Source organism: Mycobacterium sp., from assembly GCF_044223235.1.
Lineage (GTDB): Bacteria > Actinomycetota > Actinomycetes > Mycobacteriales > Mycobacteriaceae > Mycobacterium.
This window is the reverse complement of sequence record NZ_JBGAME010000018.1, coordinates 1-107,873: the sequence shown is the minus strand read 5'-3', so window position 1 is coordinate 107,873 and position 107,873 is coordinate 1. Positions and strand designations below refer to the sequence as shown.

General features: G+C 67.2%; 95 protein-coding genes, 3 tRNA genes and 6 pseudogenes. 48 read left to right on the top strand and 56 right to left on the bottom strand.

Annotated elements, in window-relative coordinates; translation table 11 throughout:
• A partial coding sequence (locus ADBZ6K_RS19475; protein ID WP_526349677.1) for an alpha-amylase family glycosyl hydrolase occupies positions 1-612 on the top strand: 612 nt, incomplete at its 5' end.
• 5 nt (positions 613-617) lie between these two features.
• Positions 618-1,694 carry an ABC transporter ATP-binding protein gene (locus ADBZ6K_RS19470; RefSeq protein ID WP_526349675.1) on the top strand — a complete coding sequence of 359 codons (1,077 nt, stop codon included), beginning with the start codon at positions 618-620 and terminating at the stop codon, positions 1,692-1,694.
• Positions 1,695-1,699: 5 nt separating this feature from the next.
• Here ADBZ6K_RS19470 and ADBZ6K_RS19465 read toward each other — a convergent pair whose 3' ends face one another.
• Positions 1,700-3,061 carry a type I glutamate--ammonia ligase gene (locus ADBZ6K_RS19465; RefSeq protein WP_526349673.1) on the bottom strand — a complete coding sequence of 454 codons (1,362 nt, stop codon included), beginning with the start codon at positions 3,059-3,061 and terminating at the stop codon, positions 1,700-1,702.
• A gap of 40 nt (positions 3,062-3,101) precedes the next feature.
• The gene (gene bfr / locus ADBZ6K_RS19460; protein ID WP_526349671.1) at positions 3,102-3,581 is read right to left on the bottom strand and encodes a bacterioferritin; all 480 of its coding nucleotides are present in this window, start codon (positions 3,579-3,581) and stop codon (positions 3,102-3,104) included.
• Between the two features lie 342 nt (positions 3,582-3,923).
• Between bfr and ADBZ6K_RS19455 the strand changes: the two genes are divergently transcribed.
• Together ADBZ6K_RS19455 and ADBZ6K_RS19450 are read left to right on the top strand one after the other, a co-directional pair.
• Positions 3,924-4,556, top strand: coding sequence for a fatty-acid--CoA ligase (locus tag ADBZ6K_RS19455; RefSeq protein ID WP_526349669.1), 633 nt, complete (start codon positions 3,924-3,926; stop codon positions 4,554-4,556).
• A 9-nt stretch (positions 4,557-4,565) separates the two neighbouring features.
• Positions 4,566-4,775 (top strand): (2Fe-2S)-binding protein, encoded by a 210-nt coding sequence (locus ADBZ6K_RS19450; protein WP_526349667.1) that lies wholly within the window; start codon positions 4,566-4,568, stop codon positions 4,773-4,775.
• 37 nt (positions 4,776-4,812) lie between these two features.
• On the opposite strand, the gene ADBZ6K_RS19445 is transcribed toward ADBZ6K_RS19450, so the two are convergent.
• From ADBZ6K_RS19445 to ADBZ6K_RS19425, 5 genes are all read right to left on the bottom strand, one after another.
• Positions 4,813-5,256, bottom strand: a complete 444-nt coding sequence (locus ADBZ6K_RS19445) for a TIGR03618 family F420-dependent PPOX class oxidoreductase (RefSeq protein WP_526349665.1) — start codon at positions 5,254-5,256, stop codon at positions 4,813-4,815.
• 179 nt (positions 5,257-5,435) lie between these two features.
• Positions 5,436-5,735 (bottom strand): hypothetical protein, encoded by a 300-nt coding sequence (locus ADBZ6K_RS19440; protein WP_526349663.1) that lies wholly within the window; start codon positions 5,733-5,735, stop codon positions 5,436-5,438.
• A gap of 10 nt (positions 5,736-5,745) precedes the next feature.
• A complete protein-coding gene (locus ADBZ6K_RS19435; RefSeq protein WP_526349661.1) occupies positions 5,746-6,000 on the bottom strand; it encodes a hypothetical protein in 255 nt (84 codons plus the stop codon).
• 18 nt (positions 6,001-6,018) lie between these two features.
• Complete coding sequence (locus tag ADBZ6K_RS19430; RefSeq protein WP_526349659.1) at positions 6,019-7,770, bottom strand: S8 family peptidase; 1,752 nt, start codon at positions 7,768-7,770, stop codon at positions 6,019-6,021.
• 24 nt (positions 7,771-7,794) lie between these two features.
• Positions 7,795-8,088 carry a hypothetical protein gene (locus ADBZ6K_RS19425; protein WP_526349657.1) on the bottom strand — a complete coding sequence of 98 codons (294 nt, stop codon included), beginning with the start codon at positions 8,086-8,088 and terminating at the stop codon, positions 7,795-7,797.
• Between the two features lie 383 nt (positions 8,089-8,471).
• Between ADBZ6K_RS19425 and ADBZ6K_RS19420 the strand changes: the two genes are divergently transcribed.
• The 16 genes from ADBZ6K_RS19420 (at position 8,472) to ADBZ6K_RS19345 (ending at position 27,940) form a co-directional block, all read left to right on the top strand.
• Complete coding sequence (locus ADBZ6K_RS19420; RefSeq protein WP_526349655.1) at positions 8,472-9,167, top strand: GntR family transcriptional regulator; 696 nt, start codon at positions 8,472-8,474, stop codon at positions 9,165-9,167.
• A gap of 57 nt (positions 9,168-9,224) precedes the next feature.
• A complete protein-coding gene (locus ADBZ6K_RS19415; protein WP_526349653.1) occupies positions 9,225-10,628 on the top strand; it encodes an allophanate hydrolase in 1,404 nt (467 codons plus the stop codon).
• Positions 10,625-11,326, top strand: coding sequence for a cysteine hydrolase family protein (locus ADBZ6K_RS19410; protein WP_526349651.1), 702 nt, complete (start codon positions 10,625-10,627; stop codon positions 11,324-11,326). Before ADBZ6K_RS19415 ends, ADBZ6K_RS19410 begins: the two co-directional genes overlap by 4 nt.
• A gap of 13 nt (positions 11,327-11,339) precedes the next feature.
• Complete coding sequence (locus ADBZ6K_RS19405) at positions 11,340-12,932, top strand: regulator (RefSeq protein ID WP_526349649.1); 1,593 nt, start codon at positions 11,340-11,342, stop codon at positions 12,930-12,932.
• Between the two features lie 181 nt (positions 12,933-13,113).
• Positions 13,114-13,695, top strand: a complete 582-nt coding sequence (locus tag ADBZ6K_RS19400; protein ID WP_526349647.1) for a TetR/AcrR family transcriptional regulator — start codon at positions 13,114-13,116, stop codon at positions 13,693-13,695.
• A 29-nt stretch (positions 13,696-13,724) separates the two neighbouring features.
• A complete protein-coding gene (locus ADBZ6K_RS19395; protein ID WP_526349645.1) occupies positions 13,725-14,852 on the top strand; it encodes a hypothetical protein in 1,128 nt (375 codons plus the stop codon).
• The gene (locus ADBZ6K_RS19390; protein WP_526349643.1) at positions 14,770-16,473 is read left to right on the top strand and encodes a tetratricopeptide repeat protein; all 1,704 of its coding nucleotides are present in this window, start codon (positions 14,770-14,772) and stop codon (positions 16,471-16,473) included. Before ADBZ6K_RS19395 ends, ADBZ6K_RS19390 begins: the two co-directional genes overlap by 83 nt.
• 116 nt (positions 16,474-16,589) lie before the next feature.
• Complete coding sequence (locus ADBZ6K_RS19385; protein WP_526349641.1) at positions 16,590-17,066, top strand: nucleoside deaminase; 477 nt, start codon at positions 16,590-16,592, stop codon at positions 17,064-17,066.
• Entirely contained in the window at positions 17,063-18,403 is a 1,341-nt protein-coding gene (locus tag ADBZ6K_RS19380) for an alpha-amylase family protein (protein WP_526349639.1), read from the top strand. Before ADBZ6K_RS19385 ends, ADBZ6K_RS19380 begins: the two co-directional genes overlap by 4 nt.
• Positions 18,404-18,531: 128 nt before the next feature.
• Positions 18,532-20,781, top strand: a complete 2,250-nt coding sequence (locus ADBZ6K_RS19375) for an adenylate/guanylate cyclase domain-containing protein (RefSeq protein WP_526349637.1) — start codon at positions 18,532-18,534, stop codon at positions 20,779-20,781.
• A 5-nt stretch (positions 20,782-20,786) separates the two neighbouring features.
• The gene (locus ADBZ6K_RS19370; protein WP_526349687.1) at positions 20,787-22,193 is read left to right on the top strand and encodes a mechanosensitive ion channel domain-containing protein; all 1,407 of its coding nucleotides are present in this window, start codon (positions 20,787-20,789) and stop codon (positions 22,191-22,193) included.
• Between the two features lie 372 nt (positions 22,194-22,565).
• On the top strand, positions 22,566-23,573 hold the full coding sequence (locus ADBZ6K_RS19365; protein WP_526349635.1) for an alpha/beta hydrolase: 1,008 nt from the start codon (positions 22,566-22,568) through the stop codon (positions 23,571-23,573).
• Between the two features lie 149 nt (positions 23,574-23,722).
• Positions 23,723-26,083 (top strand): endopeptidase La, encoded by a 2,361-nt coding sequence (gene lon, locus ADBZ6K_RS19360; RefSeq protein ID WP_526349633.1) that lies wholly within the window; start codon positions 23,723-23,725, stop codon positions 26,081-26,083.
• A 95-nt stretch (positions 26,084-26,178) separates the two neighbouring features.
• On the top strand, positions 26,179-27,213 hold the full coding sequence (locus ADBZ6K_RS19355) for an LLM class flavin-dependent oxidoreductase (protein WP_526349631.1): 1,035 nt from the start codon (positions 26,179-26,181) through the stop codon (positions 27,211-27,213).
• Positions 27,210-27,599, top strand: coding sequence for a nitroreductase/quinone reductase family protein (locus ADBZ6K_RS19350; protein WP_526349629.1), 390 nt, complete (start codon positions 27,210-27,212; stop codon positions 27,597-27,599). The genes ADBZ6K_RS19355 and ADBZ6K_RS19350 overlap by 4 nt, the downstream gene beginning before the upstream one ends.
• Positions 27,600-27,607: 8 nt before the next feature.
• Entirely contained in the window at positions 27,608-27,940 is a 333-nt protein-coding gene (locus ADBZ6K_RS19345) for a TfoX/Sxy family protein (RefSeq protein ID WP_526349627.1), read from the top strand.
• A 292-nt stretch (positions 27,941-28,232) separates the two neighbouring features.
• On the opposite strand, the gene ADBZ6K_RS19340 is transcribed toward ADBZ6K_RS19345, so the two are convergent.
• Positions 28,233-29,639 (bottom strand): HNH endonuclease signature motif containing protein, encoded by a 1,407-nt coding sequence (locus ADBZ6K_RS19340; protein ID WP_526349625.1) that lies wholly within the window; start codon positions 29,637-29,639, stop codon positions 28,233-28,235.
• Positions 29,640-29,911: 272 nt separating this feature from the next.
• Here ADBZ6K_RS19340 and ADBZ6K_RS19335 point away from each other — a divergent pair, with 272 nt between their 5' ends.
• Positions 29,912-31,711: an SLC13 family permease gene (locus ADBZ6K_RS19335; protein ID WP_526349623.1), complete on the top strand. Its 1,800-nt coding sequence runs from the start codon at positions 29,912-29,914 to the stop codon at positions 31,709-31,711.
• 193 nt (positions 31,712-31,904) lie between these two features.
• On the opposite strand, the gene ADBZ6K_RS19330 is transcribed toward ADBZ6K_RS19335, so the two are convergent.
• From ADBZ6K_RS19330 to ADBZ6K_RS19315, 4 genes are all read right to left on the bottom strand, one after another.
• On the bottom strand, positions 31,905-32,066 hold the full coding sequence (locus ADBZ6K_RS19330; RefSeq protein WP_526349621.1) for a hypothetical protein: 162 nt from the start codon (positions 32,064-32,066) through the stop codon (positions 31,905-31,907).
• Between the two features lie 194 nt (positions 32,067-32,260).
• Entirely contained in the window at positions 32,261-32,659 is a 399-nt protein-coding gene (gene vapC, locus ADBZ6K_RS19325; RefSeq protein WP_526349619.1) for a type II toxin-antitoxin system VapC family toxin, read from the bottom strand.
• On the bottom strand, positions 32,656-32,871 hold the full coding sequence (locus ADBZ6K_RS19320; RefSeq protein ID WP_526349617.1) for a type II toxin-antitoxin system VapB family antitoxin: 216 nt from the start codon (positions 32,869-32,871) through the stop codon (positions 32,656-32,658). The genes vapC and ADBZ6K_RS19320 overlap by 4 nt, the downstream gene beginning before the upstream one ends.
• Before the next feature lie 126 nt (positions 32,872-32,997).
• The gene (locus tag ADBZ6K_RS19315) at positions 32,998-35,172 is read right to left on the bottom strand and encodes a glutamine synthetase III family protein (protein ID WP_526349615.1); all 2,175 of its coding nucleotides are present in this window, start codon (positions 35,170-35,172) and stop codon (positions 32,998-33,000) included.
• A gap of 471 nt (positions 35,173-35,643) precedes the next feature.
• Here ADBZ6K_RS19315 and ADBZ6K_RS19310 point away from each other — a divergent pair, with 471 nt between their 5' ends.
• A complete protein-coding gene (locus ADBZ6K_RS19310) occupies positions 35,644-36,075 on the top strand; it encodes an MmpS family transport accessory protein (RefSeq protein WP_526349685.1) in 432 nt (143 codons plus the stop codon).
• Entirely contained in the window at positions 36,072-37,388 is a 1,317-nt protein-coding gene (locus ADBZ6K_RS19305) for an MMPL family transporter (RefSeq protein ID WP_526349613.1), read from the top strand. Before ADBZ6K_RS19310 ends, ADBZ6K_RS19305 begins: the two co-directional genes overlap by 4 nt.
• On the opposite strand, the gene ADBZ6K_RS19300 is transcribed toward ADBZ6K_RS19305, so the two are convergent.
• The gene (locus tag ADBZ6K_RS19300) at positions 37,310-37,753 is read right to left on the bottom strand and encodes a hypothetical protein (RefSeq protein WP_526349691.1); all 444 of its coding nucleotides are present in this window, start codon (positions 37,751-37,753) and stop codon (positions 37,310-37,312) included. The two genes, ADBZ6K_RS19305 and ADBZ6K_RS19300, sit on opposite strands and share 79 nt — an antisense overlap.
• On the opposite strand from ADBZ6K_RS19300, the pseudogene ADBZ6K_RS19295 reads away from it, so the two are divergent.
• From ADBZ6K_RS19295 to ADBZ6K_RS19285, 3 genes and pseudogenes are all read left to right on the top strand, one after another.
• Positions 37,716-38,144 (top strand): annotated as a pseudogene (locus tag ADBZ6K_RS19295) (MMPL family transporter); the annotation flags it as partial. The gene ADBZ6K_RS19300 and the pseudogene ADBZ6K_RS19295 sit on opposite strands and share 38 nt — an antisense overlap.
• Before the next feature lie 100 nt (positions 38,145-38,244).
• Positions 38,245-38,409, top strand: a pseudogene (locus tag ADBZ6K_RS19290) (MMPL family transporter); the annotation flags it as partial.
• Positions 38,410-38,476: 67 nt separating this feature from the next.
• Positions 38,477-38,971: an MMPL family transporter gene (locus tag ADBZ6K_RS19285; RefSeq protein ID WP_526349611.1), complete on the top strand. Its 495-nt coding sequence runs from the start codon at positions 38,477-38,479 to the stop codon at positions 38,969-38,971.
• 179 nt (positions 38,972-39,150) lie between these two features.
• On the opposite strand, the gene ADBZ6K_RS19280 is transcribed toward ADBZ6K_RS19285, so the two are convergent.
• Both ADBZ6K_RS19280 and ADBZ6K_RS19275 read right to left on the bottom strand, forming a co-directional pair.
• Positions 39,151-39,588 carry a DUF5078 domain-containing protein gene (locus tag ADBZ6K_RS19280; RefSeq protein WP_526349609.1) on the bottom strand — a complete coding sequence of 146 codons (438 nt, stop codon included), beginning with the start codon at positions 39,586-39,588 and terminating at the stop codon, positions 39,151-39,153.
• Positions 39,589-39,605: 17 nt separating this feature from the next.
• Positions 39,606-39,932 carry a DUF732 domain-containing protein gene (locus ADBZ6K_RS19275; protein WP_526349683.1) on the bottom strand — a complete coding sequence of 109 codons (327 nt, stop codon included), beginning with the start codon at positions 39,930-39,932 and terminating at the stop codon, positions 39,606-39,608.
• Between the two features lie 143 nt (positions 39,933-40,075).
• On the opposite strand from ADBZ6K_RS19275, the gene fdhD reads away from it, so the two are divergent.
• Positions 40,076-40,954, top strand: a complete 879-nt coding sequence (gene fdhD, locus ADBZ6K_RS19270) for a formate dehydrogenase accessory sulfurtransferase FdhD (protein WP_526349607.1) — start codon at positions 40,076-40,078, stop codon at positions 40,952-40,954.
• 131 nt (positions 40,955-41,085) lie between these two features.
• Here fdhD and ADBZ6K_RS19265 read toward each other — a convergent pair whose 3' ends face one another.
• From ADBZ6K_RS19265 to ADBZ6K_RS19225, 9 genes and pseudogenes are all read right to left on the bottom strand, one after another.
• Positions 41,086-42,291: an NAD(P)/FAD-dependent oxidoreductase gene (locus ADBZ6K_RS19265; RefSeq protein ID WP_526349605.1), complete on the bottom strand. Its 1,206-nt coding sequence runs from the start codon at positions 42,289-42,291 to the stop codon at positions 41,086-41,088.
• Complete coding sequence (locus ADBZ6K_RS19260) at positions 42,288-43,697, bottom strand: FMN-binding glutamate synthase family protein (RefSeq protein WP_526349603.1); 1,410 nt, start codon at positions 43,695-43,697, stop codon at positions 42,288-42,290. Before ADBZ6K_RS19260 ends, ADBZ6K_RS19265 begins: the two co-directional genes overlap by 4 nt.
• A complete protein-coding gene (locus ADBZ6K_RS19255; protein ID WP_526349601.1) occupies positions 43,697-44,398 on the bottom strand; it encodes a protein glxC in 702 nt (233 codons plus the stop codon). The genes ADBZ6K_RS19260 and ADBZ6K_RS19255 overlap by 1 nt, the downstream gene beginning before the upstream one ends.
• Positions 44,386-45,282 carry a class II glutamine amidotransferase domain-containing protein gene (locus ADBZ6K_RS19250; RefSeq protein ID WP_526349599.1) on the bottom strand — a complete coding sequence of 299 codons (897 nt, stop codon included), beginning with the start codon at positions 45,280-45,282 and terminating at the stop codon, positions 44,386-44,388. The genes ADBZ6K_RS19255 and ADBZ6K_RS19250 overlap by 13 nt, the downstream gene beginning before the upstream one ends.
• A 15-nt stretch (positions 45,283-45,297) precedes the next feature.
• Positions 45,298-46,644 carry a type III glutamate--ammonia ligase gene (gene glnT, locus ADBZ6K_RS19245; RefSeq protein WP_526349597.1) on the bottom strand — a complete coding sequence of 449 codons (1,347 nt, stop codon included), beginning with the start codon at positions 46,642-46,644 and terminating at the stop codon, positions 45,298-45,300.
• Between the two features lie 179 nt (positions 46,645-46,823).
• Positions 46,824-47,816: pseudogene (locus tag ADBZ6K_RS19240) on the bottom strand (heme-dependent oxidative N-demethylase subunit alpha family protein); the annotation flags it as partial.
• Positions 47,813-48,802: a PDR/VanB family oxidoreductase gene (locus ADBZ6K_RS19235; RefSeq protein WP_526349595.1), complete on the bottom strand. Its 990-nt coding sequence runs from the start codon at positions 48,800-48,802 to the stop codon at positions 47,813-47,815. The pseudogene ADBZ6K_RS19240 and the gene ADBZ6K_RS19235, both read right to left, overlap by 4 nt.
• Positions 48,799-49,329, bottom strand: a complete 531-nt coding sequence (locus ADBZ6K_RS19230; protein ID WP_526349593.1) for a dimethylamine monooxygenase subunit DmmA family protein — start codon at positions 49,327-49,329, stop codon at positions 48,799-48,801. The genes ADBZ6K_RS19235 and ADBZ6K_RS19230 overlap by 4 nt, the downstream gene beginning before the upstream one ends.
• A gap of 7 nt (positions 49,330-49,336) precedes the next feature.
• Complete coding sequence (locus ADBZ6K_RS19225) at positions 49,337-49,723, bottom strand: EutQ-related cupin domain-containing protein (protein WP_526349591.1); 387 nt, start codon at positions 49,721-49,723, stop codon at positions 49,337-49,339.
• A gap of 266 nt (positions 49,724-49,989) precedes the next feature.
• On the opposite strand from ADBZ6K_RS19225, the gene ADBZ6K_RS19220 reads away from it, so the two are divergent.
• Together ADBZ6K_RS19220 and ADBZ6K_RS19215 are read left to right on the top strand one after the other, a co-directional pair.
• Positions 49,990-51,288: a nucleotide disphospho-sugar-binding domain-containing protein gene (locus tag ADBZ6K_RS19220; RefSeq protein ID WP_526349588.1), complete on the top strand. Its 1,299-nt coding sequence runs from the start codon at positions 49,990-49,992 to the stop codon at positions 51,286-51,288.
• A gap of 143 nt (positions 51,289-51,431) precedes the next feature.
• Positions 51,432-51,836 carry a hypothetical protein gene (locus ADBZ6K_RS19215; RefSeq protein ID WP_526349586.1) on the top strand — a complete coding sequence of 135 codons (405 nt, stop codon included), beginning with the start codon at positions 51,432-51,434 and terminating at the stop codon, positions 51,834-51,836.
• 127 nt (positions 51,837-51,963) lie between these two features.
• Here ADBZ6K_RS19215 and clpX read toward each other — a convergent pair whose 3' ends face one another.
• The 5 genes from clpX to ADBZ6K_RS19190 form a co-directional block, all read right to left on the bottom strand.
• Positions 51,964-53,244 carry an ATP-dependent Clp protease ATP-binding subunit ClpX gene (gene clpX, locus ADBZ6K_RS19210; protein ID WP_526349584.1) on the bottom strand — a complete coding sequence of 427 codons (1,281 nt, stop codon included), beginning with the start codon at positions 53,242-53,244 and terminating at the stop codon, positions 51,964-51,966.
• A gap of 326 nt (positions 53,245-53,570) precedes the next feature.
• Positions 53,571-54,206 (bottom strand): ATP-dependent CLP protease proteolytic subunit ClpP2, encoded by a 636-nt coding sequence (gene clpP2, locus ADBZ6K_RS19205; RefSeq protein WP_526349582.1) that lies wholly within the window; start codon positions 54,204-54,206, stop codon positions 53,571-53,573.
• Positions 54,203-54,805: a ClpP family protease gene (locus tag ADBZ6K_RS19200; protein ID WP_526349681.1), complete on the bottom strand. Its 603-nt coding sequence runs from the start codon at positions 54,803-54,805 to the stop codon at positions 54,203-54,205. The genes clpP2 and ADBZ6K_RS19200 overlap by 4 nt, the downstream gene beginning before the upstream one ends.
• A gap of 155 nt (positions 54,806-54,960) precedes the next feature.
• Positions 54,961-56,520: a trigger factor gene (gene tig, locus ADBZ6K_RS19195; RefSeq protein ID WP_526349580.1), complete on the bottom strand. Its 1,560-nt coding sequence runs from the start codon at positions 56,518-56,520 to the stop codon at positions 54,961-54,963.
• 42 nt (positions 56,521-56,562) lie between these two features.
• A tRNA-Pro gene (locus ADBZ6K_RS19190) sits at positions 56,563-56,636 on the bottom strand.
• Positions 56,637-56,761: 125 nt separating this feature from the next.
• Here ADBZ6K_RS19190 and ADBZ6K_RS19185 point away from each other — a divergent pair.
• Positions 56,762-56,835, top strand: a tRNA-Gly gene (locus tag ADBZ6K_RS19185).
• A 95-nt stretch (positions 56,836-56,930) separates the two neighbouring features.
• Here the strand turns inward: ADBZ6K_RS19185 and ADBZ6K_RS19180 are convergent.
• Together ADBZ6K_RS19180 and ADBZ6K_RS19175 are read right to left on the bottom strand one after the other, a co-directional pair.
• Complete coding sequence (locus ADBZ6K_RS19180; protein ID WP_526349578.1) at positions 56,931-58,289, bottom strand: beta strand repeat-containing protein; 1,359 nt, start codon at positions 58,287-58,289, stop codon at positions 56,931-56,933.
• A 192-nt stretch (positions 58,290-58,481) separates the two neighbouring features.
• Positions 58,482-59,057: a hypothetical protein gene (locus ADBZ6K_RS19175; protein WP_526349576.1), complete on the bottom strand. Its 576-nt coding sequence runs from the start codon at positions 59,055-59,057 to the stop codon at positions 58,482-58,484.
• 710 nt (positions 59,058-59,767) lie between these two features.
• Between ADBZ6K_RS19175 and ADBZ6K_RS19170 the strand changes: the two genes are divergently transcribed.
• The 4 genes from ADBZ6K_RS19170 (at position 59,768) to ADBZ6K_RS19155 (ending at position 64,432) form a co-directional block, all read left to right on the top strand.
• Entirely contained in the window at positions 59,768-61,486 is a 1,719-nt protein-coding gene (locus ADBZ6K_RS19170; RefSeq protein ID WP_526349574.1) for a S53 family peptidase, read from the top strand.
• 46 nt (positions 61,487-61,532) lie between these two features.
• Positions 61,533-62,726, top strand: coding sequence for a PrsW family intramembrane metalloprotease (locus ADBZ6K_RS19165; RefSeq protein ID WP_526349572.1), 1,194 nt, complete (start codon positions 61,533-61,535; stop codon positions 62,724-62,726).
• The gene (locus ADBZ6K_RS19160) at positions 62,723-63,463 is read left to right on the top strand and encodes a hypothetical protein (RefSeq protein ID WP_526349570.1); all 741 of its coding nucleotides are present in this window, start codon (positions 62,723-62,725) and stop codon (positions 63,461-63,463) included. Before ADBZ6K_RS19165 ends, ADBZ6K_RS19160 begins: the two co-directional genes overlap by 4 nt.
• 168 nt (positions 63,464-63,631) lie before the next feature.
• Positions 63,632-64,432: a DUF1542 domain-containing protein gene (locus ADBZ6K_RS19155; protein WP_526349568.1), complete on the top strand. Its 801-nt coding sequence runs from the start codon at positions 63,632-63,634 to the stop codon at positions 64,430-64,432.
• A 26-nt stretch (positions 64,433-64,458) separates the two neighbouring features.
• Here ADBZ6K_RS19155 and ADBZ6K_RS19150 read toward each other — a convergent pair whose 3' ends face one another.
• The 3 genes from ADBZ6K_RS19150 to ADBZ6K_RS19140 are packed head-to-tail and all read right to left on the bottom strand — an operon-like array spanning position 64,459 to position 67,479.
• On the bottom strand, positions 64,459-66,150 hold the full coding sequence (locus ADBZ6K_RS19150) for a cation:proton antiporter (protein WP_526349566.1): 1,692 nt from the start codon (positions 66,148-66,150) through the stop codon (positions 64,459-64,461).
• Between the two features lie 47 nt (positions 66,151-66,197).
• Positions 66,198-66,995, bottom strand: coding sequence for an Fpg/Nei family DNA glycosylase (locus tag ADBZ6K_RS19145; protein WP_526349564.1), 798 nt, complete (start codon positions 66,993-66,995; stop codon positions 66,198-66,200).
• A gap of 4 nt (positions 66,996-66,999) precedes the next feature.
• Complete coding sequence (locus ADBZ6K_RS19140) at positions 67,000-67,479, bottom strand: ribose-5-phosphate isomerase (protein ID WP_526349562.1); 480 nt, start codon at positions 67,477-67,479, stop codon at positions 67,000-67,002.
• Between the two features lie 381 nt (positions 67,480-67,860).
• Here ADBZ6K_RS19140 and ADBZ6K_RS19135 point away from each other — a divergent pair, with 381 nt between their 5' ends.
• On the top strand, positions 67,861-68,367 hold the full coding sequence (locus tag ADBZ6K_RS19135; protein WP_526349560.1) for a hypothetical protein: 507 nt from the start codon (positions 67,861-67,863) through the stop codon (positions 68,365-68,367).
• A gap of 126 nt (positions 68,368-68,493) precedes the next feature.
• On the opposite strand, the gene ADBZ6K_RS19130 is transcribed toward ADBZ6K_RS19135, so the two are convergent.
• The 4 genes from ADBZ6K_RS19130 to ADBZ6K_RS19115 all read right to left on the bottom strand — a co-directional run bounded on the left by ADBZ6K_RS19130 (position 68,494) and on the right by ADBZ6K_RS19115 (position 72,046).
• Complete coding sequence (locus ADBZ6K_RS19130; RefSeq protein WP_526349558.1) at positions 68,494-69,453, bottom strand: isopenicillin N synthase family dioxygenase; 960 nt, start codon at positions 69,451-69,453, stop codon at positions 68,494-68,496.
• Complete coding sequence (locus ADBZ6K_RS19125; protein WP_526349556.1) at positions 69,450-69,896, bottom strand: nucleoside deaminase; 447 nt, start codon at positions 69,894-69,896, stop codon at positions 69,450-69,452. The genes ADBZ6K_RS19130 and ADBZ6K_RS19125 overlap by 4 nt, the downstream gene beginning before the upstream one ends.
• Entirely contained in the window at positions 69,893-71,284 is a 1,392-nt protein-coding gene (locus ADBZ6K_RS19120) for a purine-cytosine permease family protein (protein ID WP_526349554.1), read from the bottom strand. Before ADBZ6K_RS19120 ends, ADBZ6K_RS19125 begins: the two co-directional genes overlap by 4 nt.
• A gap of 132 nt (positions 71,285-71,416) precedes the next feature.
• Entirely contained in the window at positions 71,417-72,046 is a 630-nt protein-coding gene (locus ADBZ6K_RS19115; protein ID WP_526349552.1) for a DsbA family oxidoreductase, read from the bottom strand.
• Positions 72,047-72,139: 93 nt separating this feature from the next.
• Here ADBZ6K_RS19115 and pepN point away from each other — a divergent pair, with 93 nt between their 5' ends.
• Positions 72,140-74,740, top strand: a complete 2,601-nt coding sequence (pepN, locus tag ADBZ6K_RS19110; protein ID WP_526349550.1) for an aminopeptidase N — start codon at positions 72,140-72,142, stop codon at positions 74,738-74,740.
• A 66-nt stretch (positions 74,741-74,806) separates the two neighbouring features.
• On the opposite strand, the gene ADBZ6K_RS19105 is transcribed toward pepN, so the two are convergent.
• The 3 genes from ADBZ6K_RS19105 to ADBZ6K_RS19095 are packed head-to-tail and all read right to left on the bottom strand — an operon-like array spanning position 74,807 to position 76,177.
• Positions 74,807-75,274 carry a DUF5130 family protein gene (locus ADBZ6K_RS19105; RefSeq protein ID WP_526349548.1) on the bottom strand — a complete coding sequence of 156 codons (468 nt, stop codon included), beginning with the start codon at positions 75,272-75,274 and terminating at the stop codon, positions 74,807-74,809.
• A complete protein-coding gene (gene ctaJ, locus ADBZ6K_RS19100; protein WP_526349546.1) occupies positions 75,261-75,488 on the bottom strand; it encodes an aa3-type cytochrome oxidase subunit CtaJ in 228 nt (75 codons plus the stop codon). The genes ADBZ6K_RS19105 and ctaJ overlap by 14 nt, the downstream gene beginning before the upstream one ends.
• Positions 75,489-75,514: 26 nt before the next feature.
• Positions 75,515-76,177, bottom strand: a complete 663-nt coding sequence (locus ADBZ6K_RS19095) for an HNH endonuclease signature motif containing protein (protein WP_526349544.1) — start codon at positions 76,175-76,177, stop codon at positions 75,515-75,517.
• Between the two features lie 213 nt (positions 76,178-76,390).
• Between ADBZ6K_RS19095 and ADBZ6K_RS19090 the strand changes: the two genes are divergently transcribed.
• The gene (locus ADBZ6K_RS19090; RefSeq protein ID WP_526349542.1) at positions 76,391-76,789 is read left to right on the top strand and encodes a globin; all 399 of its coding nucleotides are present in this window, start codon (positions 76,391-76,393) and stop codon (positions 76,787-76,789) included.
• Positions 76,790-76,827: 38 nt separating this feature from the next.
• On the opposite strand, the gene ADBZ6K_RS19085 is transcribed toward ADBZ6K_RS19090, so the two are convergent.
• The 6 genes from ADBZ6K_RS19085 to ADBZ6K_RS19060 form a co-directional block, all read right to left on the bottom strand.
• Positions 76,828-77,277 carry a nitroreductase family deazaflavin-dependent oxidoreductase gene (locus ADBZ6K_RS19085; RefSeq protein WP_526349540.1) on the bottom strand — a complete coding sequence of 150 codons (450 nt, stop codon included), beginning with the start codon at positions 77,275-77,277 and terminating at the stop codon, positions 76,828-76,830.
• A 10-nt stretch (positions 77,278-77,287) separates the two neighbouring features.
• The gene (locus tag ADBZ6K_RS19080; RefSeq protein WP_526349538.1) at positions 77,288-78,019 is read right to left on the bottom strand and encodes a DUF8185 domain-containing protein; all 732 of its coding nucleotides are present in this window, start codon (positions 78,017-78,019) and stop codon (positions 77,288-77,290) included.
• Complete coding sequence (locus tag ADBZ6K_RS19075) at positions 78,016-78,432, bottom strand: acyl-CoA thioesterase (protein WP_526349679.1); 417 nt, start codon at positions 78,430-78,432, stop codon at positions 78,016-78,018. Before ADBZ6K_RS19075 ends, ADBZ6K_RS19080 begins: the two co-directional genes overlap by 4 nt.
• 8 nt (positions 78,433-78,440) lie before the next feature.
• The gene (locus ADBZ6K_RS19070; RefSeq protein ID WP_526349536.1) at positions 78,441-83,324 is read right to left on the bottom strand and encodes an NAD-glutamate dehydrogenase; all 4,884 of its coding nucleotides are present in this window, start codon (positions 83,322-83,324) and stop codon (positions 78,441-78,443) included.
• A 97-nt stretch (positions 83,325-83,421) separates the two neighbouring features.
• Positions 83,422-85,098, bottom strand: coding sequence for an energy-dependent translational throttle protein EttA (gene ettA, locus ADBZ6K_RS19065; RefSeq protein ID WP_526349534.1), 1,677 nt, complete (start codon positions 85,096-85,098; stop codon positions 83,422-83,424).
• A 71-nt stretch (positions 85,099-85,169) separates the two neighbouring features.
• Complete coding sequence (locus ADBZ6K_RS19060) at positions 85,170-85,706, bottom strand: single-stranded DNA-binding protein (RefSeq protein ID WP_526349532.1); 537 nt, start codon at positions 85,704-85,706, stop codon at positions 85,170-85,172.
• A 172-nt stretch (positions 85,707-85,878) separates the two neighbouring features.
• Between ADBZ6K_RS19060 and ADBZ6K_RS19055 the strand changes: the two genes are divergently transcribed.
• Positions 85,879-87,075, top strand: coding sequence for an allophanate hydrolase-related protein (locus ADBZ6K_RS19055; RefSeq protein WP_526349530.1), 1,197 nt, complete (start codon positions 85,879-85,881; stop codon positions 87,073-87,075).
• A gap of 187 nt (positions 87,076-87,262) precedes the next feature.
• Here the strand turns inward: ADBZ6K_RS19055 and ADBZ6K_RS19050 are convergent, their stop codons facing one another.
• From ADBZ6K_RS19050 to ADBZ6K_RS19030, 5 genes are all read right to left on the bottom strand, one after another.
• Positions 87,263-87,472, bottom strand: coding sequence for a hypothetical protein (locus tag ADBZ6K_RS19050; protein WP_526349528.1), 210 nt, complete (start codon positions 87,470-87,472; stop codon positions 87,263-87,265).
• A gap of 130 nt (positions 87,473-87,602) precedes the next feature.
• The gene (locus ADBZ6K_RS19045) at positions 87,603-89,609 is read right to left on the bottom strand and encodes a bifunctional copper resistance protein CopD/cytochrome c oxidase assembly protein (RefSeq protein ID WP_526349526.1); all 2,007 of its coding nucleotides are present in this window, start codon (positions 89,607-89,609) and stop codon (positions 87,603-87,605) included.
• Positions 89,610-89,684: 75 nt separating this feature from the next.
• Positions 89,685-92,030, bottom strand: coding sequence for a glycerol-3-phosphate 1-O-acyltransferase (locus ADBZ6K_RS19040; protein WP_526349524.1), 2,346 nt, complete (start codon positions 92,028-92,030; stop codon positions 89,685-89,687).
• Positions 92,027-93,652, bottom strand: coding sequence for an HAD-IB family hydrolase (locus ADBZ6K_RS19035; RefSeq protein ID WP_526349522.1), 1,626 nt, complete (start codon positions 93,650-93,652; stop codon positions 92,027-92,029). Before ADBZ6K_RS19035 ends, ADBZ6K_RS19040 begins: the two co-directional genes overlap by 4 nt.
• Positions 93,649-95,133, bottom strand: a complete 1,485-nt coding sequence (locus ADBZ6K_RS19030) for a wax ester/triacylglycerol synthase family O-acyltransferase (RefSeq protein ID WP_526349520.1) — start codon at positions 95,131-95,133, stop codon at positions 93,649-93,651. Before ADBZ6K_RS19030 ends, ADBZ6K_RS19035 begins: the two co-directional genes overlap by 4 nt.
• 121 nt (positions 95,134-95,254) lie before the next feature.
• Between ADBZ6K_RS19030 and ADBZ6K_RS19025 the strand changes: the two genes are divergently transcribed.
• The 3 genes from ADBZ6K_RS19025 to ADBZ6K_RS19015 all read left to right on the top strand — a co-directional run bounded on the left by ADBZ6K_RS19025 (position 95,255) and on the right by ADBZ6K_RS19015 (position 97,202).
• Positions 95,255-95,328, top strand: a tRNA-Arg gene (locus ADBZ6K_RS19025).
• A 334-nt stretch (positions 95,329-95,662) separates the two neighbouring features.
• Positions 95,663-96,130 carry a hypothetical protein gene (locus ADBZ6K_RS19020; protein ID WP_526349518.1) on the top strand — a complete coding sequence of 156 codons (468 nt, stop codon included), beginning with the start codon at positions 95,663-95,665 and terminating at the stop codon, positions 96,128-96,130.
• 190 nt (positions 96,131-96,320) lie between these two features.
• The gene (locus ADBZ6K_RS19015; protein WP_526349516.1) at positions 96,321-97,202 is read left to right on the top strand and encodes a universal stress protein; all 882 of its coding nucleotides are present in this window, start codon (positions 96,321-96,323) and stop codon (positions 97,200-97,202) included.
• A 344-nt stretch (positions 97,203-97,546) separates the two neighbouring features.
• On the opposite strand, the gene ADBZ6K_RS19010 is transcribed toward ADBZ6K_RS19015, so the two are convergent.
• Positions 97,547-98,515, bottom strand: coding sequence for a 1-phosphofructokinase family hexose kinase (locus ADBZ6K_RS19010; RefSeq protein WP_526349514.1), 969 nt, complete (start codon positions 98,513-98,515; stop codon positions 97,547-97,549).
• Between the two features lie 178 nt (positions 98,516-98,693).
• On the opposite strand from ADBZ6K_RS19010, the gene ADBZ6K_RS19005 reads away from it, so the two are divergent.
• Together ADBZ6K_RS19005 and ADBZ6K_RS19000 are read left to right on the top strand one after the other, a co-directional pair.
• Positions 98,694-98,870: a hypothetical protein gene (locus tag ADBZ6K_RS19005; RefSeq protein WP_526349689.1), complete on the top strand. Its 177-nt coding sequence runs from the start codon at positions 98,694-98,696 to the stop codon at positions 98,868-98,870.
• A 140-nt stretch (positions 98,871-99,010) separates the two neighbouring features.
• Complete coding sequence (locus ADBZ6K_RS19000; protein ID WP_526349512.1) at positions 99,011-99,796, top strand: universal stress protein; 786 nt, start codon at positions 99,011-99,013, stop codon at positions 99,794-99,796.
• A 317-nt stretch (positions 99,797-100,113) separates the two neighbouring features.
• On the opposite strand, the gene ADBZ6K_RS18995 is transcribed toward ADBZ6K_RS19000, so the two are convergent.
• Positions 100,114-101,484, bottom strand: a complete 1,371-nt coding sequence (locus tag ADBZ6K_RS18995) for a WS/DGAT/MGAT family O-acyltransferase (RefSeq protein ID WP_526349510.1) — start codon at positions 101,482-101,484, stop codon at positions 100,114-100,116.
• A 189-nt stretch (positions 101,485-101,673) separates the two neighbouring features.
• On the opposite strand from ADBZ6K_RS18995, the pseudogene ADBZ6K_RS18990 reads away from it, so the two are divergent.
• From ADBZ6K_RS18990 to ADBZ6K_RS18980, 3 genes and pseudogenes are all read left to right on the top strand, one after another.
• A pseudogene (locus tag ADBZ6K_RS18990) lies at positions 101,674-102,336 on the top strand (dienelactone hydrolase family protein); the annotation flags it as partial.
• 190 nt (positions 102,337-102,526) lie between these two features.
• Complete coding sequence (locus tag ADBZ6K_RS18985) at positions 102,527-103,366, top strand: LLM class F420-dependent oxidoreductase (RefSeq protein ID WP_526349508.1); 840 nt, start codon at positions 102,527-102,529, stop codon at positions 103,364-103,366.
• Positions 103,367-103,375: 9 nt separating this feature from the next.
• Positions 103,376-104,356 carry a lytic transglycosylase domain-containing protein gene (locus ADBZ6K_RS18980; protein ID WP_526349506.1) on the top strand — a complete coding sequence of 327 codons (981 nt, stop codon included), beginning with the start codon at positions 103,376-103,378 and terminating at the stop codon, positions 104,354-104,356.
• A 30-nt stretch (positions 104,357-104,386) separates the two neighbouring features.
• Here ADBZ6K_RS18980 and ADBZ6K_RS18975 read toward each other — a convergent pair whose 3' ends face one another.
• Positions 104,387-104,803 (bottom strand): CBS domain-containing protein, encoded by a 417-nt coding sequence (locus ADBZ6K_RS18975; RefSeq protein ID WP_526349504.1) that lies wholly within the window; start codon positions 104,801-104,803, stop codon positions 104,387-104,389.
• Between the two features lie 225 nt (positions 104,804-105,028).
• Between ADBZ6K_RS18975 and ADBZ6K_RS18970 the strand changes: the two genes are divergently transcribed.
• The gene (locus ADBZ6K_RS18970; protein ID WP_526349502.1) at positions 105,029-106,627 is read left to right on the top strand and encodes a TolB-like translocation protein; all 1,599 of its coding nucleotides are present in this window, start codon (positions 105,029-105,031) and stop codon (positions 106,625-106,627) included.
• 27 nt (positions 106,628-106,654) lie between these two features.
• Here the strand turns inward: ADBZ6K_RS18970 and ADBZ6K_RS18965 are convergent.
• Positions 106,655-106,963 (bottom strand): annotated as a pseudogene (locus tag ADBZ6K_RS18965) (Zn-dependent protease); the annotation flags it as partial.
• Between the two features lie 65 nt (positions 106,964-107,028).
• On the opposite strand from ADBZ6K_RS18965, the pseudogene ADBZ6K_RS18960 reads away from it, so the two are divergent.
• Positions 107,029-107,597 (top strand): annotated as a pseudogene (locus tag ADBZ6K_RS18960) (IS607 family transposase); the annotation flags it as partial.
• Positions 107,598-107,873 lie beyond the last annotated feature (276 nt).

Genomic DNA, 107,873 nt, shown 5'->3' with positions numbered 1-107,873 from the left:
GGCACCCGCAGGGCACGTGCCGCCGCACTGCTCATGCTGGCCCTGCCCGGCAACGCCTACATCTACCAGGGCGACGAACTCGGCCTGCCCGAAGTCACCGACCTGCCCGAAGACGCCCTGCAGGACCCCACCTGGGAACGCTCCGGCCGCACCGTGCGCGGCCGCGACGGCTGCCGGGTCCCTCTTCCCTGGCATGGATCGCGTCCGCCGTTCGGGTTCGGTCCCGACGGCGCCGAGCCGTGGCTGCCGCAGCCCCACGATTGGTCGGCACGCAGTGTGGCCGCCCAATCCGACGACCCCACATCGATGCTCGCGCTCTATCGCGGCGCGCTGCGGCTGCGCCGAACCCTGCCGGATCTTCGGCACGACGAGTTCCGGTGGCTGCCCTCGTTGGCAAACGTGCTGAGTTTCCAGCGCGGCTCGGCGCTGCGGTGCATCGCCAACCTGTCCACCGATCCCGTGCCGATCGGCGCAGCAGCCGACGTCGTGCTCGCATCCGGACCGCTCACCGACGCCGCCGAGATTCCACCCGACACGACCGCGTGGCTGCGCACACCTGATCTCTCCGCCCCGATCCCCCACCACGCCGACACACCGGTGAAAGGACACTGATCCCGATGGCCGCCATCACCTATGAGCAAGTCACCCGCCGCTATCCCGGAAGCGACACTCCCGCCGTCGACGCGCTCGATCTGCACATCGAGGACGGCGAGTTCCTGGTCCTCGTCGGCCCCTCCGGCTGTGGCAAATCCACGTCGCTGCGGATGCTCGCCGGGCTGGAGGAGGTCAACGGCGGCCGTATCACCATCGGTGGCCGCGACGTCACCCACACCGCACCCAAGGACCGTGACATCGCCATGGTTTTCCAGAACTATGCGCTGTACCCGCACATGTCGGTGGCGGACAACATGGGCTTCGCGCTGAAGCTCAACGGCGTCGCGAAGACCGAAATCCGCAAACGGGTCGAAGCAGCCGCCGAAATGCTGGATCTCACCCCGTATCTCGACCGCAAGCCCAAGGCGCTCTCCGGTGGGCAGCGCCAGCGGGTCGCCATGGGGCGCGCCATCGTGCGCCAGCCGCAGGTATTCCTCATGGACGAGCCGCTGTCCAACCTCGACGCCAAACTCCGCGTGCAGACCCGCACCCAGATCGCCCAGCTGCAGCGCCAACTGGCGACAACCACGGTCTACGTTACGCACGACCAGGTCGAGGCGATGACGATGGGTGACCGCGTCGCGGTCCTCAAAGGCGGGTTGCTGCAGCAGTGCGCCTCGCCGCGCGAACTGTATCGAAGCCCGGCCAACGTCTTTGTCGCCGGTTTCATGGGTTCACCCGCCATGAACATGTACACGGTCCCGGTCAGCGACGGTGGCGTTACCTTCGGTGACCAGCTGGTCCCGGTTGCCAGGGGCGACCTCGCCGCCGCCGACAAAGAGGTGGTCTTCGGGATCCGGCCCGAGCACCTTCAGATCGTCGGCACCGGTGGACTCGAGGTCAGTGTCGACGTCGTCGAGGAGCTCGGTTCCGAAGCATTCGTGTTCGGCCACAGTCGAATCCACGGACGGTCCGAGCAGATCGTGGTGCGCGCCGACTGGCGCAACCCACCCGCGAAGGGCGAGACCATCCGCGTCAGCGCCGATCGGCAGGAGGCCCACGTGTTCTCCGCTTCCAGCGGCGAGCGCCTCGTCGGCTGAAACGTCTAGAGGCTCCAGGCCATTCGGAACTTCTCGGCCAGTTCGTCCGGCGACATGGCCGAGTATTGCTGGTGCTCGTAGCGGCGCACGGCGACCACGGCGTCGACTGGCTCGTTGCCCAGGATGGCACGCAGCAGCGCCGACCGATCGAGTGCGTCCAGGACGGTGCTCTGGTCGGTCGGAAGCAGTGCGATGGCGCCCTGCTCACGTTGGCGATCGGTCAGCGTGGCCGGGTCGACGGTGGTCTCGGGCGGCAACACCAGACCCCGTTCGATGCCGTCGAGAGCGAGCCCGAGGATGGCCGCCGAGGCGAGGTACGGGTTGGCCGACGGGTCGACGATCTTGACCTCGACGTTGGCCCCGCGCGGATTGGCGGGACCGCCGACCAGGAATCGTATTGCGGCTTCCCGGTTTTCGGTGCCCCAGCACACGTGCGCCCCGGACCAGTGACCCGGCTGCATCCGGAGCCCGGACAGGATGGAACCGCACAACACGCCTTGCGCGTCGGGCAGACCGGCGAGCAGCCCGGCCACCGCGGACTCGCCGTCGCGCGTCATCCCGCGCGCACCCGAGCCGCCGGAGAACAGCGGAACGTCCTGCCTTGTCAATGAGAAGTGTTGGTGGGCACCGGAACCCACTGCGCCCGCGAACGGCACCGGAGACAGGCTGACCCGCATGCCGTGGCGGCGGGCGATCCGGCCGACGATGATTCGCATCAGCACGAGCTGGTCGGCCGCCGCGACCGGCGGCGACGGCGCGAGGGAGATCTCGAACTGGTTGACCCCATACTCGGGATGAAACTGTTCGATGGCGATGCCCGAAGTCGTTGCGGCTTCACCCACTTCACGTACGAACGCCTCGTGTTCGAGCACCCCGGCCAGACCGTACTGCGCCCACAGGTGCGAGGGCAGCGCCGCGCCGTCGGGTCCGACGAGCACGAACTCCATCTCGTGACCGACCGCGGCGTCGATGCCGCCACCAGCGAGCTTGTCCACCGTCCGCACCAGCGCGCCGCGGGCGCAGTACGGATCGGGAGCGCCGTCCTGATCGAAAAACCCGCCTGGCGCCCACGCCAGTCCGTCGCTGAGGATGCGCAGCGCGTCCAGGTCGATGCGGACGCGTTGATCGCCCACCACGCCGGTCGCATCGCCGAACACGATGCCGGCCTGGTCGATGGCGAAGACATGCCAGACGGGGCTCGCGCCCAGCCCCGGGTCTGCGAAGGCTCCCATCCTGCGCAGGGGCACCGTTTTGGCGTGCGTCAGCCCCGCGGGATTGACCACGGTACCGATCAGCGTGGCTACGCCGTCCGATTCGAGTTGGGCGATGGCGGCTGCGGCGAGGGGTTTGGCTGCCATGGGAGCCATTCTGCCCCGCGACTCCCGTTCCCGAGGGCAGGCAGCGACGCTACTTGGGTGGCCGCGAGACGCACTGCGCGGCGTAGAGCTGCTCGCCCAGCTTGTCCATCAGCTCGAGCTGCGTCTCGAGGTAGTCGATGTGCTTCTCCTCGTCGGCCATGATCGTCTCGAGCAGGATTGCGCTGGTGGAATCCTCCTTCTCGCGACACATGATGATGCCGGGCCGCAGCCGCGCCGCCACTTCGTATTCGATGGCGAGATCGGCTTCGAATTGTTCACGTAATGTCTGGCCGACCCGCAGGGAAAAGAGCCGCTGGTAATTCGGCAGGCCGTCCAGAAGAAGAATTCGGTCGGTGATCGCCTCGGCGTGGTGCATTTCCTCGAACGATTCTTCGCGGGTATGCGCGGCCAACTCTGTGAAACCCCAATTGTCCTGCATCTTGGAATGTAGGAAATACTGGTTGATCGCGGTGAGCTCGCTCGTCAGCTGTTCGTTGAGCAGCTTCAGGACGTCGGGATCTCCCTGCATGGATCACTCCTTACACCTCAAGGCCGGCTTCGGGGCCGCGGCCGGTATGGGACGAACGGGGCTGTCGCGCTTCGTTCAACTTAGTCCAGAAAACCGCATCCCGGCTTCCCATTCCCCGCGATAATCGTGCGGGTTTGCCCGTTCTGGCAAAGGTTTCGGCCAGTCGGGCGGCGTCGGAGACACCCGGCGGGCGCCGACCCTGGTCTGCCTTCCCTAAGTAAGGACAGGCCTGTTGTGGGCTGCCTGACCTAACTAAGCTGAGACTGGCTGTGGACTGCCTGACCTAACCAAGGTTAGACTGCACTAACTATGCTGGCGAGCGCATTGGACAGGCTGAAGACCATGGGTGAGTACGAACCGCACTCACTTATTCTTGCCTGCGATTTCCGTGTCGAAGACGTCGACCGGATGTCGAACTGGCTGGCGATGCAGCATTCCGGGCTCGCCTCGGTCGGCGCACATCATGTCGTCGTCTACACATCGATCTGGGAACCCGGCCGGGTGCTCGCAACAATTGGTATAAGAAACCCTCGATCGGTTCGGGACGTATTGCGGTCACCGGCGATTTTCGAATGGTTCAACATTTCCGGCGCCGACGATATACCGCCGATATTCGGTGGTGAGGTCGTGGAGAAGATCGACCTCACCACGGTCTCCCCGGCGGCGCCGTTCTCCGGGGTTATCGTCGGGGTCATCGCGACGGTCGACGATGTCGCGGCGCTCATGGTCAAGGTGCACGACGGGCTGAACCGGTTCCGGCGGGCGGGCGTGCGGAAGGTCTGGGTCTACCGCGCCCTCGACGACGGGCATGAGGTGATGATCCTGCAGGAGATGGACAGCGAGATCGCCGCCAGGGAGTGGATCGACCATCCGGACGGCTCCGCGGTGTGGATGTCGCGCGCGGGGTTCGGCGCCTACCCCTCGCTGTTCGTCGGCAAGCTGGCGTCTCTGATGACGCTGGACGAGCAGGGATAGGCGCGACCGATGTTCGTATGCCTGTGCACGGGGGCCACCAGTCAAGTCGTCAACGACGTCGTGGCGGCGGGAGCGACAACGTCCAAGGAGATCGTCGAGGCGTGCGGCGCGGGTGGTGACTGCGGTCGGTGCCGCCGCACGTTGCGCGCGATCATCGCCAACTATCAGGTCAACGGCTGCTCGTCACAGTTCAACGGCTGCCCCCGCCTCGCCCGCTGATCGATCGCCGAGGACATCAGAAGCCGCTGTCGTTGCGTCAGCCGTTGCTGTACACCCGGATAGGCGTGGCGAGGACGACGGCGCGCCGCTGCTCGGCCATGACCCTGTCGTACTCGTCCCAGTTGTCGTGGCTGCCGCCTGCGGCGGTGAACACCTCTCGCAGCAGCAGTCGCAGTCGCTGCGGATCGGTGAGCCAGGGTTGCGGGTCGTCAGGTCCGGCCAGTTCGGCGCGGCCTTCCACGGTGGCCCACTGCCAACCCCGCCGGAAGGTCGCGGCCAGCTGCGGCCTGGCGCGCAGATTCGCCAGCTTGACCTTTCCGTAGGTGACGAACGCCAGCATTGGGCGGCCGGTGGACGGATGGGCAAGCACACCGGCGTTCACCAGCGACGCCTGGATCGTGCCGTCCGCACGCAGGGTCGACACCACGGCCAGACCGCTCTCACCCGCGGCCAGCGCGGCTGCTTCCTCAAGCGTGGTCATTGCCCGACCCTACCCAGTCCACCTTCTCCGCGCCGAGATCGACGTTCTGCAGACATCGCCCTGGAAGAGTGCTGCAAAACGTCGATCTCGGCGCGATGACGGGGTGTCCGCCGCGGACGCCCCGCCGCCGCGGACGCGTCTTCTCGGCGGGCGAGGATCCGCCGGGAAGGCGCCGTCTTTCAACTGGGTGCGTGACCGGCGTTCAGCGCCGGGCCGCCGTTGGTCCCGGCGAGCGCGCTGCCCGCAGCACCTGCCGTGGCGAGGGCGGCGAGCAGGCCGGCGGGCGGGGCGCCGGCGTCACGGTGATCGTCGGTCGTGAACCCGCGGTCGGAACCCCGATGCGCCACCGGCGATGCCGGAGCGGGGCCGCCGTCGACGGGCTCACTCTGCGTGCGGGCGTCGTCGCCCCGGATCGCCGTGACCGCTCGGGCGGGACCCGCACCGGTCGGCGGCGTGTCGATCTCGAAGGAGAATCTCATATCCGCCGCCTCAGTTCAGAACCGCGTATCGGGCTTCGAAATCAACGGGGTTGGCGGTCAGGTTCGTGACCTTGAGCCAATAGGTGATGTTGCCGGCGTCGGAACGTTCCACCTCGACGTCCCAATCGAGTTCGGGATTTCCGGGGATCGGTGTCGTGGGCATGACGTACCACACCACATGCCATTCCGCGGGCCAGCCGAAGGTGAACCACTGCTGAGACTGGTTCGGCTCCAGGCTCCCGTTGAACTGCACTCCTACTTGCATTGCTCCACTTCCTTTCGGTCACCAGCCGAGAACGGCGTAGCGGCCTTCGATGCCTACGGGTTTGTCGGTGAGATTGGTGACGCAGATCCAGTACGACGCGAAGCCGTCGGAGGTCCGCTCCACGCGGGTGTTGAAGCGGATCTGCGCGGCGCCGGGCGCCGGTGTCGTGGGGACGGCGGTCCACACGACATGCCAGTGCGCCGGCCAGTCGAACGTGAACCAGCACGCCGTGCTGTTCGCCGCGAGCTCATCGGTGAACTGCACACCGGTCCACGGGGTGACGGTCTCGGTGGCCGCGGCGATCAGCTGGCGCAGGTTCGGGCGATTGCCGATGCGTTGCGTTGCCGGCCGACCTGGAGTGTCCTGCTGCGGGGAACCGGTGCTGCGCAACAGCTCCCGCGCCCGCGCCGGACTCAGTTGCGGGCGGCCGCTTGCCCGCAGCACACCCTGGACGCAGGCAAGCGCTCCGACCACGATGGGCGACGCGCTTGACGTGCCGCTGAAGGTGCTGGTGTACCAGAGGTCCTGGTTCGCCCCGCCCTGCAGGTTGCCATAGCCGGTGCTCGTGACCTCGCGCCCCCAACCCTGGGCGTCCACCCTGGCGCCGTAGTTGGAGAAGTCGAGGCGAGACCGATCGGCGCCCCACGCGCCCGACGGCGGTGCGCCCGCTCCGACCAGCACCGCTCCACTCGACGGGTTCTGCGGGTTGAACGGATTGGTCCAGGTCTCGGGAAAGCCGGTAGGGCGCTGGCTGTAGACGGGGTCGTCCAGGTTCTGGAAGCCGTTGCCTGCGGCCTCCACGACGATGATGCCCTTGTCGACCGCGTAGCGGATCGCGGCGAAATCGTCGGGCCACCACTCGACCGCGATGAACCCGAGCTGTCCCTGTTGGGGTGACGGAGTGCGGGGCCCGGGCCGGTGGATCTCCAACAGGATGATGTCACCGGCGCCCAGCCGGTCCGCCGCCGACCGGATCGCCGTCGCCGAGGGCACCGAGAACGCCGACGCGCTGATGATGGCATCGGGGGCAATGCCCGTGACGCCCACCGCATTGCGATCCCCGCTGATCTCACCGAGCACCGCCGTGCCGTGATTCGTGTCGGTGCTCCCGGTACCCGCGACGATCCCGCCCTGATTCTGCAGTAGATCCTCGTGGGTGAAGCGCCAGCCCCATTCGCAGTCGATGATCCGAACGCCCGCGCCGCCGCCCCCGTTCAGGGTCCAGGCGTAGCGGGCATCGACGCCGCCGGGGGCCGCGTCGAGATAGCCCTGCTGACTGGTGAAGTCGGGTGTGGCCGGCGGTGCATCGACCAGTCGCGGCTGCATGTCGTTGATCGGCGCGGCGTCGGTCGCGTGGGGACGATCGGCGAGCAGCGTGGGCAGCTGTCCACCGGGCTTGACGTAGGCGGCCTCGATCAGCTCCTGCTCGAAGAGCCGGGCGGCCAGTCCGTCCAGGGCCCCGTCGTCGGCCTCGACGTGGTAGAAGTTCCACGGCGCTGGACCGCCGCCGTGATCGATGCCCGCTTCGAGGCTTCGCGCCCGCACCCGCTCCTCCGATGCGCCGAACAGCGGACGCATCACGGCACCGGATTCCGCCAGCAGTGCCGCCAGCGGCGCTGCATCCGCCGCGGCCGCGGTGATCCCGCGCTCGCCGGCGCGCAGACCCGCACCTGATTTCGCGATGACAATCAATTCTCTTGGGCTGAAGGCGCTTTCACCGCCCTCACGGTCAGTTGGTGGATGCTTCGTCGACTTGGCCTTTGACGCCATGCGACACCTCGATTCCTTGGTCGGTCAGGGCGCGTCGTCCCTGGGTTTGACATATGCGGCGGCCACGCCGGGCAGCGACCGAAGGTGCTCGGCGAGCGCGTCCAGGCCGGTGCCGGCGGGAGCGGTGACGACGAACTGGGATGCCATGTCCCGCGGCAGGGGATCCCCTGCCGACTGCGGGTGCAGCGGCGTGAGCGTGTGTCCCGCCCGGCGCACCGCCTCGGCAATAGCGCTCGCCGAATTCCCGCGTCCCGCACCTCTTCTGAGATCCTGGGCCACGGCGGGTTCGACGAACACCACCAGATCGACGTTCACCATGCCGCAATGACTCCCGGCGTGAGCTCGTTGCTCCGCAACCCGTTGTGGTGGGCGGCGAAGGTGAACCTCCCGCGGCGGTTCACGTGGTCACCTCACCGGTCATCGCCTGCCCCCCAATCTGTCGGTCGGCATGTTGGTCGGCATGGACATCCTCGCGTCGCCACGGCCGTTAGGAGTGAGTAGTCGACTACTCGACTTGTACGGGTGCGGCGAAGGCATGCCGATCGGGTTCACGCGGAGCCGCAGCCGGATCGGATGGGACTACTCACCCCGGCGCGGGCGTTCGAGAACGGCTTCGAGAACGAAGATGTCGGGTGACCTACGGGCGGGCGCCGAGGGGACCGCGAAGCGCGGCGGCGGGAAAGTTCCTACCATTGACCGGCATGGCAGCGCCCTCACCGACCGGTTCGCGCCCCGTGCTGCCCGCGACGCTCGTCGAAGTCGCCGGCCACCGGCTGCGCGACGCCATCCTCAGCGGCGCGCTGCAGCCCGGCCAGAAGATCGTCGAGGAGCAACTCTGCGCGAACCTGGGCATCAGCCGTGCCCCGCTGCGGGAGGCCCTGCGCCTGCTGGCCCAGCAGGGTCTGGTCGAACAACTCCCCCGCCGCGGATCGCGGGTGGCGGACTGGTCGCGCTCGGACATCCTGCAGCTGTTCGCCCTGCGCCATGTGCTCGAGCGACATGCCATCGAGTCGACGCTGCCGCTGGCCGATATCGACGCGTCGCTGCTGCCGGTCCGTGACGCGCTCGACCAGATGCGCGCCGCGACAGATGAACTGGACAAGGACGACGCGCACCGCGTGTTCCATGCCGCGGTGGTCGGCCTGGCCGACAACCGGCAGCTGAACCTGACCCTTGAGCCCATCCTGCTCAAGCTGCAGCTGCCGATGGCGGTGAATCTGCGCGAGGAAGCGCGCCACCACCACCCCCGCGACGGGATCGCGCGCCACGCGGCGATCGTGACGGCGCTGGAGACCAACGACCCGGCAGTCGTCATCGCCGCGCTGCGCGACCACGGCCACCTGCACTATCTCGGCCTGGAAAGCGGCGCCCAAGCCGGCTCCGTCGGACATCGCTAACACGATTGACACACGACCGACCCGCGATCGCCATCATTCTGTCGACAATCGACAACTATGCCCGACACGCAGGGACCGTCGATCGGACCGTCGGTAGCCGAGATTCTGGCGTCCCACGCCAGCGGAACCGGGTCGCCGACCAAAACCGCCGCTCGCGTCGCCGACGCCATCGCCGCGAGGGGTGACGACGGCACCTGGCTGTCCACGGTGCCTCGCGCGGAGCTGCTGGCGGCCGCCGAGGAGATCGAGAACCGGCCAGGGGCGCGCACGCTGCCGCTGTACGGGGTGCCGTTCGGCGTCAAGGACAGCATCGACGTCGAGGGTGTGCCGACCACCCTGTCCTGCCCCGACTACGCCTACGTGGCGGACACCACCGCTCCCGTCGTGCGCCGGCTTCTCGACGCCGGCGCGTTGTATGTCGGCAAGACCAGCCTCGATCAGTTCGCGACCGGGCTGAACGGGACCCGCACGCCCTACCCGATCCCGCGAAGTGTCTACGGCAACAACATGATCTCCGGCGGCTCGAGCTCCGGGTCGGCGCTGGCCGTCGCCCTGGGCCAGGTGCCGTTCGCGGTCGCCACCGACACCGCCGGATCCGGGCGGGTGCCCGCCGCGCTCAACGGTGTGGTCGGGTACAAGCCGTCGCGCGGACTGCTCAGCACGGTCGGCCTGGTGCCCGCGTGCAAATCGCTGGACTGCATCAGCCTGATGGCCGGCTGCATCGAGGACATCGACCGCGTCTTCGAGGTGATGGTCGCCCGCGATGACAACGACGCCTGGTCGCGCGACCCGGGTCCCCGGTACGGCGGGGCGCCGATCCGGGTGGGGCTGCCCCCGCTGTCCGAGCTGGAGTTCTTCGGCGACGACGAGATGCGCCGCGCGCACGCCGGCTTTCGCGAACACCTGAAGCGGCACGCCACCATCGTCGAGGTGTCCCTGGAGCCGTTCCTGGCCGCGGGATCGTTGCTCTACCAGGGCCCCTGGGTGGCCGAGCGCCTCGTCGAGTTCGGCGATTTCCTGGCTGCGCAACCGGATTCGATACATCCCGTGGTCCGCGAGATCTTCCGCGGCGGCCTGAAGTACAGCGCGGTGGACGCCTTCGCCGCGCTGCAGCGGCTGCAGGAACTCAAGGCACAGGTGGCCCGGCTGTGGCGGACGATGGACGTGCTGGTGGTGCCGACCATCGGTACGACGTTCACCGTCGATGAGGTACTGGCCCGGCCGATCGACTGCAACACGATGCTCGGGCATTACACCCATTTCGGAAACCTGCTCGACCTGCTCGGCGTCGCGGTGCCCCTCGGCATCGCCGCCGACGGGCGCCCCTACAGCGCGATGCTGCTCGGTGCCGCACTGACCGACGACACCGCGCTGCAGCTGGCTGCGCAGATCCTCGACGAGCCCCGGGGTGATTCCGCCCAGCCGTCCACCATCCCTACCGCCGCCAAGGAGTCCGTGTGAGCCCGTCCGCTCAGGTACCCGCCGAACCCAGCCCATTCGATCTCATCGCGGACAAGACCGCGCTGATCGTCATCGACATGCAGCGAGACTTCCTGCTGCCCGGCGGATTCGGCGAGTCCCTCGGCAACGACGTCGATCAACTGCTCAAGGTCGTGCCGCCGCTCGCCGCGCTGATCGCCGCCGCCCGCGAGGCCGGGATCATGGTGATCCACACCCGTGAAGGACATCGGCCCGACCTCGCGGACTGCCCACCCGCCAAGCTCAATCGCGGCGCGCCGTCGAAACGCATCGGTGACCCCGGCAAGTACGGGCGCATCCTGATCCGGGGTGAGTACGGCCACGACATCGTCGACGAGCTCGCACCGGTGGACGGTGAGGTCGTCATCGACAAGCCGGGTAAGGGGGCGTTCTACGCCACCGAACTGCAGGACATCCTGACCGGCGCGGGCATCACCCAACTCCTGGTCACCGGCGTGACCACCGAAGTGTGCGTGCACACCACCACACGGGAGGCCAACGACCGCGGTTACGAATGCCTGGTCGTATCCGACTGTGTCGGTTCGTATTTCCCCGAGTTCCAGCGTGTCGGCCTGGAGATGGTCAAGGCCCAGGGCGGCATCTTCGGCTGGGTCGCCGACAGTGGCGCCGTCATCCCGGCATTGCAGACCCTGACCGCCACCCACCCGTCCGTAGCCTAGGAGGCGTATCCCGATGAGCACTGACGTCACCGACCCGCCCGCTCAGCCCTCCGAATCCGAGCGCCTGTCCATCCCGTGGTGGACCCGGGGCGATCTCAACGCCTTCTTCGGGCTCGGGTTCAACATCCTTGTCAACGTGCTGACCCTGACCGGGTTGATGATCGGCGTGATCGCCGTGCCAGCCGGCGATGTGCTGGGCACCGTGCTGCCCGCGCTCGGCGTGGCACTGATCCTGGGCAACCTGTACTACACCTTCCTGGCCCGTCGACTGGCTCGGCGGGAAAACCGCACGGACGTCACGGCTTTGCCGTACGGCCCCAGCGTGCCGCACATGTTCATCGTGATCTTCGTGGTCATGCTGCCGGTGTACCTCAACACCGAGGATCCCGTTCAGGCGTGGCAGGCCGGGTTGGCGTGGGCCTTCCTCATCGGCGTCATCGTGATGATCGGCGCGTTCGTCGGGCCCTACATCCGCAAGCTGACCCCGCGCGCGGCGATGCTGGGGACGCTGGCGGGGATCTCCATCACGTTCATCTCCATGCGCCCCGCCGCGCAGATGTGGGAGGTCGCCTGGATCGGCCTGCCGGTGCTGGCCATCATCCTCATCGGCTTCTTCACGAATATGAAGCTGCCGTTCGGGATTCCGGTCGGACTGGCAGCGCTGCTGGTCGGCACGGCGATCGGCTGGATCGGCGGCTACATGTCGGCACCCGATGTGGGCCAGGCGGTTTCCGATATCGCCATCGGCATCCCCGATCTGCGTGTCGATCTACTGATGTCGGGGTTGGCGAACCTGGCGCCGCTGCTGGGCACCGCGATCCCGCTGGGCGTCTACAACTTCACCGAGGCGATGAGCAACGTGGAGAGCGCCGCGGCAGCCGGTGACAACTACAACCTGCGCAGCGTGCTGCTGGCCGACGGCGCAGGGGCCGTGGTCGGATCGGCGTTCGGGTCGCCGTTCCCGCCGGCGGTGTACATCGGCCACCCCGGCTGGAAGGACGCAGGCGGCCGGGCGGGCTACTCGCTGGCCAGTGGCGTGGTGATCGGAATCTTCTGCTTCGTGGGGCTTTTCGGTGTGCTCGACGCGCTGCTCCCGGTTCCCGCGATCGTGCCCATCCTGCTCTACATCGGCCTGCTGATCGGTGCGCAGGCCTTCCAGGCGGTGCCGCGGCTGCACGCCGTCGCGGTGGTCGCGGCCTTGCTGCCGAACCTTGCGCAGTGGGCCCACGGCCTGATCGACAACGCGCTCAACGCGGCGGGTACATCGGCGTCCGAGGTCGGGATGGAAGCGCTCAACGGCGCCGGGGTGGTGTACGAGGGGTTGAAGACCCTCGGTGAGGGCGCCGTGCTCGTCGGCCTGATCCTCGGCACCATGGTGACGTTCATCCTGGAGAAGAAGTTCCTCTATGCCGCCATCGCCGCGGCGGTCGGTGCGGTGCTGTCGTTCATCGGCCTCATCCATGCGCCCGAGGTGTCATGGGCGGCGAACCCCTCGGTGGCGCTGGGCTATGCGTTCTTCGGCCTGGTGTGCCTGATCTACTGGTTCATGCCGGGAGCCAAGGATCCGGTAGTGGTCGACGAGTCCGACATCGTCGCCGGCCACTGACTTTTCCCGGCGCGCAGACGCAAACTGTCCCCAGAGTTGCCGTTCTGGGGGCAGTTTGCGTCTCGCGGGAAGAAATTCGGCAGAAGGTGAGGGTGCCGTCACAGCGGGACCGGAATGATGTGGGCTAGATTACCTAACTAATCGTGGTCAAATGTCCACGAACATGTCTACGCTGGACGGCATGGCAACACGAGCGCACAGCTCCGATCCACGAGCCGAACGCGTCCGCACCCTGCTGCGCGACGCCGCCTTCGGCCTGGCCCACGAGCGGCAGGTCAACGGGTTGACGGTCAACGACATCGTCACCCGCGCCGGAGTCAGCAGGCAGGCGTTCTACCTGCACTTCCGTGACCGCGACGACGCCGTGGCAGCGGCTGTCACGGTCGCCTTCACCACTGCGACGGCCGACGGTGGCGCCAACCCCCGCGACCGCATCGTGCGGTTGTTCGCCTTCGCCGCCGAGCACCGTGCGCTGTACCGCAACATCATCCCCAGCGCAGTCACCGAGCGTGTCGTGGCGGCATTCCGGGCCGAACTCGCAAGCCCCTGCGAGCAGATCGCCCGACAGAGCATGCCGGTGATCGCACCGATCGCCGCCCTGTCCCCCGAATCCGTGAGCCGCTTCTTGGTGGGCGGGTTCATGGAGGTCCTGCGGTCCTGGATGGACGACCCCGACGCCGAGGACCTGCAGGGCCGCGTGACCGCCGCACTGGACACCGTCACCGCATTGCTGGGGCTGTCCGTGTCGGTCCACCAGTCCTGATCGATTTCCCTTCCTACGAAAGGCTTCCCGTGGGTAAACACCACACGGCACCGGAACGCGGCCGAAAGACGATCGCCGGCCGATCCGCCGCCGACCTTCGCACCGTGGCGATCGCCATGGCCGCGCTGACGCTGTTCGTCGTCGCCATGATCGCCAGCTACTCCGGCGCCTTCGCCAAGCCCACCCTGCACCACATGTCGGTCGCCGTCGCCGGACCCGAGGAGTTCGCCACCGCGATCGGCGGCCAGGATGCGTTGTCCGTCAACGAAGTCCACGATGCGGGGGCAGCACGCGCCGAGGTCTACGAACGTCGCGCCGACGCCGCGTTCGTCGCCGCCCCCGACGGCACCATGACGATCTATGTCGCCGGCGGCGGGGGCCGCAGCGTGGCCACGGCGGCCGAGACCGTCGGCCGCGGCGTCGCCGCCAACGCGAGCCTGACACCGGTGGTGGAGGACGTCGCGCCCGCCTCGGCCGGGGATCCGTCCGGGACCGTCGAGTTCTACGCCATCATCTTCCTGTCCATCGGGGCCACGCTGGGCGCAGCGGTGTTCGGCCGCATCATGGGAACGGTGCGCGCACCGGACACCCTGATGCTGCGCACCCTCACGTTGGCGGGGTACTCGGCGCTGCTCGCCGCCGCGGTGACCGTCTACGTCGACCCCATCCTTGGCGCGCTGACCGGGCACACCTGGCAACTCTTCGCCGCGCTGTGGCTCTACGCCATGGCCGTCGGCGGTGCGGTGACGGGTGTGGCGGCGGCGTTCGGCTCCGCGGCATCGCTGGCGCTCACGCTGTTCCTGGTGATCATCGGCAACGCGGCAGCGGCTGGACCGGTGGGGCGCCCGTTGCTCTCGACGTTCTATTCGACCTTCACCTCGATCGTGCCGCAGGGATCCGGGGTGTCGATGCTGCGCAGCGTTCAGTACTTCGGCGGCAACGGTGCGCAAGCCCCGCTGGTGACGCTGGCGATCTGGGGCGCCGCCGGGTGCGCGTTGGCAGTGCTCGGTGCGGTGGTGGGACGGGCGGCCGAACGGCCGGCGGCTCCGGTAGCGCTGAACTATCGTCGGCAGCATGACGCTGTCGGCGACCTCACAGGAATCGGCGGACGCGAGCGAACCGTACTACGACCTCGGTTCCTATCACCGGCCGATTGACACCCCTTCAGCGCAGGCCCAGACCTGGTTCGATCGCGGACTGGTCTGGGCCTACGCGTTCAACCACGGCGAGGCGATCCGCTGCTTCGAGCGGGCGCTGGAGCTGGATCCCGACCTGGCCATCGCGCGGTGGGGCATCGCCTACTCGGTCGGGCCCAACTACAACAAGGCCTGGGAGGCGTTCGATCCGGTCGACCTCGCGGCGTCGTTGTTTAGGGCCAGAACCGAATTGGAGCTTGCCGCGGGCGGGCGGGCCACCCCGCTCGAAGCGGCGCTGATCGACATCCTGCGCAGCCGGTTCCCCACCGACGATCCCGATGACCTCGAGGCGCTGCAGGCCGGTCACACGGCCTACGCCGACGCGATGGTCACGCTCGCCGCGTCTCACCCAGACGACGTCGACGTGCAGGCCCTCGCCGCTGATGCGCTCGTCAACGTCACGGCATGGGCGCTGTGGGACACCAGGACCGGCGAGCCCGCGCCGGGTTCGCGGGTGGTGGAGGCCAAGCGGATCCTCGACACCACGCTGGCCACCCCCGCGGGCAAGACGCATCCCGGCGTTCTGCACCTCTATATCCACGCGATGGAGATGTCCGCCGCCCCGCAGGACGCCCTGCCCGCCGCCGACCTGCTGCGGGGTCTGGTGCCCGACGCCGGTCACCTGCAGCACATGCCCACCCACATCGACGTGCTGTGCGGTGAGTATCGCGCCTCGGTGGTGTCGAATCTGGCTGCGGTGCAGGCTGATCGACGGTTCGTGAAGCGGGAGGGTCCGCTTAACTTCTACTCGCTGTACCGGGCGCACGATCTGCATTTCGTGGTGTACTCCGCGATGTTCGAGGGCAGCTCGGCGATCGCACTGCAGGCCGCCGAGGAACTCGCCGAACAGCTCACTCCCGAACTGCTGTCGATCGAATCGCCCCCGATGGCCGACTGGCTCGAAGCGTTCGTGCCCCTGCGGGTGCACGTCCTGGTCCGGTTCGGCCGATGGGACGAGCTGATCGCCGAACCGCTGCCCGCCGACCCGCTGCTGTACTGCACCACGACGGCCACCATCCACTACGGCCGCGGGGTCGCCTATGCCGCCACCGGTGACCTCGCGCGCGCCCGCTCCGAGCGCGACGCGTTCACCGACGCCTACGCGCTGATCCCCGAGACCCGGTACCTGTTCAACAACACCAGCCGCGACATCCTCGCCGTCGCCGCCGAGCTGCTCGACGGCGAAATCGCTTACCGGGAAGGCAATTACGACGAGGCGTTCGCGCGGCTGCGGCGGGCCGTCGAGCTGGACGACACGCTGCCCTACGACGAACCGTGGGGATGGATGCAGCCGACCCGCCACGCGCTGGGCGCCCTGCTGCTCGAACAGGGACAGGTCGAGGAGGCGGCCGCGGTCTATGCCGCCGACCTCGGCCTCGATCCCACCCTGAGCCGCTCCTGCCAGCATCCGGGAAACGTGTGGAGCCTGCACGGCTACCACGAATGCCTGCAGCGCCTCGGTCGTTCGGCGGAGGCGGCGATCATCGGCCAGCAGCTGGCACTGGTGCGGGCGCGCGCCGACGTGCCGATCCACGCGTCCTGCGCGTGCCGGCTCGACGTCGCCGACGCCTGCTGCGGCTGAGCCCTTCGCCGGGCCCGGCCTGTGCACCGAGTTCTGCGCCACGGTCGTCGACTCGCCGGCGCAACAGCCGTGGCGCAGAAGCGGCGCAATGGGTGAACGTGCGTAAACTCCGGCCTGTGGCGATCAGCGACGAGGACCTCGACCGGCTCGGCCGCTGTGTCGAATTGGCGCAGGCGGCGCTGGACGCCGGCGACGAGCCGTTCGGGTCGGTTCTGGTGAGCTCGGACGGCCGGACCCTGTTCGAGGATCACAACCACGTGAAGGACGGCGACGCCACCGCCCATCCCGAGTTCGCCATTGCGCGCTGGTCGGTCGAGAACCTGTCGCCGGCCGAACGCGCCGCCGCCACCGTGTACACCTCGGGTGAGCACTGCCCGATGTGCTCGGCGGCTCACGCATGGGTGGGGCTCGGACGCATCGTCTACGCGGCGTCCTCGGCTCAGCTCAGCGGATGGCTCGGCGAATGGGGTGTCCAACCGCCGCCCGTCGCCGCGCTACCGATCACCGCGGTGGCGCCGCGCGTCGTCGTCGACGGACCCGCGCCCACGCTGGCCGAGCCGATGAAGGCGCTCTACCGGGCGAAGTTCGCATGACCGGGACACGCGGGCACAGGGCCACCGACCCGGCGTGGGTGCAACACGTCATCTGGTGGCATCTCTATCCGCTGGGCTTCGTCGGCGCATTCCCCGCCGACCCGCCGCCCACCGCCGCCGAGCATCGGCTGCGCCGCATCGTCGAGTGGTTCGACCATGCCATCGACCTGGGTGCGTCCGGCGTCGCGCTCGGCCCGGTGTTCGCCTCCCGGACCCACGGCTACGACACCACCGACCACTACCGCGTTGATCCCCGATTGGGCGACGACGAGGATTTCGACCACCTGATCGCCGAGGCGCACCGGCGCGGGCTGCGCGTGCTGCTCGACGGTGTGTTCAACCACGTGGGGACGGAGTTTCCCCGGTACCTCGAAGCGCGGGCCAACCCGCCGGATCATCCGTCGTCGGCATGGTTTCAGCGGACCGGCGATGGGTTCGGCACCTTCGAAGGCCACGGCGACCTGATCGCCCTCGACCACGGAAACCCCGAGGTCATCGACTACACCGTCGACGTGATGAAGCACTGGCTGCGCCGGGGTGCGGACGGCTGGCGCCTGGACGCCGCCTACGCGGTGCCGGACCGGTTCTGGCGGCGGGTGCTGCCGAAGGTCCGCGAGGAATACGGCGATGCGTGGTTCGTCGGCGAGGTCATCCACGGCGACTATCCGGCGCGGGTGCGCGCGTCACGGTTCGACTCGGTCACCCAGTACGAGCTGTGGAAGGCGATCTGGAGCAGCCTGAACGACGGCAACTTCCACGAACTCGACTGGGCGCTGACCCGGCACAACGAGTTCCTCGACACGTTCGTGCCGATGACGTTCGTCGGCAACCACGACGTCAGCCGCATCGCCAGCCGCCTGGAGAATCCCCGCCACGTCGAGCATGCGCTCGTGCTCTTGTTCACGACGGGCGGGACGCCGAGTGTGTACGCCGGCGACGAGTTGGCCTATCGGGGCGTCAAGGAGGACCGCGCCGGCGGCGACGACGCAGTTCGTCCCGAATTCCCTTCTCCCCCTGCGGTTCTCGACGGTGGCGCCGGTGATGCGTTCCGGCTGCACCAGCATCTGATCGGGCTTCGCCGCAGGCATCCGTGGCTGCACACCGCGACCACCTCGCCGCTCACGCTGGCCAACCGCCAGTACGTGTACCTGTCCAGGCGCGGCTCGGATGCCCTGGTGGTGGCGCTGAACATCGGCGACGAGCCGCTGCACCTTGCGCTGCCCGACCACGGCATCGGCGAAGGCCGCATCGTGGCGGGCTCGGGTGCGCCACCGCAGGATGTCCTCGTGCGGGCGGTGGTCGAACCGGGCGGCTGGCTGGTCATCGCGCCCCACTGAATCAGCGCTGAATCCGCGCTGAAGCCGGGCACGGGCCGGGCACTCAGGTTCCTCGATTCGGCGTCCCGCGCTAGTCTGCACCGATGCTTCGGGCGATCACGCCCGACCAGTGAAAGGTGAGAGACGACATGGCGTCACCGTCTCCCGGGGGCAGCGCCACCTCCGCGACCTCCCTAGAAGCCGCCGGGGAGCCCACTGACGGGACATCCCGAGACGCCCAGGACGGCACCGATCCGGCCGGCCAGCCCGGCCGTGCCCGGTCACGTCGCCGGTTTCTGTCCCGGATCAGCGTGCAGTCCAAGCTCATCGTGATGCTGCTGGTGGCCAGCATCCTGTCGGCCGTGGTGGTGGGCTTCATCGGCTACCAATCGGGCCGTGACTCGCTGCGCGCCGCGGTGTTCGACCGGCTTACGCAGGTACGCGATTCGCAGAGTGTCACGCTGCGCGCCAAGGTCGACGACCTGATGAATTCGCTCACCATCTACACGCACGGGTCGACGACCGTCGACGCCCTCGCCGCGTTCACCCTCGGGTTCGGCGAGTTGGGTGCAACCAACATCACCCCTGCGCAACAGCAGCAGCTCAACGACTATTACCAGCGGTTCGTCGCGGGCACCGAGGAGCTGTCCGGGAAGCGGCTCGACGCCAGGGCGCTGATGCCGACGTCGAATGCCCAGCGCTACCTGCAGGCGCTCTACACCGCGCCGTTCGATTCGAGGGACGACGCCCTTCACCTCGACGATGCGCGTGACGGCAGCCAGTGGACCACCGCGCACGCCCGCTACAACGACTTCTTCCGCGAGATCGTGACCAAGTACGGCTTCGTCGACGCCCTGCTCATCAACGGCGGCGGCGACGTCGTCTACAGCTCGCGCAAGGGTGTCGATCTGGGTACCAACGTCCTCACCGGGCCATTCCGGGAGAGCACTCTTCGGGGAGCGTTCCAGCAGGCCATGGCGTCGAACGCCGTCGATTCCGTGGTGGTCACCGATTTCGAGCGTTACCAGCCCGCCCACAACACTCCGACCGCATGGATGGTGGCACCCGTCGGCATCGACGGCCGCGCCGCGGGTGTGCTGGCCCTGCAGTTTCCGATCACCGGTCTCAACCGCCTGATGACCGTCGGCGAACGCTGGCAGGCGACCGGCATGGGTGAGACCGGCGAAACCTACCTGGCCGGCCCGGACGATCTGATGCGCTCGGACTCGCGGCTCTTCCTGCAGGATCCCCAGGAGTACGAACGTGACGCGGTCAACGCGGGCACTTCCCCGTCCGCCGTCAGCGAGGCCATCAGGCTCGGCAGCACCGTGCTGATCCAGCCGGTGGCCACCGAGGCGGTGAAACGCGCGCAGCGCGGCGAGACGGGCACGCTGATCATCAAGGACTACCTGGGTCACGAGACCCTGCAGGCGTACGCGCCGGTCGACCTGCCCGAGACCGGCCTGCAGTGGTCGATCATCGCCAAGATCGACACGTCGGAAGCGTTCGCCCCCGAAGCGGCATTCACCCGCACACTGGTTCTCACGGCGGCCGCGATCGTCTTCGTCGTCTGCGTCGCGGCCATGCTGCTCGCCCAGGTGTTCGTCCGGCCGATCCGGCGGCTGGAGGCCGGCGCCCGGCGCATCACCCGCGGCGAGTACAACGTGGCGATTCCCGTCGAGGCGCGGGACGAGATCGGCGACCTGACCGCGGCGTTCAACGAGATGAGCCGCAACCTGAGCATCAAGGAGGAATTGCTTGCCGAGCAGCGCAAAGAGAACGACCGGCTGTTGCTGTCGCTGATGCCCGAGCCGGTCGTGCAGCGCTACCGCGAGGGCGAGCAGACGATCGCCCAGGACCACCAGGATGTCACGGTGATCTTCGCCGACATCGTCGGTCTCGACGAGCTGTCCGACGAACTGCCGTCCGAGGAGTCGCTGGCGATCCTCAACGAGCTGCTGCGCCAGGTCGACGCCGCGGCCGAGGGTCTGGGCGTGGAACCGGTGCGCACGCTGCGCAACGGCTACCTGGCGAGCTGCGGGCTCAACGTCCCCCGCCTGGACAACGTGCGGCGCACCGTTGATTTCGCGCTGGAGATGCTGCGCATCATCGAACGGTTCAACGCCGAGACCGGCCGCCGGCTGGGGCTGCGGGCCGGAATCGACACCGGCACCGTCACCACTGGCCTGGTCGGCAGGAGTGCCATCGTCTACGACATGTGGGGCGCCGCGGTCAACCTGGCCTACCAGGTGACGCACGGCTCCCCCCAGCCCGGGGTGTACGTCACCGCCGATGTCTATGAAGTCACCCGCGACACCCGGCGTTTCACCCCTGCCGGCACGGTCAGCGTGGACGGATCCGAGGAACCGATCTGGCGGCTCTCGGAGCGCCAGCAGTGACCGGCATGTTCACCTCGGGGTGGTTCTACTGGGCGATCGGGGTCGCCGTCGGCCTTCCGGTCGGGCTGATCGTGCTCACCGAGTGGCAGCACTTCCTGGTCCGCAGGAAGAGCATCCTGGCCACGCCGGTCGGCCTGATCCGCACCTACATCCTGCCGCTGGCCGCGTTGCTGCTGCTGCTGGTCAAGGGCACGGAGGTGTCGGCGGAAGCGACGTCGGTGCGCGTGGTGGCCACCGTTTTCGCGTTCGTCGTCCTGGTGATCCTGCTGGCGGGGCTCAACGCGACGCTGTTCCAGAGCGCGCCGGAAGGTAGCTGGCGCAGGCGTATGCCCACGATTTTCATCGACGTGGCCCGGTTCGCCTTGATCGCCATCGGCCTGGCGATCATCTTCTCCTACATCTGGGGCGCCAACGTCGGCGGTCTGTTCACCGCGCTCGGCGTGAGCTCCATCGTGCTCGGCCTGGCGCTGCAGAACTCCGTGGGCCAGATCATCTCGGGCCTGCTGGTGCTCTTCGAGCAGCCGTTTCAGCTCGGGGACTGGCTGAACACCCCGACCGCCCGCGGACGCGTCGTCGAGGTCAACTGGCGGGCGACCCACATAGACACGGGCAGCGGGTTGCAGATCATCCCGAACTCGGTGCTGGCGGGGGCGTCGTTCACGAACCTGAGTAGACCAGCCGGGGCGCACTCCATCACCATCGACACCACGTTTGCGCTCGACGATCCGCCCGATGATGTATGCGCGATGCTCAACCGGATGGCGAGCATGCTGCCGCAGCGTAGACCGGACGCCACGCCGGTCAGTGTCGTCTCGCGCGCCACCGAGTTCAGCACCACCGAGTTCCACACCACCGTCGCGCTGCGGTCCCCGGCCGACGACGGTCCCGCGCGAGCCATGTTCCTGCGCTGGGTCTGGTACGCGGCCCGCCGCGACGGCCTGCACCTCGACGCATCCACCGACACGTTCTCCACCCCGGAGCGGATCGAGAAGGCGTTGCAGCTGATCGCCCCGCGGCTGCGGCTGAGCCTGACCGACCAGCAGGGCCTGGTCGCCTACGCGACCATGGTGCGCTACGGCGCCGATGAGATCCTGCAGCACATCGGCGAGGTGCCCGACGCGATGTTGTTCGTGGTCGAAGGACGGGTCCGGCTGACGGCCACCGCCGACGACGGCTCACCGGTTGTGGTGGGCACGCTGGAGGATGGGGCGTTCCTGGGGCAGAGCGCGCTGACCCGGCAGCCGGTGCTCGCCGGTGCCTATGCGCTGGAGCCCGTCACGGTGCTGCGCATCGCTCGCGAACGCATGGAGGAGTTGGTGCTGCACAAGCCGGTGCTGCTCCAGGAGATCGGCCGGGCGATCGAGAGCCGCAGGGCCAACGTCGAGCGCGCGCTTGCAGCCGCCCGGGAATGATCGCCGCCTCTGCTATTGCAGTTTGCCTTCGCAGTTTGCTACTGCGCACCCGCCCCGGCGTGATCGACGGCACCGACGATCCGTCGCTCGCCGCGGCGATGTGTCGGCTTGAGTACCTATCGGCCCTGATCACGCCCTCATGAGCCGACGCCGCCCTTCCGTCAGCTGGCACCTCGTCCATACCTCTGTTCACACAGGTCACATCGGGAATTGATCTGACTCGAGTCCGCGCCGAGTCGGAATCGTTAGCCAACCGCGACGTCGGCGCTCGGCGTTGAGTCCGGGGACGGCGTCGCCCTGCGTGTTTCACTAACGCACGAAAGCGACGGCACTGCTTGGTGGAACGCGAAGAAAGGTGGGTTGGTTGCCGTTATGAAGTTCATCAGGAAGATGCACGCCGCAGCAGCGCGGAGGTGGTCGCGCCGGCTCGTGGTGAGCGCCGTTACGGCGCTGATACTGCCTGGGCTGATCGGCTTCGCGGGGGGTTCGGCAACCGCCGGGGCGTTCTCGAGGCCCGGCCTTCCGGTCGAATACCTCGATGTGTTCTCGCCGGCGATGAACCGCGATATCAGGGTGCAGTTCCAGGGCGGGGGGCCGCACGCGGTCTACCTGCTCGACGGGCTGCGCGCCCAGGACGACTTCAGCGGCTGGGACATCAACACCCCGGCGTTCGAGTGGTACTACGAGTCCGGACTGTCGGTGGTCATGCCGGTCGGCGGCCAGTCCAGCTTCTACACCGACTGGTACCAGCCGTCCCGTGGCAACGGACAGAACTACACGTACAAGTGGGAGACCTTCATGACCCAGGAGCTGCCGGCCTGGCTGGAGGCCAACCGGGGGGTCTCCCAGACCGGCAACGCCGTCGTCGGCATCTCGATGGCGGGCAGCTCGGCGCTGACCTATGCGATCTACTACCCGCAGAAGTTCATCTACGCGGGTTCGCTGTCGGGCTTCCTCAACCCGTCCGAGGGCTGGTGGCCGACGCTGATCGGACTGGCCATGACCGATGCGGGTGGCTACAACGCCGAGAGCATGTGGGGCCCGACCAGCGACCCGGCCTGGCGGCGCAACGACCCGATGGTCAACGTCAACCAGCTGGTGGCCAACAACACCAGGATCTGGGTCTACTGCGGCACCGGCACCCCGTCGGAGCTCGACGCGGGCAGCTCGGGTGGCGGTCTTGCGTCGGCCCAGTTCCTCGAAGGGTTCACGCTGCGCACCAACCAGACCTTCCGCGACAACTACATCGCCGCGGGCGGCACCAACGGCGTGTTCAACTTCCCGCCGAACGGGACGCACAGCTGGGGCTACTGGGGTCAGCAGCTGCTGGATATGAAGCCCGACATCCAGCGGGTGCTCGGAGCCCAGGCGGCCGCCTGACCCCGTTTGATCCCACCGAGAACCCGGAAGCCTGCCGTCCCCCCGCGGCAGGCTTCCGGCCGTTTCGCGCCGAGCGCAACACCGCCTCGCGTGGGAACAAACCCGGCCCCACCAAGGTTGAGCGCGGCAGGCTGAACTTTGGAGGTTTGATGTCTGATATCACGACAGTGCCGGTGTTGTTCTCGGGTGAGGCGATCGTGCTGCCCGGCATGGTGGTTCCGATCGAGCTCGACGACGCCGCACGCGCCGCGGTGGATGCGGCACGGGCCAGCGAGTCCGGCAAGCTGCTGATCGCGCCGCGCCTGGATGACCGCTACCCGTCCTACGGCGTCATCGCATCGATCGTGCAGATCGGCCGGATCGCCGGAGGCGCCCCGTCGGCGACGCTCGGGCAGGGCGGGGCTGGAATGGCGGCAGTGGTGCGCGGGGAGCGTCGCGCGCATATCGGCGCGGGTGCGGCCGGCCCGGGTGCGGCGCTGTGGGTCGAGGTGACCGAGGTCGCCGAGGGCGAGCCCACCGACGAAACCCGGGCGCTCGCCGCGGAATACAAGAAGCTGCTGCTGGCCATGCTCCAGCGGCGGGAGGCATGGCAGATCGTCGACGTCGTCAACCAGCTGAGCGACCCGTCGGCGCTTGCCGATACCGCCGGATACGCGTCGTACCTGACCCAGGTGCAGAAGCGTCAGCTGCTGGAGACGCCGGATGTGGCCGAGCGGCTGGGGGTGCTGATCGAGTGGATCGGCGACCACCTGGCCGAGGTCGAGGTGAACGACAAGATCGCCTCGGACGTGCGGTCCGGTATGGAGAAACAGCAGAAGGAGTTCCTGCTGCGCCAGCAGCTGAACGCGATCCGCAAGGAGCTCGGGGAGTTGGGCTCCGACGGCGAACCGGGCAACGATGACTACCGGGCCCGCGTCGAGGCGGCCGATCTGCCCGAGAAGGTCCGCGAGGCGGCGCTACGCGAGGTCGGGAAGCTGGAACGTGCCAGCGAGCAGAGTCCCGAGGGCGGCTGGATCCGCACCTGGCTGGACACCGTGCTCGACCTGCCCTGGAATGTGCGCACCGAGGATTCGACGGATCTGACGTCCGCCAGGGAGATCCTCGACGCCGACCACCACGGGCTGGAGGACGTCAAGGACCGCATCGTCGAATACCTGGCGGTGCGGGCGCGCCGCACCCAGCGCGGTATGGCGGTCGTCGGCGGCCGCGGTTCGGGTGCCGTGATGGTGCTGGCCGGTCCGCCGGGCGTCGGCAAGACGTCGTTGGGCGAATCCGTCGCGCGGGCGCTGGGCCGCAAGTTCGTCCGGGTGGCGCTGGGCGGTGTGCGCGACGAGGCCGAGATCCGCGGCCACCGGCGCACCTACGTCGGCGCGTTGCCCGGCCGTATCGTGCGGGCCATCGGCGAGGCGGGCTCGATGAATCCCGTTGTGCTGCTGGACGAGATCGACAAGGTGGGCTCCGACTACCGCGGCGACCCCAGCGCGGCGCTGCTGGAGGTGCTCGACCCGGCGCAGAACCACACGTTCCGCGACCACTACCTCGATCTGGATCTGGACCTCTCCGATGTGGTGTTCCTGGCCACCGCCAACGTGATCGAGAACATCCCGTCGGCGCTGCTGGACCGGATGGAGCTGGTGACGATCGACGGCTACACCGAGGACGACAAGGTCGCGATCGCCCGCGATTATCTGCTGCCCCGGCAGCGAGAACGCGCGGCGCTGACCGCCGAGGAGGTCATGGTGACGGATGCCGCGTTGCGCAAGATCGCCGCCGACTACACCCGCGAACCGGGTGTGCGGCAGTTCGAGCGGCTGCTGGCCAAGGCGTTGCGCAAGGTGACCACCAAGCTGGCGGAGAACGTTGATGCGTTGACCATCGACGAGTCGGATCTCGTTGGCTACCTGGGCCGTCCGCGGTTCACGCCGGAGTCGGCGGAGCGCACGGCGGTGCCGGGCGTTGCGACGGGGCTGGCGGTCACCGGTCTCGGCGGTGACGTCCTCTACATCGAGGCAGGTGCGACCGACGGCGAGCCCGGATTGCAGCTGACCGGGCAGCTGGGCGATGTGATGAAGGAGTCGGCGCAGATCGCGCTGTCCTACGTCCGCTCGCATGCCGCGCAGCTCGGAGTGGACGCCGCCGTACTGGACCGCCGCATCCACGTGCACGTGCCCGCGGGCGCGGTGCCCAAGGACGGTCCGTCCGCTGGTGTCACGATGGTCACGGCGCTGGTGTCGATGGCGACCGGAAGGCAGGTCCGCTCCGATGTCGGGATGACCGGCGAGGTGACGCTCAACGGGCGGGTGCTGCCCATCGGCGGAGTGAAGCAGAAGTTGCTCGCAGCCCAGCGCGCCGGTCTGTCAACGGTTTTCATACCCCAACGCAACGAAGCGGACCTGGATGATGTGCCTGCCGAGGTGCTCGAGGCGCTGCGGGTGCTGCCGATGACCGACGTCGCCGATATCGTCGCGCGGGCGCTGGAGCCGGCAGCGGCTGCGACGGTTGCGGCCTGACACTTCGAAATAGCGCTGGGGGCTGTGATTCGACACGGATCGCAGCCTTCAGTGCTATCTGGGCTATCTGGGCTATGTGAGTACGATCCAGGGCCATGCCAGAACGTGGTCAGCCGCTGCGCAAGCTGGGTTTCCTGACGATCGGCCGGTTCCACCCGGCCGATCCAGGACCCGGCCACGAGGAGACCCTGCGGGTGATTCAGCGGGCCGAGACATTGGGTTTCGACACCGTCTGGGTCCGCCAGCGGCATCTGCAGCCGGGCATCTCCTCCCCGGTGGCGCTGCTGGCCGCCGCGACGCAGCGCACCTCCCGGATCGAACTGGGCACCGCGGTGATACCGCTGGGTCTGGAGAACCCGATGCGCCTGGCCGAGGACCTCGCGACCGTCGACATACTGTCCGGGGGCAGGCTCAACGCCGGGGTGTCGGTCGGTGTGCCGATGCTCTACGACCATTTCCGCACCCGGCTTTATCCGGAAACCCATGAGGTGGAGAACTTCTCGAAGGACCGAGTGGTGCGGCTGCTCGAATGCCTACGGGGTGACCCGGTGAGCGATTTCGAGGGCACCATTGGTATCGAGCAATTCTCCCGCATCGTTCAGCCGCACTCGCCCGGTCTGGTGAGCCGGGTCTGGTACGGCGGTGGGCTGCAGTCGGCGATCTGGGCGGCCCGACAGGGCATCAACTATATGACCAGCAACGTCGTGAGCATAGAAGGCAGCACCTCGCGCGACTTCGCGACCATCCAGGCCGAGCACATCGACGCCTTCCGAGCGGGCCACGTCAGACCCGAAAGCGCCAGGGTGTCACAGGGTTTGGTGGTCATCCCGACGGACTCGGCGACTGCTGCGCAGGCCGAGAAGTATCGCGCCTACGCGGCGGCCCGATACGAGCGGACCACCACGCCGCAGGGCCCGCGCGGCATGATGTTCTCCCCCGACTACGTTGGCACGTCCGACGAACTCGCCGACGCCCTGTTCGGACACGCCGGGTTCCGGCGGGCCGACGAGATCGCGTTCGCGCTTCCGTTCACCTTCGACGAGGATGACTACGTACAGATCGTGACGGACATGGCAGAACACCTCGGACCCAGGCTGGGGTGGACACCAAAGGGGGTGGAGCACAGGTGAGCTCCTTGACGCAGATCAAGCGAAGGATCGTGCACAACCTGCAGCGCCATATCGTCAACCCGATCGGGCGCCGGTCGTCGGCGACGATGATCGAGACGGTCGGGCGCAAATCCGGGCAGCCGCGGCTCACCGCCGTCGGCGGTCACCTCGACGGGGACGTCTTCTGGCTGGTGTCCGAACACGGCGAATACTCCGATTACGTCAAGAACATCAAGGCCAATCCCGCGGTGCGCGTGCGCCTGCGCGGCCAGTGGCGCACCGGCACCGCCCACCTGCTGCCCGACGACGATCCGCACGCGCGGCTGCGGGATCAGCCCACCTCCAACAGCGCGGTTGTGCGTGCGCTGGGCACCGACCTGCTCACCATCCGAGTCGATCTGGACTGACGGAACCCATGGCCTTCGACGCCGACCTCGCCGATCGGATCCGCGAACTGCTCGCGCGCGAACGCGGCGTCGACGAGAAGTACATGTTCGGTGGCCTGGCATTCCTGCTCGGCGGCCACATGGCCGTCGCGGTCAGTGGCAAGGGCGGATTGTTGGCGCGGATCGCCGCAGACGAGGCGGACGACTTGTTACAGCAAGCGCACGTGGAGCCCATGGTGATGGCGGGCAGACCCACCAAGGGGTGGGTGCGGGTCAGCGCCGACGGGATCGCGACCGAACGCCAGCTCCGTGTGTGGGTGGACCGCAGCGTCGCCTACGTCAAGAGCCTGCCCCCGAAGTGAGGTTTGCCGACCAGGGCGTGTCTCCCAATTTTGTTGTGCCGCACTCGGTCTCGATTGAGCCCTGCTCGGCTGTGGTGTCTTTGGTTGGCCGACGCGTGTTCGGTTGGCTACGCGGCGGGTGCTGTGACGTCAGTGGTCGGGGTCGTGCTCGTTGTCCTCTGTTCGGGTGTGTTGGGTTCCCGGGTTCCTCGTTGGGTTGCCCGGGCCTGGGGCAGCCCCGTGCGGCCTTCTTCTCCCTGGGTTCCTCATTTGGTTACCCGGGCGCGGGTCAGCCCATTGCGGCCTTGGTTAGTTACCCGGGTTCCTCGGGTTCGCCGGGTTTCTCGGTGGTGGGGTTGAGGAGGCGTTCGGGGTGGTGGAGGTTATTCACCCGGGTTTGGCCGGTGTCGAGGTCAGGTGGGGGGATCCATTCGATGAGGCCGTCGTCGCGGGTGTGGGTGGTCCATGCGGTGGTTTCGATGAGCCGGTTATCCGGCCCGCACGCCAGGGTGAGGTCATCGATGTCGGTCTGCCCGTTGTCGGCCCAGCCGGCGACGTGGTGGGCTTGGGTGTAGTAGCCCCCGGTGGTGCAGCCCGGTTTGGTGCAACCCCGATCCCGCGCCAACAGCACGATGCGCTGCCCAGCCGACGCCAACCGCTTCGTGCGGCCCAAATACAGGGGCAACTGGCGGTGGTTGTCGAACACGACCAGGTAGTGGTGGGCGTGGCTGGCCAGGCGCACCACCTCACGCATCGGCACCACAGTCCCTCCGGCGGTCAGGGCGTAGCCGGTGGGACCGGGCCGCAGATGCTGGGCCGCCTCCAACTCGGCCAGGGTGGTGGTGATGATGAGGGTGGCGGGCAGCCCGTGGTGCTGGCCTAACTGTCCGGAGGCCAGCATCGCGCGGCCCATCGCGGTCAGGGCGTCGTGGTTGCGTTGGGCCGGGGTGCGCACATCGCGGCGGATCTGCTCTTCGCTGGGCTGGCCGTCCACGACGGGATGGTCGTTGTCGGGGTTGGCCATGCCGGGTGCGGCCAGTTTGGCCAGGACGGCTTCCAGGGTGGCCCGCGCCATCGGGTCGAGGTAGCCGGTCAACGCCGACATGCCGTCGGCGCCCTGTTTGCCGAGGGTGAGGGCACGTTTGCGGGCCCGGTCCCGGTCGTCGGGCAGGGCGCCGTCGGGGTCCAATAGCGCGGCCAGGCGGGTGGCCGCCTGGCGTAAGCCTTCGGGACGCTGCCCGGCGGCGATACCGGCCAAACTCGCTTCCGCACAGTCGCGAGTCTCGGCGTCGACGGCCTGCGGTAGGTGATGGAAGAACTTGCGCATGATGCTGATGTGTTCGGCGTTGAGCTGCCCGGCGGCTTGGGCGGCGGCGGTGGCCGCCAACCGCGGCGCCAACGGCTCCCCGGTCAGGGCGCGGCGCGGACCCAGATCCTCAGCCTCGGCCAGGCGGCGCCGCGCCTCACCCGAGGAGAGGCGCAGCCGTTCGGCCAGCACATCGGCCCAGGACTTGGCGCCCAACGCGATCGGGGAGACGTGTGAGACCAGGTGGGCCAGCACCCGGTGGTCCAGGGCGGGTTGGCGCCGGCGTAACACCTCCAGTCGGTCCAGCACCGTCAACTGCTCGGGGTGGGACAGCGACTGCAGCGGCAGACCGGTCAGGGTGTCGAACGCGGCGTCCAGCGCGTCGAGCGCTGCGACCACCTCCGACATCCCCATGGATAGAACACTAGTTCGAACCACCGACAAAATTCAGCCCGGAATACGACCACTACAACCACCGAGACACGTGACGGCCAGCTGTGTCCTTGCGAATCCAGTCTTCGATCGGATCGCGCACCCGACCACCACCCCGGAGGCGCGGAGAGCTATCGAGTTGGCACCGTTCACCGCCGCTTAAGCCCAGAGCCGTTCGCCGCTGCGCTGACGGCGTCGGAACGGCATGATCATGGCGTGAATCCACGCAGCGGACGGGAGTCGGGAGCCGCGGCATGTCCGCTGCGACGCTGAGCCTGCTCATCCTGGCGGTCGCGGTCGTCCTGTTCGTCTGGAATCGGCTGCCGGTCGAGATCGTGGCGGTGGGCTGCGCGCTGACCTTGCTGTTCGCCGGGTTGATCGACGTGCAGACGGCGTTCAGCGGGTTCGGCGATCCCGTCATCGTGTTCATCGCCGCGATGTTCATCGTCGGCGAGGGTTTGGAGGCCTCTGGCGTCACGGCGTGGATCAGCGACACCCTGTCGCGCGTCGGCGGCAGCACCTATCGACGGCTGCTCGTGACCGTGATGGGGCTGGCCGCGTTGGTGAGCGCGGTGATCACGGTCACGGGGTCAGCGGCGGCGCTGCTGCCGGTCACGGTGGCCGTCGCGCGCAGTGCGCGGCTGCGTCCGTCGCGGGTACTCATCCCCCTGGCCTTCGCGGCGAGCGCCGGGTCGCTGTTGACGATGAGCGGCAGCCCGGTCAATGTGATCGTGCACGAAGCCTCCCTCGGCGGGGACGGCGGCGGTTTCGGCTATCTGGAGTTCGGCCTGATCGGCGTCCCGGCAGTCGCCGCGACCATCCTGGTCTGCGTGCTGTTCGGCAGATTGTTGGTGCCGGATCGAACGCCGACCGAGGCACCCGTCGACTTCACCGACTACGTACCCACCCTCGTCGAACACTGGGGTGCCGACTATCGCGTGTGGCGACTCACGGTGGCCGCCGGAGCACCCGCGGTGGGCGCGCAGGCCGGCGACGTGCTCGGCGAGTCCGGTGTGCGGCTGATCGCAGCGCAGACGGCGTCGGGGCGGTTGGCGAACAGCGATCAACCGCTCGGTGTCGGCGACAGCATCGTCGTCGACGGCGACGGCCGTGCGGTGGCGGCGCTTGCAGCCGAGCAGCGCCTCACTCTGACCCAGGTCGTCGACGTGAGCGACGGCGATCTCATCAACCGGACCGCCGGGGTCGCCGAGGTGGTCATCCCCCCGCGATCGGAATGGCTCGAGTGCCCGGTATTCCCCGGGATGCTCGGCTGGAACGGGCTGACTGTGCTGGCGGTACGCCGTCGCAACGCCGATAGGGGGCCGCGGGTCACGACGCTCGAGCCCGGCGACATGCTGCTCATGCACGGGCAGTGGGACGCGATCGATGGCCTCGACAGCCACGACATGCTCGTCGTCGAATCCGCGGACGATGTACGGCGACAGACGGTTCCGCTGGGCCCGACCGCATCACGGGCTATCGGGATCCTGGCGGTGATGGTGATCCTGCTCGCGATCGGCGTCATGCCCGCCGCGGTGGTCGCCGTGCTCGCCGCCGGGGCCATGGTGCTCGCCCGTGTGGTGCGACTGGAACGGGCCTACCGGGCCATCCCATGGCAGACGGTGATCCTGATCGCCGCTCTGATCCCTTTGTCGGATGCGATATCGTCCAGCGGCGCCGCCGACGCGATCGCGCGGCCGATCGTCGACGCCGTCGGGGATGCCAATCCGGTGCTGATTCTGGCCATCCTGTTCCTGCTCACGGCCACGCTGGGTCAGTTCATCTCGAACGTGGCGACCGTGCTGATCGTCGTGCCGATCGCGCTGTCGACCGCCGCCGAGACGGGATTGTCGGTGCAGCCGATTCTGATGACGGTGGCGGTGGCCGGTGCGGCCGCCCTGCTCACCCCGATCGCGACGCCCGCCAACCTGATCGTCATGAATCCCGGCGGCTACCGGTTCGGCGACTACTGGCGGCTGGGTCTGGCGGTCATGCTCACCTGGCTGGTCCTGGCGCTGTTGCTGATCCCGCTGTTCTGGCCGTTGACTGGCTAGCCATTGGATCGCCGCGTGATCGCGGTAATCCGGCTACGCCTCGAAGACCTTCATCACTTCGTCGCCATAGTCATTGATCACCTTGACGGCGATCGTCAGCGCCACGCCACCTTGAGACGCCCATACGGATCGCTGCCGCCGGTGAAGTAACACTGCCGGACGAAGAACGAGGTCTCGTCGTAGTCGGAGTCGATCATCCAGAGCGCAATCTGACTGGTGTCGTTGCCCTGAGGTCGACGACGATCCTGCCGTCATCTGTGTGGCGGATCTCGATATCGGGCTCACCGAATACGGTGAACAGGTTCGCGGAGTGGGTCTTTCGCAGGTCCTCGCCCATCAGCAGGTCCGCGTTCATCCGAACAAGGAGTATCAGCCGCAACCACTATCAGCTTTTGGAAGCCGGGCTTGGCAAAAGAAGCGATCGCAAGCCGGCGAATCCTCGACTATCCACCCTGATCGCGCTCAGCGAGGTGCTTGGCACGACGGTGCCTGAGTTGATCAACACGATTTTCGCGGATGACGCGACGTCATAACCGCACCAAGCGGCGCTCAGTAGAGTGCAACCGTCCGCAATCCGCAGTGCGCAGCAATAACGTCGAAGTCACGATCGCGGTGAACGACTTGGAGATCGAGCCGCAACGCGACGGCGGCGATCTGACAATCGATCAGACTGCGGACGGTCTTGCCCGCGCGGCGACAACGTCGATGGATCATCGCCGCATCCTCGCAATCACGCACTGGCGCAAGCGGTTCGATGATGAACCGCTGCAGGAACCGGCGGCGTAGGGCGGCCGCGTCGTCGTCGGTGGTGCCGATGAGGAGCTCCATGAGCACCACCTCGGGCACGACGACCGACGTGCCGGACGCGATATTCTCGGCGACCCATTGACTGGCCGTCGAATCCTTGTTCCGGAAGAACTCGATCCATACGGAGGTGTCGACGATCACGCCGAGTCGATGCCGGCGGAGAACGCCTCGATCTCGTCGTTGGTGAAGTCGAAGCCAGTGCCCTGGAGCGCGAGAGCCTCCTGTGCGCTCAAGGCCTCTCCCACAAGCCGGCGCAATGCCAGGTCGACGGCGCTCTTCTTCGAATCGAGCCGATAGAGACGCTGAGCGGCGGCGACCAACTCATCGTCGATATCGATGTTCGTGCGAGACACGTACACCACGATACACTCGACGGTGTACGGCCATCCCCGCCCACTCTCCGACGAGCGTGCGCATTTGTACGTCGACACTGCGTGTGTCGTGTACAAACACGCACGCTCGCGGAAAAGAGAGCGTGATCAGAGGATGTAGAGCATCTCCTGATAGGTCGGCAGCGGCCAGAGGTCGTCCGCCACAACGGTTTCCAGCGCGTCGGCGGCCGTACGCACCGCTTCCATCGCAGGCAGCAGCTCCTCCTTGGCGTGGGTCGCCTCCGCGAGGCTGCCCTCGGCATGGGTACCCAACGCCGTCTTGAGTGTCCCCAACGCGGCGGTCAGCTCGGCGATCGGGGCCGAGACCGTCTCCAGCAGCGTGGTGTCTGCGGCGACACCCGCGGCCTTCAGGGCGGCCACGTTCTGCGCCAGCTCGGTCTGGTAGCGGACCGCGGCGGGCAGGATGATCGTGGTTCCGATCTCCAGTGCCAGCTTCGCCTCGACCGCGATGGTCAGGGCGTACTGCTCGAGGCGGACCTCGTAGCGGCTGTGCAGCTCGCGCTCATTGAACACGCCGTACTTCTCGAAGACCTCGATGGCCTCCGGGGTGATCAACTGCGGGATAGCGTCCAGTGTGGTCTTGAGGTTGAGCAGGCCACGCTCGGCGGCCTCGATCTGCCAGTTCTCCGAGTAGCCGTCGCCGTTGAACACGACCGCGCCGTGCTCGGTGATGACCTCGGTCAGCAGCGACTGAACGGCGGAGTCGAAATCCTTGCCGTCGGCGACCGCCTTCTCCAGGACGGTGGCCATGTAGTCGAGCGAGTCGGCCATGATCGTGTTCAGGATGATCATCGGCACATTGATGGTCTGCCCCGAGCCCGGCGCGCGGAACTCAAAGCGGTTGCCGGTGAAGGCGAACGGGCTGGTGCGGTTGCGGTCGCCCGGATCGGTCGGCAGCGGCGGCAGGGTGTCGACGCCGATGTGCATGACGCCCTTGCCCTTCGACGACGTCGCCGCGCCCTTGGCGATCTGCTCGAAGACGTCGGCGAGCTGGTCGCCGAGGAAGATCGAGATGATGGCCGGCGGGGCCTCGTTGGCGCCGAGGCGGTGGTCGTTGGTCGCCGAGGCGACCGAGACGCGCAGGAGACCGCTGAACTTGTGGACGGCACGGATGACCGCGGCGCAGAACACCAGGAACTGGGCGTTCTCATGAGGGGTGTCACCGGGCACCAGCAGCGAGCCGAGCTGTGCGTTGCCCATCGAGAAGTTCACGTGCTTGCCCGACCCGTTGACGCCGGCGAAGGGCTTCTCGTGGAACAGGCACTCCATGCCGTGCTTCTTGGCGATCGTCTTGAAGATCGTCATCAGCAGCTGCTGGTGGTCGGCGGCGATGTTGGCCCGCTCGAACATCGGGGCGATCTCGAACTGGCCGGGGGCCACCTCGTTGTGCCGGGTCTTGGCGGGGATGCCGAGCTTGAACAGCTCACGCTCGGTGTCCATCATGAACGCCAGCACACGGTCGGGGACGGCACCGAAGTAATGGTCGTCGAACTCCTGGCCCTTGGGGGGCTTGGCGCCGAACAGGGTACGGCCGCCGTTGATCAGGTCGGGGCGCGCCAAGAAGAAGTGCCGGTCGATGAGGAAGTACTCCTGCTCGGGACCGCAGAAGGACACGACCTTCTCCAGGCCGGTGTGGCCGAACAGCTTCAGGATGCGCTCGGCGTGCGTGCCCATCGCCTGCTGGCTGCGCAGCAGCGGGGTCTTGTAGTCCAGCGCCTCACCGGTCATCGACACGAACACGGTGGGGATGCACAGCGTGTTGCCGTTGGGGTTCTCCAGGATGTAGGCCGGGCTGGTGACGTCCCAGCCGGTGTAGCCGCGCGCCTCGAACGTGCTGCGCAGGCCGCCGGAGGGGAAGCTGGAGGCGTCGGGCTCACCCTGGATCAGGGTCTTGCCCGCGAACTCGGCCAGCGTCTGGCCGTCGGAGACCGGCTCCAGGAAGCTGTCGTGCTTCTCGGCGGTCAGGCCGGTCATCGGGTAGAAGACGTGGGCGTAGTGGGTGGCGCCCTTCTCCAGGGCCCAGTCCTTCATCGCCGCAGCGACTGCGTCGGCGACGGCCGGGTCGAGCTTCACACCCTTGTCGATGGTGGCGACGACGGACTTAAAGACGGACTTAGGCAGTCGCGCCTGCATCTCGGCTTTCGTGAAGACGTTCGATCCGAAGATCTCGCCCGGCTCCTCGGCCGGATCGAAGCTGATCGCCGGCGGCACGTACGCCTCGACGCTGGTGATCGCCTGCAGACGAACTGCATTTCCGCTCAATTGACTTCCTATCGCTGCGTGGTCCGCGTACGGGTTCGCGAACTTTGGACCGTGCAACAGTAGGGAGCGTTCATGGCAATCTTGTTACGTTGACGTCAACGGCGTAATGCGTCGCCACGGGAAAAGATAGCGAAATCGGACCGCGTGCGACGGCCCAGGCCACGCAAGCGGGCCAGGACGGCGCGGCAACGCGATAGCCGGATAAGCAGTGGTGATAGGTCCGAGGCTGAGCGAATCCACCGCCGCGGCGGCCAATTGGGTTTGCCCGGCCGCGACCCCAACCCCTTCTGAACCAGCGAGGGCCGGGGCTAGACTATGCCATTCAATTAAATGGCCTAATCTGTCGACGAGCTGATCTGTAGAGGCGCGAGAAGCGGAGGATGCATGCCACACACCGGCGGCGCTGCACCGTTGCCCTCGGTACTCCCAGCACGGGCGGTCTGAAAGACCGGCGGCTGCAGGAGGATTCTCATTTCCAGTCTGTTGAAGCGAGCGTGGATCCCGCTGGTCATCGTTGTGGTGGTCGCGATCGCGGGTTTCACGGTGATGAGGATCCGCACCTTCTTCGGCGGCCCCGACACCGTCGGAGTGTCCACCGCCATGGAAGACGACACCAAACCCTTCGAACCCAAGGTCGTCACCTACCAGGTCTACGGCGTCCCCGGCGCCACCGCCGACATCAACTACCTCGACCTCAACGCCCAACCCCAACGCGTCGACGGCGCCGCCCTGCCCTGGTCACTGACCCTGTCCACCACCGCACCCTCGGTCTTCCCCAACATCGTCGCCCAAGGCGACGGTGACACCATCAGCTGCCGCATCACCGTCGACGACGAACTCAAAGACCAACGCACCTCCGACGGCGTCAACGCCCAAACCTTCTGCCTGGTGAAATCCGCATGACCGCACCCACCAGCGACCTCCCCGCCGCGGCGGTCGAGGAACGGCGCTCGGGTTTGGCGCGGTTCATCCGGACGTTCGCGGTGCCGATCATCCTCGGCTGGGTCGTGCTCATCGCGGTCCTCAACATCGTCGTGCCCCAGCTGGAGACCGTCGGGCAGATGCGCGCGGTGTCGATGAGCCCCGACCAGGCGCCGTCGATGGTCGCGATGAAGCGTATCGGGCACGTGTTCGAGGAATTCAGCTCCAACAGTTCGGCGATGATCGTGCTGGAGGGCGATCAGCCCCTGGGCGACGACGCGCACAAGTACTACGACGAGATCGTCGCCAAGCTCGAGGCCAACAGGACCTACGTCGAGCACGTCCAGGACTTCTGGAGCGACCCGCTGACCGCGGCCGGATCCCAGAGCCCCGACGGCAAAGCCGCCTACGTCCAGGTCTACCTCGCGGGCAATTTCGGTGAGGCGCTGGCCAACGACTCCGTCGAGTTCGTGCAACAGGTCGTCTCCGAGACCCCCGCGCCGCCCGGGGTGAACGCCTACGTGACGGGTCCCGCGGCGGTGGCCGCCGATCAGCACCTCGCCGCCGACCGCAGCATGCGGACCATCGAGATAGTCACCTTCACGGTGATCATCACCATGCTGCTGCTGGTCTACCGCTCGATCGTGACGGTGTTGCTGGTGTTGGTGACGGTGGTCCTCGGGTTGTCGGCGACCCGAGGGGTCGTGGCATTCATGGGTTACTACGACATCATCGGGCTGTCGACGTTCGCCACCAACCTGCTGGTGACCCTGGCGATAGCGGCGGCGACCGACTACGCGATCTTCCTGATCGGCCGCTACCAGGAGGCCCGCTCGGTCGGCGAATCCCGCGAATCGGCGTTCTACACCATGTATCACGGCACCGCCCACGTGGTGTTGGGCTCGGGTCTGACGATCGCCGGCGCGACGTTCTGCCTGCACTTCACCAACCTGCCGTACTTCCAGACGCTGGGCATTCCGCTGGCCATCGGCATGCTCGTGGTGGTCTTCTGCTCGATGACGCTCGGCGCCGCCATCGTCACGGTGGCCAGCCGGTTCGGCCTGCTGGAACCCAAACGCGCCATGCGCATCCGCGGCTGGCGTAAGGCGCCGCGACCGTGCGCTGGCCCGGCCCGATCCTGGTGGCCACCATCGCCCTGTCACTGGTCGGCCTGCTCACCCTGCCCGGCTACCGCACCAGCTACAACGACCGCAATCTACATGCCCGCCGACATCCCGCCAGTGCCAACGTCGGCTACGCCGCGGCCGACCGGCATTTCTCGCAGGCCTGGATGAACCCCGAACTGCTGATGATCGAAAGCGATCACGACCTGCGCAACCCTGCCGACTTCCTGGTCATCGACAAGGTCGCCAAGGCCATCTTCCGGGTGCCCGGCATCGGCCGCGTTCAGGCCATCACCCGGCCGTTGGGCACCCTGATCGAACACACCTCGATCCCTTTCATGATCGGTATGCAGGGCACCACCCAGCAGATGAACCAGAAGTACATGTCCGACCGGATGGCCGACATGCTGGTGCAGGCCGACGAGATGCAGAACACCATCGACACGATGGAGAAGATGCAGCGCCTGACTCGGGAGATGGCGGCGACTAACGTTGCGCATGGCCTCTACCAAGACCAAGGAGATGAGCGTCGACATCGCCGAGTTGCGGGACCACATCGCCGATTTCGACGACTTCTTCCGTCCGCTGCGCAACTACCTCTATTGGGAACCACACTGCTACAACATCCCGATCTGCTGGTCGATGCGCTCGATCTTCGACACCCTCGACGGCATCGACACCATGACCGACGACATCCAGCAGCTCGTTCCCGATATGGAACGCCTCGACGCCTTGATGCCGCAGATGGTGGCGTTGATGCCCGAGATGATCGCGACCATGAAGACCATGAAGACCATGATGCTGACGATGTACGCCAGCCAGAAGGGTCTTCAGGATCAGATGGCCGCGATGCAGGACAACGCCAACGCCATGGGGAAGGCGTTCGACGTGTTGCAAGAACGACGACCTGTTCTATTTCCGCCGGGCACAGCCTTCGACAACCCCGACTTCAAACGCGGCGCGACGATGTTCCTCTCCCCGACGGCCACGCGGTGCGCTTCATCATCTTCCCAGCGAGGGCGACCCGATGAGCCCCGAAGGCATCGAAGCCCACATCGACGCCATCAAGACCGCCGCCAAGGAAGCCATCAAAGGCACTCCGCTGGAAGGGTCCAAGATCTACCCGGCGGCGACCGCCGCCACCTTCAAAGACATGGCCGACGGCGCCCGCTACGACCCCGCGATCGCCGGATCGCCTTCGCCGGCGCTGACCTTCACCACCGCGCTCATCCTCACCCGCGCGGTGGTGGCTGGCCGCCGTGATCGTGGGCACCGTGGTGCTCTCCTGCCAAGGCCTGTTCGGCTCGGTGCTGATCTGGCAGCACATCCTGGGCATGGAGTTGCACTGGATGGTGCTGGCGATGTCGGTGATCATCCTGCTGGTCGTCGTTTACCTTCGACAACCTGCTGCTGGTGTCACGGTTCAAGGAGGAGATCCACGCCGGCCTGAACACCGGCATCATCCGCGCCGGGCGGCACCGGTTCGGTCGTCACGGCCGCCGGCCTGGTGTTCGCGTTCGCCTGCTGATGCGTCAATGGCGTTCAGCGACCTCGTCGTCATCGGGCAGGTCGGCACCACCATCGGGCTGGGCCTGCTGTTCGACACCCTGGTGATCCGGTCGTTCATGACACCGTCGATCGCCGCACTGCTCGGCCGCTGGTTCTGGTGGCCGCAGAACGTGCGCAGCCGACCACCGCGGACGCCGTGGCCAGCACCGAAGACTGCGCCCGAACCGTCCCTGACCATCTCGTGATCTCCCGGCGCAGCCCACGCCGAAATCGACGTTCTGCGGCGGTTGTCTCGGGATTCGCCTGCAATACGTCGATCTCGCGGAAGATGGCTGGGCTCCGCCGGCGCGACCGACCGACACCGGGAACAGCTACAAAGTGATAGCCGAGCTGGAGGCCGCCGTCGCCGCGGGGTGGATGGCTTCTACCAGGTCCAGACGGACATGTCGTCGGGCGGGTATTGGGCACATACGTCGGTGGTGCGCGCGGCCACACCCTTGTTGTTGAAGAACAGCTTGGCCCAGTTGGGCCACCGGAACGCCATCTGCTCGTAGTAGATGTCGGTGGCGATGTTCTCCGAATACGCCCGGCGGCCCGCGTAATCCATCGAATAGAACCAGTGGATCCGGTCGCGGGCACCCTGCTGGATGTCGGGTGACTTGTTGTTGTAGTCGATCATGTAGCGCTCGTAGTAAACCGGCCGGACATCACGCGCGGCGGCCATGATCTGCTCGGCGGTACACGTCGTCTTGAGCATCCGGTTGGGAATCGGATAGTCATCGGTGGCATCAGCGGCCGCCACCCCGACAGACAGCACCACCGCCCCGGCGACGGCCAGAGCAACGCTGAAGCGTTTGACCATCGTGACCTCCTGACGCTTCAGTTCTGCTGCCGCGCGGCCCGTTCGAGGACCGGTGTCTGATCCGGACAGTAGAAGCTGATCGCCGCCCCGAGGAACTGCCACGCCTGCTCGGTGGTGCTGTCCTTCTGGAGCTGGTTGGCGACGAAGCGCGCCGATTCGAATGCGTCGGCGTCCACACCCCGGTACAGCCGCTTACACGTGATCTTGCCGATCCACGCGTTGTAGTCCTTCTGCCCGTAGATGCCGTAGCCGTGCAGTTGATTGGCGAAGTCGGTGTCCGGGTCGGCATGCGCCACGGCGGGTGGAGCCACCGCGCAGCCGATTGCGACAGCCAACGCGACCATCGCTGCTCTCACCTGGCTGATCTTAGCTTGACTAACTCTGCTCAGTGTCCCGATCGCTCTGCTCAGTGTCCCGATCGCTCTGCTCAGTGTCCCCAGCGTCATCTCGCACCCTACGCTGGGTTCATGCTGAGCAGGGAGGTCCCGTGGGTCGGGTGACCACACGGCGCCGCGCGCAACATCTGACCGCGGCGGCCAGCATCGCGCGCCCCGAGACCCTCGTCGTCGAGGAGCCGCTCGAAATCCGGGTCGACGGCACGGCGATGACGGTCACCATGCGCACCCCGGGATCGGATATCGAACTGGCGCAAGGGTTTCTGCTCACCGAGGGAGTCATCGGCGCGCGCGCTGACGTGCTGTCGGTGCGCTACTGCAGAGGCGCGGTGCGCAACTCCGGCTCCCCCGACAGCCCGTCGGATGACGGAGGTCAAGAGGGCGCCAACACCTACAACGTCCTGGACGTCAGGCTGGCTCCCGGGGTCGCGGCGCCGGAGGTGGACGTCACCCGCAACTTTTACACCACGTCCTCGTGCGGGGTGTGCGGCAAGGCTTCGCTGGACGCGGTGCGGCTGATCAGCAAGCACGGCCCGGGCGACGATCCGTCCACGGTCACCGCGGACGGGTTGTCGGCGATGCCCGGCCGGCTGCGCGCCGCGCAGAAGGTATTCGCCAGCACGGGCGGGCTGCACGGCGCGGCGCTGTTTGCCATGGCCGGAACGCCTGACGGGACGCCGCTCGTGGTGCGCGAAGACATCGGCAGGCACAACGCGGTCGACAAGGTCATCGGCTGGGCGCTCGAACAGGACCGGATCCCGCTGACCGGCACCGTGCTGCTGGTCAGTGGCCGCGCCTCGTTCGAGCTCACCCAGAAGGCGGTGATGGCCGGGATCCCGGTCCTGGCCGCGGTGTCCGCACCGTCGTCGCTGGCCGTCGACCTCGCCACCCAGTCGGGTCTGACGCTCGTCGCCTTCCTGCGCGGCGATTCGATGAACGTCTACAGCAGGCCCGACCGGATCACCCGGTAGCCCGGGCTCGGAGCTCCACCACCGACCGCAGCCCCCGGCTCGACCGGGGCACCCTTGGCCAGCGCGCCGACGGCCGTGACTGCTGCATGAAAAGTGATGCCTTTCTTGGCTTTTGCGCCGAGCCGAGCGGGTCAGCGCATCTCGCCGGCCCCGACGTACGGGTACGGCGTCTTGAGCAGGTCGCCTTCGGCGAAGCGTGACAGCCGGAAGTCGGTTTCGGGAATCCGGGGGTCGCTGCTGCGCCCGTCGACCACCAGGTCGGCGACCAGTTTGCCCACCGCGGGCGCGATCTTGAAGCCGTGGCCGCTGAATCCGGCGGCCACGATCAGGCCGTCGAGCTGGGTTTCGGAGATGACGGGATTCCAGTCGGGGGTCACGTCGTAGCAGCCCGCGTAGCTGCTGCTGATCCCGGCCTCGGAGAAGGCGGGGAAGCGGGTGCCCACTTTGTCGGCGGTCAGCTCAAGGAAGGCGTCGTCGGCGCGGTTGAGGTAGCGGTCGGGGTCGGCGATCTCCAGCTCGGCCAGATCGCTGTTGCCGAACAGGATCTCCCCGCGCACGTCGGGCCGGATGTACTGCAGCGACACCAGATCGGAGAACACCGGCACCGGACCGAGTTCCACGCCGGGATCGATCATGACGATCTGCTCGCGGTGCACCTCGATCGGGACGTCGATCCCGTAGGCCGACAGCAGCGGGCGCGTCCACACCCCGGTGGCGGCCACGACGGTGTCCGCCGAGATGGTGCCGTCGCCGGCAAGTTGCACACCGGTGACCTTCTCGCCGTCGAGCAGCAGCCCGGACACGGTGGTGCCCTGGCGGATTCGCACACCCGCGGTGCGGGCGGCAACCGCGAACGCCTGTGCGGTCTGGTAGGCGTCGCCGTACCCGCCGCGCTCCTCCCAGCCGAACGCGGCGAACGGCTCAAGGTCGGCGGCGGGCCACATCTTGGCCACCTCGTCGCGGTCGATCTCCTGGGTCTGCACGCCGACCGCCCGCTGGGCGTCCAGGCTCTTGCGCATGTTCTCTACGTTGGGCTCGGCGACGCCCACGACGTAGCCCGTCTGGCGGAATCCGATGTCGACGGTGGCGTCGCCCAGGATCTCCGGCGCCTTCTCGAAGAACTCGAGACCGGCGGCGGCCATCGCGGCCAGCGAGCTGACCCCGTAGTGGCAGCGGATGATGCCCGACGACTTTCCTGTCATCCCCCCGCCGACGGTATCGCGTTCCACCACAACGACATCGGTGATACCGCGCTGGCTCAGCGCCCACGCCGCCGCGGCGCCTTCCAGGCCGCCGCCGATGATAACGACCGACGCGGTTTCGTTGCCGCTAGTCACAATCCCCCGACCCCCGGGATCCATGCGGTGCCCGCCAGCGGCACCCGCGCCATCGCGGCGGCCTCGATCGAGATCGCCACCAGGTCTTCGGGTTCCAGATGCTGCAGATGCGCCTTACCACACGCGCGGGCGATGGTCTGGGCCTCCATCGTCATCACCCGCAGGAAGTTCGCCAGCCGGCGTCCACCCATGACAGGGTCAAACCGGGCCGCGAGCTCGGGATCCTGCGTGCTGATGCCCACCGGATCGCGGCCGTCCTGGTAGTCGTCGTAGAAACCCGCTGCACTGCCGATCTTCTCGTATTCGGCGTTGAAGCGGGGGTCGTTGTCGCCCAGCGCGATCATCGCCGCGGTACCGATGGCAACCGCATCGGCGCCCAGCGCCATCGCCTTGGCCACGTCGGCACCATTGCGGATGCCGCCGGACACGATCAGCTGCACACCCTTCTCGCCTGTCCTATTTCCCGTCGCTCCGCTCGCCCCGCCGCTATTTCCCGTCGCTCCGCTCGCCCCGCCGCGGTGCACGCCAAGCTCCTGCAGCGCCTGCACGGCCTGCGGGATGGCTGCCAGGGTCGGGATGCCGACGTGTTCGATGAACACCTCCTGGGTGGCGGCGGTGCCGCCCTGCATTCCGTCGACGACGACCACGTCGGCCCCGGCGTGCACCGCCAGCTTGACGTCGTAGTAGGTGCGGCTGGCGCCCACCTTGACGTAGATCGGCTTCTCCCAGTCGGTGATCTCACGCAGCTCGTTGATCTTGATGGTGAGGTCGTCGGGTCCGGTCCAGTCGGGGTGCCTGCACGCGCTGCGCTGGTCGATACCCTCCGGCAGGGTCCGCATCCCGGCGACCCGCTCGGAAATCTTCTGCCCCAGCAGCATTCCGCCGCCGCCGGGCTTGGCGCCCTGGCCGAGCACCACCTCGATCGCGTCGGCGCGGCGCAGGTCGTCGGGGTTCATGCCGTAGCGCGACGGCAGGTACTGGTAGACCAGGTTCTTGGACTGGCCGCGCTCCTCGGGAGTCATACCACCGTCACCGGTGGTGGTCGACGTACCCGCCTCCGATGCGCCGCGGCCCAGGGCCTCCTTGGCCGGGCCGGACAGCGCGCCGAAGCTCATCCCCGCAATGGTGACCGGGATATCCAGCCGCAGTGGGTATTTGGCGTTGCGCCCGCCGAGCACGACATCGGTCCCGCAGCGCTCGCGGTAACCCTCCAGCGGATACCGCGACATCGAGGCACCCAGGAACAGCAGGTCATCAAAATGCGGAAGTGACCGCTTGGCGCCGCCGCCACGGATGTCGTAGATGCCGGTGTCGGCGGCGCGCCGGATCGCGGCGATCGTGGTGCGGTCGAAGGTGGCCGACTCGCGCAGGCCGAGGCGGGCGCGGTCGTCGTTGCTATAGGCCATCAGTAGCTGTCCGTGTTGTCGACGTGGAAGTGGTAGAGCGAGCGCGCCGACCCGTAGCGGGTGTAGGACGCGGGGTCGTCGTCGTTGAAGCCGGCTGCCTTGAGCAGCCCGGCCAGTTCCTCGAGGTGTTCGGCACGCATCGGCTTGGCGACGCAGTCGGCGCCAAGCGAGCCGACGGCGCCGCGGACGTAGATCCTGGTCTCGTAGATCGAGTCGCCGAGTCCGTCGCCGGCGTCGCCGCGGATCACCAGCCGGCCCGCCTGGGCCATGAACGCGCTATTGTGGCCGACGTTGCCGCCGATCACGATGTCAACGCCCTTCATCGAGATGCCGCACCGCGCAGCGGCATTGCCCTCGACGACGAGCAGACCGCCGTGGGCGGTGGCGCCCGCGGACTGTGAGGCGTTGCCCTTGACGACGACGGTGCCGCTCATCATGTTCTCGGCGACCCCGGTGCCCGCGTTGCCGTTGATGGTGATCTCGGCCTGCTGGTTCATCCCCGCCGCGTAGTAGCCGACGTGTCCTTCCACCGTCACCTTGATCGGGGCGTTGATCCCGACCGCGACGTTGTGCGAACCCGCGGGGTGCTCGACGACGACCTCGCCGGTGATGTCGCCGTGCAGTGCCGCGTTCACCTCGCGCAGTGGTGTCTGCGCCAGGTCGAACGTCGTCGTGAGTGTCGGGGCTGTCATCTCGTCCATGCGTAAACCACCTCGGGCTCGGGTTCCCAGATTCGTGCGTCGGCGACGCCCGGCAGGTGGGCCAGCGCGCGATACTCGCTGGCCATGGCCACCCAATCGTCAGTTTCAGCGATCACCGCCGGCTTGCAGGCGATGGCGTCGCGGACCACGGCGAAGGAGTCGCGGTTGGACACCAGCAGGGTGTAGAACCCGTCGAAGGTCGCGCACACCTCCTTCAGGGCGGTCTCGATGTCGTGACCGTTGGCCAGCCGGTGCGCGACGAACCGCGCCCCCACCTCGGTGTCGTTCTCGCTGTCGAATTCCACACCCGCGGCGCGTAATTCGCGCCGGATCGTGGCGTGGTTGGCGAACGAGCCGTTGTGCACCAGGCACTGTTCCGGCCCCACCGCGTAGGGGTGCGCCCCGGACGGCGTGACGGCCGATTCGGTGGCCATCCGAGTGTGGCCGACGCCCTGCCAGCCCGTCGCGCTCGCCAAGTTCCATCCCGCTGACAACGCCCTGGGGCTGCCGACGCCCTTGAGCACCGCCAGATCCGTGCCGAACCCCGCGACGAGCGCCTCCGGGTAGGCCGACCTCGCGGCCGCCAGCAGCGCCACCGAGGTCACCGGAGCGGTGAGAAGCACCGTCTCGTCCAGGATCTGGGCCGCCACCGACTCGCCGAGGGCGGCGGTCACCGCCGACGCCGCGTCGTCGGCGGGGACGTCGAGCTCCAGCAGCGATACGCAGGCATGACCGGCGGGCGACCAGGCCGGGTTGCCGTAGACGGCCACACCCGCGGAATCGGCGCCGCGGTCTTGCATTTCGCAGAGCATCCCGCTGAGCAGTTCACCCAGCCGCGGATAGAGTTCCGGGTTGCGGAGGTGCAACCCCACGATGCCGCACATGCTGATCCAATCTCCCTAGAAAGCGGTCAGATACTGGTCGATCTCCCACGGGGAGACCTCGGAATGCCACGCGAAGAACTCCGCGCGCTTGAGCCCGGCGAAATACTCGGAGACCTTCTTCTGCTCGGCCGGCCAGTCGGCGGGCAGCGCCGCGTCGAGGGCGGCGGTCACGACGGTGTCGGCCTCCAGCGACTCCACGGCGTGCAGCAGCGTCAGCGGCAGGGCGTCGATGTGGCTCGGACAGCCGCCGAGGTCGCCGGGATCAAGGCTGCGCTTGATCCCGTCCAGCCCCGCACCGAGCGCGGCCGCGATGGCGAGATATGGATTGGCCGACCCGTCGCCGCCACGCAATTCGACCCGCTGGGCGTCGGGCACCCGCACGTAGTGGGTTCGGTCGTTGCCACCGTAGGTCGGGCGCCGCGGCGCCCACGACGCGCCCGAGGTGGTCGCCGTCGCACCGGTTCGCTTGTAGGAGTTGACCGTCGGCGCCACCACCGCTTGCAAAGCGCAGGCGTGCTCCAGCACGCCGCCGACGAAGCCGTAGGCCGTCGGCGACAGCCCGAGCCCGCGGGTGTCCTCGGCCGCATCCCCGGGGAACACCGGCGCCCCGCCCGCGGTCAGCGACATGTGAAGGTGCAGACCCGATCCCGTGCGCGTGGCGAACGGCTTGGGCATGAACGTGGCCACCATGCCGCGTTCGGCGGCGATCGTCGAGAGCAGGTAGCGCAGCGTCACGACACGGTCGGCGGTGGTCAGTGCGTCGGCGTATTCGAAGTTCTGCTCGAACTGGCCGTTGCCGTCCTCGTGGTCGTTGGCGTAGTTCTTCCAGCCGAGCTGGTTCATCGCCGTCGACACCGCGCTGAGGTGGTCGTACATGCGGGTCAGGCCGCGCACGTCGTAGCAGGGCTGTGCCGAGCTGTCGTGCTCGTCGGCGGTGACCAGGGATCCGTCGGCGGCCTTCTTCAGCAGGAAGTACTCGACCTCGGCACCCACCCACGGCTCGAAGCCGGCGTCGGCGGCACTCTGGATCAGTGCGCGCAGGATGTTGCGCGGCGCGAACGGCCACGGCTTGCCCTCGACGTGGGGGTCGCAGTGCACGATCGCCAAACCCACTTTGATGAACGGGACCGGCATGAACGACCGGGGATCCGGGATGGCCATCAGGTCGGGATCCTTGGGCTCCTGCCCCATCGCACCGACGGCGTAGCCGGCGAAACCGACGCCCGCGGTGGCGAGTTCGTCGACGGCCTGGACAGGCACCAGCTTGGCGCAGGGCTTGCCGCGCAGGTCGACGAACAGGGCGAGGATGAACTTCGTCCCCGAGGCGGCACAGAGGGCGGCCAGGTCGTGCGTGTCGGTCATGAGGTCTCCCATAAGTCGCTTGCGGGTAGTTTACTATAGAGAATCACAGTCCACCAATGGTAGACAGTGCTAACGTCGCCGCGCCGGTCATCGGCAGCCGCACGAAATGTTCCATCTCGATGCGCGGCGTCGAACGCTCATCGGGCTACCGCCGAATCATCCTGCGCCACTACGCTTTCTGACGGTTTCCTGGCGTCGAGCCACGCGGCGGCGCGGTCACGGTACTTGATGATGCCCTTGTAGTCGGCGATATCGCTCGGCAGTTCGGCGAGCACCTCGGCCGTGCGGCGGCGCCACGGCTCCACTGTGACGACCTGATCCAGCGGGAGCATGTACGTGCGGATGAGGAACATCACCGCACCGGAGTCGGCGAGCCGGATGAGGTGCTGGACCTCCACGCGCAGATGCACCAGGCGGCCGAAGGTCTCGTCGTCGACGTGCTGGATCATCTCGCGGTCGGGTCCCCACTCGGGGTAGCGCTCGGTCGACACGTCCAGGCGGCGCCCGATCGTCATCGTCCAGTTGGTCCGCCGGTACGGCGCGTGGGGCTGCAGACGCTTGATGAACTCGTGCGCCCTGGTGATGACGCCCTCCCTGCGAACCCGCGGCACCGGGCCGTGGATCTCCAGAAAGCTCATGCCCACGTCGAATCCGAAACTCCAGTCCGCGGCGAAGGTCACCACCCCCGCATCGGCGAACATCTGCTCGTTGCGCTGGTCGAGCAGCACCACGTCCTCCTGCACCTGGCCGCAAATGTAGCCGAGCGGTTCGGCGGGCAACGTGGTGTCGTCGCCGTAGACGAAGTTCTGGGTGACGTCCAGGACGTCGTTCTCCCAGCGCCACGACCCGTCGGCGCGCACCGTCAGCCGCATCGAATCCGGGTAGGCGGTGGCCAATTCGCGCATCAGGGTGAACATCGCATCCCAAGCGGCCTGACGCATGTGCGGAAGCACGGCGTGCCTGCTCGGGTCGTCCGCGAGCACGCCCTTCCGTTCGGCGAGCTCGCGGCGGTACTCCGAGTCCACGTCGACGACGGTATCGCCCCAGAGCCCCGCGGCGGTCTGCACACCGTGGCCCGCGGGTTCGACGTTCGTGCTGTAGCGGTATCGGTCGTCGACGAAAGGGAACGGAAACCGTTCCAGCAGTGACGGATCGACCGTTGCGCCGGTCACAGCGGTACCTCCAACGTGGTTCCTTTCTCGGCACGGGAAACGCAGGGCATGAGCGAGTCGCCGGCGGCCTTCTCGTCGTCGCTCAGGTAGAGATCGCGGTGCACCGGTGTGCCACCGCACACTGGGATGCGGCATTCACCGCACACCCCCTGCCTGCACAGATTCGGCACGTCGATGCCGCTGTCCTCAAGGGCTTCCAGAAGGCTTGTGCCGCATGGCACATCTAGGGACAGACCCGTCTCGGTCAGCTCGACGGTGAACGGGTCTCCGCCGTCCAGCGCGTCGGCGCCGAACCGCTCGGTGTGCATCCGTGAGGCGGGCCAACCCCGTTCGGTCGCCGCGGCCACAACGGCGTCGATCATCGCTGCCGGACCGCACACGTAGAGGTGGGTGCCGATGGGCTGCCCGGCCAGCACCGCAGCGAGTCGGGCGGTGAACGCCCGGCGGTCGGTGAACAGCTCGGCGCCGGCCCCGGCCAGATCGCGCACGTCTTGGACGTGGGCGGCATATCCGTCGCGAAACGCGTACAGCACCTGGACCTCTCGGCCCCACCGCCGTGCCGCCCGCAGGTGCGACACGATGGGTGTGACGCCTATTCCGCCTGCGATGAGCAGGTGTTTACCCGCCCGCGGGAGGGGCGCGAAGGCGCTGCGCGGCGGGTGCACCGCCAGGGTGTCCCCCACCGCGACGTTGTCGTGCATCCACCGCGAGCCGCCCCTGCCGTCGGCCACGCGCAGCACCGAGATGGTGTACTCGGTGGGCGCGAAGCCGTCGGAGGTCAGGCTGTAGGCGTTGGTGTGCCGTCCCGCACGGACCACAAGGTGGCTGCCCGCGATGAAGCCTGGCAATGCGGCGCCATCGGCGGTGGCCAGCGTGAAGGCCTTGATGCCGGGCGCGTGCTCGGCGATACCGGTCACGACCAGCTCCGAGGTGCTGTTGGCTCCGGTGTGGGGTGCGCTGCCGGACGCTGTCGTGACAGCGATCATGAGACTGGGTCCTCTGCGTCGACCATGAACCCGAGGTACTGGCCGGTCAGTCGCGAAACATGGTGATAGACAAGGAGATCTCGGTGGCACCCGGCGCACGCGACGACGTCGTCGACCTGAGCGTGCACCGGCGTCACGCCGCCGCAGTGCGCGCAGAACACGTCGACGGGACCCGGGCCTGCGGGGGTGACGAACACTTCGTCGTCCTCGAGGCCCGCCGCGGCGGCGACCCCGCGCAGCACCAGGCATGCGCCTGCAGGCCCGGTGAGGCACACCCGCACCCCGACCGTCGCGGTGGAAAGCGCCGCACGCAACAAGGACTGGGCCTGCGCCACGGTGTCGGCGTGTTCGCGTCGTACGGTTGCCTCGGCCCCGAGTTCACGTTCCCAGCCGTCGAGGACGGGGATTGCGTGCGGTCCGGCCCCGACGAGAAGGTAGGACGTGCCTCCGCTGCCGAGCGGTCCGGCGGCGGGCTGCGCCGAGGGGCGGGCCCACGCCGGAATGCTCGAGTAGTCGATCTGCGCCATCGGGCGGTCAGAGCAGGTCGGCGTTGCGGTGGCCGGTGTAGAAGGCCTGCGCGTAGCTCGGTGTGGAGAAGTAGATCTTGGAGCCCTTCGGGAAGAAGATGGCGTCCTTGGCCCTGGCGATCTGCTTGTAGCCGGTTTCCTTGTTCTCCAGCAGGAACTCACCCTCGAGCACGGTCTTCATCTCGTCGTACTCGTACTCGTAGTACAGCGGGGCGTCGGTGTGACGCAGTTCGAAGTAGCCGCTGCACATCGCGCTGCCATCGGGGTTCTCGTAGACGTCGCCGATGAATCCCTTCGTCCCCGGGTACTGGCTTTCCGCCATCCTGGGCAGTTCCTTCCAGGCGTCGGCGGTTACGCGGAACTCGACCAGGGCTTGGCTGTTGTCGACGGTCACTGGACCCTCTCCGTTGATTCTTAGCAAGAAACTATGTCATCTGTTATGAAACCTGCGGTGCGTTTCGGGTTTGTGACATGTGTGTTTATGTTCGAGAAATTTGGTCTACCACCAGTAGCCATCGGATACTCCGACGACCCGCGAAAGGCGCCCTACCTGCAATCTCCATCGGTTCTCCACCCAACCTCCAAGCTCGCCAATGCCTGGTTCGCCGACGATCAGTGATCGAGAAACCACGAGAAACCATCTGTGGGAGGAAAAGTGCGATGGCCGAAATTCTGATTGCCTCGACGCCGCCGATCGGCCACGTCGGACCCCTGCTCAACGTCGCGCGAGGCCTCGTCGACCGCGGCGACCGGGTGAGCTTCCTGACCTCTGCGAGACACGGCGACAGAATCCGCGAGGTCGGCGCGCACCCGTACCCGCTGCCTGCCGGCGCGGATATCGACGAGACCCGGCTCAATCTCGACCTGCCCGGCCGGGAGCAGACCTCGGGGGTCAGACGGATCGACTTCGACGTGACCCGGGTATTCGTCAGGCCGATGGCCGATCAGGCTGGCGCGTTGGCGAAGGTGATGTCGGCGCAGCGTTTCGACGCCGTCGTCTTCGACACCACGTTCTTCGGAATCCTTCCCCTTCTGCTGGGTGACCGCGCCGCCCGGCCCCCGATGCTGGCGTACAGCACGATGCCGCTGCTGATCACCAGCCGCGACACCGCACCCCCCGGGTTGGGGCTGCCGCCGTCAGCGACCCCCGCCGGACGGATCCGCAACGGGGTGTTGAACCTGCTGACCCACAAGGTGCTTCTGCGCGGATCCCACCGCGCCGCCAACCAGCAGCTCGACCTCCTCGACGAGCGCCGGTTGCCGCTATTCGTCCTGGATTCCGGACTGCTCGCCGATCACTACATCTCACCGACCGTGCCCGAATTCGAGTACCCCCGCAGCGACCTTCCCTCGTGCATACGCTTCGTCGGCGCGGTTCATCCCGCCCCCGCGCAGGACTTCCTGCCACCGCCGTGGTGGTCCGAACTCGACGGCGACCGCCCCGTCGTCCACGTCACCCAGGGAACCGTGGACAACCAGGACCTGGGCCGGCTGCTGGAGCCCACCATCGAAGCGCTCGGCGGCGAGGACGTCGTCGTCGTGGCCACCACCGGTGGACGCGACATCACCTCGATCAAGGGCAGGATCCCCGCCAACACCTATGTGGCCGAATACATCCCGCACGACCGGTTGCTGCCGAAGGTGAATGTGATGGTGACCAACGGCGGCTACGGCGCCGTGCAGCGTGCGCTCGCCAGCGGGGTTCCGCTGGTGGTCGCCGGCGACACCGAGGACAAACCAGAGGTGGCGGCGCGGGTCGCGTGGAGCGGCGCGGGCGTCGATCTGCGCACCGGGAGTCCGACGCCCGCGGCGGTGCGCTCGGCGGTGCGCACCGTGTTGGGACACGACCGGTACCTGCGACGGGCACGCGCATTGGAGGTGGCGTTCGCCCGGCGCGACGGCGTGGCGGAGACCGCTGCGCTGATCGACGAACTGATCTCCGGTGAGGAACGGGTGTGACGCGATGGCGCGTGGCTGGGATATCCATCTCTACGTCGGCCGGTGGTCGGTGACCCTCGGCGGACCCAACCGGGTAGACCTGGGCAAAAGACAGGTAGTGCACTACTCACGCGCATCATCGCCCACTGCGGGAGCGTGGTGGAGTGGTCAGTGAACTGCAGTTCATCGCGGTCGGGGTGTTCTTGACCTGGTGCCTGCTCAGCTCACTGAGCGGGATGCTGCGCCACGATTCCGTCGACCGGCCCGCCCGCCTCGTGTGGCGGGAACGGAATACGGCTGGTTGGACCAGGTGGCGCGAGGTGCACTACGGCCTGACCACGGCCGACCGCAGGACCCTGGCCGCGCCGGGGCACAGCGTCGACGAGCGGGCCTACGCGGCCCTTATCGAGACGGTGTTGCACCAGGCCATTACGTCCGAATCGCGGGCCGTCCAGTTCGCGGTCATCGACACGGCGCAGTACACCGAAGCGCCCGGTGTGCTGTTCGTGTCGGACGTGCACGACACGGGGATCGACTCGGGGATCGACTCGGGGATTGTGGTGGCGTGATCACCCACCCGGCAGCGCTGTGCATGCACATGGTGATGGCAGTGCCGGTGAGGGGTCGGCACCGCCATCACCAATAGCAATCGCGAGGTCTTCGGGGTCTATATGTCGTTGAGGTCTTCCGTCGCGACTAAGCAGTCTTATCGCGACGCTCGTTGCGCGTCGGCTTACGCGGCACGATCGTCGGCAGAACGTTGTCCTGCACGGTCTCCTTGGTCACGACAACCTTGGCGACGTCGTCACGACTGGGGATGTCGTACATGACCGGAAGCAGCACTTCCTCCATGATGGCGCGCAGCCCGCGAGCGCCGGTGCCGCGGTGGATGGCCTGATCCGCGATGGCCTCCAGCGCGTCGTCGGTGAACTCCAACTCGACGCCGTCCATCTCGAACAGCCGGGTGTACTGCTTGACCAGAGCGTTCTTCGGCTTCGACAGGATCTGCACCAGCGATTCCTTGTCGAGATTGGTCACCGACGCGACGACGGGCAGGCGCCCGATGAACTCGGGGATCAACCCGAACTTGATCAGATCCTCCGGCATGACCTCGGCGAAGTGATCCTGGGTGTCGATCTCGGCCTTGGAGCGCACCTCGGCGCCGAAGCCCAAGCCGCGCTTGCCGACCCGATCGGAGACGATCTTCTCCAACCCGGCGAACGCACCGGCGACGATGAACAACACGTTGGTGGTGTCGATCTGGATGAATTCCTGATGGGGGTGCTTACGCCCGCCCTGTGGCGGGACCGAAGCCTGGGTGCCCTCCAGGATTTTCAGCAGGGCCTGCTGTACACCTTCACCGGAGACATCGCGGGTGATCGACGGGTTCTCGCTCTTGCGGGCGATCTTGTCGACCTCGTCGATGTAGATGATGCCCGTCTCGGCGCGCTTGACGTCGTAGTCGGCGGCCTGGATCAGCTTGAGCAGAATGTTCTCGACATCCTCACCGACGTAGCCTGCCTCGGTCAGCGCCGTCGCGTCCGCGATCGCGAACGGGACGTTGAGCATCTTGGCCAGGGTCTGCGCCAGATAGGTCTTGCCGCAGCCGGTGGGGCCGAGCATCAGGATGTTGGACTTGGTCAGTTCGACGGGCTCGGAGCGTGAGTCGCGGCTCTTCTCGCCGGCCTGAATTCGCTTGTAGTGGTTGTACACCGCGACGGCGAGCGTCCGCTTGGCGGTGTCCTGACCGATGACGTAGCTCTCGAGGAAGTCCCGGATCTCGGCGGGCTTGGGAAGCTCATCGAGCTTGACGTCGTCGGCGTCGGCCAACTCTTCTTCGATGATCTCGTTGCAGAGGTCGATGCACTCGTCGCAGATGTATACGCCGGGACCCGCGATGAGTTTCTTGACCTGTTTCTGACTCTTGCCGCAGAACGAGCACTTCAGCAGGTCACCGCCGTCTCCAATGCGCGCCATGGGGTGGGGTCCTACTTCCTGTTCGCAGTCGCTGTGAATCGGGTGGCCCGGGTCACGTCGTGTGTAGACCCGACGCTACCCGTAACATCCGGCGCGGTGCGACCGATAAAGCCGAATCGCGTCGTTGGTATTTAACTGTGTTCGCAGAACATAACGCCTGACACACCCTGCGAACCCCCGCTACGCGCCACCGTGTCCCTGGCGTGTCGTCGCCGTGACCGGAACGAGAGGGGTGCCGCGGCGTAAGTCGCATACAACGATACCGGCCGAACGGCGACGAGGTCCGGCGCGAACGGCTACGCCGGACCTGGACCGATCATGAGCGCTCAGACGCTCTGAGCCGAAAGCTTCCGGTACGCCAGGACGGTGTCGATGATCCCGTATTCCTTGGCCTGGTCGGCGGTGAGGATCTTGTCCCGGTCGGTGTCCTTGCGGATCACCGCGGCATCCTTACCCGTGTGGCGCGCCAGCGTGGTCTCCATCAGCGTGCGCATCCGCTCGATTTCGGCGGCCTGGATCTCCAGATCGGAGAACTGCCCCTGGATGACACCGCCGAGGGAGGGCTGGTGGATCAGGACGCGTGCGTTCGGCAGCGCCAGCCGCTTACCGGGTGTGCCGGCGGCCAGCAGCACCGCGGCGGCCGACGCGGCCTGGCCGAGGCACACCGTCTGGATGTCGGCGCGCACGTACTGCATGGTGTCGTAGATCGCCATCAGCGACGTGAACGAGCCGCCCGGCGAATTGATGTACATGGTGATGTCGCGGTCGGGATCCAGCGATTCCAGCACCAGCAGCTGAGCCATGATGTCGTTGGCCGAGGCATCGTCAACCTGCACGCCGAGGAAGATGATGCGTTCCTCGAACAGCTTGTTGTACGGGTTGGACTCCTTGACGCCGAAGCTGGAATGCTCGATGAACGACGGGAGGATGTAGCGGGCCTGCGGCTGAAGCTCGTGGTTCATTTGTCTAGTCCTGCTCCCGGTCCGGTGCCGTTGAGGTTGGCGCTGGTGATGATGTAGTCGACGAAGCCGTATTCAAGGGCTTCCGGAGCGGTGAACCAGCGGTCGCGGTCCGAGTCGGCCTCGATGCGCTCGATGGTCTGGCCGGTGAATTCCGCGTTGAGCCGGAACATCTCCTTCTTGATGACGGCGAACTGCTCGGCCTGGATCGCGATGTCCGCGGCCCCGCCGGTGATCCCACCGAGCGGCTGGTGCATCAGGATCCGGGCGTGCGGCAGCGCGTAGCGCTTGCCCTTGGTGCCCGCGGCCAGCAGGAACTCACCCATCGAGGCGGCCATGCCCATCGCATAGGTGGCGACGTCGCAGGGCGCCAGCACCATCGTGTCGTAGATCGCCATGCCCGCGCTGATCGATCCGCCGGGCGAGTTGATGTAGAGATGGATGTCCTTGGTCGGGTCCTCGGCGGAAAGCAGCAGAATCTGCGCGCACAGCCGGTTGGCGATGTCGTCGTCCACCTGGGACCCGAGGAAGATGATGCGCTCCGCGAGCAGCCGCTCGTAGACCGAGTCGATAAGGTTCAGCCCCTGCGCGGCGCCACGCATGTGAGTCACGACTGGATACCTGCTTTCTATGGGTCGAGGGCCGCCGGAGGTGCGAGGCGCCCATCTCTAACAGACATTAACCAACCCGCTGCGACGCGCACTCCCCGACCAGCGCACGTTCGCTGTGGGCTTGATGCCCGCACCGGCGGAATGCGTCACTTCGAGGTGTCGGGCTCCGCGTCGGATCCGGTCGCGGCGACCTCGTCCGCGGCTGCCTCGACCTCATCGGCCGCCGCCTCGACCTCATCGGCCGCCGCCTCGACCTCGGCAACCGCGTCGACGGCCTCGTCACCAGCGGTGTCGGTGTCCCCGGCATCCTCGGCGGCGTGCTCGGTGGCGTCCTCAGCCTCGGCCGACTCGGTGGCCCACTCGGTGGCCGCTTCACCCTCCGGGGTCGACGGGCCGAAGAATTCGGTGGTGTCGACGACCTCACCGGCGGTGTCGGTGACCGTCGCGCCATGCACCACCGCGGCGATGGTGAGCCCGCGCCGAAGGTCCGCGAACATCGCCGGGAGCTGGTTGTTCTGCTGAAGCAGCTGCAACAGCTGCTGGGGCTCGATGCCGTACTGCCGCGACATCAGCACCAGCCGCTCCGTCAGGTCGTTCTGTCCGACCTGGACGCCGAGCTGATCGGCGACCGCGTCCATCAGCAGCTGCGTCTTGACCGCCTTCTCCGCGTTGGCCCGGTTGTCGGCGTCGAACTCTTCGCGGCTGCTGCCCTGCTCGGCCAGCGAATCGGCGAACTGGTCCTCGTCGTGGTCAAAGCCATGGATGGCGTTGTGCAGGGCATCGTCGACCTGGGCCTGCACGATCTTCTCGGGCAGCGGAACCTCGGTCTGCTCGAGAAGCGCCTCCAGCGCCTTGTCGCGGATCTGTTCGGCCTGTTCGACCCGCTTGACCCTGCGCACCTGGTCGGTGAGGCTCTCCTTCAGCTCATCGATGGTGTCGAACTCACTGGCCAGCTGGGCGAATTCGTCGTCGGGCTCGGGCAGCTCGCGCACCTTCACCGACTTGACCGTGACGGTCACCTCGGCGTCCTGCGCGGCCTGCTCGCCGGCGGCCAGCGCGGTGGTGAAGGTCTTGGTCTCCCCCTCCGACATCCCCACGATCTCGTCGTCGAGGCCCTCGATGAGCTGACCAGAGCCGACCTCGTGGGACAAGCCCTCGGTCGCGGCGTCCGGCACGTCCACACCGTCGACGGTGGCCGACAGGTCGATGGAGACGAAGTCGCCGGTCTGAACCGGGCGCTCGACACCGGTCAGCGTGCCGAACCGGGCCCGCAGCGACTGCAACTCGGCGTCGACGTCCTCCTCGGTCACCTCGATCGGGTCGACGGTGATGGTCAGCGCCGCCAGGTCAGGCAGGGTGATCTCGGGGCGGACATCCACCTCCGCGGTGAACACCAGCTCCTCGTTGTCCGCCAGCTTGGTGATCTCGATCTCCGGCTGGCCGAGCGGCTGCACGTCCGAGCTGGTCAACGCCTCGCTATAGCGGCTGGGCAGGGCGTCGTTGACAACCTGCTCAAGCACCGCACCCCGGCCGATGCGGGCCTCGAGCAGCTTGCGGGGCGCCTTGCCGGGCCGGAACCCGGGCAGCCGCACCTGCTTGGCCAGCTCCTTGAAGGCGCGGTCGAAGTCTGGTTCGAGTTCGGTGAAGGGCACTTCCACGTTGATGCGGACCCGGGTGGGGCTCAGCTTCTCGACGGTGCTCTTCACGGCGGTTACTCCTTGATGTCTGTCTGTCGTGGGTGGTTCCGGTCGGGGTGACAGGATTTGAACCTGCGGCCTTCCGCTCCCAAAGCGGATGCGCTACCAAGCTGCGCTACACCCCGCGCCTACGCGATCGGCAGCGCACGGGTGTGCACTGCTGACCACGCGAGATACTACGGGTTGACCGCGCGAAGCTATCAATTGGATTTCGTTCCCGGCACGCCGGTACAGTGCTGGTGCTGCACATGCGGGCGTAGCTCAATGGTAGAGCCCTAGTCTTCCAAACTAGCTACGCGGGTTCGATTCCCGTCGCCCGCTCCACGCGCTACCAGCGGATGCGCCCTTAGCGCAGATGTGCGACCGGGCCGGCGGGTTCGCCGCGGCAACCGTCGCGCATCGACTCGCCGGGGTTCGGCTCAGAACGAGACCGAGAACGATCCGACGGTGTAGCACACGTGGGACGAGCAGTTGCCGACGTCGGTCGAGCCCGGGGGCACGATCGCCAGGTTGATCCCACCGCCGGTGTTGTTACCCGAGTTCGTGCTGCCGTCGCCGAGCACGGTGACGAAATTGAGACCGCTGCCGAAATTCTCGCCGACCTTGTTGTTGTTGTTGCCGAAGATGTTGGCGACGTTGGCGCCGGTGCCGTAGTTGTTGGCCGCGTCGGTGTTGTTGCTGCCCTGGATGCCCGACAGGTTGCCGGCCAGGTCGGTGGTCCAGTTGGCGAAGGTGTTGCCATCGCCCCACTGGTTGCCGACGTTGGCGTTGTCGTCGCCGCTGATGCTGACGAAGTTATGCCCGTTGCCTCCATTGATTCCCGAGGCATCGTTGCCGGCGCCGAAGAGGCCTGCGTAGTTGACCCCGCCGACAAGGTTGTTACCCGAATTGGTGTTGTCGTTCGCCACGATGACGTGGTTGCTCGCCCACAGCGAGGGCGGTTGACCGTAAACGCTGTTGTTACCCGAATTCAGATTGTTGTCACCCAGGAAGGCGAGGTTGAGGCCGCTACCGAAATTGTTGCCAGAGCCGGCGGCGGGCCCCTCTTCGGAGTCACCGTTGCCGTCACCGAGGGTGACGATATTGAACGCCGACCCGTAATTGTTGCCAGAGTAGGCGTTGGCGTTCCCGGCGCTGACCAGGCTGATGATCCCGGCCTCGCTGTTGTTGCCGGATTCCAGGTTGCTGCTGCCGAGGCTGACGTTGTTGGGGCCCAGGCCGAAGTTGTTGCCGGAGCGGACGTTGTCGTTGCCGAGGATGGCGGAGTTGGGGCCGGCGCCGTGGTTGTTGGCGACGGCGGTGTTGTTGTTGCCGATGCTGAAGAAATTGGACCCGCCGTCGAAGTTCTGGCCGCTGTCGACGTTGCCGGTGCCCTTGACGCCGGTGTTGAACGGCGGGTTGATGTCCCCGGGAGCCGCGGCGGCCTGCGCCAGGCGGGCATTCCGCTTGCCGGTCACCGTGGGACTGCTGGATACCTTCGTCACCGGTCCGACTCGCGACGTTCCGGACTTTCCGGCCGCGCCGTTTGCACTGTTCGATCGGGTCGAAGACGGCGAACTGATCGCCGAGACGATCTTTTTCACGGCGTCGTTCACCGACGAGACACCCTCACTGTTGCGACCGTCGTCGTTCGCCGAAGCCGCGCCGTCACCGCGATCGACGGTGTCGGCAGCGGCGGTGGCAGAGGATCCGAACGTCGTCAGCGCGAGCGCGGCGCCAACCACGACCGTGCCCAGCACCGCCGGTCGCCGCTGCGATTTCGAGTGCCGTCCTGCCATAGGACCCTCCTAGATCGTGTGAGATGGCCCGTCCCGCGCTGAGGCTAACAGTCCACCGCGAAGCATGTCCGTGTTTGGAGGGTGACAGCACGGTTTGCGTTGCGTCACATAGTGATCCGGCAATGCGCGACCCGAGCGCCACCTCGGCTGACCCGTCACCGTCAGATCACGGAGCAAGCGGCCGTCGGGCGCCTACGACTGGCAGGTGATGCTTCCGGACACGTCGAAGACGTCGTCGCTTCCCGTGAGCAGTTGTCCGCAGACCACTACCACGGAGCTGGGCACGATAACGGGAAAGGTAGCCACCGGCCCGCTATACGCGTAGTCATGGCCGCCACCCGGGTAGGTGGCAATGGGTTTGCTCGAAACCTTGCTGCCTACGGCGATCACGCGGGTCCACTCGCCGTGCATCGTCGCGGTGCCGTTGATTGCCACCACCACGTTGTCATGGTCGTCGGGAACCGAGTTCGTGTACTGGTCGTGGAACCCTGCCGTGCCGTCGAGTGCGAACATCGTGTTCCCACTCCTGTTCTGACCATCCGCCGTAGCCGTGGCAGGCCGGAACACGCTGATCGCCAACGCCCGGTTGTCGTTGGACGCATTGGCCTGCGCGCCGGTGGCCGAATTGTCGCCGATGCCTACCGGGTCACCGGGACCGCCGTCGTAGGAGATACCCGGCCCCGCACTGGCCGTGCCCGCACCGATCATCCCCGCCGCGCCAAGTCCAGCGGCCAGCGCCGAGCCGGCCAGGATCCTGCGAACTGTCATGACCACTTCCCATCTCCGCCCCACTCTGGACCAGTTCAGCAAAGCACACTCACCCCCGGCGCACACCCGACAACTTGCCGTGTAGCATCGGCTATACCGCAACTCGCCGCTCGATAACCTCAGGTAGAGCAAATCTTCTCTGTCTGGAGCAAATAGGTTACTCGGGTCCGGTGCGCTTGTGCTGGAACTACGCGAAGTTGTCGCCGAGCAGCCATCCGGTGGCGTCGAGTTTGTAGATGGCCCGGGAGTCATCGACGAGGACGTCATCGACGGGATCCAGAACGATCTCGCAGCGCCGTCGGCCCACTTGAGGCACTACCGCCCGTCGCCGATGGATTCCACGGTCCCGCCATAGCGACGCACCGCCTCCGCCGAGCGCTCTACCAAGGTCAGGTCGACGGCAGAAGCGACGACGAATGCGTTGTGGTGCAACAGCATTCAACGGCGACCGGCTCGCCTCGCATGTGCGGGCAACACTGTGTCAGTCATCCTCGTCGAATCGCTGAACCACGCACGATGATGCATGTCGTCGACCTGTTCCTCTGCGGCCGACCAGTTGAACGCCGCGTTCTCGCCGTACGTCGCCGACGACCTGGCAGGTCCTGCGAGCATCCGATCTTGATACGGCACCGATGGGCCGCTCGATGTTGCTGCGTGCGGGCCGCCGGCACACTAGAGTTTCGTTTGCCGACAACCGCCTGCCGGTGCTGATGACCGGACGCGATCCAACGACGGTGACGATCAGCGGCACCCACCCGATTCCGCCCGGGCCGTCGGCCCCCGACCCAGAGAAGGGCTCCCACCCGCCCGTGCCACACCACGCGCAACCTCGGCCAGGACGCCGACCCGCCGCATCCGGCGCGATCGCCGCGGTGGTTGCGGCGGTGCTGCTCCTGGCGACGTCGGACCTGCGCCCGGCCGCCGTCACCGCGGCGCACCAGCTGATCACGGGTCCGTACGCGTCGTTGCTGGGCGCCTCGACGGATCTGGGCGAGTCGAGGGCGCGCACGGTCCAGCTGACCGCGGCGCTGCGCGGATCGGCGCGCCCGGATCGGCTGCTCGAGTGGGCCGCCGACCGTGGGCTGCAGGCCCGGTGGCGCGCCGGGGACACCTGGGCGATCCTGCAGGGTCCGCCCGCCACCGTCGCCGACGCACTCGACGTCGCCGTCCACGACTACCGCGGCCGCCGGGGGCAGGTGTTCTACGCCTCACCCCAGCAGCCGCAGGTGCCGGCCCCGCTGCGTGATTCTGTCTCCGGGCTGGGCCGGATCCTCAGCTACACGCCCCATCGCTCGGCCCTGCCCCCGATCTCGACGGACGTACCGTTTCCCGGCCTCGTCCCAACCTCGCTGCGCACCACCTACAACGTCGCGCCACTGACCGCCGACGGCTACACGGGCAAGGGAACGACGATTGTGGTCTTCGCGTTCGACGGCTTCAACCAGCCCGACCTCGACCTGTTCGCCACGACTTTCGGCCTGCCGACGTTCACGCCCGAGGTGGTCGGCGGAATGCCCGAGCAGCGCAGCGGTGAGGCCTCGATGGACCTGCAGGTGGCCCACGCCATCGCCCCGGACGCGCGCAAGGTCCTGGTCAATGCGCGGCCGACGGTCGAGGGCGGCGGCGCCTTCGAGAAGATCGGCCGGTTGATGGAGTCGGTCGATCAGCAGTTCCCCGGCGCCGTGTGGACGCTGTCGATCGGGTGGGGCTGCGACAAGCTGATCACCGCCGCCGATATGGAACCCGTGCGCGCCGCCATCGCCAGGGCCCATACCCACGGGACGACGGTGTTCGACGCGAGCGGCGACCTCGCCGGGCTGGAATGCAAAGGGGGGCAAGACTGGTCGGCACCGCCGAGCCCGGCTGACGTTGGCCTCGACGTGGTCGCGTCGCTGCCCGAGGTGACCAACGTGGGCGGGACGACGCTGTCCACCGACGCCGACTACCAGTGGCTCGACGAGCAGGCCTGGTTCGATCCGCCGCTCACGCAGGGCAGCGGCGGCGGGGTGTCGAATCTGTTCGACCGCCCGCAGTGGCAGCAGGACATCTTCCCGCCGAACTCCACCCCGCGGCGGCTTGCCCCCGACATCTCCGCGGTGGCCGACATTTTCACCGGTGCGGTGATCTTCCTGAACCAGCATCAGGTGGTGGGCGGCGGAACGTCGCAGGCCGCCCCGCTGTGGGCCGGGATCGCCGCGGTGATGAACCAGTATCTGGCGGCCAACGGCGGACGGCCGCTGGGGGAACTCAATTCGGTGCTGTACCGCGTCGCAGGAAGCGCGTCCCGGCCCGGCTTTCACGACGTCACGCTGGGCGCGAACGCGGTCTCCGTCGCGGGACCCGGATACGACCTCGTGACGGGGCTGGGCACACCGAACGTGGACAACCTGGTGCGCAACATCCTCGAGTTGCAGGGGGTGACGCAATGACCCCGCGACACGCCGACGACCTGCCCGTCGAGTTCGGAGGACCGCGATGACCGGCCCGCCACTGCTGACCATGCCCTGCCGGGCATGCGGACACGACGTACCCGCGGGCAAGTTCTGCGGATTGTGCGGGGCGCGCCTGACACGAGATTCCGGCCGCGGTCCGGACTGGTTGAGGGTCAGCGACTACGCCGCCGCACCCAGCGAGAGTGTGCTGCAGCCGTCGATCGTCAGCTCGGTGTTTCCGCACCTGCCGGAGCGCTCGCACGGCGCCTTCCGGGCGGGACTGGCGTTGATGCTGACTGTGCTGGTGGTGTTCGCGCTGGCCGGCTGGCAGATCCCGATCATCGCGGTCGGAACCCTGGGTCCGCTGCTGATATTCGGCATCTATCTCTTCGAAACCGGGGTCGTGGCGGATCTCCCGCGCCGGATCTGGGTGCTGACCGTCGTACTCGGCATCCTCGTGGGAGCGGTTTGGGTGTGGACGACGACAAACATCTTCGCGCAGTCCTACGGCATGGCGCTGGGCGCCCAGACCCCTGACATCGGGATGGTCCTCAAAGGCATCGTAATCCCGTTCGGCGGTGTCCTGGTGATGCAGATACCCGCGGCGCTCGTCGTGTCGATCCGGCCGCGCCACCATCGGGAAGCGCTGGACGGCTTCGCCGTCGGCGTCCTCGGCGCGACGACATTCGCCGCGAGCGCCACGCTGTTGCGGCTGATCCCCCAATTCAAGAGCGGTGTGTTCACCCAGGCGCAACCCCTGCTCGACCTGCTCATCGGCACCGGCATCCTCGGCGTGACGATGCCGCTCAGCGTGGCGGCCTTCGGCGGCGTCATCGGAGCCGGGCTGTGGTATGGCGCCGGCCGCCGCGGCGTGCGGCGCGTCCGCCTGTTCGCCGTGGTCGCGCTGGTCCTGGTGTTCTTCGCCGCCGCCTACACCGGCGTCGGCCTGACCGACCTGTTCCCGCTGCCCCTGGGATTGCAGTTCGCCAAACATGCCGTCATGGCGCTGGTGGTCCTCGCCGCGATGCGCGTCGCCCTGCAACTGGCGCTGCTACGGGAACGCGACGACGAAACGGCACCCGAGTCGCCGATCCTGTGCCCGCACTGCGGCCATGTCGTACCGGACATGACGTTCTGCCCGGCCTGCGGCGTCTCCGCCCATGCGTCCTCCCGGGCATCGCGGGAAGCGCGGCGAGCCGACCGGCCGCAGCCTGTCGAGCAGGAGGCCGAGCGGTGAGCGCACCTGCCGCGCCGGCTCGGGAGCTCTTCCCCGGCTACTCGCTGGCGGCGCGGTCCTATACCGCCGCCCCTCTCCGGCAGACGTCGCTTCGACGGCTTCTCGCATATCTCAGCGTGGGCATGGCCGCGCTGGTGGCCGCATTGCTGTCGGCGTCGTTGCTGACCGGGGCACCGCCCGTGCGCTACAGCTGCCCGCCGGATTGCGGACGCCCACCGACCGGAACCCCGGTGGCGGCAAACCCGCGATTCACCGCGGCCGACGGCAGTTTCTCGGTGTCCTATCCGGCGCCAAGCGAGGCGTATGCCATCTCGACCGACGACAACGGAGTGATCGCCGAGTATCGGGGCGGCGACACCGGGGTGATGCGGCTGTTCGGCGAGCCCGCCCGCGGCCGCTCGCCGCAGCAGGTGGTGGAGGATCTCGTCAGGGAGACGCAGCCCGACGCCACCGTCGCCTACCACATCCCCAACGCGATGGTCGGCTACCAACTGGGGTCCGGGATCGTCTACGACGTCTTCCCGCAGAACTCGCTGACCGACTACACACGAACCCGGATCGTGGTCTTGGCCGCCATCAAGGACGATTTCGCGCTCATCGCCGGCGCCGCGGGGCCCTATCACGAATTCGGACCGGACTCAGGTCCGGGGCCGCCGTCGGGGGCCAACCTCGAACTGGCGCAGGATCTGGGGAAGTACGTCAACAGCTTCCGCTGGCGCGCGGACCCGCCCCGCTGAGCGCCCGAAGGGATTCCGCGCGGTGCCGACCCGTGACGATCCGATCACCGCCGACCCGGGCGCGCAGCCGTGCGCTGTCCGACGAGACGAGGTGTACTGCGCTCTGGGCGTAATCGCCGATTGATTCGGGGACCGTCGGCGTCAGTTCCTGTGGGTACCCTGGACGCCATGAACGGCGTCGTGGTGGTGCTCATCCTGTTGGTCGTCGCGGCAATCGGGTTCGCGGTCTACACCTCATCGAAGGCTTCCCGCAGGCGTACTGCGGAGTCGCTGGCCGACGCGAAGGCCGACGCGCGTCGCATCATCGAACGGCTCGGCGGGCAGGTGATCGGGCTGACCGGTACCGACGAGGCGTCCAAGCAGGCGCTGGCCGACGCCTCGGAGCGCTACACCGCTTCGTCGTCGCAGATCGAGCAGGCGACGTCGGCGAGGCAGGCCGAGCTGGCCAAGGAGAGCGCACTGGAGGGGTTGTACTACGTACGCGCCGCCCGCGCGGCGATGGGCATGGACCCGGGCCCCGAGCTGGAGTCGCTGTCGGGTCAGCGGTCGGCAGGCACCGTTACCGAGGATCGGCGGGTGCAGTTCGAGGGACGTGAGATCGAGGCCTCCCCCACACCGTCGCAACGTACCCCCAACTATTACCCCGGCGGCCGGGTGGCAGGCAGGCCCGTGCCTGCCGGTTGGTACTCCGAGCCCTGGTGGAAGCCCGCCCTGGTCGCGGGTGCCTGGGGTATAGGTTCGGTGCTGCTCTTCGATGCGCTGTTCTCAGGGATGCACGGTTCTGGCTACGAGCAGGGTTTCGCGCAGGGCTATGACCAGGGCATGGATCAAGGCATGGACCAGAACATGGATCAGGGCGGCTATGACGGCGGCGGCGATGCCGGCTGGGATGGCGGCGGTTCCGACGGCGGCGGATGGGACTTCGGAGGCGGCGGCGACTTCGGTGGCGGCGACTTCGGCGGGTTCTGACGCCGCAACGCCCGGAAGCCGGATCGTCAGAACCGGCTGTCCAGCCGCGCCGACACCCCGGCCTCCTGCAGGTCGAGCCGCTCCAGCATGGCCCGAACGGCCTCATCGTCGATGTTCCCGGCGTCGCGCTCGGCGATGAGCGCGGCCCGCTGGGCCATCAGCACGTCACGGTAGAGGCCCGCGAACACCTCGGCCCGCAGCGTGTGGGCGTCGGGATCGGGCATCTCGTCGGCGTCCTGGGCGTGTCTGGAAATGATGGTGCTGATGTCGGCGAGCACGCGCGGGTCGAGCCCCTTGGGCGGGTCGGCCCTGAAGTCAGCGATCACGTCGTCGGCCGCCTCGTGAACGACACGCTCTGCTTTGCGCGTTTCCTGGCGGTCGTAGGCCCGGTCGTCGGGCTGCGATGACAGCTGGAGTCGCCGGATGAGCAGCGGCAGCGTCCACCCCTGCAGCAGCAGCGTTCCGACGGCGACGACGAAGGCGATGGCCTGGATGGTGGCCCGCTCGGGGAACGGGTCACTCACGGCGGTGGTGACCGGGATTGCCGCTGCGGCCGCCAGCGTGACGACACCGCGCATGCCGGTCCAGGACACGACCGTGTTCTCCTGCCAGGTCAGCGACCGGTTGTCGATCAACGTGCGCCACTTCGGTTGGGGTTTGGCCCGTCTGCGCATTCCGAGCGCACCGCGCCCGCCGCTCGCGGGAATCGGCACACTGAGGCTGCGCTCGACATGCCGCGACAGCACCCCGCGGCCGAACATCAGGAAGACCGACACCGGCCGAATCACCAGCACGATCAACAGCACAATCGCCGACGCGATGGCCACCTCCATCAATGATTCGTGGGCGTCGCGCAGATCCTCCAGCACGAATCGCAGGTGCAGGCCGATGTAGGCGAAGACGAAGGCCTCGAGCAGCACGTCCAGGGAGTTCCACACATAGCGCTCCTGCAGGCGGGTCTGGTAACCGGCGGACAGGCTGCCGCTGCCGACGACGAAACCGGCAACCACGACGGCCAGCACGCCTGAGGCGTGGACGTGCTCGGCGGCAATGAACGCCCCGAAAGGCACCAGCAATCCCTGCACCGTCTCAAGACCGGGGCTGTTGAGGCGCTTGCGGATCCACAGGGTGATGTAGCCCAGCGCCGCGCCCATCAGCGGACCGACCAGCGCGCTGTATCCGAACAGCAGAAACGGATTTTCGATGAAGGTGTGCGTTCCGGCCACCTGGGCGACCGCGATGGAGAACAGGGTCAACGCGGCGGCGTCGTTGATGAGACTCTCGCCGGTGAGGATGGCCATCACGCGTTTGGGCAGGCCAAGCTTGCGGCCGACGGCGACCGCGGTAACCGCGTCGGGCGGGGCGACGATGGCCCCGAGCACCAGTGCCGTGCCGAATGTCAGGGGCACGACCACAAGCCACGACGACACCGCGGCCACCGCGAAGGCGGTGACCACCACCAGCGCGACCCCCAGACCGAGGATCGGTTTGATGTTGCGCAGGAACGTCGGGAACGAGAAGTCGAGCGCGGCCGAATACAACAGCGGCGGCAGGACGACGGTCAGCAGCACATGCGAGTCGAGTTCGGGCGCCTCGAAGCCCGGTATGAACGACACCGCGATACCGACCAGGACGATGATGAGTGCCGGTTCAAGCCCGCGTCGGTGCGCCATCGCCGTTACGACGATCGCGCCGACCACAACCAAGATCAGTTCCACCCGGAGATTGTCCCGTCAATCCTGTGAACTCGCTGGACGGGGACACGTCAGCGCTGGCAACCGGGGCACCAAAACACGTTGCGTCCTTCGAGTTCAGCGGCGCGAATGGCGGTTGCACACACCCGGCACGGCTCGCCCGCGCGTCGGTAGACGTAGGTGCGCGGCCGGCCTGGGCCGTAGGAGGGCGCACCGTGGTCGTCCTCGGGACGCACCACGACGATCATGCCGCGACGCAGCCCGACCGCCATCAGGGCCACGAGATCCGTCCACATGTCGGCGAACTCGGCCTCGGTGATCGTCGTCCCGGGCCGGAAGGGGTCGATGTGGCGCCGATAGAGCAACTCGCTGCGGTAGACGTTGCCCACCCCGGCGATCACCGTCTGGTCCATTAACAACGCGCCAATCGGCCTGCGGGACTTGGTGATCCGCCTCCATGCCGGGCCCGGGTCGGCGTCGCGGCGCAGCGGGTCGGGACCGAGTCGCGCGACTACGGACGCGATCTGGGGTTCCTCGATCACCTCGCAGACCGTGGGTCCGCGCAGATCGGTTCCGTACTCGGCACCGATCATCCGCATTCTCACCTGTCCGATCGGTTCGGCGAGGTCGGCGGTGCTGAACTCGGTGAAGGTGCCGTAGAGCCCCAGGTGCACGTGCACCACCCTGCCCCCGGCGTAGTGGTGGAACAGATGCTTACCCCAGGCGTCGGCCTTGCGGAATACGTGCCGGTCCACAGTCGCCGCCCCTTCGACGAAGCGGCCCTGCGGGCTGGACACCGCCACCGGCGCGCGACCGAAGCGCCGCTGATGCAGGCGGGCCAGCCGGTGCAAGGTGTGGCCCTCCGGCATTGCCCTACTCCGGCCCGCCCGGCACCGGTGGCGCGACGTGGGTGCGCTCGAATTCGGCGAGAATGTCGATGCGGCGTTGGTGGCGTTCGGCTTTCGACCACTGGGCGGACAAGAACGCGTCGATGATGGTCAGCGCCTCCGGCACGGTGTGCATGCGGCCGCCGATACCCATCAGCTGTGCGTTGTTGTGCTCACGGGCCAGGGTCGCGGTCTCGGTGCTCCATGCGAGCGCACACCGCGCACCGGGCACCTTGTTGGCCGCGATCTGCTCACCGTTGCCGGACCCGCCGATGACGATGCCGAGACTGTCCGGATCGGCCACGGTCTTCTCGGCAGCCGCGATGCAGAACGCCGGATAGTCGTCCTCGGCGTCATAGGCGTAAGCGCCGCAGTCGATCGGCTCGTGGCCGCTGGCTGCGAGGTGCTCGATGATGGCCTGCTTGAGTTCGTATCCGGCATGGTCGGCGCCGAGGTAGACACGCATGCCGGTAACCCTACTGGGCGGGGTGTGCGACCCTAGCCGCTATCCGGCGCTCGCGTGCATGCACGGTGCACCGACAACGGACGCCGTTTTTGCTGGCCATTGATGCAACATGCTGGAATCCCGGGAAATCCCGTTGCCGACGCAGCATCTGCTTTTCGCGCGCTTGTTGCACACCTAGATTCGTTGCGGCGAAACCGGTTACGGCACCAGCATCCGACATGAACCGTTGCCGATCAGCGGTATCGAGGCTCGACCGTACTGGCCCCCGAGCGCTCCCCATCGACTAGCGTGGCGGACCGGCGACCGTCGCGTCGGGCTTCACGCCCGGGGCTACCATCGCCCAGTATCGGACGCTGATTCGGAAGCGCAGGGGGCCGCGAAATGACAAGTGCCGAAGCGGTGGAGCACACCCCATCGCGTTGGGTGGTTCCCGCTGCCCTGGTGATCGCGCTGATCGCGGCGGGCCTTTCGGTATGGGCACTGCTGCGACCGACGGGCGAAGCCACGCCAACCACCGAGGCATCACCGGAGGCGTTCACCGCCGAGCAGACCGAGGATGCCAAGGCCCGGACGTGCGCGGCGTTCGACACTGTGCGCAACGCGGTGTCGATCCAGACCAACCTCGACCTGGGCCCCGACGCCGTGGCCAGGGAAGCCGTCGCCGCGAACGCACGGCTGGCGACCCTCGGAGGCGGCAGTTACCTGCTTTCCCGCCTGGACCCGGCAACCCCACCCGAACTCACAGATTCCGTCCGAACTTTCGCGAATAACCTGCAGGACATCGGGATCAGGCAGCTCGTCGGCGTGCAGAACACCGACCCCTCGATGGCGCCGCTACTCAAATCGGCTCAGGACGCCAGCCCACGTATCACCGAGTTGTGCAAGTAAGCACGGCTGTCCATCCCCACAACTCGGCAAATTACAAGTGAAAATCTCCGTGCATTGGCAGTTTGCCATCGCAGCTTGGGCGTTTGCGCGCGGCGACCTCAGCGCCCGCACCCGAACTCGCCACCGCTACCCCACCGTGATGGCATCCAGCCGTTCCTTGATGAAATCGGCACACGTCACCGGCGCCAGCCCGGACACCCGCCCGATCGGCGGCTCCAGCGGAATCACCCGCGCGTCGTGGTTGGCCTCGTAGAAGTAGATCAGCGATACCAGGTCCTCCTCCGGGGCTTCGGGCTGCGGCGGCAGCACACGGTGGCGCCCGGACGGCCAGCGCCGCCCACTCCAATACTCCAGCAGATCACCGATATTCACCGTCAGGGCGCCGGGTTGCCACGGGGCGTCCTCCCACCCGTTGGCGTCCGAGTACACCTGCAGTCCCCCCGCACCCGGCTCGCGGTCCAGGATCGTCACCGTGCCGAAGTCGGTGTGCGGACCGATACGGAACTGCCCGGGCTCGGGCTCCCCCACCACGCTGACGGGCGGGTAGTGGTTGATGTTCATCGTCCACGTCGGCCGGTCGGCCAGCGTCGCGAATGGGTTGTCGGCCATCTGCAGGGCACGGGCGAACAGCGCGAGTAGGTCGTCGGCCAGCCCACGCATCGCCGCGGTGTATTCGGCGACCAATCCGTGCAATGCCGGAACTTCGGCGGGCCACACGTTGGTCGCGAACCAGATCCGGTCCACCTCGGGATCGCCCGTTTCCGTCTCGGCTCCCAGGCTGTAGCTCTCCTTGAGGTCGGGCGGGGTCTCGGTGCCCTCGGCGTAGGCATTGGCTTCGGCGCCCGGCGCTATCCAGCCGTGCCCGCCGACCGGTACCGAATAGCGTTGCTTCACCGCAGCGGGCAGCGCGAAGAACTCACGACTGGCGGCCCGCACACCGGCGGCCAACTCCGGGGCGACACCATGGCCGGTGACCACGATGAAGCCGGCCCGCTGCAGCCCCTCATCCACGTCGGCGGCCAGCGCGTCGGCGTCGGCACCTCCCGCATACCACCGCGAAATATCCACCATTGCAATGGCACTCACTCAGCCACCCCGATATCCTCATGCCACAGCTGCGGATTCGCAGCGATGAACTCCGCCATCATCGACACGCAGCGCTGATCGTCGAGAACGGTGACGGCAACCCCGTGCTCGGCCAGCCAATCGTGCCCGCCGGAGAACGTGTGGGCCTCGCCGATCACCACCGAGCCGATGTTGAACTGACGGACGAGCCCGCTGCAGTACCAGCACGGCGACAGCGTCGTGACCATCACCGTCGACCGGTAGTCGCGTTGACGACCGGCGTTGCGGAACGCATCCGTCTCGGCGTGCATCGACGGGTCGTCGTCCTGGACACGCCGGTTGTGGCCGCGGCCCAGCAGCACCCCGCCCGCGCCGAACAGCGCGGCACCGATCGGTATCCCGCCCTCCGACAGTCCTTTTCGGGCCTCGTCGACGGCGACGTCAAGCATCTCCGTCGGCGTCATACCGCGCGCTCGGCGGAGATCTTGGACCGGCACAGCACCAGATAGCATGCGCCGGAGATGAAGAAGCCGACAAAGAAGGTGATATCACCCAGTTGTGGAACGGTCCTGGCCACGACGCCGACGAACTTCTCCTGGTTGGAGAACAGCGCCACCGACACCACCAGCCCCGTGACGAATGACAGCAGGCCACCCCAATTGGAATAGGAACGGTCGTAGAGGAACCCGGCGATCGACTGGCCGCGCCGCAGGTATTGGTCGGCGAACACCACACCCAGCCAGGGCCCGATCCAGTACGCGATGATCAACAGGAATGCCTCGTAGCTGTGCGCGGCGTCGGGCAGGGCCCACCACGCCACCAGGAAGCCGGCGACGCCGAAGAACACGGTCACCAGCGCACGCGCCACGTGGGGCGGCAATTTCACTCCAATGGTGACGAAAGCCATTGCGCCGGAATAGATGTTGATCGAGTTGGCGGCGATGGCCCCGATGGCGATCGCCAGCAGGGTGGCCTTGGCGAGCCAGGATCCCAGCTCGCTGGTGAACGATCCGGTCGGATCGGCAAGAGACGCCTCGCCGACGGTCGCCGACGCCGCCCCCACCGTCTCCAGCACCGCACACGACAGGAACAGGCCTGCCGCCGCGAAGAAACCCGTGCGCGCGGTCGACACGGTCGACGGCAGATAGCGGGTGTAGTCGGCGGCATAGGGCGTCCAGCCTGCGGCGTAGCCGAACGAGGTGCCCACCGTGAGCAGGAAACCGCCAAGCCCGCCGACCCCGCCTGCGGGTGCCGGGGCGCCGAGATCGGCGTGCACGAAGATGGCGATCGACGCCAGAGCGAAGATCACCGCCAGCACCGGGAAGGCCCACCGCTCGAATGCCTGCACCAGGTTGTGTCCGAAGAACGCGCAGCCGGTCTGGACGAGCACGATGACGACCAGACCCACCAATGGTCCGAAGCCGAACAGTGTGCTCAGCGCGAACGCTCCGCTGACACTGTTGGTCGCGAACCACCCGACACCGGCGGTCACCGACATCAGCACCGCGGGAACGGCATTGCCCTTGAAGCCGAAAGCCATGCGACCCAACACCATCTGCGGCACACCGTGCAACGGCCCGCGCGCCGACAGAAAGTAGTGCGCGACGGCGCCGAGCCCCGTACCGATGACGATCCCGGCGAGGGCCTGCCAGAACGTCATCCCGAACGCGAGCACCGCGAGCATCCCGACGAACACCGTCGCGAACTCCAGGTTCGGCGATGTCCAGGTCCAGAACAGCTGAACTGGCTTGCCGTGCCGGTCGGCTTCGGCGATGAACTCGTTTCCGCCGGGCTCCACCGCGACGATGCGATCGCGGTAGGTGCCGTCGGTGGTGGGCTCGGCGACTGTCATCGCTCTACGGTGGTCCCGACCCGGGCCCCTCGCAACCGGACTTCACAGGAAGTCACCGGGCCGAAATCTGCCGCACGGTCGCGATGACGCTGCGGCTACGACCGTGGTGCACAATTCGCGGCGGCACCAGGGTCAGTCGAACTCGGGCGACTCCGTGCGGGTGCGCTTGAGCTCCCAGAAGTGCGGGTAGGACGCGAAAGTCACCGACGCGTCCCACAGCTTGCCGGCTTCCTCACCGCGCGGGATCCGCGAGAGCACCGGGCCGAAGAACGCCACCCCGTTGACGTGAATGGTCGGGGTGCCCACGTCGTCACCGACCGCGTCCATTCCGGCGTGGTGGCTTTCGCGCAGAGCGTCGTCGTACTCGTCGGTGGTGGCCGCCTCGGCCAGCTCCGCAGGCAGGCCCACCTCAGCGAGCGCCTCGGCGATCACCCGATGGAACTCGGGGTCGAAATCTCGATAGCCCTGGTTGTGAATCCGCGTTCCCATCGCCGTGTAGAGCGGCAACAGAATCTCCGAACCCTTGGCCTGCTCGGCGGCGATGGCGACCCGAACGGGCTTCCACGCCTGCTTGAGGCCCTCGCGGTACTCCTCAGGGATGTCCTTACCCTCGTTGAGCACCGCAAGGCTCATGACGTGGAAGTTGACCTCGACGTCGCGGACCTTCTCGACTTCGAGGATCCAGCGCGACGTGATCCAGCACCACGGGCACAGCGGGTCGAACCAGAAATCGGCGACAGACTTCTCGGACTTCTCGGGCATGGGTTAATCCTCTCGCTCGGCACGTGGACGTCCGGTTTGCACAACCCCGGCCGCGCAGCCTGTGTTCCCCGTCGAGGGCTAGGGTTGACCGGTGTGGCACTTCCCAATCTGACCAGAGACCAGGCCGCTGAGCGCGCGGCCCTGGTGACCGTCAACAACTACCGCATCGAACTCGACCTCACCGACTCACACGCCGGACCGGGTGAGCATACGTTCCGGTCGGTCACCACCGTCGAATTCGACGCCCTGGCCGGCGCCGACAGCTACATCGACCTCGCCGCCGACACGATTCGCGCCGCCACCCTGAACGGAAACGACATCGACGTGTCGGAGTACGACGAATCCACCGGTGTCCCATTGCGGGGGCTGGCCGCCCACAACGTCGTCGTCATCGACGCCGACTGCCGGTACTCCAACACCGGAGAGGGTCTGCACCGGTTCGTCGACCCCGTCGACAACGAGGTGTACCTCTACTCGCAGTTCGAGACCGCCGACGCCAAGCGGATGTTCGCGTGCTTCGACCAGCCCGACCTCAAGTCGACCTTCGACGTCATCGTCACCGCCCCGTCGCACTGGGAAGTGGTGTCCAACGGCGCCACCGTGAGCGCCGAGCGCCAGGACACCACCGGCGCCACCACCCACACCTTCGCCACTGCGCCGCGGATGAGCACCTACCTGGTGGCGCTGATCGCCGGACCGTACGCGGTGTGGCGGGACCGTTACTCCGACGCCCACGGCGAGATCCCACTGGGCCTGTTCTGCCGTAGGTCGCTGCAGGAGTTCATGGACTCCGAGCGGTTGTTCACCGAGACCAAGCAGGGATTCGGCTTCTACCACAACAACTTCGGTGTGCCCTACGCATTCGGCAAGTACGACCAGCTGTTCGTGCCGGAGTTCAACGCGGGCGCCATGGAGAACGCCGGCGCGGTGACGTTCCTGGAGGACTACGTCTTCCGCAGCAAGGTCACCCGCGCCTCCTACGAGCGCCGCGCCGAAACCGTGCTGCACGAGATGGCGCACATGTGGTTCGGCGACCTGGTGACCATGCAGTGGTGGGACGACCTGTGGCTCAACGAGTCGTTCGCGACCTTCGCATCCGTGCTGTGCCAGGCGGAGGCCACCGAGTACGACCAGGCGTGGACGACGTTCGCCAACTCGGAGAAATCGTGGGCCTACCGGCAGGACCAGCTTCCGTCGACTCACCCGGTGGCCGCCGACATCCCCGACCTGCACGCGGTCGAGGTCAACTTCGACGGCATCACCTACGCCAAGGGCGCCAGCGTGCTCAAGCAACTGGTCGCCTATGTCGGCCTGGAGTCGTTCCTGGCCGGCCTGCGGGACTACTTCCGCGACCATGCGTTCGCCAACGCGACGTTCGGTGATCTGCTCGGCGCGCTGGAGAAGGCGTCGGGTCGCGATCTGTCCGGCTGGGGCCGCCAATGGCTGAAGACCACCGGGCTCAACACGCTGCGGCCGGAGTTCGATCTGGACGACCAGGGCCGCTTCACCCGGTTCGCGATCAGCCAGGGCGGGGCCAAGCCCGGTGCCGGGGAGACCCGGGTGCACCGGCTGGCCGTCGGCATCTACGCCGACGACGGGTCGGGCAAGTTGGTGCGCGTGCACCGTGAGGAACTCGACGTCGAAGGCGACCTCACCGACGTGCCTGCACTGCAGGGCATCCCGCGGGGCAAGCTGATCCTGGTCAACGACGACGACCTGACCTACTGCTCGCTGCGGCTTGACCCCGACTCGCTGCTGACGCTGCTGAGCCGGATCGCCGACATCGCCGAACCGCTGCCCCGCACGCTGGCCTGGTCGGCGGCGTGGGAGATGACGCGCGAAGCCGAACTGAAAGCCCGCGACTTCGTCGCGCTGGTGCAGGCCGGCATCCACGCCGAGACGGAGGTCGGCGTCGCACAGCGGCTGCTCCTGCAGGCCCAGGCGGCTCTCGGCTCCTACGCCGAGCCGGTGTGGGCCACCGAGGAAGGCTGGCCCGCATTCGCCGACCGGCTGCTGGAGCTGGCCCGCGGTGCCGAACCCGGATCGGACCATCAGCTCGCCTACGTCAACGCGCTGTGCACGTCGGTGCTGTCGAGCCGGCACGTCGCCGTGCTCGCCGATCTGCTCGACAGTGCTGAATCTGCCGACCGCCCCGGCCGGGGACTGCCGGGCCTGACGGTCGACACGGACCTGCGCTGGCGGTTGGTCACGGCGCTGGCCGCCGCGGGTGACATCGACGCCGATGGCACCGCCACCCCGTTCATCGACGCCGAGGCGCAACGGGATCCGACCGCGGCCGGGCGGCGCAGCGCGGCAGCCGCATCGGCGGCGCGGCCGCAAGCCGCGGTCAAGGAAGCGGCGTGGCAGCAGGTCATCGAGGATGACACCCTCGCCAACATCACCGCCCGCGCGATCATCGGCGGGTTCGTGCGGCCCGGCCAGGGTGAACTGTTGCAGCCCTTCACGGCGCGATACTTCGAGGCGATCCCCGGGGTGTGGGAGCGCCGGTCCAGCGAGGTGGCCCAGACGGTGGTGGTCGGCCTGTACCCGTCGTGGGACATCAGCGAGGAGGGCCTTGCCGCCGCCGACACGTTCCTCGCCGGTGAAGTACCTCCGGCGTTGCGGCGGCTGGTGCTGGAAGGCCGTGCGGGCGTCGAACGAGCGCTGCGGGCGCGCGCCTTCGACGTCAGCTGACGCGAGATAGCGTTCCCGGTCGTGAAATCGCGTGAAGCACGACCGGGAACGCTATCTCGGTGAAACTCAGGCGGGTGAGACGCCGGCGCTCATCACCCGCACGGCGCTGATCAGCCCGTCGATCAGGTTGCCCTCCTTGAAGGCGGAGGCCGCCGCGGACACCCCGAGCGGTGCGGCGGTCTCGATGCCGCGGCCCTTGAGTTCGGAGCCGTACACGACCTCGATCGCGCGCTGGTCCGGCGACACCGCCAGCAGGACGGCGTTATCCGGCGTCGGCACCTTCGCCAGCACCTCGCGGGCGGTGACGACCGTGTCCTCACCAAGGCTGCCGACGTAGACGGCGAACCGGGCCTTCGCCGCGCGCGAACCGTACTTCAGCGCATCGTCGAGAACCACCAGGTCCTGGATCGGGAACGGGTAATGCAGCGACAGCTCGCCGGGTTCGGTGACCTTGGAGATGCGCCCGCTGGAGGTGATAGCCCAGCCGTACGGCAGCTGCGCGGGTACGACGGTCGCAACGTCACCACTTACCACTTGCGCCACCTCCAACGGTCAACGGGTGCGCGCCGTGTCCCCCGTGGTCGGCGGGTTCGTCGGCGGCCCACAGGATGGGTTCGTGCGTCCAGGGATCGGACAGTTTGTACGTCGCGGGATGCGGACCCTTCTTCCTGAAGATGAACAGGGCCAACACCCCCGCGATCGCTAAGGGCACTAGTACGAAAAGAGCGTGCATCATTGGGGTGCTCACGACGCAAACCGTAACCCACCAAACCGCTATGCCGCGCCCTCACCGAGGTATCGCACCCAGGCCGGGTCGAGTTCCTTGACCGTGGAAAGCAGCCGCCAGTGCTGACCCTTGGGCGGCACGGGCACCGACCGCAGGGTCCAGCCCAGCTCGGTGAGCAACCGGTCGGCCTTCTTGTGGTTGCAGGGTGAGCAGGCCGCAACGCAGTTCTCCCAGGAATGGTCACCGCCGCGGCTGCGGGGCACGACGTGGTCCACGGTGTCGGCCTTTGCGCCGCAGTAGGCGCAGCGAAACCGGTCCCTGTGCATCAGCGCCGCCCTGGTCATCGGGATGCGGGCCCGGTAGGGCACCCGCACATAGGACCGAAGGCGGATCACCGATGGGACGACGATGGTCCGGGTCGCCGAATGGATGATCGGGCCCGCCGGGTCGTCGTGCACGACGTCGGCCTTGCCGCACATCAGCATGATCACCGCACGCCGCAGCGGCAACGCCGTCAGCGGTTCGTAAGTGGAGTTGAGCAGCAGAACCCGGCGGCGGCCCCAGAGGGAGCCCTCGTGCCCGACCGGGACGTGGGGGTCGACGCTGTGCAGGGCCCGTGCGGGTGCCGGCGCCGGACCGGGTGGGCATGCCGGGACGCCGTGATGCCGGTGGCCGGCCCGCCGCAGAGGGCCGTTCTTGCGATGCGCCATTCGTCCTCCGACCGACAGTCCACCATGGATCGGCATCGATCGCACGGCAATTCCGTCCGTGTTCGCAGGTCAGTCCCGTGAACATCCGGTGACTTCGGTGCGCGAACCGCACGTAGGCCTGGTCATGCACAGCCGCAAACAACCTTCGGGCCGCAGACGCGAGGAGCGCCGCGAGGCGCACAGGGGAAACCGGCATGGTCCACAATGGACGCGATGAGTCACGTCGAACAGCAATCGTTCTATGACGCGGTGGGCGGCCACCAGACGTTCCACGCGATCGTCTCGCGCTTCTACGCGCTGGTGCGTGAGGACGAGATTCTGCACCCGCTGTATCCGGAGGACGACTTCGACGGCGCCGAAGAGCGGTTGCGGATGTTCCTCGAGCAGTACTGGGGCGGCCCGCGCACATACTCCGATCAGCGCGGCCATCCGCGGCTGAGGATGCGCCACGCACCGTTCCGGATCGGGTTCATCGAACGCGACGCCTGGCTGCGTTGCATGCACACGGCCGTCGCCTCGATCGACTCCGGCACCCTCGACGACGAACATCGCGCGACGCTGATTGCCTATCTGGAGATGGCGGCGCAGTCGATGGTCAACTCGGCGTTCTAGCGCCGATTCCGTACCCGCCCGCGCGATCGACGTGCCGCTTAGTCAGCGGGCCGCGGCTCACAGATCAGCAGCGGGATCTCGCGGTCGGTGTTGCGCTGATAGCCGCCGTAGCCCTTGTACGCCTTGACCACCTCGGGCCACAGCTCTGCCCGTTCCCCTGGGCTTGCGGTGCGGGCACGCATCGGCTTGGTCTCTCCGTTGACGGTCATGGTGACGTCCGGATGCGCGATCGCGTTCTTGTACCAGTCGGGGTGGTCCTGGTGGCCGCCCTTCGACGCCACCACGACGATGCGGTTGTCGTCGTGCACCGGACTGGTCAGCAGGTTGGAGTAGGGTTTGCCCGACTTGCGGCCGACGGTGTGCAACTCGACCGCCAGCATGCCCATGACGGTGCGGGGATACCGACCGCCGGTGAGCACGAGCATCGCGCGGTGGCCGTGCTCGAGTAGCCACGAGCCGATTTCGGCGGATCGATCGGATTTGCCCATCGTGGATACGCTAGCGCAGCACCAGCGCTGGGTCGCCACGGCGCCGATACACCGAGCCGAATCGCGCGTCGATGCGCAACCATGATGACATCGCTCGTACCCGGACGATCTCATCGGCCGGTACGGCCTGCGGATCCAGCGCCGCACCGTCGGCGGCCGGCCTCGACTGCGGCAGGAAACCCATTGCCGTCAAAGCGAGTACGCACCGCATCGGGATACCCACCGAAGCATCGCCGTAGCTGACCGCGACGACCTCCTGATCCAGCAACGACGGAGGCGGGCCGTGCGCGCCGGAGTGTTCCCTGGCCAGCGCCGAACCGCGTTGAGCCAGGTCGAGGATGATCCGGGCGGGCACATCGTCGAGGTGGGCGAATCCGCCGTCGGGCGGCAGCGCGCCACGCCACGCCGAATCCATCGGAAATCCCGGGTCGACGACGCCGGAGTGGTCGGCCTCCACCAGGCCCCTGGCCAGCGCATCGGCCCCGACGCTGATGTCGGCCGGCCTGATCCGGCCCACCACCACGCGGCTGGCCAGCACATCGAAACCGGTTGCCACCCAAGCGACTACCCGTTCGCCGGTGCTTATCCCCGGGTCGCTTCGCTCCTGCCCGCCGGTGCGCTGCCGCAGTCGGATCACCGCAGCCTCGTCCATCCTCAGCGCGCGGTCGGCGAAGACCGCCAGGTCCTTTCGGTCCGCGGCAGTGTCGATCCAGATTCCCCGCTCCCCTGCGACGGGCGTCATCCCCGCGACCAGCCAAGCAGGTAGTCGCGCTGCGCCTCCGAAAGCCGCTGCAGCCGTTGCTCTTCGATGTGCACGGCGGCCAGCTGCGTCTCGGCAACCACGGACGGCTTCGAGTCGGGTGCTGCGGCCACCGAGCGCACCTCGTAGCCAATGGTGAAGTCGACGGCCCGCACCCGCTTGGACCACATCGTCACCTGCAGCGGCGAGTCCATCAGCCGCAGCTGCCCCTTGTAGACGATGTTCACCTCGGCGATCAGCAGCCCGATCGTCGTGATCTCGGCACCGAAAGGCTCACGTAGGAAAGGGATCCGGGCCTCTTCGAGAATGGTGACCATGGTGGCGTGGTTGATGTGCTGGTACATGTCGATGTCGGACCATCGCACATGGACGGGGGCGACGAACCCCAGCGCCAACTCATCCGTCACCCAGAGACTCCAGTTCCGGTCGTGCGTGTCATGCTGCGGATCTGCCGGGCAGCTACCGACAGCGTCGCGAGATCACTAAGTTCGTCCCCGTAGATCTCGGTGAGCGTGCGGCGTGCCCTCGACACCCGCGACGTGTTGTTCAGCTCCCATTCGGCGATCTTCTGCTCACCGCTTTCGTCGGGCTCACCCACGGCGAGCACGTCGAAGCACAGCGAGCGCAGCGATCCATAGATGTCGTCGCGAATCGCCAACCGGGCCAGCGAATGCCAGCGGTCGTCGCGCGGCAGCTGGGACACCGCGGTCAGCAGACCATCGGTGCCGAGATGGTCCATCAGGGCGAAGTAGGTGTCGGCGACCTCGGCCGGGTCCCGATCGATGATGTCTGCGATGTCGATGACGTCGAGCAGGCTGAACTGGTACAGCCCGGTCGCCACGGTGTAGGCGAGCTCCGCTGTGGCGCCATGCGCAGCGAACTCCTCGGCCTCCTTGTTGACGATGACCTTGTCGTCACCGCGCAACCACTCCGACATCCTGGGTGTCAGCATCGCGACCTTCTTGGCGAACCGGTTGATCTCCGCGCCGACCGCCAGCGGTTGGGGCCGATAGTTCAGCAGCCAGCGCCCTGCCCGGTCGATCAGCCGGCGCAGGTCCAGCGTCATCCGGTCGGACACCGACACCGGCAGATCCGACGCGAGGATCTGCCGCCACACCGACCCGATGCCGAAGATTGCGTCGGTGGCCACATAGCTGCGCACCGCGTCCACCGGGCCGACGCCCACGTCCTCGGTGACCCGATACGCGTAGGTGATGCCTGCGGTGTCGACGAGGTCGTTGACGAGCATGGTCGTCACGATCTCCCGGCGCAGCTGATGGGAGCGGATCTCGTTGCCGAACTGGTCACGCAGCGTCGAGGGGAAATACCACGGCAGCCGCGCCGCGAACGCCTCCTGATCGGGCAGTTCGCTGGCGAGCAGGTCGTCCTTGAGCTCCAGCTTGGTGTGCGCCATCAGGGTGGCCAACTCCGGCGAGGTCAGGCCCAGCCCGGCCTCGGCGCGCCTGCGGATTTCCTTCTCCGACGGCAGCGCCTCCAGTTCACGATTGAGCCCGCGCTCCGCGGCGAACTCCTTGATCATCCGGGCGTGCACGGTGAGCAAGCTGGTCGCGTTGGCCCGGCTGGTGCCCATCAGGTCGTTCTGTTCGATGTTGTCGACGAGGACCAGCCGCCCGACCTCGTCTGTCATCGACACAAGCAGTGCCGCCCGCTCACCCTCGTCGACTTTGCCCGCGGTGACCAGCGAATCGATCAGGATCTTGATGTTGACTTCGTGGTCGGAGCAGTCGACACCGGCGGAGTTGTCAAGGGCGTCGGTGTTGATGCGGCCGCCGGCCAGGTCGAACTCGATCCGGCCCCGCGAGGTGACGCCCAGGTTGCCGCCTTCGCCGATCACCTTGGCCCGCACCTGATTTCCGTTGACCCTGACCGGATCGTTGGCACGGTCACCGACGTCGGCGTCCGATTCGGCCTCGGCCTTGACGTAGGTACCGATCCCGCCGTTCCACAGCAGATCCACCGGCGCCTTGAGTACGGCCTTGATCAGCGCGGGCGGTGTCATCTCGGCCACGCTGTCCTCGATGCCCAGCGCGTCGCGGACCTCAGGGGTGATCGGGATGGACTTCTGCTCGCGGCTGTATACCCCGCCGCCCTCACTGATCAGCGACCGGTCGTAGTCCTCCCAGCTGGATCGGGGCAGGTCGAACAGCCGCTTGCGTTCCTCCCACGACGACGCCGCGTCGGGGTTGGGGTCCAGGAAGATGTGCATGTGATTGAAGGCTGCGACCAGCCGTATGTGCGGAGAAAGCAACATGCCGTTGCCGAAAACGTCGCCGGCCATGTCGCCGATGCCGACGACGGTGAAATCCTCGGTCTGCGTGTCGACACCCATCTCGCGGAAATGCCGTTTGACCGATTCCCACGCGCCCTTGGCAGTGATGCCCATGGCCTTGTGGTCATAGCCCACCGACCCGCCCGAAGCGAACGCATCGCCCAGCCAGAAGCCGTAGGACAGCGCGACCTCGTTGGCGATGTCGGAAAAGGTGGCGGTGCCTTTGTCGGCCGCCACGACCAGATAGGCGTCATCGCCGTCGCGCCGCACCACAGCTGCGGGTGGAACGATGGCGCCCGTCGCCCTGTCGACGTTGTCGGTGACGTCGAGCAGGCCGGCGATGAACAGCTTGTAGCAGGCGACGCCCTCGGCGCGCTGGGCGTCGCGGTCGGCGCCCGGGTCGCCGGTGGCCAGCGGCGGATGCTTGACAACGAAGCCGCCCTTGGCGCCGACCGGCACGATGACCGCGTTCTTCACCGCCTGGGCCTTGACCAGGCCGAGGACCTCGGTGCGGAAGTCCTCCCGCCGATCCGACCAGCGCAGACCACCGCGCGCGACGTTGCCGAACCGCAGGTGTACGCCCTCCACCCGCGGTGAGTAGACGAAGATCTCGAATCGCGGACGCGGCAACGGTAATTCGTCGATCAGGCCGGGATTCAGCTTCAGCGACAACACGTTCTGGTGCCGCGCCGACCCCGTGCCGCGGATGAAATAGTTCGTGCGCAGTGTCGCCTGGATCATCGATGCGAATGCCCGCAGCACCCGGTCGGTGTCCAAGCTGACCAGCGCGTCGATGTCGGCCGCCACCGCGGCGGCGGCGCTCTGCGCGTCGCGCCGGGTGGTCGCGCCCTGCTGGTTGGCATCGGGATCGAAGAGGGCTTCGAACAGCTCCACCAGCGAGCGCGTCGTGCGCGCATTGCTGTTGAGCACGGTCTCGATGTGGGACTGGCTGTACGGAAAACCCGCCTGACGCAAGTACTTTGCATATGCCCGCAGCACCACGACCTGTTGCCAGGTGAGGCCTGCCCGCATGACGAGTTCGTTGAACCGGTCGATCTCGATGCGGCCATGCCAGATGGCGGTGACCGCGTCGGCGAACCGTGCCGCGCTGGCTTCCTGCTCGGGTCCGGGCGGCGCCTCCGGGATGCTGGGATGCGGCTTGATCTTGAACTGATAGATCCACACCGGCAGGCCGCTCGGGCGGGTCACGGTGAACGGCCGCTCCTCGAGCACCACGACACCCATCGACTGCAGCATGGGCAGCAGTTGGCTCAGCGACGCCGACTGACCGCCGAGATACCATGTCAGCTGGGCAACCCGGTCGTCCCCACCCTCGGTCAACGTCAGCTTCACCGAATCGTTCTGCAACTCTTCGATGATCGCGATGTCGTTGAGCGCCTCCAGCGGCGTAACCGCCTGCTTGAAGTCGTCGGGGAAGGCCACCGAGTAGTGCTCGGCGGTGGCCTGGTCGATGAATCCGGTCCTGACCGCACCCATCAGGCGGTCTGCCCAGGTGCGGGCGGCCTCGGTCAGCAACTGCTGGATACGGGTTTCGTTCTCCAGCGATGTATCGATCCGCCTGCGGTCCAGCCCGTCGGGCATCTTAACGGTGAAATGCACCACCGCCCACGGCGATTCACTCACCCGCGCGGTGTACTCGATGCCGACCCCGCCCAGCTCGCGGACCAGGATGTCCTGCATTTCCAGCCGAACGGCGGTGGTGTAGCGGTCGCGCGGCAGGTACACGAGGCAGGACACAAAATGCGCGAGCTGATCACCACGTAGGAACAGCAGCGCCCGGCGCCGCGAGCCGAGCTCGACCACGGCCATCGCCATCTCGAGCAGGTCGGTCGGGCTCAACGCGAACAGTTCCGGGCGCGGGATGGTCTGGATGATGTCGAGCAGCAGCAGTCCCGGATGGCTCGGATCCTGCTGCGCCATCGCCAGCGCCTCGTTGACCCGCCGCGAGATCAGCGGTATCTCCAGCACATTGGCGTTCATGGCGGCGACGGTGAACAACCCGACGAAGCGGTGTTCGACCGCGGTTGGCGCGTCAGGGCGGGCATCCCGATCCGTGCGCAGGTTCTCGCGGACGACGACGATGTAGGGGAAGGCGCGGTAGCGCAGGAAGCTGGGAATGGTGGCCTGTGCCAACACGAGCAGATCGTCGGGGCCGGTCAGCGGTGGAAGAACGTCGCGTCGCAGCCGCAGCACCCCCAGCCGGCTCGCCTCGTCGACGGACGACTGCCCGTCGTGCACCGGGCAAAGCTGGTAGCCGAGTAGGACGAAATGGCCGTCGGCCAGCCAGCGCAGCAGCGCCGCCACGTCCTTGCGGTCCGCGCCGGGGAACCGCCCCTGGAGTGCCGTCTCCAGTTCGTTGGCCAGGCGGAAGAGGGTCGCATTCATCGGACCCGAGTCGGCGGCGACCTGACGGGCGTCGGCGAGGATGTTCGGCAGCAGCCGGCGAGCCTCGTCCAGCGCGCGCCGATCCGGCGATTCGGCGAGCTTGATGTGAATCCAGGTCTCGTCGGTGCCCTCGCGGGCGGCGCCATCCGTCGCGGGCCGGATGTCCAATAACTCCCCGCCGCGACCCCTGCGCACCCGGAACACCGGGTTCATGATCGCGCGGTAGGCGACCCCGAGGCGGTGCAGCATCACCGTGACGGAGTCCATCAGCATCGGGGTGTGGTCGGTGACGATCTGCAGTGCCGGACCGAACCCGCCTGCATCGTCTGCGGTGTAGGTGGCGACCCTGGTCTCGCCGGGCGCACGGTGGCTGCCGAGCCGATGGTGAGCGGTCACCAGCGCGGGCGACACCACCCGGCCCTCACCAGTGCGGTCCAGCGGACCGGTCACCGCCGAATCGGCGCCTGGCGCATCGCCCTGAGGTCCGTGATAGGTGGCGAGGTAAGCCCGTGCCAGCCCTTGCATCGCGTCGGGAGGAAGCGGTCTCGGGTCGCTTCGCTCATGTCCCAACGCTCCCGGATACACCGTCATGCGAACCACTCCTGACTCACACCCGCGTACCGGCCGTCGTTGGCTGCCGCCGCACGCCCGTTTCAGGACCACGACGGCATGGCACGCAGATGCGACATTAGTCCCGTGTGAGGCGCCGGTGGGTCACCCTGTGCGGACGGGCCGCATCGGCGCCCAGCCTCTGCACCTTGTTCTCCTCGTAAGCCGCGAAATTGCCCTCGAACCAAAACCATTTGGCCTCGCTGTCGGCGTCGCCCTCCCACGCCAGAATGTGGGTGCAGGTCCGGTCGAGGAACCAGCGGTCGTGCGAGATCACCACCGCGCAGCCCGGGAAGTTCTCCAGCGCGTTCTCCAGCGAACTCAGCGTCTCGACATCGAGGTCGTTGGTCGGCTCGTCGAGCAGGATCAGGTTGCCGCCCTCCTTGAGCGTCAGCGCCAGATTCAGCCGGTTACGTTCACCACCGGACAGCACGCCCGCCGGCTTCTGCTGATCGGGCCCTTTGAACCCGAATGCGGACACATACGCCCGCGACGGGATCTCGTTCTGCCCGACCTCGATGTAGTCGAGTTTGTCCGACACCACTTCCCACACGGTCTTCTTCGGGTCGATGCCGCCGCGACTCTGGTCGACATAGGACAGCTTGACCGTTTCGCCGATCTTGACGGTGCCGCTGTCGGGCTCCTCCAACCCGACGATGGTCTTGAACAGGGTGGTCTTGCCGACACCGTTCGGCCCGATGACACCGACGATGCCGTTGCGCGGCAGCGTGAACGACAGATCCTTGATCAGCGGCCGCCCGTCGAATCCCTTGTCGAGGTGCTCGACCTCGACAACGACGCTGCCCAGCCGCGGCCCCGTCGGGATCTGGATCTCCTCGAAGTCGAGCTTGCGCGTCTTCTCGGCTTCTGCAGCCATCTCCTCGTAGCGCTGCAATCGAGCCTTGCTCTTGGCCTGGCGGGCCTTGGCACCCGAACGCACCCAGGCCAACTCATCCTTGAGGCGTTTCTGGAGTTTGACGTCCTTACGGCCCTGCACCGCGATCCGTTCGGCCTTCTTCTCCAGATAGGTGGAGTAGTTGCCCTCGTACGGGTAGGCCCGGCCGCGGTCGAGTTCGAGGATCCATTCGGCCACGTTGTCCAGGAAGTAGCGGTCGTGGGTGACGGCAAGGATCGCGCCCTTGTAGTCGGCCAGATGCTGTTCGAGCCACTGGACGCTTTCGGCGTCGAGATGGTTCGTCGGTTCGTCGAGCAGCAGCAGATCCGGTTTGGACAGCAACAGCTTGCACAGCGCCACCCGGCGCCGCTCGCCTCCGGACAGGTGGGTGACCGGCTCGTCGGGCGGTGGGCAGCGCAGCGCGTCCATCGCCTGCTCGAGCTGTGAGTCGAGGTCCCAGGCGTCGGCGTGATCCAGATCTTCCTGCAGCCGGCCCATCTCCTCCATCAGCTCGTCGGAGTAGTCGGTGGCCATCAGCTCGGCCACCTCGTTGAACCGGTCGAGCTTGACCTTGATCTCGCCGAGGCCCTCCTCGACGTTGCCGCGAACGGTCTTCTCCTCGTTCAGCGACGGCTCCTGCTGCAGAATGCCGACACTGGCACCGGGCGCCAGGAAGGCGTCGCCGTTGTTCGGTGTGTCCAGGCCGGCCATGATCCGCAAGACGCTCGACTTGCCCGCCCCGTTGGGGCCGACGACGCCGATCTTCGCGCCCGGAAGGAAGTTCAGGGTGACGTCGTCAAGAATCACCTTGTCGCCGTGCGCCTTGCGGACCTTCCGCATCGTGTAGATGAATTCGGCCATGCCGTGGTGTTGCCTTTCTGAACGCGCTTCGTGTGAATGCCCGCGGCCCATCCTAGGCGTGGCCGGTGACGCTACGCCGACAGTGGCAGCGCCTCCGCGTCGATGACGTCTGCAGGGTCGGTCGCGGCGTCGGCTCGGGTCGCTTCGTCGGTCTCCGCCGCGCCGCCGTCGTCGACGTCCGCAGCGCCGTGGGCCGGGCTGGCACCGGTGCCGTCCGTCAACGTCGCATCGCCCGGCATGCCCGGGCCGGACAGCCGCAGGTTCTCCACCGCGGCGATCGATCGCGAGAGGTCGGGGCCGACCGCGGTCGCGCGCACCTCCACCGATGAGCGACGGTTACCCTCGCGGTCCTCGTACTCGCTGGTGTAGACGTATCCGGAGACGATGACCGGCAGTCCTTTCCGCAGCGAGCCCGCCACTCCGGTGACAAGGCGCCCCCAGCAGTTGACCGTGACGAACAACGAGTTGCCGGGCTCCCACGACCCGTCGGCGGTGCGTCGCCGCGAATTGCTGGCGACCCGGAATTTGACCACCTCCTGATCGCCGACCTTGCGCCGGACGAGATCGGTGACGATGGTGCCGACGATCGTGAACGGTGTCTCGAACATTGTTTATTCCTTCCAGTCGTGTACCCGCCCGGCGGACTCGCTTGCAGGTCGCGTCGCCGTGGCACCCCATTGACCGTCGCGGCGCCGACACGATCCGCCCGAGGGGACACGCGAGGCCCGCGGATGTGGATGAATCCCGCATTGTGGATAAACCCCACATAGGTTGTTCGGCATGAGCCCGTGGATCAGCGAACGGTCGGCCGGGGAGGTGGCCGCCGAGCTGGCGCGGTCCCGTGGCCCGCTGGCGGGAGTGCGGCTGGCGTTGGACGACAGTGTGGACGGCGGCCTCCGTGACAGTCTGGTCGGCGGCCTCGACGGCGGCCCGGTGGCCGCGCTGTGCGGCGCGGGGGCGGTGGTGGTCGGAACGACCATCCGGGGCGGATGCCCGAACGCGATCAGCTGCGGTGCGGCCGACCTCGCCGTCGGCGCCGACTGCCATGACAGCGACACCGGCTACCGCGGCGTCGCGATCACGCCGACCGTGGGGACGATCGGCAACGGGGGTGTCGCGGCGGACAGCGAGGACAGACTGACGCTCTTCGCCTACGAGCTGGCACTGGCGAACCGCGCGATGGGAATCGTCGCCGCCGCCGCGCCGCGGCCATGGCCTGCCGACATCCGGCTGGCCGCCTCCCCGGAACCACTCGTCGCCGTGCCGGGCGACTGGCCCGCCGCAGACGGGCACCGGGCCGCATTCGACGCCGCCCTTGCCGCGCTGGCTGACGCGGGCGCCCGGTTCGTCGCCGTGGATATGGTTGAGGTGGACATGACGGCGGTCGCGGCGGCCGTGCCAGGTACCGAAGCATTGGTGGCGCCTGCGGTGTCTGCGCTCGCCGTGCCGTCCGGCCTGTGCGCGGTCCGGGTGGGCGAGGTCCGTGTGGTGGCCCGAGCGTACGACGACGCGGTGGCCCTCGATGTTGCGGCGCGCTCGTCGGGGGTTTCCCCGTCCGTGGGCGTGTGGCCGGCCGCCGCCGCCGACGTCGCCGAGTTGGTGGTGTTCGGCGCCCATCTACACGGCGGCCCGCTGGCTCACCAGCTGACCGATCTGGGCGCCCGCTGGGCGGGTGAGCTGACGACCGCACCGCACTACCGGATGACCGTGCTGCCGACCGTGCCGGCCAAACCCGCCGTCACGAGGGTGCCACACGGAACGTCCGGGGCCGGCCTGACGGGTCACCGATGGTTGCTGTCACCCGCGGCCCTCGGCCGGTTCCTCATGGCGTTGCCTGCGCCGATGCAGCTCGGCAAGGTCGAGTTCGACGACGGGACGTGGCGCACCGCGTTCGGCTGCGACGCGGCCGCGGCCACCGGCGTCGACATCAGCGGCTACGGGAGCTGGCCCGCCGCAATGGCCGCGGGGGCCATCTAGCCTGCCGAGTGCGCCGGTGCCTGCCGAGTGTGCCGGATGCGTCTGTTTCTGCACCATGGCCGTGAATCGCAGCGGCCACCACCACTATGCAGATCTCGGCGCAAGAGGCATACGGGTGAACGAGACGCACCCCCGGATAACGAAAGCGGGCACCCCGGCGTCGGGGTGCCCGCTCTCTGGTACGCGTTCAGCGGCCGCTGTGGCGGACGCTGGTGTCGACCTGCGGGACGTTCACCTGCGGCTGCAGGTCGTTGAGCCAGCCCAGCCGGTCCACACCGGCGGAGATGGTGTTACCCGGCTCCAGGACCGGAAGTGTGGCGTTGGCCGGGGCGGCCAGCCCGAAGAACGCGGTGGCAAGGGCGCCTGCGGCGAAGGTGGCGAATCCGAACTTCTTCATCTCGATCACTCCTGCGGTGTCTTATCGGCTCCGGGTTTTCCGTGCCGGTCTGACTGTGTAAACCAGCAGGTCAGCGCATTAATTCCGGTGGCAGCAATTTAGCGCCGCGTGGCAGAAACCGTCGGTTGCGTCAGCGTTCGGAGTGCTTGTCGCGGCGCGCCATCTCCGCCAGCATCGCGTTGTAGGCGGCCAGTTCGGCGTCCTCGTCGCGGTCGGCCGCACGGTCGAGCCTTGTCGCGGTGCGCTCGTCGCTACGGCGCCACTGCACGAGCAGAGCAACCATCACCAGGACCAGCGGTACTTCCCCCGCCGCCCACGCGATCCCACCCCCGAGGCGTTGATCACCGATCAGATCGGTGTGCCAGCTCAGGTCCAGTGAGCGGTAGAACCCTTCGCCAAGGACGTTGCGCATACCCATCAACGTCACACCGAAGAATGCGTGTAGGGGCAGCGACGCGAACACCATCGCCAACTTGCCCAGATGCGGGATGGGCCGCGGCGTCGGGTCGATCCCTATGACGACCCAGTAGAAGAGGTACCCGCTGAGCAGGAAATGCACGTTCATCAGGACGTGCGCGGCGTGGTTGCTCACCGCGGCGTCGAAAAGGCCGCCGTAGTAGAGCCCGTAGAAGCCGGCAACGAACATGACCGTCGCGACGACCGGATGGGTCAGGAACTGCGACACCCGGGAATGCAACGCCCCCAACAACCATTCCCGCGGGCCCGGCGGCGCGCCGCGGCCGGCGGGGGGCAACGCCCGCAGCGCCATGGTGACCGGCGCCCCCAATACCAGCAGGATGGGCACCAGCATGGACAACAGCATGTGAGCGACCATGTGCATGCTGAACATCGCGGGCATGTACGCGCCGAGCCCGGACGACGTCGTGAACAACAGCGTCGCGCAGCCGCACAGCCAGGCCAGGGTCCGGCCCACGGGCCACGCGTCGCCGCGGTGCCGCAGCCGCCGCAGACCTGCGAGGTATACCGCCGCCAACACGATTGCGGCGGAGCCGAACAGCAGGTCGAATCGCCACTCGGTGAGGATCCGGGCCAGCGTCGGGGGCCCGACCAGGTCGTATCCGATGGCCACCACCGCGGGGCTGGGTGTGGTGGTCACCGGCGGGGGCGGCGTACGGCCCAGCCCGACCGCGATACCGAACGCCACCCCGAACAGCACCGCCTCGACCAGCGCCAGGGTGACCAACGGGCGGCGGGCGGTCGGATCGGCCTGCAGTGCGGCCACGCCGCTGCGCCGCTGGCACCAGCCGACGACACCAAGCAGGCACAGGGCGACGACCTTGCCGACGATCAGCCAGCCGTACTCGGTATGCACCAGGTCGGCCGGCCGGATGCGCACCGCCGCGTTGACCACGCCGCTCAGCGCCATCGCCACGAAGCACCACAGTGCCAGCGCCGAGAATCGGCGGGCGGCGAGGTCGGCGTGGCCGCCCCCGCGGACGGCGTGGGCGAGCAGGGCCAGCAGTCCGCCCGCCCACAGCGCACCGGCGATCAGGTGAATGAACAGGCTGTTCGTGGCCATGTCGTGGGCGCCGCCCGCCGACGAGTGCCCGCTGAGGGCCAGCGGCACCAGCGTCAGCAGCGACCCGGCCAGCAGGATCGGCGTCCACGCCCACCGCAGCACGGGCAGGCTGGCGATCGTCACCGCGGCGGCAAGGAACGCGGTCCAGCGCCACGCCCCCGCGATGTCGACCAGGCTGGCGGCCGACCAGATGCTTATCGGGTTGAGATGGTCCAGCAGCGGCTGACCGGACACGTCGGACACCGTCAGCGGGACCAGCAGCGCCGCGCAGCACGTCCACACCGCCGACGCCGCGGTACCGAGCCGGAGCGCTCGATACCCGTCGGCGTCCAGGACGCCGTTGTGCTGCGGGGGCACCAGGAACGCCGCGAACAAAAACGACCCGACCGCCACGACGGCGGCGATCTCACCCGCGGCCCGGACGAACGGCAGCCCGTAGGTCGTGACCGGACCGGGGTCGGGCAGCCCGGAGGCGGTCAGGGCGTCGGCCAGCGACAGCGTGCCGATGCTTGCGGCGATCCCGCCTGCCAACAGGCCGATCCCGGCGAGCACGGGCCACACCCGATGGATGTGTGCGCGCATCGCCGTCGAGGTCATAGGGAAAGCGTATGGCGTGACGGCGGTCCCCCCGCCCGAGCACCCGCATCCGGCCCGATCGGGACCGCGGTTCGGTCAGCGTGTCCGCAGTCCGCGCAGCTCGATCTCGCGGTCGATGAAGTGCTGCGCCGACAACTGCTCGACGATGTCCAGATCGCCGAGGATGCCCCGCAGTTCGGCGAGGAAAGCCGACCGACGCTCGGCGAGGTCGGGACGCGCCTGCAACAGTCCCTGGTCCACCGCGACCTGCCGGGCAGTGCTGAACAGCAGCGCCGATACCGACTCGTTGCTGTGGACCCGGTGCTGAGCGGCGTACTGGCGACCGACCCCGAGAGCCAACTGGGTCAGATCCTTCTCGGCGATGGTCGCCGGAGCGTCGCGCAGCACGTCGGCGACGATCTCGTAGGCCTCGAAGAACGGCCGCAGCATGGCCGACGCGACCAGCGGCCGTTTGGCCTGCAGCATGGCGGTGATCTCCTCACCACCGGCCTGGACGTGCGCCTCCCAGTCGTCGATCCAGGACATCTCCTCGGCGAGGTGCCCGCGGAACGCGGCGGAGTCGGCGAAGTAGAAGTCGAACTTGAGCAGATCGCGCAGCCGCATCGCGTGCGACCAGAACGCCTCGAGACGGTCGGTATCGACCCGGGCGGCATAGGCGAGTGCCAGCTCGACGATCGAGGTCTCCAGGAACGCGTCGATGAGGGTGTTGCGGTAGAACGCGGCCTGATGCTCGTGCTCGCGGGCGATGTACCAGACCGGTTCGCGGCCCCCGTCGACCCGGGTGACGGGGTGACCGTTGGACAGCGCGTCGACCGCCGACCGGATGCCGTCAAGCGTCCGCAGCCGCAACGCGCTGTTGGTCATCGGGGTCTGCTTGCGTTCCAGGTAGTCCAGCGCATCCTGCAGCGCGTGGTGCAGCTGCTCGGCGGTCAGGGCCGTACCGCGGGTACTCAGCAGCAGCGCCGACACCAGCCCTGTCGCGTTGACCGGGGTGGCGCGCAGTATCCGCCACGCCACCTCGATGGCCATCTTCTGCATGGCCAGCCGTTTGGCCGCCTCGTCCTCGGCGACCGGTCCGCCGGGCTCGCCCAGGTACTGCCGCATCGACACCGCTTCGGGGAAGCGCACGTAGATCTTGCCGTAGCTGCGCTCGCCCTGCGCCTTGATGTAGTTGTACAGCCAGCTCAGACCCTCGGGCCGCTTCTCACCGCCCCTGGCATAGTCCGCATACTCGGCGGTCTCGTGCAACTGGTCGAAGCTGATCGAGACCGGTTGCAGCAGAATGTCATCGCTGCGCCCGGCGAGGTAGGCGTCGGCGACGTAGGCCAGCAGGCCCAACTTGGGCGGAAGCATCTTGCCGGTGCGCGACCTGGTGCCCTCGATCGACCAGCTCATGTTGAACCGCTTCTCGACGACGTAGCCGACGAATTCCTTGAGCACGTACTTGTACAGGGGATCCTCGGTGATGTTGCGCCGGATGAAGATGACACCGGACCGGCGCATCAACGGACCCATGAACCCGAACGCGAGGTTGATCCCGGCGAACATGTGCACCGGGGGCAGCCGGTTCTCCTGCATCGCCGCGGGCACCACCGCACCGTCCAGGTAGGACCGGTGCGAGAACAGCAGGACGGCGGGATGCGCCGCCAGCGCGCTCCGCAGCGCGTCGATTTCACTTCCGTCGTAATCGATCTCGGGATCGAAGCCGCGTTTGAAGATCAGCCTGCTGAGGTTGGGGATGAGGTCGACCGACACCCGGCTCCATCCGGTGGCAAGCTCGTCGAGCATCGCCCCGGCCCGTTCGACTGTGGCGCCGGGTATCGTCTCCAGCCCCGCGCGAAATCGCGCAGATGCCAGGATCTCCGGCTTTACCAGCCGCGGAGACTTGTACTCCGGCCCGAGCAGCCGGTACTCGACCCGCTCGATCGCGAGGATCGCCCGCCGGATGACGAATCGCGCGAAGTCGCCGGGATCCTCGGCGACGGTCGTTTCGCTCCATTGCTGGCGAAGTTCGGAGACCTTGGCCGGTTCACCCGCGACCACGCGGGCCCGTGACGGATCCTTCTTGAGAATTCGACGCTGCAACACCACCGGCGGACGGTAGGTGTCCCGGCCAGACAGGAAGGCCACCACTTTGGACCGGGTGGGAAGGCCACCGGGCACCCAGAACACCCGCACGGGCACCACCGACCGGTCCACGTCGGACTCCAGCTCGGCGGACAGCCGCGCCAGCACGTCCGGCGAGGGGTCATCGTGCTCGTCCAGATGCAGAACCTCGACCTTCGAGTCGGGATGCGTGCGGCGCTGGTCCGCCAGCCAGTCGTCGAGCAGTTCGCATTCGGCCTCGGAGGAGACCGCGGCGAGGACCAGCGCATCGTCGGAGGTGGTGAAGCTGTCCACACTGTCGACGGGCGCCTTCACGGCCGGCCCTTCGCGTTGAACTCCTGACCGCTATCGGCGGCCGAATCCGAGGTTCCTGCAGCCTTTTTGGCCGCGGCCTTCCTGGCGGGCGGTTTCTTGGGGGCGGTCTTGGCGCGCTCGTAGATGGCGGGCACCGGCAGGGTCCGGTACGGCCAATCCTTGAGTGCGTCGAGGTAGACCTGCCGCACCCCTTCGATGCGCTCTGCAAGGTTGTCCAGCGTCCAGTCGGCGACCGAGATCGGGGGGAACACCGCCACATCGACCGTACCAGGGTTGAACGTGCCCGAATTCCGCGCGGCGACGACCTCCGCGTTGCGGATCACGATCGGCACGATCGGAATGCCTGCCGACATCGCGATCCGGAACGCGCCCTTCTTGAACGGGCCGACCTCGGTGGTATCGATGCGCGTGCCCTCCGGCGCGATGAGGATCGAAATCCCTTTGCGCGCCAACTCTTCCACCTTCTGCAGGCCCTCCAGGGCTGCCTTGGGGTTGTCGCGATCGATGAACGCCGCGTCCATCACCTTGCCGAGCGTGCCGACGATCGGGTCCTTCTCCAATTCCTTCTTGCCGACACTGGTGAAGTTGTCGCGGATCAGGCTGGCGGCGATGACCGGATCGACCTGGTTGCGGTGGTTGAAGATGAAGACCGCGGGGCGCTGAGCGTCCAGGTTCTCGGCGCCGATGACATTTGTGCTGACGCCGGTGGCCAGCAACAGCGTCCTGGCCCAGTTGGACGTGAAGAAGTTGACGCCGGTGCGCCGGTCGCGGGCGAGCAGTCCAACGCCGATGGCGCTCGCCCCGATGGGCACCATGGATGCCACCCCGGCAACGGTGCGCAGCAACGAAATCGGGCTGCTCCCACTGCGGCTGGAGAACCGCAGCACGGGCCAGCCGCGTTTGGCCGCCACCGAGGCGAGCTTGCCTGCGGGGTTGGTGGGCCGGGGATTGCCGACCAGATACATGAGGGCGACGTCCTCGTCGCCGTCGGCGTAGAAGTAGCTCTTGGTCAGGTCGATACCGTGTTCCGCGGAAAATGCCTGGGCCGCGTTCGCCTTTCCCGGGCCCCAGATGATGGGCCTGAGCACCTCGCCGGTGATGAGCCCGTCGTCGTCGGTCTCGAACTTGTTGCTCAGCACATTCTCGATGCCGAGGAAGCGCGCCACCGGCTCGACCTGAACGGTCAGCGCCGAGGAGCTCAGCACGACGGTGTGACCCCTGGCCATGTGGGCGCGCACCAGCTCGCGCATCTCCGGATAGATGCGGTTCTGGATCTTCTGCACGAACAGCCGCTCGGCCAGCTCGTCGATATCGGTCAACGAGCTGCCGCGCAACATCCGTGCGCCCTTTCCGATCAGGTCCTCGAACTCCGACCGGCCGAGCTGATGATTCAGCCCGGCTTGCACCATGCCGATGAACTCACCGACGCCCATCTGGCCGCGTCGCAACCGGTCTCGCGTCATGACCACCCCGGTGAACCCGGCGACCAGGGTGCCGTCGAGGTCGAAGAACGCACCGACGTGCGGGCCGGGCGGGCTCGCCTCGATCTCGGCGACGGACCCCGGCAGCCGAAGGGTGCGCGGATTGGGGGCGATGTCGGGCTGGCCGTCTGGCGAACTCATTGTGGCGCACTCCCGTTGGATGAGGCGGGCTGGGCATCTACGGTATCCGCCGCGAACGACGCCGGGACGGCGCGTCCGTCGCCGCCGAGGGCGAGCACCTCGTCGAATCCGGCCAGCAGGCAGCGCGCGAAGAGCGCGGGGTTGGTGATCGACGCGCGATCGTAGCGGGCGGTGATGGTGCAGAAGCCGGATCTCGACATCAGCACGGCCATCATCGCAACCCCGGGCAGTGGACCGATCCCATACTGGCGCAGCACTTTTGCGCCGGCGATATAGGTGTCGCCGGCATAGACGGGTACGTTGCTGGCCTGCACGTCGGAGCTGACGATGGAACCGGCCATCGCCTCCAGCACGGTGTCGGGCATCAGGCTCAACACCGGCGCGATGGCCCCGGTGATGTCCAGGGCACGTTCCTCCCGCTTGCGAGTCATCTGCGAACGCACCTTGCGGATGCGGGCGCCCGGGTTGACGATGCCCACCGGGGCGGCCAGGTTGATTCCGGCGAAGCGGTTACCGCCCGCGGGGTCGGCCTCGGAGCGCAGGTTGACCGGCACCGCCATCGGCAGAGTCCGGATCGGCACGCCCAGTGCCTCGTGGTAGAGCCGCAACGCGCCACACAGCCCGGCGAGATAGGCGTCGTTGATCGACCCGCCTGCGGCCTTGGCCGCCCGGTGCAGATCGCTGAGCGGGACGTAGATCGCCTCGGTGCGAGATGACAGGCTGCGCCGGCGCAGCAGCGGGGACGGCTCGGAGACGGGCGCGATGACGCGGGCGCCCGAGAGCGCATAGTCCACCACCCCACCGACGGCACGGATCGGATCCCGAAGCAGCCGCCAGTACGCCTGCGCGGTGCCGCCGACGACGTCGACGACGCCGCCGAGGAGCGTCAAGGGGAGCCGGTTGATGCCGTGGCGCATCAGCTCGTTGGGTGAGAGGTCCTCCGGGATCGGTAGCGGCGGTGGCGGCTGCGGCGGCGGGTCGCGCTCCAGGTCGTAGAGGTTGGCGAACATCTCCACGCCGCCGACGCCGTCGGTGACCGCGTGGCTGAGATGCACCATGGTCGCGGCCTTGCCGCCGGTGAGGCCCTCGACGAGGGTCGCCGTCCACAGCGGCCGGGAGATGTCCAGCGGCGACTGCAGGCCGACCTCGGCGAGGTCGAGGACCTCGCGCAACGTCCCCGGCTCGGGGACGCGCACCCGCCGCACGTGGTAATCCAGGTTGAAATCCGGGTCGACCACCCACCGCGGCGCCGCAGTCGGCAGTGTGGGCATGACCACCTTCTGACGCAGTCGCAGCACCTTGCGCGAGGCCATCTCGAAGCGCGTCCTGAAACGCTCCCAGTCGGGCGTGGTATCGAGGATCTCAAGCGTCATGATGCCCGAGCGAGTACGCGGATTCGCCTCGCCGCGGTGCAGAATCTGGTCGAATGCGCTGAGCTCATCCGGCAGTCCGGTAGCTTCCAGTTCCGGCTCGTCACTCATCGCTGGCCCGTCCCCTCCTATCGCCCGACGTTCCTGCCACCACGCTAGTCGGCCGCCCTGTGGGGGGTTGTTGTTTGGTCCCTGATCGCGGTCCAAGCTGCGCGATACACTGCGGTGCGCTGCCTCCGTAGCTCAGTTGGATAGAGCAAGGGCCTTCTAATCCCTAGGTCGCAGGTTCGATTCCTGCCGGGGGCGCTGGTCAGCGATGGTATGAGGCTCGCTATGGCTTCGGAATCAACCGTGGAACAGTTCGCTGCAGCGGCGGTCCGGGCCGTCGACGAGTCCCTGCGCCAGTCGGGGTTGAGGAACGACGACGTCGACGCGATCGTCGCTGGACTTGACCCGGCGGTGAGCGGCAATCCGCAGGCGGCGTTCCACCCCAGATCGAAAATGAAGACTCTCGATGACCAAAGGCCCACCAGAAATGGGCTTCGGTCTCTGTCCACTCGCCGTGCGTCCGATGATCCTATTTTCGACGCCATCCACGGCTGCCCCAACGACTGCGACGGCACATTGCGGAGGGAGCGACGTGAGCTCGCCAACGAGATCAACCGACAGGACACGCAACTTCGCCCGCGTACTCGGCCCTTTCTTCACCATCATCTCCGCCACGGTGGTGGTACGCGCGCCAGACATGCGAGAGCTCCTCGCGGAGTTCGGGGCCTCTGCGATTTGGCCGTGGGTGACTGGCGCTTTTGTACTGATGGGAGGAATCGTCGTCGTCGCCCTTCATCCGTACTGGCGCGGCGTTGCGGCTGTGATGGTTTCCCTACTGGGATGGATCATGGTGTTACGCGGCATTCTGCTGTTGGCTTTCCCCGACACCTTCATGTCCATCGCCAACCACACCATCGGTGCGGAAACCTTATGGCGCATCATCTTCGGTGGCGTCGCACTGGTCGGGCTGTACCTGACATACGTGGGCTGGATCGCCCGTAAGAAGGACTCGGCCGAACACGCTCCCCGCTCGATTCCCGACTTGCACCGCACTGCCTGATCGTTCCGCCCCGACACCGCAGTCGGCAAGATCGGCACAGGAGCAGTAGAGCACGATCCCGTGGGTGCTTTGGTCCCGCTCTTGTCAAGCTCCCAAGGGCCCCGCCGTCCCTCGAGGATGGGCCAAATGACCTGCTGGTCGGGGACCATCGACTCATGACCCGCCAACCAGGCCAGCCCTACTTTCGGGTATGTCCGTTTTGATCGATCGTCCTGGGATCGCAGTCGGAGTCGACGGATCTGCCGCTTCGAGGGTCGCCGTCCAGTGGGCCGCTCGAGATGCCGCGTTGCGCAATGTATCGCTCACCCTTGTTCATGTCGCCAGCGGCGTTGTCGACCCCTGGTCGCGGGTGTCTGTGCCAGGGTTTGGACAATGGCAGCAGGAGCGGGGACGGAAGTTCATCGACGATGCGGTCAGGGTCGCCGACGAGGCCATGCCACGAACCCGCCAGGTACTGGTGAGAACAGAGATGTACTTCTCGGCTGTCGTTCCCACACTCGTCGACATATCCAAAGACGTTGACATGGTGGTGGTGGGTAGCCGCGGCCAAGGGGCGTTCGGCTTTCTGCTCGGCTCAGTGAGCGCCGGGCTTGTGCAGCACGCACATTGCCCTGTCGCGGTCATCCACGATGAAGACCCCTTGATGCAGCACCCCGCGGAAGCGCCGGTCCTTGTCGGCATCGATGGCTCGCCGGTCTCGGAGTTGGCCACTGAGATCGCATTCGACGAGGCGTCGCGACGACATGTGGAGTTGATCGCCTTGCACGCATGGAGCGACACCCGAGTGCTCGACTTTCCCAACTTGGATTGGTCATCATTGCGGACATCGGAGGACGTGGTTCTGGCCGAACGCCTGGCCGGTTGGCAGGAACGCTATCCCGACGTGAATGTTCGCCGCCAGGTTGTCTGCGACGGCCCGGCGCGGCAGCTCGTCGAACACTCCGAGGCGGCGCAACTTGTCGTCGTCGGCAGTCACGGCCGCGGCGGTTTTGCCGGGATGCTCCTGGGCTCGGTGAGCGCCGCGGTGGTTCAGTCAGCTCGGATGCCGGTGATCGTCGCGCGCCAGGCTTAACCTTGAAACGGCTGGATCGACAGATCCAGCAGCGAGCCCGGGGGCGGCCGATCGGCAGTCTCCCGGTTACGGCAACGGCTGGCAACGGTGCCGTCGGGTCGCGGTCGACCCGCGCCGCGCCTCTGCGCGAGCTGACCGTCGGCACGGTCAACGGGTTCACCGAGACCAACACCCCTTGAGTCAACGAACATTTCGATACACGCCGTGGCATGAACACGTGCCGTGTCGGTCACCACACCGTCGAGATCGAAGATGACCGCGTCGTGCAATCGCGGGTCATGGTTGCCGAGGTGGTTATGGCCCCCATCCCGAACTCGAACCAATCGGAGGATCCATGGAACTGATTACACACGTAAAGCGTCGACATCCACGGGCGCTTCAGTAATCTCGAAGAGTCGTTCGGTGTCGGCCCGGCTGCACGGCTCCGTACCGGGAGTCAACATCATGGCCGCGCCCGCGGCGATCCCGAGTCGTAGCGCGGTGCTCAGTGGCCACTCACGCGCCAGACCCACCGTGATTCCCGCGACCATCGCGTCGCCCGCACCGACGCCGCTGACACCACGCACCGGGACCGCCGAAAATCGTTGGCTCTCAGACGAAGTAGCGAGCAGCGCGCCGTCAGATCCCAACGAGACGACGACGACTTGGGCGCGGCCACAGTCGATGATTTCGTGTGCAGCAGCCAACTGCTCGGACACCGTGACGAGTTCGCGTCCCACACATTCCCGTAGCTCTCGCACGCTCGCCTTCAGCAGGAAGACACCGGACGTGATGTGTTTGAGGCCACCGCCAGACGTGTCCAGAATCAGGCGCGTACCGAGATCCTGGCAGACCAGCGCCACCCGCCGATAGAAATTGTTGGGCGCACCAGGCGGGAGACTTCCACTCGCCACGACGAACATGGCCCCTGCCGCCAGGGCGCGGAGCTCGGCGAGGCATTGCTGTTGTTCTTCAGAGGTGAGGCACGGCCCAGGGAGCACGAACCGATACTGCAGGCCGGTGCTGATCTCGTTGATAGTGAAGCTTTCGCGTGTCGAGCCGGCGATCTTGACGCGTCGAAATGGAACGCCCCGTCCAGTGAGCAGATCGGCGTAACCGTCGCCAGTCACGCCGCCCGCTGGAAAGACCGCCGACACCGACTCACCTAAGTTGTGGGCAACCTGCGCAACGTTGACGCCACCGCCGCCCGGGTCGTACCGGACACCGGTACAGCGGACCTTCTCGGTAGGACGCACCGCACTCGTGTCCGTGGTGATGTCGAGCGCGGGGTTCATCGTCAACGTGACGATGGTCGCGCCGGCCGCTGAACTCATGAAGTTGATACGACTACTTGACGCCGCTCCGCGGTAGGGACTGAAGTCCCGAGTCGGCAATAAGGAATTTGGCCCTACCCAGTCGCGACCTTCAGCGCTTCGGCTGTGATCCTCGGACGCTACGTCGGCTCGACGCCATGCAAAAGGGATGGCTTCGTGCCACTTGATACCCAAGTCCGTGATCTCGACCCTGCGGATCATCGATGCCGAAGAAGCCGGCGGCAAAGGCGCCAACATGAATGAGATGGTCGCCGCCAAGCACCACACGGAAAGTCGGAATCACCTCCATGTTTGTCGCCGCACCGCAGACCGTTGCCGCAGCCGAACCGCGAGCGCGGCGGAAACGGCGTTGTGAGCGATTGGTGGCCAAACGGCCCTCAGCCTGTGCACGATGCCACCTGGTGACCATCAGCGCGAGCGCAGGGACCTAGGGCCCCATCAGACCGCGACCGGCACTCAATAGTGTCGACGGAGACCAGCGGATTGGAGTGCACGATGCGTGACAGCGGCGCGGCGACGACCCCAGTGGTCGTTGGAATCGACGGTTCAGCCGCGGCGATGGTTGCGGCGCAGTGGGCGATCGAGGAAGCAATCAGCCGGAATGCTCCCTTGCGCCTGGTGTCCGTGACCAAGGCACGGCATCCATCGGCAGACGACTACTACCAGGACATCCACCACGCGGAGGAGTCGCTTCGGGCGGCACGGGCCGCGGTTGAGGCCACCGACAAGCCCGTCACAGTCCAAACCACGATGCTCAATGGGCCCCCTGGCGCGGCACTCGTAGCAGAATCCCGTGACGCAGAGATGATCTGCGTCGGTTCGGTCGGGATCGGGCAGTACGCCCGATCCATTTTGGGTTCGACGGCAACGGAGCTTGCCGAGAACGCCCACTGCCCCGTTGCCGTTATCCGTCCGCACGATGAACCGCGGGATGCGATCAACTGGATTGTCGTGGCGATCAACGATAAACACGACAATGGGGCCGTGGTCGAATCCGCGCTCGCCGAAGGCAAGCTGCGCCACGCGCCAGTACTCATCATCGGCAGGCGCGCCGGCCTCGACCGTGCCGTGGAACATTGGAAGCAGCGCCATCCTGACGTACATATCTACCCCGTGTCCGATGGAGCAGACATCGCTCGGTTCGTGAAGAAGCATGATGAGCTGGTTCAGCTGGCCGTGATCGGCGGCGGCGAGGCAGGTGAGCTCGCAAAGATCATCGGACCCTACGCCCATCCGATCGGCCATCACGCCCAAGCCTCAGCGCTGATCGTGCGGCACTGATCCCGGGCCGTCCGGGCACACTCTGGTCGCCGGATGGATAGCCACTGCGAGTACCCGGCGCACTGTTCGCAGTCAGTGCACGCCCGGGGTGGCGGCTGTCTTGTTCAGAAGCCCTGCTGACGTTCATCGAAATTCCCTACCCGCGTGGCTCCGCCGAAGAGGGCGGGCCGCCTTCGCGGCGGCTGGTGCCTGACGCCAACATCTCCAGTCGAAGGAGGCCCGCTCACTCATGCTGACCGGAAAATGCCGGGGAGACGTTGCGACGCGGCCAGGCTGGGGAGGTGAACGTCCGTCGAGTGCACCTCGGTGATCAATCCTCAGGCAGACGGTGCACTCAACGCGAGCAGCCGGGCCACTCCAAGTTCGATTCCTCGAGCTAGCTCGTCGACGTCGGGCGTTGCGTCGTAGTCGGCCGTGATACCGAATATGAGTTCGTCGGCGTAGCTCACAATCGCTATTCCTGTCCGAAGTTGCAGCGCAATCGGTGGAATCGGGAACATCCGCACGACCTCTCGTCCCATAACTCGAAGCCGCTTGCGCGGCCCAGGCACGTTCGTCGCAACAGTTACCACTCCACGCTGCGGGAGCGAGGTCAACGCGCGCACGGCCCACGCCGTCAACGGGAACGGGACGACGTTCAGTCCAGCAACGAGGATTCCTCCCGCTTGGCGCTGGCCGCTCGACTTCGCCCTAGTCAACCGGCGATGTACCGCCCGCAACTGATCTGCAGGATCTTCCTTGTCTACAGGAAGAAACGGAAGCATCAGGGAAACCCGGTTATCAGCGGCATTCGCTGCGTCGTTGGCGCGAATCGACACGGGTACCAACGTCCGCAGAGAGTTGCGCTGAGGTTGCATACCTCGGCGAATGAGCGCGGCCCGGAAACTGGCGGTGATCGCAGCCAGGGCAACATCGTTGACTGTGACGCCTGATTCGCGACATATCTGCGCCACGTCTGCCATGCACACGCGCGCCGCGCTATAGCGCCGCATGGAAGTGATCGGACCAGCGAGCGAGGAAGGCGCAGCTGGACGCAACAGGCCACCAGCGATCTCGAGGGCACCCGCAACCGCCAGCGTCGCCGCGCTTGTCGTGCTCGTCGCGAGCTGCCACATACCCCTCGCCCATGTCAAAGGGTTCCGGCCGACCGAGGGCAGACTCAACAGTTTGTCGGGTGCTTCCTTCGCGGCGCGAATCCCAGTGGCGAAGGTGCCGCGCTCGCCCTCATCGCTTAGCCCAGAGATCATGTGCATCGTCGCGATCCCGTCCGCGATGCAGTGATGAATCTTCATCAGCATCGCCCAGCGGCCGTCAGCCAGTCCCTCGATGATCCAGCATTCCCACAGGGGGCGTTCACGATCGAGACGCCGCTCCATGACGTCGGCGGCAAACCGGAACAACGCCTCGTCGTCACCGGGATGCGGCAACGCAGCCCGGTGGATGTGACGGGACAGGTCCAGGTTTGGCTGCTCCACCCATTCCGGCGGCCCAAGGTCGAGGAAGTGTGTGCGGAGAACCTGCCTGAACCGTGGAACCTTGAGGATCCGCTCGCCGATTCCTTCCTTGAGCGATTCGTAATCGGGCATCGGTCCATCAATGACCGAGATTCCGCCGATCGCGAGGCTGACATGCCTATCTGAGTCTTCAGCCTCGAGGAATCCCGCATCCAGCGTCGAAAGATGCTCCATACGACGACCTTGGGCTACAGACACGATTGACGAAAGAGGCCGAGGTCCTCCGCTGGCGGAGACGAGTTCCCCTAGCCAGCCAGCCATGGTTGTGAGGACGATTGCATAATGACGACCCATCATTCGGGCCATGTCCAGCGCCCATCAGGCCTCGTACCCGAGCCTTTCCGTGGCCGGGACATCGTCGTAGACGAAGAGGTCGCAGTGGCGACCGGACCGGTGACGGTGAGCGGGCACTTGACAATGCCCGAACACCCAACCGGAATCGTCGTCTTCGCGCACGGCAGCGGGAGCAGCCGGCACAGCCCGCGCAATCAGTACGTCGCCGAAGTCTTGAACCGGGTCGGTCTTGCCACATTGCTGTTCGACTTGCTCACCCCGGTCGAAGAACGCAGCCGCGCCAACGTTTTCGACGTCGAGCTGCTGGCGGGACGGCTGGTCGACGTCACCCGTTGGCTGGCCGGCCAGCCCAACACCGCGTCGCTTCCGGTCGGCTATTTCGGCGCGAGCACCGGGGCAGGCGCAGCGCTGGTCGCGGCCGCCGATCCCCGCGTGGACGTGGGCGCCGTCGTCTCCCGCGGCGGGCGGCCAGATCTAGCCGGTCGCTCGCTGGCGAACGTCGAGGCGCCGACCCTGCTGATCGTGGGCGGACGTGACGAGGTGGTCATCGAACTGAACCGACGAGCCCAGGCAGCAATACCCGGAGTGTGCCAACTCACCTTAGTTCCCGGCGCTACGCACCTGTTCGAAGAACCGGGCACGCTCGACCAGGTCGCGAAACTAGCGTGCGATTGGTTCATCGACCACTTGGGCCACGTTTCAGCAGACCGGCGGAGGGGTCATCGGCCCTGACAGACGACGCGTCAGGGCCTCCGTGACCATCAGCCGTCGATCGCCACCGAATCTGGTCGTCGCATCGTGACGGGCACCCGCATTCGCGCAGGCGAATCGGACCGTACTCCAACTGCACCTCAGAGCTTGCGGAACACGCGTCAGGTCGCCGGTGTTGGATGGTTGACGTGGACAAGGTTCGGAGGCAGCGATGAAGTTCGGAATCTCGACGTTTGTCAATGACGACACCATCGACACGGTGTCGTTGGCCCGCGCGGTGGAGGACAGGGGATTCGCCTCGCTGGCCATTGCGGAGCACACGCACATTCCGGCGAGCCGCGAAACCCCGTATCCCCTCGGCGGCGAGTTGCCGTCGATGTACTACCGGACTCTCGACCCGTTCGTCACGCTCGCGGCAGCCGCGGCAGTGACGTCGAGAATCGAGTTGGTCACCGGAATCGCGCTGCTGATCCAGCGCGACCCCATCATCACCGCCAAGGAGGCGGCGAGCATTGATCTGATCTCCGGTGGCCGATTCGTGTTCGGGGTGGGTGCCGGCTGGAACATCGAGGAGATGCGCCACCACGGTACGGACCCGAAAACCCGCGGTGCGCTGCTCGACGAGCGCATCGAGGCCATCAAGGCGCTCTGGACCGAGGAACCCGCCGAATACCACGGCAAGTACGTCGATTTCGACGCGTCCTACCTCAGGCCCAAACCGGTGCAGAAGCCCCATCCGCCCATCTTCATCGGTGGGGATTCCGACGCCACGGTCAAACGAGTGATCCGGCACGGCGCGGGCTGGATCTCCAATCCCAACAAGATCGAGGCGCTCAGGAAACGTATTGATCAGATGCGCGACGGCGCCGGCCGCGACGTTCCCCTCGCAATGTTTGGAGCACCCGCGAAACCGGATTTCTGGAAGGCCGTCGAGGACCTCGGCTTCGGCCAGGTCGCGCTACTGCTGCCCACGTTGCCCAAAGACGAATCACTCAAGCTTCTCGACGAATACGCCGCCGACGTCGAACGTTACCGGGGCCAGGTCGGCTAACCTGGCGCGGTGAGCAGAAGGCGGGTGGTCACCGGCGTGCAGCTGGCGCTCACCGTGGTCGCCTTCGCGCTCGGAGGGTGCGCATCCACGGCATCGCCGGCGCCGCCGGCCCCCACCGCATCGCCGGGTCCGCCGGCCGGCCCGGACACACCTGCCCCGGGGCCGACCATCGTGGCGCAACCCGATGAGCCTTCTCCGCCCGATGTGGCGCCAGCGGGTCTGCAGCCCGCACTGGCCGCAGATCCGGTGCAGCTGGCCGACGACCTCGTCGCCGACGAGCATGCGCTTCGTGACCCGTCGACGCCGGAACCGGCCCTGCGGGAAGCGGCGCGGCGCCAGCAGGCGGCCTACCGCACCATCGGCTATCACAGCGAGTGGGACGCGATCACGCGGCCTCGAATCCCACCGTCCCTGCTAGAGGTCTACGACCTCAACGTCGACGCACGTCGGCAACTCACCGCACTGGCCGAGGTCAAGAATGCGGTCCCCGCGTGGCACATCGTCGCCCCTTCGCCCGCCGAGGAGTTGCTGCGTTACTACCGCGAAGCCGAGGCGGCGTCGGGCGTCGGCTGGAACTACCTGGCGTCGATCAACCTGATCGAGAGTAGGCTGGGCAGCGTCGTCGGGCCGAGTTCGGCTGGCGCGCAAGGCCCGATGCAGTTCCTGCCGTCCACATTCGCCGCCTACGGCCAGGGCGGGGACATCTACTCCCCCCGCGACAGCATCATGGCGGCCGGCCGCTACCTTGCCGCCAATGGCTTTGCGGCCGACCGCGACCGGGCCCTCTTCCGCTACAACAACTCGGCTCGGTACGTGCGGGCGGTCAACGACTACGCGAACGTGCTGGCCGCCGATCCCGCAGCGTTCGCCGGCTATTACCGGTGGGAGGTCTACCTCCGGACAACCGCGGGTGACGTGCTGCTGCCCGTCGGCTACGCCTCGGACTCGCCGATACCGATCGACGAGTATCTGGCGTCCCACCCGCAGTAGCACCGGACGCCGCGGGCGATCGCCAACCGGCTATGCCGGGGTCACCTCGGCGTTCGCGCCATAGACACCCAGCAGGTCCCGGGCCGACACGATGCCGACCAACTCCCCGTCCTGCTCGACGAAGATGTGGCGGATGTAGTGGTCCATCATCCGGGCCGCCACCTCGTCGACGGTCGCGTCGGCGGCACACCACACCAGCTTGGTGCTGGCGATGTCGAGGGCGCGCACGGTCGCTGGGTCGTGCCCGGCCGCCACCGCCCGGACGACGTCACGCTCGGTCACCACCGCGGTTGGCCAGGCCTGCTCGCCGATGACGACTGCGCCCACCCCCTCGTCGGCGATCGTCGTGGCGACATCGGCGACGGTCGAGTCGGACGCGACCCGCGCCACGCGGTCGCCGGTGACCAGGGAAACTGGGGTCGCCCCACCAGAGGGAATGCGATTCATGACCCCATGGTGGCACCGCCGCACACGCGCCGGTGGCGCGCCGGTCGACGCCGATACTTTGGTCCCCCACATCGGGGACCAAAGGCCCCGCTCCGGATTACCTGCGGGATGATCACGACCACATCCGGCGCCGCACGTTGCAGGCGTCGGCCCTCTCGACGGAAGTCCCCCACCGGTCGACCGGCGCACGGCTAGTATCCCTGCCATCACCAGCGAGGGGGTCCTATGGGCAGGCACGAGGACACCACATCGACCCCGGGCTCCCTCGACCCCCAGCGCGGACCCGCCGCCGATACCCGAGCGGTCGACCAGTTCGTCAAGCGACGCGCCGAAGTCACCGAAGCCGACCACGCCGAACTACGCTCACGGCTCGCCCGGAACGAGCCGCAGTGCCAACCGATTGTGCGCGAGGTCGTCGACGCCCACGCCGACATCGCCGGCCACCACCTCGGCAACTGGGTCGCCCTGCTGCCCACCAAACTGGGCGGCGGGACGTATGCCATCGATCTGAATTCCAACCGCGTCCTGGGCTCAATCTGGTACTGGACCTACGGCGACTACTGCCCAATCAGCCATCACCTGTGCGCCTTCCCCAGCGCCGATCCGCTGCACGGCTTCGAGTTCGTCAATTCCACCCAGGGCGGCAAGAACGCACTGATCTACGGCATCCCGACCGACATCGCCGACCCGGCCCCCGGCACCAACATCTATCGCGTGCGCTACGACGGAACACAGATGCAGCTCATCGAAAATGTCTCGGAGACAACGGGCCTGGGTCTGGGCGTGCATGTGACCGTCGATCCGAAGGATGCGCAGTCCTACTTCGTCACCGACGGACAAAAGGACATCGCGGCCTGCTTCGACCGCACCACCTCACAGGTGAAAGCCGCCCTGCGATTCGACTGGACACCGAATGTCGCGCAGCTGCGTGAGGCCTGGATCAAGGGCGGCACGCTGACGATCCGCAGGATCCACCCCGATCCGGTCACTGGCCGTTATGACTACCGCGGCACAAAGGGCAACAAGATCGACTGGGAGATGGTCCCGATGGGCGAGCTGTTCGTCGAGGAAGGCTCACTGCCCGGCGCCGACCCGCTCTCCCTGACCGGCGCCGACGGGACGATCTGGCATCCCGAAGGACGTTGGGCGGCAACGGTGGTGCGGCTGTGCGGCGGCACCGCGATCCTCGACCCGCAGAACGATTTCGCGCCTGTGGCCTTCCTGCAGTTCAACAAGGATTCGCAGGACCAGTACCCCGTCGAGCGTGTTGACGACGACACCTGGACGGTCACCTTCGACAGGATCGCGTCGCCGGGTCACGAGATCGGCTTCTCCCCCGACGGTCGCTTCCTCGTGATGATGAACAACCTGCGCGAGAACAACTGCTCGGTATTCAGTTGCACCGACCCGGATCCCCGCAACTGGCGCAAGGTCGCCCATGTCGAAGACCCACTGTGGCGCGGCAAGTACCCCAACCCATTCCACATGGTCTTCTCGTTGGACAGCTCCAAGCTCTACCTGTCCATCCTGCACCCGTCGCCCGGCTTCAGCGGCATCATGGTGGTGGACACCGCCACGTGGACGATCCTCAAGGAGATCCAGGGCATCGGCCCGGATCTGCAAACCCCCGCCATCACCTACGACGGGCGGTACCTGATCACGCCGTTCAGTGGATTCCAGCGTCAGTCAAGCGGTATCGCGATTGTCGACGCGTCGACGGACACCTTCATCGGCATTCTGCCCAGCAACGGCGGGCACCACGATTGCGTCATCATCCCGACCAGTCTCGAGCACATGAAGCACACCCGCTCCTGCACTCTCTGAGTGACCGAGACCGCCCGTCGATCGTCGTCAGTCGTCGTCGGAAGCACTCCGGCGCCAGCCCGAGAACTTGTGGCCCACCGAGTCGGCCGCGCTGGCAGCGGCCCTGCCGACGCCGTCGACGATCCCGCCGAGACCGTCGCGAATTCCCCGGATCAACGGGTCATCCGAGTGATCGAAGCCTTCCTTGTAATGACGGGCGGCTTCGCCGATATCCGCGGTGAACCCGACGGCACCATCGTCGGCCCGCCGCGGATAGTCACCGGCCATGATTGCGCCGTACCCGCCCGCGTCGACCCCTTTGGTCAGCGCCGCGGCGCGCAGCACCGAGAAGGGGTTGCCAACTATTGGATAGATACAGAGTGATAGTGAGCGTATGTACGTTCGAGTGAGATGTTGGTGGCGTGAATCTGACGGAGTGGGCGCGCTCGCAGGGCGTACATCCGCAGACGGCGTATCGCTGGTTTCGTGAGGGAACGTTGTCGGTTCCGGCTGTGCGGGTGAACGAGCGCACTGTGCTGGTGTCACCGGACATGACCGTCGGGCCGGCGCCGACCGCGTTCGGACTGTATGCGCGGGTGTCCTCGCATGATCAGAAGTCGGACCTGGATCGGCAGGTCGCCCGTCCGACGGGCTGGGCCGCTGAAGTGGGCGGGACTGTGGTTCGGGTGGAGACCGAAGTAGGGTCGGGAATGAATGGTGCGCGGCGGAAAGTGCGGCGCCTGTTGGCCGATCCGCGGGTCACCGTGGTGGTGGTCGAGCATCGGGATCGGTTGGGGCGCATGAACACCGAACTGGTCGAGGCGCGTTGTCGGCGCACGGCCGGCGATTGGTGGTGTTGGATTCCGGTGAGGTCACCGATGATCTGGTGCGCGACATGGTCGAAGTGCTGACTTCGTTCTGCGCGCGACTCTACGGGCGCAGAAGTGCTCGCAACAGGGCGTTGAAGGCGGTCGGGTGCGCACAGCGCGATGTCGGACCGAGCGTGTTTGTCGGTGGTGTGGGCAAGGATGACCGGCATGGTAAGACCGCGGAGAAGATCCAGCGTGTCACGTTGGCCGGGCTGAAAGAGCGGGGATGGACTGACGGCGCGGTCAAATGGTTCTTGGGCGAGCCGGACGCGCTGGGCCCAAACCCGAACTATCGCTGGGGTCCGAGGATGCGCCTGTACGACTTCCCCCGCGTCGCGCGCACCGAGCAGAGCGAAGCTTGGCGCGCGTGGCCAGACCAGACCAAGGCCCGGCGGGAG

Coding starts and splice junctions, on each gene's coding strand:
- ADBZ6K_RS19470 (WP_526349675.1), top strand. CDS start 618: ATGGCCGCCATCACCTATGAGCAAGTCACCCGCCGCTATCCCGGAAGC.
- ADBZ6K_RS19125 (WP_526349556.1), bottom strand. CDS start 69,896: ATGACGCCGACGGAGATGCTTGACGTCGCCGTCGACGAGGCCCGAAAA.
- ADBZ6K_RS19170 (WP_526349574.1), top strand. CDS start 59,768: ATGACCGGACGCGATCCAACGACGGTGACGATCAGCGGCACCCACCCG.
- ADBZ6K_RS19390 (WP_526349643.1), top strand. CDS start 14,770: ATGACGCTGTCGGCGACCTCACAGGAATCGGCGGACGCGAGCGAACCG.
- ADBZ6K_RS19420 (WP_526349655.1), top strand. CDS start 8,472: ATGGCAGCGCCCTCACCGACCGGTTCGCGCCCCGTGCTGCCCGCGACG.
- ADBZ6K_RS19300 (WP_526349691.1), bottom strand. CDS start 37,753: ATGTCGACGCTCATCTCCTTGGTCTTGGTAGAGGCCATGCGCAACGTT.
- ADBZ6K_RS19080 (WP_526349538.1), bottom strand. CDS start 78,019: ATGACGCCCGTCGCAGGGGAGCGGGGAATCTGGATCGACACTGCCGCG.
- ADBZ6K_RS19425 (WP_526349657.1), bottom strand. CDS start 8,088: ATGGTGAACGTCGATCTGGTGGTGTTCGTCGAACCCGCCGTGGCCCAG.
- ADBZ6K_RS19155 (WP_526349568.1), top strand. CDS start 63,632: ATGAACGGCGTCGTGGTGGTGCTCATCCTGTTGGTCGTCGCGGCAATC.
- ADBZ6K_RS19050 (WP_526349528.1), bottom strand. CDS start 87,472: ATGAAGAAGTTCGGATTCGCCACCTTCGCCGCAGGCGCCCTTGCCACC.
- clpP2 (WP_526349582.1), bottom strand. CDS start 54,206: ATGAACCACGAGCTTCAGCCGCAGGCCCGCTACATCCTCCCGTCGTTC.
- ADBZ6K_RS19250 (WP_526349599.1), bottom strand. CDS start 45,282: ATGTGCGGCATCGTGGGGTTGCACCTCCGCAACCCGGAACTCTATCCG.
- ADBZ6K_RS19115 (WP_526349552.1), bottom strand. CDS start 72,046: ATGCCCGAGAAGTCCGAGAAGTCTGTCGCCGATTTCTGGTTCGACCCG.
- ADBZ6K_RS19430 (WP_526349659.1), bottom strand. CDS start 7,770: ATGGCGTCAAAGGCCAAGTCGACGAAGCATCCACCAACTGACCGTGAG.
- ADBZ6K_RS19175 (WP_526349576.1), bottom strand. CDS start 59,057: ATGACAGTTCGCAGGATCCTGGCCGGCTCGGCGCTGGCCGCTGGACTT.
- ADBZ6K_RS19260 (WP_526349603.1), bottom strand. CDS start 43,697: ATGGCCTATAGCAACGACGACCGCGCCCGCCTCGGCCTGCGCGAGTCG.
- ADBZ6K_RS19450 (WP_526349667.1), top strand. CDS start 4,566: ATGTTCGTATGCCTGTGCACGGGGGCCACCAGTCAAGTCGTCAACGAC.
- ADBZ6K_RS19440 (WP_526349663.1), bottom strand. CDS start 5,735: ATGAGATTCTCCTTCGAGATCGACACGCCGCCGACCGGTGCGGGTCCC.
- ADBZ6K_RS19230 (WP_526349593.1), bottom strand. CDS start 49,329: ATGGCGCAGATCGACTACTCGAGCATTCCGGCGTGGGCCCGCCCCTCG.
- ADBZ6K_RS19180 (WP_526349578.1), bottom strand. CDS start 58,289: ATGGCAGGACGGCACTCGAAATCGCAGCGGCGACCGGCGGTGCTGGGC.
- ADBZ6K_RS19380 (WP_526349639.1), top strand. CDS start 17,063: ATGACCGGGACACGCGGGCACAGGGCCACCGACCCGGCGTGGGTGCAA.
- ADBZ6K_RS19465 (WP_526349673.1), bottom strand. CDS start 3,061: ATGGCTCCCATGGCAGCCAAACCCCTCGCCGCAGCCGCCATCGCCCAA.
- ADBZ6K_RS19060 (WP_526349532.1), bottom strand. CDS start 85,706: ATGTTCGAGACACCGTTCACGATCGTCGGCACCATCGTCACCGATCTC.
- ADBZ6K_RS19035 (WP_526349522.1), bottom strand. CDS start 93,652: ATGAGTTCGCCAGACGGCCAGCCCGACATCGCCCCCAATCCGCGCACC.
- ADBZ6K_RS19070 (WP_526349536.1), bottom strand. CDS start 83,324: ATGACGGTGTATCCGGGAGCGTTGGGACATGAGCGAAGCGACCCGAGA.
- ADBZ6K_RS18970 (WP_526349502.1), top strand. CDS start 105,029: ATGGGCAGGCACGAGGACACCACATCGACCCCGGGCTCCCTCGACCCC.
- ADBZ6K_RS19445 (WP_526349665.1), bottom strand. CDS start 5,256: ATGACCACGCTTGAGGAAGCAGCCGCGCTGGCCGCGGGTGAGAGCGGT.
- ettA (WP_526349534.1), bottom strand. CDS start 85,098: ATGGCCGAATTCATCTACACGATGCGGAAGGTCCGCAAGGCGCACGGC.
- ADBZ6K_RS19435 (WP_526349661.1), bottom strand. CDS start 6,000: ATGCAAGTAGGAGTGCAGTTCAACGGGAGCCTGGAGCCGAACCAGTCT.
- ADBZ6K_RS19030 (WP_526349520.1), bottom strand. CDS start 95,133: ATGAGTGACGAGCCGGAACTGGAAGCTACCGGACTGCCGGATGAGCTC.
- clpX (WP_526349584.1), bottom strand. CDS start 53,244: ATGGCGCGCATTGGAGACGGCGGTGACCTGCTGAAGTGCTCGTTCTGC.
- ADBZ6K_RS19010 (WP_526349514.1), bottom strand. CDS start 98,515: ATGAGTTCAGCGGCCGGCGCGACCATCGTCACGTTGACGATGAACCCC.
- ADBZ6K_RS19095 (WP_526349544.1), bottom strand. CDS start 76,177: ATGGCGCATCGCAAGAACGGCCCTCTGCGGCGGGCCGGCCACCGGCAT.
- ADBZ6K_RS19085 (WP_526349540.1), bottom strand. CDS start 77,277: ATGGGCAAATCCGATCGATCCGCCGAAATCGGCTCGTGGCTACTCGAG.
- lon (WP_526349633.1), top strand. CDS start 23,723: ATGTCTGATATCACGACAGTGCCGGTGTTGTTCTCGGGTGAGGCGATC.
- ADBZ6K_RS19220 (WP_526349588.1), top strand. CDS start 49,990: ATGGCCGAAATTCTGATTGCCTCGACGCCGCCGATCGGCCACGTCGGA.
- ADBZ6K_RS19145 (WP_526349564.1), bottom strand. CDS start 66,995: ATGCCGGAGGGCCACACCTTGCACCGGCTGGCCCGCCTGCATCAGCGG.
- ADBZ6K_RS19120 (WP_526349554.1), bottom strand. CDS start 71,284: ATGACAGTCGCCGAGCCCACCACCGACGGCACCTACCGCGATCGCATC.
- ADBZ6K_RS19165 (WP_526349572.1), top strand. CDS start 61,533: ATGACCGGCCCGCCACTGCTGACCATGCCCTGCCGGGCATGCGGACAC.
- bfr (WP_526349671.1), bottom strand. CDS start 3,581: ATGCAGGGAGATCCCGACGTCCTGAAGCTGCTCAACGAACAGCTGACG.
- ADBZ6K_RS19015 (WP_526349516.1), top strand. CDS start 96,321: ATGTCCGTTTTGATCGATCGTCCTGGGATCGCAGTCGGAGTCGACGGA.
- ADBZ6K_RS19200 (WP_526349681.1), bottom strand. CDS start 54,805: ATGCGTGGCGCCGCGCAGGGGCTGAACCTTATCGACTCGGTCTACGAG.
- ADBZ6K_RS19090 (WP_526349542.1), top strand. CDS start 76,391: ATGAGTCACGTCGAACAGCAATCGTTCTATGACGCGGTGGGCGGCCAC.
- ADBZ6K_RS19375 (WP_526349637.1), top strand. CDS start 18,532: ATGGCGTCACCGTCTCCCGGGGGCAGCGCCACCTCCGCGACCTCCCTA.
- ADBZ6K_RS19275 (WP_526349683.1), bottom strand. CDS start 39,932: ATGGTCGCGTTGGCTGTCGCAATCGGCTGCGCGGTGGCTCCACCCGCC.
- ADBZ6K_RS19355 (WP_526349631.1), top strand. CDS start 26,179: ATGCCAGAACGTGGTCAGCCGCTGCGCAAGCTGGGTTTCCTGACGATC.
- ADBZ6K_RS19340 (WP_526349625.1), bottom strand. CDS start 29,639: ATGGGGATGTCGGAGGTGGTCGCAGCGCTCGACGCGCTGGACGCCGCG.
- ADBZ6K_RS19000 (WP_526349512.1), top strand. CDS start 99,011: ATGCGTGACAGCGGCGCGGCGACGACCCCAGTGGTCGTTGGAATCGAC.
- ADBZ6K_RS19365 (WP_526349635.1), top strand. CDS start 22,566: ATGAAGTTCATCAGGAAGATGCACGCCGCAGCAGCGCGGAGGTGGTCG.
- ADBZ6K_RS19235 (WP_526349595.1), bottom strand. CDS start 48,802: ATGATCGCTGTCACGACAGCGTCCGGCAGCGCACCCCACACCGGAGCC.
- ADBZ6K_RS19280 (WP_526349609.1), bottom strand. CDS start 39,588: ATGGTCAAACGCTTCAGCGTTGCTCTGGCCGTCGCCGGGGCGGTGGTG.
- ADBZ6K_RS19255 (WP_526349601.1), bottom strand. CDS start 44,398: ATGGACGAGATGACAGCCCCGACACTCACGACGACGTTCGACCTGGCG.
- ADBZ6K_RS19140 (WP_526349562.1), bottom strand. CDS start 67,479: ATGCGTGTCTACCTCGGCGCCGACCATGCCGGATACGAACTCAAGCAG.
- ADBZ6K_RS19135 (WP_526349560.1), top strand. CDS start 67,861: ATGACAAGTGCCGAAGCGGTGGAGCACACCCCATCGCGTTGGGTGGTT.
- ADBZ6K_RS18975 (WP_526349504.1), bottom strand. CDS start 104,803: ATGAATCGCATTCCCTCTGGTGGGGCGACCCCAGTTTCCCTGGTCACC.
- ADBZ6K_RS19045 (WP_526349526.1), bottom strand. CDS start 89,609: ATGACCTCGACGGCGATGCGCGCACACATCCATCGGGTGTGGCCCGTG.
- ADBZ6K_RS19400 (WP_526349647.1), top strand. CDS start 13,114: ATGGCAACACGAGCGCACAGCTCCGATCCACGAGCCGAACGCGTCCGC.
- ADBZ6K_RS19415 (WP_526349653.1), top strand. CDS start 9,225: ATGCCCGACACGCAGGGACCGTCGATCGGACCGTCGGTAGCCGAGATT.
- ADBZ6K_RS18985 (WP_526349508.1), top strand. CDS start 102,527: ATGAAGTTCGGAATCTCGACGTTTGTCAATGACGACACCATCGACACG.
- ADBZ6K_RS19335 (WP_526349623.1), top strand. CDS start 29,912: ATGTCCGCTGCGACGCTGAGCCTGCTCATCCTGGCGGTCGCGGTCGTC.
- ADBZ6K_RS19455 (WP_526349669.1), top strand. CDS start 3,924: ATGGGTGAGTACGAACCGCACTCACTTATTCTTGCCTGCGATTTCCGT.
- ADBZ6K_RS19305 (WP_526349613.1), top strand. CDS start 36,072: ATGACCGCACCCACCAGCGACCTCCCCGCCGCGGCGGTCGAGGAACGG.
- glnT (WP_526349597.1), bottom strand. CDS start 46,644: ATGACCGACACGCACGACCTGGCCGCCCTCTGTGCCGCCTCGGGGACG.
- ADBZ6K_RS18995 (WP_526349510.1), bottom strand. CDS start 101,484: ATGGAGCATCTTTCGACGCTGGATGCGGGATTCCTCGAGGCTGAAGAC.
- ADBZ6K_RS19330 (WP_526349621.1), bottom strand. CDS start 32,066: ATGAACGCGGACCTGCTGATGGGCGAGGACCTGCGAAAGACCCACTCC.
- ADBZ6K_RS19055 (WP_526349530.1), top strand. CDS start 85,879: ATGAGCCCGTGGATCAGCGAACGGTCGGCCGGGGAGGTGGCCGCCGAG.
- ADBZ6K_RS19370 (WP_526349687.1), top strand. CDS start 20,787: ATGTTCACCTCGGGGTGGTTCTACTGGGCGATCGGGGTCGCCGTCGGC.
- ADBZ6K_RS19405 (WP_526349649.1), top strand. CDS start 11,340: ATGAGCACTGACGTCACCGACCCGCCCGCTCAGCCCTCCGAATCCGAG.
- ADBZ6K_RS19345 (WP_526349627.1), top strand. CDS start 27,608: ATGGCCTTCGACGCCGACCTCGCCGATCGGATCCGCGAACTGCTCGCG.